This is a genomic window from Agromyces sp. NPDC058126, assembly GCF_042884595.1.
Taxonomy (GTDB): Bacteria; Actinomycetota; Actinomycetes; order Actinomycetales; family Microbacteriaceae; genus Agromyces.
The window spans coordinates 225,889-337,633 of record NZ_JBHVTS010000003.1 but is presented as its reverse complement, the minus strand read 5'-3'; the positions used below and the strand labels follow the sequence as shown (position 1 = coordinate 337,633).

Sequence of the window (111,745 nt, the reverse complement as noted above, 5' to 3'; positions counted from 1 at the left end):
GCGGCGAGAACCACGCGATGCTCCGCGAGGCGATCGCGAAGCTGCTCGACAGCGTCGCGCCCGGATTCCACCAGGTCGCACCGCTCGAGGCAGGCCAGGAGCTCGCGAGCTACGACACCCCGTGGGGCGACACCGCCCGCGCACGCACCGCCGACGGGGCATCCGTCGTGGTCTGGAGCGACACCCCCGTCGAGATCGAGGTGCACGCGGAACCGCTGACTCTCGCGAACAAGGGCGAGGAGGTCGGCACCGCGGTCGTCCGGGCGGGCGCTCAGGAGATCGTCGTGCCCCTGGTGCTCGACGCCGAGATCGACGATCCGGGCACCTGGTGGCGCCTCTCGAACCCCTCGGGGCTCGAGCCCGCGACCGCTCAGTCGGGCAGCGAGTAGGGCGCCGCGTCGGGCCGCTTCGGCGAGATCAGGTCGCCCGACGACTGGTGGCGGATGCGCCGCACCACCCACGGCACGAGATACTCGCGCGCCCAGGCGAGGTCTTCCACGCGCGCCTGACGCCAGGTCGTCGACGGCAGCGGCTCGGGCTTCAACGGCTCGAGCGCGTTGTCGACGTTGAGGGCCGAGAGCACCATGCGGGCGACGGTGTGATGGCCGAGCGAGTTCAGGTGCAGGCGGTCGGGCGACCACATGCGCTGGTCCTGGACCTCGGTGAGGGCCCACTGGTCGGCGACGATGCAGTCGTATTTCGCGGCGATCGTGCGGAGGTTCTCGTTGTAGATGGCGACCTTGCCGCGGATGCCGCGGAACACGGGGGAGAAGCCGACGTCGACGCCCGTGAACAGCACGATGGTGGCGTGGTCGCGCGAGAGGCGCTCGATCGTGTACTCGAAGCGTGCGGCGATCTCGTCGGGGTCGGTGCGCGGGCGGATGACGTCGTTGCCGCCCGCCGAGATCGTGATGAGGTCGGGCCGCAGTGCGAGCGCCGGTTCGAGCTGCTCGTCGATGATCTGCTGGATGAGCTTGCCGCGCACCGCGAGGTTCGCGTACGCGAAGTCCTCGGTGCCCTGCGCGAGCACCTCGGCGACGCGGTCGGCCCAGCCGCGGTGCCCGCCGGGGACGGAGGGCTCGGGATCGCCGATGCCCTCGGTGAACGAGTCGCCGATGGCGACGTAACGCGACCAGGGATGCTGCTGGGTGACCATCACTCCATTCTGCACAACGTGTCGGTTCGAGGATGTCGCAGGGCTCCGCTACCCTCGAATCCAGTGAGTACAGCGACACCATCCGGGGCCCATCCGGGCACCTCGGCGGCCGAACACCTCTCACCCTCGTTCCCCGAGCGGGCCGCATGGGGTACCGCGTCGAAGCTGCGGGCCTGGCAGGCCGAGGCGCTCGAGCAGTATCTCGACGAGCTCCCGCGCGACTTCCTCGCCGCGGCGACGCCCGGCGCCGGCAAGACGACCTTCGCGCTCCGCCTCGCCGCCGAGCTCCGCAGTCGGCGCGTCATCGACCGCATCACGGTCGTCGCGCCCACCGACCACCTGAAGCGGCAGTGGGCCGATGCGGCGGCCCGCGTCGGCATCCGGCTCGATCCCGGGTTCCGCAACGCGCACGGCCGTTCGGCGCGGCACTATCACGGCGTCGCCGTCACGTACGCGCAGGTCGCCATGCGGCCCGCGCTGCACCGCGAGCTGACCCTCTCGGGGCGCTCGCTCGTCATCCTCGACGAGGTGCACCACGGCGGCGACACGCTCTCGTGGGGCGACGCGATCCGCGAGGCGTTCGAACCGGCGACGAAGCGGCTGTCGCTCAGCGGCACCCCGTTCCGCTCCGACACCGCCCCCATCCCGTTCGTCGAGTACGAGCCCGACGCGCAGGGCGTGCGGCTCTCGAAGACCGACTACAACTACGGCTACGGCCGGGCACTCGCCGACGGCGTCGTGCGCCCCGTCATGTTCATGGTCTACGCCGGGCACATGCGCTGGCGCACGAAGGCCGGCGACGAGATGGAGGCGAAGCTCGGCGAGGACAACACCAAGGACATCACCTCCTCGGCGTGGCGCACGGCGCTCGAGCCGAGCGGCGAGTGGATCCCCGCGGTGCTGCGGGCCGCCGACCGGCGCCTCACCGAGGTGCGCCAGTCGATCCCCGATGCGGGCGGGCTCGTGCTCGCCACCGACCAGACGGTGGCGCGGGCGTACGCCGACATCCTGCAGCAGATCTCCGGCGAGCCGGTGACCGTCGTGCTCTCCGACGACAAGGAGGCCTCGGCGAACATCGAGGAGTTCGCGGGCAACACGCGCCGGTGGATGGTCGCGGTGCGCATGGTGTCCGAGGGCGTCGACGTGCCACGCCTCGCCGTCGGGGTCTACGCGACGAGCTCCTCGACGCCGCTGTTCTTCGCCCAGGCGATCGGGCGCTTCGTGCGGGCCCGTCGTCGTGGTGAGACCGCCTCGGTGTTCCTGCCGAACGTCCCCGTGCTGATGTCGCTCGCCGCCCAGCTCGAGCGCGAGCGCGACCACGCCCTCGACCGGCGCGGCGGCGCCGACGCCGACGACGACGGCCTCGACGACAGCCTGCTCGAGTCGGCGAACCGCGAGGAGCGCGCCTCCGAGGAGATGGAGTTCGGCACCTGGGAGGCGCTCGGCTCCGACGCCTCGTTCGACCGGGTCGTGTTCGACGGCACCGAGTTCGGCACGCTCGCCGAACCCGGCAGCGACGAGGAGTTCGACTTCATCGGCATCCCGGGGCTGCTCGAGCCCGAGCAGGTCTCCGAGCTCCTGCGCCACCGGCAGGCGCGACAGGCGCGCCGTGCGGGGGATCGGCGCAAGCACGCGGCGGCGTCGCAGGCCGACGGCGAGGGCGGCGACGGCGCATCGACCGAGCCGGTCGCGCTCTTCCGCACCCTGAAGGAGCAGCGTTCGCTGCTCAACAGCATCGTCGGGCTCTATGCGCGGCAGAGCGGCCAGTCGCACTCGAGCGTGCATGCCGAGCTGCGCCGGGCGTGCGGCGGCCCCGAGGTCGCGCAGGCGACGGTGACGCAACTGCAGTCGCGCATCGAACTCGTGCGACGGCGACTCTCGGGGCGATGATGGTCGCGTGAAGATCAACGGGTTCGCCGACGTGTGCCTGCGCACGCTGATGCTGCTGGGGGCCCAGCAGGGCGAGCAGCTCACGAGCCGTGAGATCTCCGAGCGCATCGGGGTGCCGTACCACCACGTCTCGAAGGCGGTGCTCGAACTGCGCCGGCGCGGCGCGCTCGACGTCGCCCGGGGCCGCATGGGCGGCGCCCGCATCACCGAGGCCGGGCTCGCGCTCAGCGTGGGCGGGCTGCTGCGGTCGCTCGACGGCCACCAGGATCCCGTGGACTGCATCACGAGCGACGGCGCGAGCTGCCCGCTCATCGCGGGGTGCCGGCTGCGATCGGCGCTCCACCGCGCCCGTGAGGCGTTCTACGCGACGCTCGACGGGCTGACGGTCGAGGGGCTCACGGCGAGCCCGTCGCTCGTCTCGCTGCCGCTGCCGCTGCCGCTGCCCGGCGTGCGCGAGGCATCCGGCGGCGCCTGATTTGCACCCGCTTTTCTACAGGGTGTAGAACTGTTCTCGGAATCTGGCATATCAAATGCCAGATACGACCGTTCCGAGGAGAACCATGCTTTCCGAGCAGTCCCGTCCCGTCATCGAAGCCACGCTGCCCGTCATCGGCGAGCGCATCGGCGAGATCACGCCGAAGTTCTACGCCCGCCTGTTCGCCGCGCACCCCGAGCTGCTCGACGGGATGTTCAGCCGGGCGAACCAGCAGAACGGCACGCAGCAGCGGGCCCTCGCCGGCAGCATCGCCGCCTTCGCCTCGCACCTCCTCGCGCACCCCGACACCCTCCCCGAGGCGGTGCTCTCGCGCATCGCGCACAAGCACGCCGCCCTCGGCATCCCCGAGTCGGGCTACCCGATCGTCTACGAGCACCTGTTCGCCGCCATCGCCGACGACCTGGGCGACGCCTGCACCCCCGAGGTGGCCGCCGCCTGGACCGAGGTGTACTGGCTCATGGCCGACGCGCTCATCGCGATCGAGCGGGGCCTGTACGCCCGCCAGGCGAACGACGTCATGTGGGCCGAGTGGCGGGTGACCGCGAAGGAGGCGGCGGGCGCCGGATCGATCACCTTCCGCCTCGCGCCCGCCGACGAGACGCCCGTCACCCGGGCCACGCCCGGCCAGTACGTCTCGGTGCGCGTGCAGCTCGCCGACGGCCTCCACCAGGCGCGGCAGTACTCGCTCTCCGACCGCGTCGACTCGCTCACCGAGCGCGTCTTCACGACGAAGCTCGACGAGGGCGGCGAGGTCTCGCCGTTCCTCCACGGGCACGTGAACGTCGGCGACGTCGTCGAGCTCTCGAACCCGTACGGCGACATCGAGCTCGACGACAGCGACTCGCCGATCGTGCTCGCGACGGCCGGCATCGGCTGCACGCCGAGCGCCTCCATCCTGCAGTCGCTCGCGGGGTCGGCGTCCGAGCGTCGCGTGCTCGTGCTCCACGCCGAGCAGCGGGCCGAGAACTGGGCCCTCGAAGCGCAGATGCGCGAGGCCGTCGCGGCGCTGCCGAACGCCGAGCTCCGCCTCTGGCTCGAGGAGCCCTCGACCGCCGCCGACGCGGAGACCGGCTTCATGAGCCTCGACGGCGTCGAGATGCCGGCCGGCGCGAAGCTCTACCTGTGCGGTCCGCTGCCGTTCATGCGCTCCATCCGCTCGCAGGCGATCGCCGCGGGCGTCGCCTCGACGGACATCCACTACGAGGTCTTCGGACCGGACGTCTGGCTCGCCGCCTAGGCGACCGGCGACCGAGGGGCGCCGGCGGCACGTTCGTGCCGTCGGCGCCTCTCTGCGATTCGACGGGATGCCTCGCCGCCGCGCGCGAGGGAGGCGCGGGGCATCCGCGGCCGGGGGATACCATGGCGCCCATGGCTCGCCGCACCCGAGTGCTCGTCATCGCGATCATCGTCTCGTTCATCGCGTTCCTCGACGGAGCCGTCATCAACGTGGCGCTGCCGTCGCTCGCCGAGGAGCTCGGCGGCGGGCTCGCACTGCAGCAATGGGCGGTCGACGCGTACCTGCTGACGCTCGGCGCGTTCATCCTGCTCGCCGGCTCGCTCTCGGACTCGTTCGGGCGGGCGCGCATGATCCGCATCGGGCTCTACGGCTTCGGCGTCACCTCGATCGCCTGCGCGATGGCCCCCGACGGCGTGTTCTTCGTGGTCGCGCGTGCGTTCCAGGGCGCCGCGGGCGCCCTGCTCGTGCCGAGCTCGCTCGCGCTCATCGTCGCGACGTTCCCGCTCGCCGATCAGGGCAAGGCGATCGGCCGTTGGACGGCGTGGACGACGGTCGCGTTCCTCATCGGGCCGCTCTTCGGCGGGCTGCTCGTCGACCTCGTGTCGTGGCGGCTCGTGTTCTGGATCAACCTGATCCCGATCGTCGTCGCGCTCGTGATGCTGCGGGGCATCGCGCGCGACGAGCCCGCCTCCGAGCACGCACCCATCGACTGGATCGGCGCCGCGCTCTGCGTTGCCGGCCTGGGCGGCACGGTGTTCGCGCTCATCGAGGGCGAGCGCCTCGGCTGGGACTCGCCGCTCGTGCTCGTGCCGCTCATCGGCGGGGTGATCGCGCTCGGGCTCTTCATCTGGTGGGAGCGCCGCACACCGCAGCCGATGCTGCCGCTGAGCCTCTTCAAGGCCCGCAACTTCGCCGCCGGCAACCTCGCCACGCTCTTCATCTACGCGGCCTTCTCGCTCGGACCCTTCGCGATCACGATCTTCCTGCAGGAGTTCGGCGGGTTCAGCGCCACTGCCGCGGGTCTCGCGACCCTGCCGCCGACGATCATGCTCGTCCTCCTGGGCTCGTGGTTCGGCGGGCTCTCGACGAGGTTCGGCCCGAGGATCTTCATGACCGCGGGACCGATCATCGTCGCCGTCGGGTATCTGCTCACGCTCGCCGTGACCGAGGAGGTCGGCTTCTGGACCGAGCTCCTGCCCGGCATCGTCGTCTCGGGGCTCGGCATGGCGATCACCGTCGCCCCGCTCACCGCGGCCATCCTCGGGGCCGTCGATCCCGCCAGGGCGGGCATCGGCTCTGCCGTCAACAACGCCGTCGCACGCATCGCCGGACTCGTGGCGATCGCCTCGATCGGCGTCATCGTCGGTTCGACGCTCGACGTCGACGGCTACCACCGGGCCGCGATCGCGACCGCGGCCCTCCTCGTCGTCGGGGGAGTCGTCTCCTGGCTCGGGATCCGCAACCCGCCTCAGGCGGCGCGGGTCGAGGAGCCCTCGTCGGCGTCGCCGGCGGATTGACCGGCGTCGGTGCGGTCTGCACGGTCGGCGCCCGAGGTCGTCCCCGCTGCGTCGAGCGCAGCGAGGAGATCGGCCGCGAGATCGTCGACGTGCTCGAGTCCGATCGAGAGGCGCACGACTGCGTCGCCCGGCTTCGCGGCGCCCGCGACGGGGCGATGCGTGAGCGAAGCCGGGTGCTGCACGAGCGAGTCGACGCCGCCGAGCGAGACCGCGTGGGTGACGAGCTCGCACGACTCGGTGAACCGCACCGCGGCATCGAAGCCGCCGGCGAGCTCGAGCGCGATGATCGACCCCGGCCCCTCGAGCTGCGTGCTGAGGAGACCCTGCGGGTCCTGGCCGGGCAGCCCCGGATAGTGCACGCGGGCGACCGCGGGATGCCCTGCGAGGCGCTCGGCGAGCTCGCGCGCGGTCTCCTGCTGGGCGCGCACCCGCAGCGGCAGGGTACGGAGCCCGCGGTGCAGGAGATACGCGGCCATCGGGTGGAGGAGACCGCCGGTGAGCGCCCGCACCCGGCGCAGTCGCTCGACCCAGTCGCGGTCGGCGGCGACCACGCCGCCCATGACGTCGCCGTGGCCGCCGAGGTACTTCGTCGCGCTGTGCAGCACGAGCGTCGCGCCGTGCTGGGCGGGCCGCTGCAGCACCGGGGTCGCAAAGGTGTTGTCGACGAGCAGCGGGACCTCGCCCGCGGCGTCGGCGAGCCGGCTCAGGTCGACGAGCTCGAGCGTCGGGTTGGCGGGGGTCTCGACGACGACGAGCCCGGTGTCGGGGCGGATCGCGTCGGCGACCTCGTCGACCGTCGCCCAGGTCACCTCGGTGCCGAGCAGGCCGCTCTCGAGCACGTGGTCGGTGCCGCCGTAGAGCGGGCGGACCGCGACGACGTGCGGCTTGCCTGCAGATGCGGTCGCGATGAGCACCGCGGCGAGCGCGGCCATGCCGCTGCCGAAGGCGACGGCGCCGTCGGTGCCCTCGAGCCCGGCGAGGGACTCCTCGAAGCGGGCGACCCCGGGCTGCCAGAGCCGCTGGTACACCGCCGAGCGTCCCTCGCCGAGGTCGTGGCCGGTGGCGAGCTCCTCGTAGGAGAGCCCCCCGGTCTCGACCGTGCCCAGCGGGTTCGTGGTCGAGAAGTCGATGACGGGGACGTGGGATCCGCTCTCTCGGACTCCGCTCATTCCGCCGTGGACGGCGCGGGTCTCGAGGTGCGACGACGATGTCTGCATGGCTCGCACTGAAGCAGATTCTGCTGAATCTCTCAACTCGGCCTGCACGATCATTGCGATACTCTGGATGCCTCGCAGAATCTGCAGAATCGATCCGCTTGGAGTCCACACATGGCGCAGAAACCAGAACTCGATCGCGTCGACCGCGCGCTGCTCCAGGCACTCTCCACGAACGCCAGGGCCTCGGGCGCCGCGCTGGCCGCCGAGGTCGGCGTCGCCGAGTCGACGGTGTCGCTCCGGCTGCGGCGCCTCCAGGCGCTCGGCACCGTGCGCGGCTACCGCGTCGAAGTCGATCTCGCCTCGCTCGGCGTCTCGCTGCAGGCGCTCATCGCGGTGCGGCTCGTGAAGCACGACCGCAGCGAGATCGACGCGTTCCGCTCGCAGGTGCCGCACCTGCCCGGTGTGCTCGGCGTGTTCCACATGGCGGGTGCCGAGGACTACCTGCTCCACGTCGCCGCGCGCGACGCGGAAGAGCTGCGCGAGTTCGTGCTCTCGCACCTCACCGGTCACCCCGCGGTCGCCCACACCGAGACGAACCTCATCTTCGAGCACGTCGACGGCGACGGCTGGAACAAGCTCGTCGGCTGACCGCGATCCCCGCGGGTCGATCATCGGTTCGCGGGTTCGCGGGTTCGGAGCGTGCTCGTTCGGCGCTCCGAAATGCTGTCAATCCGGGCGAATCGGCCTGCTCGGCCCCGTGGCGCCCGATAGCGTGAACGTCGGCCGTGAGCGCGGCCGCGCACTGGCGCGGGTACCCGGCGGCCTCCCCATCCACCGGTGCGCCCGCGAGACGGAGGAGAGCACATGACCGACGAGCAGCCGCAGGGCACCCCGGCCGAGCGCGACCGCTGGCGCCGCTACCTCGCCGCCGAGCGCGCCGAGGCCGCCGTCTACCGCGAGCTCGCCGCCCGCCGCGACGGCGAGGAGCGCGAGATCCTGCTCGCCCTCGCCGCGGCCGAGGGCCGGCACGAGGCGCACTGGCTCCGCCTCCTGGGCGGCGACGACCGCGGGGTGCCCCGCGCCGACCTGCGCACCCGCATGCTGGCCTCGCTCGCGCGCCGTTTCGGCTCGATCTTCGTGCTCGCGCTGGCTCAGCGCGCCGAGGCCCGCTCGCCGTACGCGAGCGACCCGCACGCGACCCCGGCGATGGCGGCCGACGAGCGCATCCACGGCGAGGTCGTGCGCGGGCTCGCCGCACGGGGCCGCCGCAGCCTCGCCGGAACCTTCCGCGCTGCGGTGTTCGGCGCGAACGACGGCCTCGTCTCGAACCTCGCGCTCGTGCTCGGCATCGGCGCGACGGGCGTCGCCCCGGGCGTGGTGCTCTTCACCGGCATCGCGGGCCTCCTCGCCGGCGCGCTCTCGATGGGGGCGGGCGAGTACGTCTCGGTGCGTTCGCAGCGGGAACTGCTCGAGGCATCCGCCCCCGACCCGACCGCTCGCGAGGCGCTGCCGCACCTCGATGTCGACGCGAACGAACTCGCGCTCGTCTACCGGGCGCGCGGCATGGGGGAGCAGGAGGCGGTCGAGCATGCCGCGCTCGTCGTCGCCCGCGTGCAGGCCGCCGAGCAGGTGCACGCGCCGACCGATGCGCTCGCGGTCGCGGAGCACGACGATGAGGCGGTCGGCACGGGCATGTCCGCCGCGATCTCGAGTTTCCTGTTCTTCGCCTCGGGCGCGCTCATCCCGGTGCTGCCCTACCTGTTCGGCCTGACCGGGATCGCCGCGATCGTCACCGCGACCGTGCTCGTGAGCATCGCCCTGCTCCTCACCGGTGCGACCGTGGGTCTGCTCTCGGGCGCCTCGCCGCTCAAGCGCGCGTTCCGTCAGCTCGCGATCGGCCTCGGTGCGGCGGCGGTCACCTACCTGCTCGGTCTGGCGTTCGGCACGAGCCTCGCCTGATCGCCCGTCGGCATCGATACCGGCACCCGACCGGGCCCGTCGGCAGGAGGGCCGTAGCCCAGCGGAGTGGCGACGATCGCCAGGCTCGCGAGCAGCGCCAGCAGGGTCCCGATCGCGCACAGTCGCACGGCGATGACCGACGCTCGCGCCCCTGAGCGCCGGCGGGCGAGCGCGAGGAGCGCGAACCCGGCGACGGCGCCCGTCGTATTGGTGATCACGTCGGTCGAGTCCGTGCTGCCGACGGCGAGCGCGAACTGCAGGGCCTCGAGAGCGAGGCTGACGGTTGCGGTGATCGCCGCGACCCGCCACCACCGCCACGTCGGCCGGAGGAGGCCGAGGTAGACGCCGAACGGCACGAAGAACGCGAGGTTCGCGAGCACCTCGCGGGGTGCGCTCGCGCCGAACTCGGCGGTGTCGGCGAACGGCACGAGCTTGATCACCCGCCGCGAGCCGTCGCCGATCCACGGCGCCTCGAACTTCCACAGCACGATCCACACGAGCAGCGCGAGGTAGCTCGCGAACAGCACGATCACGAGCGCGCGGGTCGAGGTGCGCAACGGGGATGCCTCAGCGGCAGGCGCGGCCGGGCGGCCCGTCGTCGTGGTCATCGCTGCATCCTCGGATCCTCGGTGGGGTCCGCGTAGGGCTCGGGGCATCCGTCGTCGACCGCCTCGGGCCGCAGCTCGAAGTGCCACGATTCGTTCGCGTAGATCTGGCAGAGGCCGTAGGCGGCGCCATGCTCCGAGAGCCACGTCGTCGCCTCCCACCAGCCGAGATCGATCGCGTCGCCCTGCACGTGCGGCGAGGTCGCGGCGGTGGCGACCCATCGTGCCGCCTCCTCGGCCGAGCCGTATTCGGCGATGGCGTCCTGCAGCAGCTCGTCCTGGTAGGCGGCCGAACGCCAGCCGCTGTTGACGACGAAGGCGATGCCTTCGGCCTCGGCGTCCGTCGCCGCCCGACGGACGGCGTCGAGGAGGGTGGGGTCGAGGTTCGCGACCGCGGCCTCGCCGTCGTCGAAGACGGTCACGCCGCCGCCGACCCGGCCGTCGCCCTCCATGAGCGAGGCGACGCCCTCGCCGTCGCGAGCCGGTCCGGCTCCGGGGAGCGACCCCTCGCCGGTCACCGGCGTCGCCGACGACGGCGGTTCGCCGAGCGAACCGACGATCGCCGTCACGAGCAGCGCGGTGGCGATCGCGAGCGCGAGCATGATGAGCAGGGCGAACGGGCCGGCGCGACGGGTGCGGCCGGCGCGGTTCGCGGAGGTCTCGGGATGGAGCTTCGAGGTCATGCGCACCAGCCAACGCGAGGGCGTGTTGCCGGAGCGTATGCCGATTCGCATACGCGGGCGATATGCGCCGCCTCGTACTATCGGAAGCGTGCGCGTGCTGATCGTCGAGGACGAACCACTCCTGGCCGGGGCCATCCGCGACGGGCTGCGGCTCGAGGCGATCGCCGCCGACATCGCGGGCGACGGCGCCACCGCCCTCGAACTGCTGAGCGTGAACGCCTACGACCTCGCCGTGCTCGACCGCGACATCCCCGGTCCGTCCGGCGACGAGGTGGCCCGACGCATCGTCGCCTCCGGCAGCGGCATCCCGATCCTCATGCTCACCGCGGCCGATCGGCTCGACGACAAGGCGTCTGGGTTCGAACTCGGGGCCGACGACTATCTCACGAAGCCCTTCGCGCTCCGCGAGCTGGTGCTGCGCCTGCGCGCGCTCGATCGCCGGCGTGCGCACAACCGGCCCCCGGTTCGCGAGATCGCGGGCCTGCGGCTCGACGCGTTCCGCCGCGAGGTGCACCGCGACGGGCGCTACGTCGCACTCACCCGCAAGCAGTTCGCGGTGCTCGAGGTGCTCGTCGCGGCCGAGGGCGGGGTGATCAGCGCCGAGGAGCTGCTGGAGCGGGCGTGGGACGAGAACGCGGACCCCTTCACCAACGCGGTTCGCATCACCGTCTCGGCGCTGCGGAAGCGACTCGGTGAGCCCTGGCTCATCGCCACGGTGCCCGGCGTGGGCTACCGCATCGACACCGGCCAGGCCCTGGGCGACCGGGTGGGCGACGGACCCGCCGAGGGCGGGGGCGGATCGCATGGATAGGGCGCCCGGAATCAGCGTGCGGCTCAAGCTCACCCTGAGCTACGCGGGATTCCTCATGGTCGCCGGAGCGCTGCTGCTTGCGGTGGTCTGGGCGTTCCTCCTGCGATACGTGCCGGCCGAGGCGATCGCGACCATCGGCGGCTTCGTGCCGGGGCGCGACGACCTCATCCGGGCCTTCGCGCCGGCGGTCGCCTGGGCGCTCCTCTTCCTCCTCGTGCTCGGGCTCGCCGGCGGATGGTTCCTCGCCGGCCGGATGCTCGCTCCGCTGCGGCGCATCACGAAGGCCACGCGGCGGGCCGCGAGCGGCTCGCTCTCGCACCGCATCGAGATGGAAGGACGTGACGACGAGTTCCGCGAGCTCGCCGACAGCTTCGACGCGATGCTCGCGCAGCTCGAGGCCCACGTCGACGAGCAGCGTCGCTTCGCCGCGAACGCCTCGCACGAGCTGCGCACCCCGCTGGCGATCACCCAGACGCTCCTCGACGTGGCCCGCGACGATCCGCAGCGCGACACCGCGGCGCTCATCGAGGGGCTCCAGACGGTCAACACCCGGGCCATCGATCTCATCGAGGCGCTGCTCATGCTCAGCCGTGCAGACCAGCAGTCGTTCGCCAGGGAGTCCGTCGACCTCTCGCTGCTCGCCGAGCACGCCGCCGAGACCCTGCTGCCGCTCGCCGAGCAGCGGGGCATCTCGCTCGAGGTCTCCGGCCAGGTCGCCGTCGCCCTCGGCTCGCCGGCGCTCCTGCTGCAGCTGACGACGAACCTCGTGCACAACGCGATCGTGCACAACCTCCGTACCGGCGGCACCGTGCAGGTCACCACCTCGTCGTACCCGGGGGCGGCGGTGCTCGTCGTCGAGAACACCGGCGAGCCGCTCGACCCCGCGCTCGTCTCGACGCTCACCGAACCGTTCCGCCGCGGCGGCGACCGCATCAGGACCGACCGGAGCGGCGTCGGTCTCGGCCTCGCTATCGTGAAGAGCATCGTTCGGGCGCACGGCGGCTCCCTCGCCCTCGCAGCTCGTGAGGGCGGAGGGCTTCGCGTTGTCGTGACGCTGCCCGCCGCAACGTGACCTGTTGACCCCTTCGCCTTCGAGGAGGCCCATGACCCGCCCCGTCGCCCTCATCACCGGCGCCGGCCGTCGCAACACGATCGCCTGGGCGATCGCGACGGTCCTCGCCGCCGACGGCTGGAACGTCGCGTTCAGCCACCTCGGCGACTACGACCGGCGGATGTCCCTCGGCGGCGACCCCGATCGCGACCCCGCCGCGCTCGAGGCCGAACTGCGGTCGCTCGGAGCCCGCGCGGTCGCGCTCGACGCCGACCTCGCCGACCCCGAGGTGCCGGCCCGTCTCGTCGCGCGGGCAGCCGAGCTCGGCCCCGTGCGCGCCCTCGTGCTCTCGCACGCGCAGAGCGTCGACTCGGGCATCCTCGACACCTCGACCGAGAGCTTCGACCGGCACTTCGCCGTCAACACGCGCGCCGCGTGGCTGCTCGTCAAGTCGTTCGCCGAGCAGGCGCCGTCCGGCGAGGGCGACGGCCGCGACGGCCGCCGCAGCATCGTCGCGCTCACGAGCGACCACGTCGTCGGCAACCTGCCCTACGGCGCGTCGAAGGGAGCGCTCGACCGCATCGTGATCGCGGCGGCCCGCGAGCTCGCGCCGCTCGGCATCACCGCGAACCTCGTGAACCCGGGACCGGTCGACACCGGCTGGATGGACGACGCGACGTGCGCGGCGCTCACCGCCCAGCAGCCGACCGGGCGGCTCGGCACCCCCGAGGACGCCGCCCGGCTCGTGCGATTCCTCGTCTCGGACGAGTCCCGCTGGGTGACCGGCCAGCTGATCCACAGCGACGGCGGCTTCTCGATCTGATCCGGCCTGCGCCGGCGTCGCTTTGAGCTCCTCGTCTGCGACGGTTCAGGCGGGCGTCGTCACGAAGTCGATGAGCTCTTCGACCCGGCCGAGCAGGGCGGGCTCGAGGTCGCCGTAGCCGCGCACCTGCCCGAGGATGCGCTGCCAGGCGCGGGCGATGTCGGCCTGATCCTCGTGCGGCCAGCCGAAGGCCTCGCAGATGCCGTGCTTCCACTCGGTGCCGCGCGGGATCGTCGGCCACTCGGTTCGGCCGATGCGGGCGGGCTTCACGGCCTGCCAGATGTCGATGTACGGATGCCCCACCACGAGCACGTGCGCACCGTGCGGGCCGCGGGCGACGGCATCGGCGATGCGCTGCTCCTTCGAGCCGGGCACGAGGTGGTCGACGAGCACGCCGACCTTCCGGCCCGAGCCGGGGCGGAACTCCGCGAGCGTCTCGGGCAGCACGTCGACACCCTCGAGGTACTCGACGACGACGCCCTCGACACGGAGGTCGGCGCCCCAGATCTTCTCGACGAGTTCGGCGTCGTGCCGACCCTCGACGAAGATGCGGCTCGGCAGTGCGACCTTCGCGGGGGAGGCCTCGGCGACGAACGAGCCCGAGGCGGTGCGCAGCCGGCCCGTCGGCGCCTTCGGCTTCGGTGCGACGAGCTGCACGGCCCGGCCGTCGACGAGGAAGCCGTGGCCGAGCGGGAACATCCGGTGCTTGCCGAATCGGTCCTCGAGGGTCACGGTGCCCTTCGCGACGCCGACCACGGCGCCGCAGAAGCCTGACTCGACGAGTTCGACGACGAGCTCGCGCTCGGCCTCGACCGTGGGGATCACGGTGCGGCCGCGGGCGCGCCAGTCGCCTGAGAGCACGTCACCGCCGTAGCGGTCGGTCGGGTCGTGGTCGAAGGGAGGCGTTGCGGGCACCGCACGAGGCTATCGGAGGCCGGGATGGGTTCCCGTGCGACACGAGCAGGAGCGGGCAGGCCGGGATCTCCACCCGTCGTCGTGGGATCGTGTCAGTCGTTCGGGTGTCGGACGGACGCCGTCTCGCGACGCCGGAGGGTCAGCGTCCAGAGGGCACCGGCGCCGGCGATCGCCGCCCCGACGAGGAACGCCCACGGAATGCCCGCGGCGTCGGCGACCACGCCGAGCACGATGGGTCCGATTCCCAGGCCGAGGTCGATCGCCGCGCTGGCGGTGCCGGATGCCACGCCGCGCTGCGCCGGTGATGCCGTCGCGAAGATCGCCGCGAAGAACGCCGGGGTGCTGAAGGCGACGCCGACGGCGGTGACGCCCGCACCGATCACTAATCCCACGGGGGCAGGCCAGATCGCAGCGATCACGAGGCCGATGCCGATCGCGGTGAGCGCCGCCGCGCCGAGGGCGAGGGACGGCAGCCGGTCGGGCACCTTGGCGAAGGCGATGCGGCAGACGACCACGACACCGCCGTAGACGAACAGGGCGAGGCTCGCGTTCTCGAGGCCCACCCGTGTGGAATGCAATGAGGCGAACGCGAGGAACCCGCCCATCGCCACCAGCGAGGCGAGGAAGCCGAGCGTGATCGGCAGCGCGGGCCGGTGGACGAGGTGGCGTTCCGCCCCGACGGCGAGGCCCCGTACCCGCGTCTCTCCGACGAAGAGCGTGAGTCCGGCCGAGACGGCGGCGAGCGCGGCGGCACCCGCCCAGACGAGGGGATAGCCTCCGCCGCCGACGAGGGCCTCTCCGAGCGGCGGTCCCAGTGCGATACCGAGGTAGAGCCCGAGCGAGTTGTACGACAGTGCCTCTCCGAGGCGTTCCTCGGGTGCGAGATCCGCGAGGGCGGCGAACCCCGCGACGAAGAAGGCCGCTTCCGCGACGCCTGCGAGCAACCGCAGCGCGATCACGGTGGCGAGGTCCGCGGCGAGGCCGAGCAATGCCAGGCTCATCGCGGCGAGAACGGCGCCGCCCAGCAGGAGCGGGAGGCGACCGATCGCGTCCGCGAGACGACCGGCGAGCGGACGCAGCACGAGCGCCGACAAGGCGAAGGCACCGAATGCCAGCCCTGCCACGGTCTCGTCGCCGCCGATCGGACCGGTCACGTACAAGGGCAGCGCGAAGATGGCGACGCCGGTCGCGGTGAAGTAGCAGAGCTCCGCAACTCCGAGTGCGATGAAGGCGCGCGTGAACAGGCGCGTGGAGGCCGATCGGCGGGCGATCGCCCGCCGCCCGGACTTCGACGGTCGTGGATCGTGGCTCCCCACGAGGTCAGGATATTCCTCGTGACCCCGAAGGAGCGGGCTTCACCGGAAGTCGCGCGACCGCGAGGGCGCGGCGACGGTGAGCGACTCGAAGCGATCGACGATGAGGTTCGTCACCCCCTCCTTCGAGCGCTCGAGGATGCCGCGCACCACCATCGCGGGCGCCTCCCTGGCGATGCGCCGGTACCGGTTCCAGACGCCGACCCCGGCGATCACGTTGAGGGTGCCCGATTCGTCTTCGAGGTTCAGGAAGGTGATGCCCGAGGCCGTCGCGGGGCGTTGCCGGTGCGTCACGACCCCGCCGACCTCGACCCGTCGACCCGACTCGACATCGAGGAGGCGGTCGATGCGGATCGCCCCGCGCTCGTCGAGCCGCTCGCGGATGTGGCGGATCGGATGGTCGTCGGGGGAGATGCCGGTCGACCAGAGGTCGTAGACGACCTGCTCGGCCGGCGAGAGCATCGGCAGGAGCGGCGGCTGCACCACCACGACCGAGCCCGGCAGGAACTCCGCGCGATCCTGCGCCGCCTCGCCGGCGAGCCACAGCGCCTCGCGACGGGCGAGCCCGAAGCCGTCGAAGGCGCCGGCCGCGGCGAGCGCCTCGAGCTGCTCGGTGTCGAGACCGGCCCGCCGCGAGACGTCCGCCATGTCGCGGTAGGGGCCGTGGGCCTCGCGCTCGTCGACGATGCGCTGCGCCACCTGCTCGCCGATCGCCTGCACGTCGGCGAGGCCGAGCCGGACGGCGAAGGCGGCATCGCGCCGGTGCTCGGCCGAACGGTCGGGCGCCGCGCGGTCGAAGTCGCCGATCGGCGGCTGCTCGGCCTCGGTGCAGGCGCGGAGGCCCGTCGGCGGGCGGCGGACATCGCGGGGCGACCACGTGGCATCCGCCCCACCGCCGGCGCCGCTCGAGCCGCCCGCCGGCACGAGCACCTCGAGCCCCGCGTGCGCGCCCGAGCGCAGCACATCGGGGCGCAGCACCCGCACGCCGTGACGCCGCGCATCGGCGGTGAGGGTCTGCGGCGAGTAGAACCCCATGGGCTGTGCGCGCAGCAGCGCCGCCAGGAACGCGGCGGGGTAGTGCAGCTTCAGCCACGAGCTCGTGTAGACGAGCAGGGCGAAGGCGAGGGCATGGCTCTCGGCGAAGCCGAAGTTCGCGAATGCCTCGATCTTCGCGTAGATCGCCTGGGCGTCGTCGTCGGAGATGCCGTTGGCCGCCATGCCCTCGAAGAGCTTCGCGCGCAGCTTCGAGATCTTCTCGACCCCGCGCTTGGAGCCCATCGCCCGGCGCAGCAGGTCGGCGTCGGCTGCCGTGCACCCGCCGACCGCGACCGCCATCTGCATGAGCTGCTCCTGGAAGAGCGGCACGCCGAGGGTGCGTTCGAGAACCGGCTTCAGATTCGGGTGCAGGTAGCTGACCTCCTCTTCGCCGGTTCGGCGGCGGATATACGGGTGCACCGCGCCGCCCTGCACCGGGCCGGGCCTGATGAGCGCGATCTCGACGACGAGGTCGTAGTACCGGCGCGGCTTCAGCCGGGGGAGGGTGCCCATCTGCGCACGGCTCTCGACCTGGAAGACGCCGATCGAATCGGCCCGGCAGAGCATGTCGTAGACGGCAGCCTCTTCTTTGGGAATCGACTGCAGTTCCCACACCTCGCCCGTGTGCTCGCGCACGAGGTCGAAGGTGTACTGCAGGGCGGCGAGCATGCCGAGCCCGAGCAGGTCGAACTTCACGAGCCCCATCCAGGCGCAGTCGTCCTTGTCCCATTGCAGGACCGTGCGGTTCGGCATGCGGGCGTGCTCGATGGGGCAGACCTCGCCCACCGGCCGGTCGGTGAGCACCATGCCGCCCGAGTGGATGCCGAGGTGCCGCGGGAAGCCGAGCACCTGCTCGGCGAGCGCGATCACCGGCGCGGGGATGTCGTGGTCGTCGGTCTCGACGACGGCGCCCCAGCGTTCGACCTGCCGCGACCAGGCGTCTTGTTGGCCGGTGCCGTAGCCGAGCGCCTTCGCCATGTCGCGCACCGCGACCTTCGGCCGGTAGCTGATCACGTTCGCCACCTGCGCGGCGTTCTGCCTGCCGTACTTCGCGTAGACGTACTGGATGATCTCCTCGCGCCGGTCGGAGTCGAAGTCGACGTCGATGTCGGGCTCCTCGTCGCGCAGCGCCGAGAGGAAGCGTTCGAACGGCAGGTCGAACTTGATCGAGTCGACGGCGGTGATGCGCAGGGCGTAGCAGACGGCCGAGTTCGCGGCCGAGCCCCGCCCCTGGCAGAGGATGCCTCGCCGCCGGGCTTCGCTCACGAGGTCGTGCACGATCAGGAAGTAGCCGGGGAAGTCCTTCTGCTCGATCACCGCGAGCTCGTGCTCGAGCCGCGTGCGCACGTGCTCGGGCACCCCCGGGTAGAGCTCGGCGGCACCCTGCCAGACGAGTTCGCGCAGCCAGCTCATCGAGGTGTGCCCCTCGGGCACCTCTTGTCGGGGCAGGCGCGGACGGGCGCTGCGCAGGGTGAAGCCGAGCTCGTCGGCGAGCACGACCGAGTGCCCGACCGCGCCCGGGTAGCGGGCGAAGCGGGCCTGCATCTCGGCGCCGCTGCGCAGGTGCATGCCGTCGGAGGCCGGCAGCCACCCGTCGAGTTCGTCGAGGCTGCGCCGGGCGCGCACCGCGGCGAGGGCGTTCGCGAGCCGGTGCTCGGGCGGGGTCGCGTAGTGCACCGCGTTCGTCGCCAGGAGCGGGAGCCTCGCCCGTTCGGCGAGCCCCGCGAGCACGTCGTTCGCGCGCTGGTCGGCCGGAGCGCCGTGGTCGAAGAGCTCGACCACGACCTGCTCGCGCCCGAAGAGCGCGATCAGGCGGTCGAGCTCGCGCCACGCGGCCTCGGCGCCGCCGTCGTGGAGGGCGCGTCGCACCGCGCCCTTCCGGCAGCCGGTGGGGATGACCCATTCGCCGCCCGCACGCTCGGCGAGCGCCTCGAGCTCGTAGACCGGACGGCCCTTCTCACCGCCCGCGAGCTGCCCGGCGGTGATCGCCGAGGCGAGCCGGTGGTAGCCCTCCTCCCGGCGGGCGAGTACGAGCAGGTGCTCGCCCTCGGGGTCGGCGGCGCCCATCTGCGGGGCGCTGAGCCCGAGCGAGAGCTCGGCGCCGAAGACGGTGGTGAGCTCGGGGAAGCTCTCGGCCGCCTCGGCGAAGCGCACGATGCCGTAGAAGCCGTCGTGATCGGTGATGGCCATGCCCGAGAGGCCGAGTCGATGCGCCTCCTCGACGAGCTGCTCGGGCGCCGAGGCGCCGTCGAGGAAGCTGTAGTTGGAGTGCGCGTGCAGCTCGGCGTAGGGCACCACCGGCCCGTCGGGCGCGGCGAGCCCCTCGCTCGGACGGTACGGCTGGCGCTTGCGACTGAACGCCGGGCCGTCGCCGCCGTCGGCGATGAGCTTCGACGCGCCCGGGTTCGGGCGACGCCGGTCGGAGAGCGTGCGCTCGAGCTCCGACCAGGGGATCTCGGGGTTGTTCCACCCCATCAGTCGTACCTCGCCTCGGCCCACCAGCCCTCGTCGTCGCGCACGAGCAGCCACGCGCAGCCGTCATGGTCGACGATCTGGAAGCGATGCACCCGGCGGGCCCGCTCGGCATCCCACCAGCGTTCGACGACGGGCCACGGCCCCGCCCACGCCCGCACCTGCTCGGAGGCGCCGCGGCCGACCGCGAAACGCTCGGGCGGGGCCGAGATCGCTCCACGCTCGTCGATCGCGACGGGGGCGCCGGCCGCGTCGAGCAGGGCGACCGGATGCCGCTCGCGGAACACGCTCGCCGGTGCGAGCGCGGGCAGGCTGCCGGGCCACGGCGCCTCCCGGTGCTCGGGTGCACGATCGCCCCACGGGACGAGCACCTGACGGTCGGCGAGCATGCGACCGCCGCCGACCGCCGCCGTCACCACCCCCTCGTGCCCGAGCATGCTCTGCACGCGGGTCAGTGCGTGGTGCACGCGCTCGTCGGGCCCCTGGCCCCAGAGCCCGGCCTCGTGGTTCGCGGTGCCGTCGACCCGCTCGGGGATCACCCGCAGCTTCGTGATCGGCGAGGCGAGCCCGGTGTCGGCGGTACCGGCGCCCTGCAGCTGCCAGCGCACCCGGTCGACCACGTCGGCCGGGGTGAACCAGCGCGGGTGCAGCCAGCTGCGGGCGGAGTGCCCGCCGCGTTCGTCGTCGAGCTCGACCCGGATGGCCGTGCACACGAGCCGCGCCGCCCGCATGCGGTCGATGAACTCTTCGGCGCGCACCCGGAACGCGAAGGCGAGCTGGTCGATGCGGTCGAGCGGCGGCTCGAACTCGGCGGCGATCTCGAACTCGGGCGGCGGGGTGCGGGCCGCCACCCCCGTCGACTCGCGCCCGGCAGCCCGATCGTGGCCGAAGGCGCCTGCGGCGCCGAAGCGCCGCCGCACGTCGGCCTGCGGCAGCGCCGCGAACTCGCCGAGCGTGCGCACGCCGAGCCGGTTGAGCAGCGTGCGGGTGCGATCGTCGACGACGAGGCCGACGGGCAGCGGCGCGAGGAACGCGGCCGAGCCCCCGGGCGCCACGATGCCCACCGGCGAGGAGCGCACGGCACGCGCCGCCTGCTCGGCCGCGAAGGGGCCGTCGGCGATGCCGACCCGGGCGCCGGCCACCCCGAGCCGCTCGACGGTCTCGAGGAGGGCACGCGCCGCGGCATCCTCACTGCCGTAGTACCTGGCCGGCCCGCGGGCGCGCATCGCGAGCGTGCCCGGCCGCACGATCTGCACCCCTGGGACGGTCTGCTCGACCTGCCGCACCACCGGTTCGAAGGCGCGCACGTCGAGCACCGGGTCGTACGGCAGCACGGTGATCGCGGGGGAGCGGTACTGCGCCTCGCGCAGCCGCAGCCCCCGCACGACCCCGTCGCGGCGGGCGGCCGCCGAGCACGAGTGCACCGCGCCGCCCTCGGTGAGCGCGAGCGGCGCCGCGGGGTCGAGTCCGGCCTCGCGGGCGGCCGCGAAGACGGGCCAGTCGGGGCACCAGAGCACGATCGCCCGGGCGGGGAAGACGGCGGTCATGCCGGCCTCGCGAAGTCGGCGTGGATCACGGGCGCGAGCCGCGATGCCGCGGCGACGGGATGGGCCGGGCCGACCTCGCCCGCCGCGTCGTCGGCCACCGCGAACCCGAGCGCACGATCGGGCAGGCGCAGCCGCGAGCGTCGCCGCTTCGCGAACCCGCCCCGGCCGGCCGCGCTCACGACGACCTCGCGCTCGTCGAGGAGGCCGTGCCCCAGTTCGAGGCCGTGCCATTCGCTCAGCTCGACGCCGAGGCTCGCGTCGGCGCCCGGCCAGGCTCCGGCGGCGATGAGCGTGGTGCCGCGCTCGCGCAGTCGGGCCGCGAGCCGCGACGCCTCGGCGGGAGCGACCCGCTGGGCCGATCGGACGGCGACGACGGGGATGACGTCGGCCAGGGCCGCCACCACCGCGAGCCACTGCCGACCGGGCTCGGGGACGAGCACGAGCCGTTCGAGCTCGATGCCGAACCGGGCGGCCGCCTCGACGCCGAACTCGGGCATGCCGACGACGGCGACCCAGCGCCCGCTCGCCGAGGGCGCCGCGAGCAGGGCCATCACGAGGGTGGTCGAACCCAGCGCCTCGACGACGGTGCCCTCGCGCAGGCTGCCGCCCGGCAGGAGCCCCGCGAAGGCCGGGTGGGTGGGCACCGCGCGGGTCTCGAGCCGGGTGGACTGCATGCCCTGGATGCGCGCCTGCAACTCGTCGACGCGCTCGAGGCGAGCGGTCGGGGAGTCGAGCGGAGCAGCCAGTGTCACCACTTCAGTTTCGAACAAATGTTCGAATACGGCAAGTCGGATGCACCGTCCGTCCACCCGGCTCGGATGTCGGCGGCGCGGGGTAGCCTGACGCCATGTGCGGACGCTTCGTCATCTCCGATACGGCCCCCGATCTGGTGGCGCTCTTCGACATCGACACGGTCGGCGAAGGGCTGCCCGAGCCGAGTTGGAACGTGCGGCCGACCGAGCAGATCCCCGTCGTCATCGAGTCGAACAAGGAGGGGCCGGTGGTGCGGCGGCTCGAGTCGGCGCGCTGGTCGCTCGTGCCCTCGTTCTCGAAAGAGCTGAAGCTCAAGTACCCGACCTTCAACGCCCGGTCCGAGGGCGTCGCGACCTCCTCGGCGTTCCGCGCCTCGCTGCAAGGCAAGCGTGCACTCATCCCGGCTGACGGCTACTACGAGTGGCACACCGTCGGCAAGCGCAAGACGCCGTACTTCATCCATGCCGACGACGGCCCAATCGCCTTCGCGGGGCTGTACTCGTGGTGGCGCGATCGCACGAAGGCCGACGACGACCCCGACCGGTGGGTGCTCACCGCGACCATCATCACCGCCGACGCGACGGGCGGGCTCGCCGACATCCACGACCGCATCCCGGTCATGCTGCCGCCCGAGTTCTGGGCGACCTGGCTCGACCCCGAGACGAAAGGCGATCAGTCGCTCGTCGACCAGGCGGTCGCCGCGTCACGGCCGATGGTGCTCGAGCTGCGATTCCACGAGGTCGCCCCGCTCGGCGACAACGGCCCCGAGCTCATCACGCCCGTCGAACCGAGCGAGACGCTGTGACCTGAACCAGGCTCCGAGTCGGAAGATGAGGAAGAGCCCCTGAAACGCGAGAAGGCCGGATCAGAATCTGATCCGGCCTTCTCGACACAAGCGTGCGCGAGGGGGGACTTGAACCCCCACGCCCGTTAGGGCACTAGCACCTCAAGCTAGCGCGTCTGCCATTTCCGCCACCCGCGCTTGTGTCTCTCCGCTGATCTCTCAGCGGCCGTAGAAGAGATTAGCACGGTTTCAGAGGCCGTTTTGACCAAACGGCGCCCTGCGCTTGCTCGCCCCGGTGAAACCCCGGATGGCACCCCGAAAAACCGGTTCCGAACGACCTTCTCAGGCGTCTGGGGCCACGGATCGAGGCCAACGACTAGCGTGGAGCGCATGGTCGAGGCATCCGAGAAATCAGCGACGAACCCCGTGACGAGCCCTGCGGGGACGGAGCTCGACGAGACGGCGGTGATCGCCCGCGACCTGATCCGCTTCGACACGTCGAACTACGGCTCGGGCCGGGCCAACGGCGAGCGCGAGGCCGCCGAGTACGTCGAGGCGAAGCTCGCCGCCCTCGGACTCGCCCCGCAGTTGTTCGAACCCGAGCCCCGGCGCACGAGCGTCGTCGCGCGCGTGCCCGGCCGCAACCCCGAGAAGCCGGCGCTCGTCGTGCACGGCCACCTCGACGTCGTCCCCGCCGACGCCCGCAACTGGAGCGTCGACCCCTTCGCGGGCGAAGTCCGGGACGGCATGCTGTGGGGCCGCGGGGCGGTCGACATGAAGGACATGGACGCGATGATGCTCGCCGCCCTCGGCGACATCCTCGGCTCGGGGCGCCTGCCCGAGCGCGAGCTCGTGTTCGCGTTCTTCGCCGACGAGGAGGCGGGCGGCGGTGCCGGTTCGAGCTGGCTCGTCGATCACCACCCCGAGCTCTTCGCGGGGGCGACCGAGGCCATCAGCGAGGTCGGCGGCTACTCGATCACCGTCGGAGGCCGGCGGGCGTACCTGCTGCAGACGGGGGAGAAGTCGCTGCTCTGGATCAAGCTCGTCGCCCGCGGCGTCGCAGCGCACGGATCCCGCCGCATCCGCGACAACGCGATCACGCGCCTCGCCGAGGCCGTCGCCGTGCTCGGTCGCACCGACTGGCCGATCCGGCTCACCGACACGACGCGCGAGCTCCTCGGCGAGATCGCGGGCGTGCTCGGCGTCGACCCCGAGCAGGTCTCGCCCGACGAGCTCGCCCTCGCGACCGGCTCGGCCTCGGGGTTCATCACGGCCACGCTCCGCACGACCTCCAACCCGACCCTGCTCGAGGCGGGCTACAAGCACAACGTCATCCCCGACCGCGCCGAGGCGCTGATCGATGTCCGCACCCTTCCCGGCGAGGAGGAGGCGGTGCTCGCCGAGGTGCAGGCGCTCGTCGGCGACGACATCGAGATCGAGATCGTGCATCGCGACGTGGGGCTCGAGAGCTCGACCTCCGGCAGCCTTGTCGACGCGGTGAAGCGCTCGCTCGCGGCGCACGATCCGGGCGCGCCGGTGTTCCCCTACCTGCTCTCGGGCGGCACCGACAACAAGGCCCTCAGCCGGCTCGACATCGCCGGCTACGGCTTCGCCCCGCTCCGGCTGCCCGAAGGCTTGGACTTCCCTGCGATGTTCCACGGCGTTGACGAGCGGGTGCCGCTCGACGCACTAGTCTTCGGGAGGCAGGTCCTCCGCGACCTGCTCCTCGAGTACTGACCGGCCCGTCGACGGCCGAAGCAGAGATCCGCCGCGCGCGGAGACGGAAGGCGACAGCAACCACGTGATCGAAGCGCTCATCCTCGGACTCGTCCAGGGCCTGACCGAATTCCTCCCGATCTCCTCGAGCGCCCACCTGCGCATCCTGGGGGAGTTCCTGCCCGGCGCGCAGGACCCGGGGGCGGCGTTCACCGCCATCACGCAGCTCGGCACCGAGACGGCGGTGGTCGTCTTCTTCTGGCGCGACATCGTGCGCATCGTCTCGCACTGGTTCGGCTCGTTCACGGGGCGCGTGCCCCGCAACGACCCCGATGCGCGCATGGGCTGGCTCATCATCATCGGCTCGATCCCGATCGTGGTGTTCGGGCTCCTCTTCCAGGACGCGATCGAGTCGACGCTCCGCTCGCTCTGGATCACGGCGACGATGCTCGTCGTCTTCGGCATCATCCTCGGCCTCGCCGACTGGGCCGGCGCGAAGCGCCGCAAGCTCGACCAGCTGACCTACCCGCACGGCGTGCTGTACGGCTTCGCGCAGTCGCTCTCGCTCATCCCGGGTGTCTCCCGGTCGGGCGGCACGATCACGATGGGGCTGCTGCTCGGCTACGAGCGCGCCGCGGCCGCCCGCTACGCGTTCCTGCTCGCGATCCCGGCCGTGTTCGGCAGCGGATTCTTCCAGCTCGTGAAGAGCCTCGACGAGCCCTCGGTCTACGGCCCGATCGAGACCGCGGCGGCGACCCTCGTCGCGTTCGTGGTCGGCATCCTCGTGATCGCGTTCTTCATGAGCTGGATCTCGAAGCACAGCTTCCTGCCGTTCGTGATCTACCGCATCGTGCTCGGCGGCGCGCTGTTCGCCATGCTCGCCACCGGCGCGATCCAGGCCTGAGCGACCGACCGCGGTCGTCGCGGGCCGAGATCGGTCGTCAGGGTGCGGCCGGGCCGCCGCGCCCGTCGGCGCGCCCTTCGGGGCCGTCGCCGCGGCGACGGAGGTAGCGCTCGAACTCCTGCGCGATCGCCTCGCCGCTCGCCTCGGGGGCGTCGACCGCGTCGCGGGCCTGCTCGAGCTGGGTGATGTAGCCGGCCATCTCCTCGTCTTCGGCGGCGAGCGCGTCGACGCCGGCCTCCCACGCCTGCGCGTCGACCTCGAGGCTGCCGCGCGGGATCGAGAGCCCGGTGAGCTCCTCGAGCTTGCCGAGGAGCGCGAGCACGGCCTTCGGCGACGGCGCGTTGTGCACGTAGTGGGGGACGGAGGCCCAGAGCGACACGGTCGGGATGCCCGCGCGCTCGGCCTGGTCGGCGATCACGCTGAGGATGCCGACGGGCCCCTCGTAGGTCGAGCGCTCGACGCCGAGCGCGCTGCGCACCTCGGGGTTCTCGCTCGACGCGAAGACGGTCAGGGGGCGCGTGTGCGGGGCATCGGCGAGCATCGCGCCGAGCAGCACGACGCCGTCGATGTCGGCGGCGAGCGCCGCGTCGACGAGTTCGGCGGCGAAGCCCTTCCAGCTGCGCGCGGGCTCGGCGCCCATGAGCACGTGCAGTCCGGATGCCCCGGGGCCGGTCACCGGATCGTCGAGATCGCCCCGGCCGCTGGGTCCGAGGATCGCCGCGCCCGGCCATTCGAGCTGACGGGAGCCGTCGTCGGCGGTGACGATCGTGGGGCGCGTGAACTGGTAGTCGAAGTAGATCTCGGGGTCGACCGCGGCGATCTCGACGAGGCCGAGCCGCTCGCTGAGGAGCTTCGCTGCTCCGGTCGCCGCCTCACCGGCGTCGTTCCAGCCTTCGAAGGCGACCACGAGCAGCCTTCGACCTTCGAATCCGGCCGGCTGATTCACTGCTGGTGCCCCGCTTCCCGCCCCGGACGCCCGGGGTCCTCTCCACAATAGGGCGTGCCCGTAGACTTGGGGGTTGTGACCACACGACTGCCTGCCGCCGCCCTCTGGGACATGGACGGAACCCTCGTCGACACCGAACGCTACTGGATGGCCGCCGAGGAGGAGCTCGTCGAGGCCTTCGGCGGCAGCTGGAGCCACGAGGAGGCGCTCGCCCTCGTCGGCAGCGGCCTCTGGGAGTCGGCCCGGGTCTTCCAGGCGAAGGGCGTCGACCTCGACGCCGACACGATCGTGAACCGCCTGACCGGCCGCGTCAGCGAGATGCTGGTCGAGCACGGTGTGCCATGGCGCCCGGGCGCCCGCGAACTGCTCGAGGCGCTGCGCGAGGCATCCGTGCCCACCGCGCTCGTGACCATGTCGCTGCGCTCGATGGCCGACGAGATCATCTCGGCGATCCCGTTCACCGCGTTCGACGTCATCGTCACCGGCGACTCGGTCGAGCACGCGAAGCCGCACCCGCAGCCCTACCTGCAGGCCGCTGCTGAACTCGGTGTCGACATCGCCGACTGCGTCGCCTTCGAGGACTCGCCCGCGGGGCTGACCTCGGCCTTCACCGCCGGCGCGGTCGCCGTCGGCATCCCCAACATCCTCGAGCTCGACGACGTGCCCTCGACGGTCATCTGGCCGACGCTCGAAGGGACGACCGTCGCCGACGTCGCCGCGCTCCTCACCGCAGAGGAGGTCGCACGATGAACGCGAGCCGTGGCGAGCAGAGCGGGCCGTTCCGCGTCGGCGACCGGGTGCAGCTCACCGGCCCCAAGGGCCGCATGCACACCATCACGCTCGAGCCGGGCCAGATGTTCCACTCGCACAAGGGCCTCATCGCGCACGACGACCTCATCGGCCTGCCCGACGGCTCGGTCGTCGCGAACCAGGTCGGCATCGAGTACCTCGCACTGCGCCCGCTGCTCAGCGACTTCGTGATGTCGATGCCGCGCGGCGCGGCGATCGTCTACCCGAAGGACGCCGCGCAGATCCTCGCGCAGGCCGACATCTTCCCGGGCGCGACGGTCGTCGAGGCCGGCGTCGGCTCGGGCGCGCTCTCGCTGTGGCTGCTCCGCGCGATCGGCGCGAACGGGCGACTCCACTCCTTCGAACGGCGCGACGACTTCGCCGAGGTCGCCCGCGGCAACGTCGCGACCTTCCACGGCGCCGTGCCCGAGAACTGGTCGATCGGTCTCGGCGACCTCGCCGAGGTGCTGCCCGAGACGATCGACGACGGCAGCGTCGACCGGGTCGTGCTCGACATGCTCGCCCCCTGGGAGTGCCTCGACGCCGTGTCGGCCGCCCTGAAGCCCGGCGGCGTGCTGCTCTGCTACATCGCGACCGCCACCCAGCTCTCGCGCGTCGCCGAGGCGATCCGGGCGACGGGGGAGTACACCGAGCCCCAGTCCTCCGAGACGATGGTGCGCGGCTGGCACGTGCAGGGCCTCGCCGTGCGTCCCGACCACCGGATGATCGCCCACACCGGGTTCCTCATCACGGCCCGCCGCCTCGCGCCCGACACCGTGCTGCCCGAGCTCAAGCGACGCCCGTCGAAGACCGAGTTCAGCGCGGAGGACGTCGAGGCGTGGACGCCCGGCGCACTCGGCGAGCGGCAGGTCAGCGACAAGAGCCTCCGCAAGCGCGTGCGCGCGGCCGGTGCCGCGGCCCGAAAGGCCGGTTCCACCGGCCCCGCCGACGAGAACGAACCGTCCGACTCGGACGGGTAGGCTTTCAACGCCCCTCCGCGACCCATCGAAGAATCGAGGATCAGTGCGCTCGTCATTCGCGCTCATCGCCACGGCCGGCCTCGTCGCCGTCGCCCTCACCGGCTGCACCGCCCCGGCGCCCGCGCCCGAGGCGTCCACGGGCGGCTCGTCCGAGCTGATCGAGGCGACCGGCGAGTTCGGCTCGGCGCCGAAGGTCGACTTCCCGACGCCGCTCATGCCGAGCGAGACGGAGTGCACCGAGATCATCGAGGGCGAGGGGCCGCTCCTCACCGAGGGGCAGATGGCCCTCGTCGGCCTCGCCGTCTACAACGGCGCGACCGGCGACGAGCTCCAGGTCACGGGCTTCGGCGATGAGGACGCGGTGCCGCTCACGGTCTCCGACACGACGCTGCCCGGCCTGAAGAAGGGCCTCACCTGCGCCCGCGAGGGTTCGCGTGTCGCCGTCGTCGTCCCCGAGAAGGACGGCTTCGGTCCGAACGGCAACCAGTCGATCGGCATCGCCCCCGGCGACAGCCTCGTCCTGGTGCTCGACGTGCAGCAGGCGTTCCCGTCGCGTGCCGACGGCGCCGTTCGCCTCAGCCGCGACGGCTTCCCCGCGGTGGTGCTCGCTCCCGACGGCCGTCCCGGCATCACGGTGCCGAAGAACGACCCGCCCGAGCAGACCGAGGTCGAGGTGCTGAAGGAGGGCTCCGGCGAGGTCGTCGAGTCCGGCGACACGGTGGTCGTGCAGTACACGGGCGTCCTCTGGGACGACAACAGCGTGTTCGACTCCAGCTGGGAGAACGGCAGCCCGGTGACCTTCACGGTCTCCGAGGGCGAGGATGCGCAGGTGATCCCGGGCTTCTCGAAGGCGATCATCGGCCAGACCGTCGGCTCCCAGGTGGGCGTCATCGTGTCCCCTGAAGACGGCTACGGCGACCAGGCGAACGCGAAGATCCCCGCGGGCTCGACCCTCTTCTTCGTCGTCGACATCCTGGGCGTGCTCTGATCGCGCCTGCGCGTCCGGCCGGCGCGAGCGTTTCAGTATGATCGCTCGTGTGGCCGGGGGAGAGCGCAGGGGCGAAGTGAAGGTACCGGTCGAAGACCGACTGTTCAGTCTGGTGCTGGCGCTGCTGGCCACCGAGACGGGGCTCCTGAAGTCCGAGATCCTCTCGACGGTGCGCGGCTACGCCGAGCGCTTCGACGCCTCTGGTGCGAACGCGAACCTCGAGCGGCAGTTCGAGCGCGACAAGGACGACATCCGAGAGCTCGGCATCCCGCTCGAGACCGTCGAGTCGCCCGACAGGCCGGGCGACAACCAGGCGCTGCGCTACCGCATTCCGAAGGGGCAGTACGAGCTCCCCGAAGAGGTGCGGTTCACCCCCGACGAGCTCGCGCTCCTCGGTCTCGCGGCCGAGGTCTGGCGCGAGGCTTCCCTGTCGGCCGATTCGCAGCGCGCGCTCACGAAGCTGCGCTCGCTCGGCATCGAGCCGCACGAGCCCGTCATCGGCTACGCACCGCGCCTGCGGGTGCGCGACGCGGCCTTCGAGCCGTTGCGCCAGGCGCTCGACCGTCGTCAGGCGGTGCGCTTCCGCTACTTCAAGCCGGGCGAGCAGGCGCCGCGCCAGCGCACGGCGAACCCCCTCGCGGTGGTGCTGCACGAGGGGCGCTGGCACCTGCACGCCTTCGACCTCGACGCCCAGGAGCCTCGCACCTTCCTGCTCTCGCGCATCGTGGGCGAGGTGACGACGGTGCCCAGCTCGAGCTTCGACGCCCCGCCGCCGGGCATCCAAGACCAGGTGATCGCCGACCTCAGCGCGCTGCGCCTCGCGAACGCCGCCGATCTCGCCGTCACCGCCGGCAGCGACGCGGAGGTGCGCCTCGGCAAGCGGGCCGCGCTGCGCGACGAGGACGCGGGCGTCATCCGCCTCCACTACACCGATGCCGCCATCTTCGCCGACGAGCTCGCGGCCTACGGGCCCGAGGTCCGGGTGCTCTCGCCGAGCTCGCTCCGCGACGCCGTCCGCGCACGGCTCCGTGCCGTCGCCGAGGCCCATCGCGAAGGAGACATCCGATGAGCGCGAAGCGCGCACGCCCGCTGAAGGCGCCCGACAAGCTCGTCTTCCTCCTGTCGTTCGTGCCGTACCTGCTCGAACAGCAGGTCGTCGACGTCGATGAGGCCGCCGCGCACTTCGGCATCGGCGCGGAGGAGATCCGCGACGCCGTGCGGCTGATCGCGACGTCGGGACTGCCCGGCGCGACCGGCACCTACCAGCCGAACGATCTCTTCGACATCGACTGGGACTCCTTCGAGGACGACGACGTGATCGTCATCGTGCACCACGTCGCGATCGACGACGCGCCGCGGCTCTCCGCGCGTGAGGCGTCCGCGCTGATCGCGGGCCTCCAGTACCTCTCCGCGCTGCCCGAGAACGCCGGCAGCGCCTCGCTCGCCGCGCTCATGCAGAAGCTCACCGCGGGCGCTTCCGCCGCGCCGAGCCGTCTCGCCGTCGCCGAGTCCGAGGCGGACGCCTCGCTCGCGCGTATCCGCGAGGCCGTCGCGGGCGGCCGACAGCTCGAGTTCGACTACCGCAACGCACTCGGCGTCGCCGGGCGCCGCCGGGTCGACCCGCTGCGCATCCTCTCGCAGGACGCCGACTGGTACCTGCAGGCGTACTGCCACACCCGCGAGGACGTGCGCAACTTCCGCGTCGACCGCATGAGCGACCTCGTCGTCTCCGAGGTGCCGATCGACGAGCACCCCGAGCGGGAGGTGCCCGACACGCTCTTCCAGACCTCCGAGTCCGACTTCGACGTCGTGGTGGATGTCGCGCCCGAGGCGCTGCCGCTCCTCGCCGACTACCTCGCCGACTCGACGACCGCCGAGGTCGACGGGCGCCTGCGGGTGACCCTGCGTCTCGCGCACGTGCACGGCCTCAAGCGGCTCGTGGCCGGCCTCCCCGGCCTCGTGACCGTCGTCGGGCCTCCCGAGGCGCGCGCGGCGGTCGCCGGATGGGCCGAGGCGGGTCTCGCGGGCTACGCCGATGCCGAGGCATCCACGGGCCCCGACGACCCATCGGACTGATCCGCCCGACGCGACGCGCGGGCATCCGTCCACAGGAGTGGACGGACGGAAACCTCCGACAGGTAGACTGTCGCCAACATCCCCCGAGAAACGGACGAATACCTATGTGGCAAGGCTTCACCGGTTGGCACGCGCTGATCATCCTCGTGGTCATTCTGCTGCTGTTCGGCGCCCCCAAGCTTCCGGCGCTCGCCCGCAGCCTCGGGCAGTCGATGAAGATCCTGAAGACCGAAGTGCGCTCCGACAAGGGCGACGGCGACGCAGCCGCGCCTGCTGACGAGCAGACGAAGTCCGAAGAGCCGGGTTCCGGCAAGAGCGCCTGACCTCGATGACCGCGGTGAAGGATCGCGGAGAGAAGAACCGCGAGAAGCGGATGTCGCTCGGCGCGCATCTCATCGAGTTGCGCAAGCGGCTGTTCATCTCCGCGATCGCGATCGTCGTCGGCATGGTCGCCGGCTGGGTGCTCACCGATCTCTACGTGTGGGACGCTCTCCAAGACCCGGTGCAGCGCGTCGCCGAGGCGCGGGGCGACGACACGGCGATCGTCTTCCAGACGATCTCCAGTTCGTTCGACCTGATGCTGCAGATCTCCTTGACGCTCGGCATTGTGATCTCGAGTCCGGTCTGGCTCTACCAGATCTTCGCGTTCCTGGTTCCCGGTCTGAGCAGCCGCGAGCGGAAGTTCACCTTCGCGTTCTTCGCCTCGGCGATCCCGTTGTTCTTCGCGGGATGCCTCGCCGGGTGGTTCGTGCTGCCGAACATCGTGAAGCTGATGACGAGCTTCGTGCCCGAAGGCGGCGAGACGCTGCTCACGGCGAAGGAGTACATCGACTTCGTGCTGAAGCTCGTCGTCGCGATCGGCATCGCGTTCGTCGTGCCCGTGTTCATCGTGCTGCTGAACTTCGCCGGCGTGATCAGCGCCGCGTCGATCATCAAGTCGTGGCGCGTCGCCATCCTCGTGATCGTGCTGTTCACGGCGATCGCGACGCCCTCGGCCGACGTGGTCTCGATGTTCATGCTCGCCATCCCGATGATCGGCCTGTACTTCGCGGCCTGGTTCATCGCGAGCCTGCATGATCGCCGTGTCGAGCGCCGCAACCGCTTGGAGTTCGGCGACGCTGTCTAGGCTGGAGGGGTGATGAGCCTCTCGCCGGCCGAGCGCTACGCGCTGTCCCGCCAACAACGCCGGCAGCCCCGGCTCGCCGAATTCGCCGCGTCGGTGCGGTTCGACCTCGACCCGTTCCAGCGCGCCGCCTGCGCCGCGCTCGACGAGGGCCGCAGCGTGCTCGTCGCGGCCCCGACCGGCGCGGGCAAGACCGTGGTCGCCGAGTTCGCGGTCTACCTCGCGATGCAGGAGCCCGGGGCGAAGGTCTTCTACACGACGCCGATCAAGGCGCTCTCGAATCAGAAGTACCAGGAGTTCGTCGACGCGTGGGGCGCCGAGAACGTCGGCCTCCTCACGGGCGACACGAACGTGAACTCGGGCGCCCGCATCGTGGTCATGACGACCGAGGTGCTGCGCAACATGCTGTACGCCGAGTCGGCGCTGCTCGATCGCCTCGCCTACGTGGTCATGGACGAGGTGCACTACCTCGCCGACCGGTTCCGCGGCGCGGTGTGGGAGGAGGTCATCATCCACCTCCCCGAGGCGGTGCGGCTCGTCTCGCTCAGTGCGACCGTGTCGAATGCCGAGGAGTTCGGCGACTGGCTTCAGGCGGTGCGCGGCGACACCGACGTCATCGTGTCGGAGGACCGGCCGGTACCGCTCGAGCAGCACGTGCTCGTGAAGCAGAAGCTCGTCGACCTCTTCGACTCCTCGGGGCAGGCTGCGACGCATCGGGTCAATCCCGAGCTGAAGCAGTTGGCGCGCATGGGCGGGCGCTCGATCTCGCAGCGTTCGCAGCGGGGGCGTCGGGGCGGCGACCGCGGCCGGTTCCACCAGGGCGGGCCGGGCTCGGGCCGCCTCGATCGCCCCGAGGTGGTCGCCCTGCTGCACGGCAAGAACCTGCTGCCGGCGATCGTGTTCATCTTCTCGCGCGCCGGCTGCGACCAGGCGGTGCGCCAGGTGCTCCGCTCGGGCATCCGGCTGACCGAGGCGCACGAGCGCAGCGAGATCCGCGCGATCGTCGAGGAACGGGCGAGGATGCTCCGCGACGAGGACCTCGCGGTGCTCGGCTACTGGGAGTGGCTCGAGGGGCTCGAGCGAGGCGTCGCCGCCCACCACGCGGGCATGCTGCCCGCATTCAAGGAGATCGTCGAGGACCTCTTCCAGCAGAAGCTCGTGAAGGTGGTCTTCGCGACCGAGACGCTCGCGCTCGGCGTGAACATGCCGGCCCGCTCGGTCGTGCTCGAGAAGCTCGAGAAGTTCAACGGCGAAGCGCGCGTGCCGATCACCCCGGGGGAGTACACGCAGCTGACCGGCCGCGCCGGCCGGCGCGGCATCGACATCGAGGGGCACTCCGTCATCCAGTGGGTCGACGGCCTCGATCCCGAATCGGTGGCGGCGCTCGCCTCGCGGCGCAGCTACCCGATGAACTCGAGCTTCCGGCCCACGTACAACATGGCGGTGAACCTCATCGACCAGTTCGGGCGCGACCGCACCCGCCAGATCCTCGAACTCTCCTTCGCGCAGTTCCAGGCCGACCGCGCCGTCGTCGACCTCGCCAGGACCCTCCGCAAGCAGGAGGAATCGATGGCGGGCTTCGAGGACGCCATGCGCTGCCACCTCGGCGACTTCGCCGAGTACGCGACGCTGCGCCGCGAGATCGGCCGGCTCGAGCGGCAGACGTCGAAGGGCAATCCCTCGCACGCACAGCGCGAGCGCCTGCAGCGAGAACTCGTCGACGCGCGCAAAGCGCTCCGCGCCCACCCGTGCCACGGCTGCGCCGAACGCGAGCAGCACGCGCGCTGGGCCGAGCGCTGGTGGCGCCTGAAGCAGGAGCACGACGACCTCCTGAGGCAGATCCGCACGCGAACCGGCCAGGTCGCGAAGCGCTTCGACAAGGTCGCCGAGGTGCTGACGAAGCTCGGCTATCTCCAGCGCGACGTGCAGGGCGCGGTCGTGTCGACGCCGGCGGGGCGCATCCTGAAGCGCATCTACGGCGAACGCGACCTGCTCGTCGCCGAGTGCCTCCGGCACGGGCTGTGGGACGGGCTGGATGTCCCGGGGGTGGCCGCGATGGCCGCGTCGCTCGTCTACGAGCCGCGACGCGACGATCGCAACGTCGACTTCCGGCTGCCGCGGGGCGGCTTCCGTGAGGCATTCGATTGCACGCTCGACGTCTGGAGCGAGCTCGACGACCTCGAACGCGACCATCGCCTGCCGGGCAGCGACCAGCCGTCGCCGGCCCTCGCCTCGGCGATGCACTCGTGGGCGCGCGGCGGCGACCTCGGCGGAGTGCTCGAGGACACCGAGCTCGCGGCTGGCGACTTCGTGCGGCTGACGAAACAGGTCGTCGACCTGCTCGACCAGATCTCGATCGTGGCCGACGCCGAGCTCGGCGCCACGGCGCGCGCGGCGATCGATGCGGTCCGTCGCGGGGTCGTCGCCTACGGGACGGTCGTCTGACGTCAGTGCCGCGGGCTCGTGACCCGATCGTGCGTCGCCTAGGCTGATCTGGTGCCCGAGAGCCCCACACGTCGCCTCCTGCCGCTGCCACTCTGGGCCGCAGTGCTCGCCGCCGCGGTGGGCGGCTCGGTCTACGACATGGGGTTCCCCGGGCTCGGCATCTGGCCGCTCGCCTTCGTCGGCATCGCGCTCGCGCTCCTCAGCCTGATCGGTCGACGAGCCTGGGGCGCTGCGCTCGTCGGGTTCGTCTTCGGGCTCGCGTTCTACCTGCAGCAGGTGTCGTGGACCTCGCTCTACCTCGGCCCGATCCCGTGGCTCGCCCTGTCGTTCCTCGAGTCGCTCTTCGTGGCGGGCGGGGCGGTGCTCATCACGCTCGCATACCGCTGGGTGCCGCGGGCGAACGATTCGCGCTGGGTCAGACTGATCGTGCTGCCGCTGCTCGTGGCCGGGCTCTGGATCGTCCGCGAGACCGCGAACGGCACGCTGCCGTACGGAGGATTCCCGTGGGGGCGCGCGGCGCTCAGCCAGGCGGAGAGCCCCTTCGCCGAGCTCGTCTCGTGGGTGGGGTCGACCGGCCTCGGGTTCGTGATGGTCGCGATCGTCGCCGGAGTCATCGAGTGGGTGCGGCTTCGCGGATGGCGCGACCTCCGCACCGCGATTCCGGTCGCCGCCCTCCTCGTGGTCGCCGTCGTGCTGCCGGCGTGGCCGACGACGATGGTCGGCGAGCTCCGCGTCGCGAGCGTGCAGGGAAACGGCCCCTCCGGCTACTTCGACGAGCGCACCCAGGGCGATGTGCTCGCGGCCCAGCTCGCGGCGACCGAGCCGATCCTCGACGAGGAGGGCGTCGACGTCCTCCTCTGGCCCGAGGGCGGCTCCGACATCGATCCGACCCGCAGCGCGGGGGCGGCCGAGGTGTTCGACTCGCTCAGCACCACCCTCGACGCGCCGGTCGTCCTGAACACGGTCACGGTGCGCGGGGAGGAGTACTTCAACACCTCGCTGCTCTGGCGCGCGGGGGAGGGCGCGGTCGACAGCTATGACAAGCGGCATCCGGTGCCCTTCGGTGAGTACATCCCCGACCGCTGGTTCTACGACGCCATCGTGCCGAACCTGACCGGACTGGTGCAGCGCGGGTACTCGCCCGGCGTGAACCCGCCGGTGTTCGACCTCGGCCCGGCCGTCGCCGGCCTGGCGATCTGCTTCGACGTCATCTACGACGAAGTCATCTGGGAGGGCGCCCGCGACGGCGCGGAGGTCTACCTCTTTCAGACGAACAACGCCGATTTCCGCGGCACCGACGAGAACCAGCAGCAGCTCGCCATCGCGCGACTGCGGGCGATCGAGACGGGCCGCTCGGTGGTCAACATCTCGACGGTCGGCACGAGTCAGGTCATCGATCCGACGGGTCGGACGATCGACGCCCTGCCCGCCGACGAACCGGGCGCGATGGTGACCGACGTCGAACTGCGCCAGGGCATCACCCCGTCGGTGGCGCTCGCAGGTTGGGTACCGATCACGATCGTGCTCGCGGCACTCGCGGGGCTCATCGCGGCAGGGGTGCTCGCGACGCGTTCAGGTTCGCGTCGGGATTCGCGCGACTGAGGATTCGGCGCTGTGCGCCCGGCTCAGGCGCCGATCTTCTGCTGGCCGCGACGGGCGCGCAGGTAGGTGAGACGCTCTTCGAGGAGTTCCTCGAGCTCGGCGCGCGTGCGGCGCTCGAGCAGCATGTCCCAGTGAGTGCGGGCGACCTTCTCGCCCGAGCGGTCGATTTCGACCGGCTTCGAGTCGACGAGGAGCGTGGCAGCGGCACCGCACTGACGGCACTCCCACGTCTCGGGGAGTTCGGCGTCGGCGGAGAAGGTCATGACCGTCTCGTGGCCGCAGGCCTCGCATCGATACGTGTGCTCCGCACGGTCGGCGAACACCACGCCGTCTTCGCTCTGCAGGCTCTGTGCGCCGATTCGCATGCCTCGAAGGCTCCGGTCCGCCATGGTGTTCTCCCTTTACTCGATCGTCTGACATTGTCAACGATCAAGCTGGGCGTTCCCTTTCCGCCGCCTGAGGTTTTGCGGGGAATTCTCAGCTTCGAGCCGCGATGACCTCCATCGCGAGGTCGGCGCGATCGGTGACGAGCCCGTCGACGCCGAGATCGAGGAGCCGGGTCATGTCGGCGGGCTCGTTCACCGTCCAGACGTGCACCTCGGCGCCGACGCGGTGCGCGAGGTCGACGAGAGGACGCGTCACGAGACGCACGGGCCCGCTGCGCTCGGGGATCTGGAGTGCGAGCCCACCGTGGAGCGCACGGATCGCCGAGGCGGGGGAGCGGAGGAACGCGGCACTCCGGAATCGGAGCACGCCCGTGCCGCCGACCGAGGTCACGGCACCGGGAACGAGCCGGGCCAGCCGCTGCCGGCGTCGCTCGGAGAAGCTCGTCAGCAGAACGCGATTCGCCGACTTCGTGCGCGCGATCGCGGCGATCGTGGGCGCGACCGCCGCCTCCTCCTTCACGTCGATGTTGAACCGGGCTTCGGGGAACGCGTCGAGCGTCGCTTCGAGCGAGGAGAAGCTCTGTCCGTGCCCGAGGTCGATCCGGCCGAGCTCATGCACGGTCAGTTGCCCGACGGCAACCTTGCGCCCGGCGACTCGCTCGAGCGACGGATCGTGCGACACGACCGCGACCCCGTCGTGGCTCGCGTGCACGTCGGTCTCGAGGTAGCCGGCACCGACCGCGATCGCCTTCGCGAACGAGAGCAGCGTGTTCTCGGGCGCGTCGACCGCGAGGCCCCGGTGCGCAAGCACTCGGGGCCCCGCGGGTTCGAAGTACGTCGAAGCCACTCCGCGACTCACGCCTGCGGCGGGAACGTGCCGGGCGGCGCCACCGGCGGAGCGGCGGCTGCGGCGGGCGCAGGCGCGCTCGCAGGCGCGGCACCCGCGGCCGGGGGAGTGAAGGCCCGGCCGATGCCCTTGAGCGCCTCGGTCAGCTCGCTCGGGATGACCCAGAGCTTGTTCGCGTCGCCCTGCGCGAGCTGCGGCAGCATCTGCAGGTACTGGTAGCCGAGGAGCTTCGGGTCGGGGTCGCCCTTGTGGATGGCGTCGAACACCGTGAGGATCGCCTCGGCCTCGCCCTGAGCGCGCAGCACGGCCGCCTTCGCGTCACCCTCGGCCTGGAGGATGGCGGCCTGCCGCTGCCCCTCCGCGGTGAGGATGGCGGACTGCTTGGTGCCCTCGGCGGTGAGGATGAGCGCACGGCGGTCTCGTTCGGCGCGCATCTGCTTCTCCATCGAGTCCTGGATGGAGATGGGCGGGTCGATCGCCTTCAGCTCGACGCGCGACACGCGGATGCCCCACTTGCCCGTCGCCTCATCGAGCACGACGCGCAGCTGTCCGTTGATGTTGTCGCGAGAGGTGAGCGCCTCCTCGAGGTTCAGCCCGCCGACGACGTTGCGGAGGGTGGTGGTCGTCAGCTGCTCGACCGCACCGAGGTAGTTGGCGATCTCGTAGGTCGCGGCGCGGGCATCGGTGACCTGGAAGTAGACGACCGTGTCGATCGAGACGACCAGGTTGTCCTCCGTGATGACGGGCTGCGGGGGGAACGAGACGACGGTCTCGCGCATGTCGACCAGGGGGCGCAGCCGGTCGATGAACGGCACGAGGATGTTGAGGCCCGGCGTGAGCGTCTTGTGATAGCGGCCGAGCCGTTCGACGACGCCCGCGTAGGCCTGGGGGATGATTCGGACGGATCGCGCGATGACGACGATCACGAAGATGACGATCGCGATGACGACGATCGTCACGATGATGCCGGAGATGTCCATTACTCGGCCGAACTCCTCTCTACCGGCACGACGACGGCCGTCGCACCATCGATGCCCGTGACGAGCACGCGCCCGCCGACCGCGACATCCGCCTGCTCGGTCGCCGGTGACAACCGCGCCGTCCAGGTCTCGCCGTTCTGCAACCTGACCTGCCCGCCGGCGGCGCCGACCGTGTGCACGACCGTGCCCTCGGCGCCGATCAGCGCGTCGATGTTGCTGCGCGCCGGGTCGGAGCCCCGCCTGAGCGCACGGAGCAACGGCGGTCTCAGCACGAGGATCAGGGCGACCGCGACGACCGCGGCGATGACGAACTGCGCCCACCAAGGGATGCCGAAGAGCCCGGACAGGAGTCCGGCCACGCTGCCGAGCGCGAGCATGAGGAAGGTCATCTCGAGCGTGAACACCTCGATCGTCGCGAACGCGAGAATCAGCACGAGCCAGGCGATCCACGCGTACTGGGTCAGCACATCCAAATCGGGTCTCCTTCGCACGCGGGTCGGCTGATTCGAAACTAGCAGTGCCGGGAGCGGCATGGGGGAGTTGATAGTCTCGGTTCGCTGCGGCGACGCTCGTGCGCCGGCCCGCTCTGAACTTCGAGGAGACCTCCAGTGACCAACCCTCTCGCCCCCGGCTCGCTCGCCGGCCGCGTCGCGCTCGTGACCGGATCGTCGCGCGGAATCGGTGCCGACACCGTTCGTTCCCTCGCCGCAGCCGGCGCCTCGGTGGTCGTGAACTACCGCAGCAAGGCGCCGCGCGCCGACAAGGTGGTCGCCGAGATCGTCGCGGCCGGCGGCACTGCGATCGCCGTCGGTGCCGACCTCACCGACCCCGAGTCGGTCGCCGCGATGTTCGAGCGCACCGTCGCCGAGCTCGGCCCGATCGACGTGCTCGTCCTGAACGCCTCGGGCGGCATGGAGACCGGCATGGGCGAGGACTACGCGATGCGCCTCAACCGCGACGCGCAGGTCAACGTGGTCGAAGGGGCGCTGCCGCACCTCGCCGACGGAGCGCGCATCGTCTTCGTGACGAGCCACCAGGCCCACTTCATCCGCACCACGCCCACGATGCCCGAGTACGAGCCCGTCGCCCTCTCGAAGCGCGCCGGCGAAGACGCGCTGCGCGCCAAGCTCCCCGAGTTCGACGCCGCCGGCGTCGAGTTCGTCGTCGTGTCGGGCGACATGATCGAGGGCACCATCACGGCGACCCTCCTCGAGCGCGCGAACCCCGGCGCCATCGACGCCCGCAAGCAGGACGCCGGCCGCCTCTACAACGTGGCCGAGTTCGCCGCCGAGGTCGCCGCGGCGGTCGTCGAGCCCGTGCCGGCCGATCACACGCGCTACGTCGGGGATGTCTCGGGCTTCGCCCCCGAAGCCTGACGAACCCGTCGCGAACGAGAAGAAGGCCGGCCCCGGAGCATCCGGGGCCGGCCTTCTTCATCGCCGTGAGGCGATCGCTCAGGCGGTCGCGGCCGCGGTCGCGCCGCGACCGAAGGTGAACGCGCGCACGATCTGCACGATGCCGAGCACGATGAGGCTGATGCCGATCAGCCACCAGAGCGCCACGACGTAGAGCGGCGAGAACACGAGCACGAGACCGGCGACGATGCTGAGGATCGCGAAGAAGATCGCCCAGCCCTTCGACGGCGCGTCACCGAGCTGCACGAGCGCGACGACGCCCTCGACGATCCACAGCACACCGATCAGGATGCCGATGAAGAGTCCGAGGAACGCGGTCGTGGCCGAGAGGTTCGCGAGGGCGAGGACGCCGCCGACGACGAACAGCAGGCCGAGGATGATGTCGAGCGCCCGTGCACCCCCCGAGATGCCCTTCGAGAAGATGCCGAGTCCGAGGTACGCGACGCCCGCGATGAGGAAGTACACCGCGAGGATCGCCGCGAGGACGACGGCCGAGTCCTTCGGCCAGAACGTGATCAGGATTCCCACGATGAGCGCCACCACGCCGCTGATCCCGAGGGTCGCGCGAACGGTGTTGATCGCCGACTTCGAGAGCTCCTCGGAGTCGAGCGAGAAGGTGGCGAAGAGCCCGGTGCTCTGCGGGTTCGACATGATGTGTCCTTTCATGGGCGAGTTGAGGCAAGGCTATGGCCGAATGCAAGCTGGGCAACGGATGTGAATGCGCGCGTCGCAATGCGACGGAGTGCGTCGGTGTGCCGTCGAATCGCCGGTATCGCAGTGCGATCGGTCACGAATCGAGAAGCCGCGGATGCCTCGCGCGAACTACCGTGGCGGCATGTGCCTCATCATCCGCGCCCGTGAACTGCCCGCCGATCACCCCGCGTTCTCCGGCGGCGTGCCTTCGACGTCGCCCGACGATGTCGGTGAGAACTGCTTAGATCGAGTGATCGACCTCGAACAGGGTGGGCACGCGGTGCCGGCTGCGCACGTGCCAGACCCCCGACTCGCGATGGAGAACCGATGAGCACCGCCTCACCGCACCAGGCCGACCGCCACGATCTCATCCGCGTGCAGGGCGCGCGCGAGAACAACCTGAAAGACGTCGACGTCGAGATCCCCAAGCGACGGCTGACGGTGTTCACCGGAGTCTCGGGCTCGGGCAAGAGCTCGCTCGTCTTCGACACCATCGCCGCAGAGTCGCGACGCATGATCGACGAGACCTACAGCGCGTTCGTGCAGGGCTTCATGCCGTCGGTGCCGCGGCCCGACGTCGACGTGCTCGACGGGCTCACCACCGCGATCCTCGTCGACCAGGAGCGACTCGGCGCCAACCCCCGTTCGACCGTCGGCACCGTGACCGATGCGAACGCGATGCTGCGCATCCTCTTCTCGAAGCTCGGCGAGCCGTACATCGGCGGGCCGACGGCCTTCTCGTTCAACATCCCGACGCAGAAGGCGAGCGGCGTGATGATCGGCCAGAAGGGCGAGAAGAAGATCGTGAAGGACGCGATCTACCTCGGGGGCATGTGCCCGCGCTGCGAAGGGCGCGGCTCGGTCTCCGACCTCGACCTCTCGCAGATCGTCGACGAGTCGAAGTCGCTCGACGAGGGCGCGATCATGGTGCCCGGCTACACGGCCGACGGGTGGATGGTGAAGGGCTTCTCGCAGTCGGGCTTCTACCCGGCCGACAAGCCGATCGAGCAGTTCACCGAGAAGCAGCGGCACCTCTTCCTCTACGGCGAGGTCACGAAGGTCAAGATCAGCGGCATCAACATGACCTATGAAGGGCTGATCCCGAAGATCACGAAGGCGATGCTCTCGAAAGACCTCGACGCGCTGCAGCCGCACATCCGCGCGTTCGTCGAGCGCGTCGCGACGTTCGCGCGCTGCCCCGAGTGCGACGGAACCCGTCTGACCGAGGGCGCTCGTTCGTCGAAGATCGATGGCGTCAGCATCGCGGACGCGTGTCGCATGCAGGTGACCGATCTCGCCGCATGGGTGCGCGGGCTCGACCTGCCCGAAGCCCGGCCGCTGCTCGCGGCGCTCAGTGCGAACCTCGACGCATTCGTCACGCTCGGCCTCGGCTACCTCAGCCTCGAACGGCCGAGCGGCACCCTGTCGGGCGGCGAGGCGCAGCGCATCAAGATGCTCAGGCACCTCGGCTCCTCGCTCACCGACGTCACCTACGTCTTCGACGAGCCGACCATCGGGCTGCATCCGCACGACATCCAGCGCATGAACTCGCTCCTCCTGCAGCTGCGCGACAAGGGCAACACGGTGCTCGTCGTCGAGCACAAGCCCGAGACCATCGCGATCGGCGATCACATCGTCGACCTCGGCCCCGGAGCCGGCCGCAACGGCGGCGAGATCTGCTTCGAGGGCACGGTCGAGGGGCTCAAATCGAGCGGCACCCTCACCGGGCGTCATCTCGACGACCGCGCGACGCTGAAGGCCTCGGTGCGCACCGCCGACGGTGCGATCAAGATCCGCGGCGCCGACGAGAACAACCTCGAGGACGTCGACGTCGACATCCCCCTCGGGGTCCTCACCGTCGTCACGGGGGTCGCGGGTTCGGGCAAGAGCTCGCTCATCCACGGATCGGTCGCCGGGCGCGACGGCGTCGTCTCGATCGACCAGGGCGCGATCAAGGGGTCGCGGCGCAGCAATCCCGCGACCTACACCGGGCTCCTCGAGCCGATCCGCAAGGCGTTCGCGAAGGCGAACGGCGTGAAGCCGGCCCTCTTCAGCGCGAACTCCGAGGGTGCCTGCCCCAGCTGCAAGGGCGCGGGCGTGATCATCACCGAGCTCGGCTTCATGGACACGATCGAGACCCCCTGCGAAGACTGCGGCGGCAAGCGGTTCCAGGCGGGGGTGCTCGAGTACAAGCTCGGCGGGCTCGACATCACCGAGGTGCTCGACCTGCCCGTCGCCCAGGCGCACCGCTTCTTCGACTCGCCCGAGGCGAAGCTGCCGGCCGCCGTGAAGATCCTCAAGCGACTCGAAGACGTCGGGCTCGGCTACCTGACGCTCGGACAGCCGCTCTCGACGCTGTCGGGCGGCGAGCGGCAGCGCGTCAAGCTCGCCATCGCCATGGGCGAGCCCGGCGAGGTCTACGTGCTCGACGAGCCCACGACGGGCCTGCACCTCGCCGATGTCGAGAACCTGCTCGGCCTGCTCGACCGGCTGGTCGACTCGGGCAAGTCGGTCATCGTCATCGAGCACCACCAGGCCGTGATGGCGCACGCCGACTGGATCATCGATCTCGGACCCGGCGCCGGTCACGACGGTGGGCGCATCGTCTTCGAGGGCGCGCCGGCCGATCTGGTCGCCGCACGGTCGACACTCACGGGCGAGCACCTCGCGGAGTACGTCGGCGCATGAAACCGGCACGCCTCGCCGCGCCACGCATCGACGAGCTCGTCCTGACCGGCCTCGCCGACGGCGACGACGCCGAGTTGATGTCGGGCGCCACGCTCGAGGGCATGCACTTCACGGCCGCGGATGTCAGCGAACGCGACCTGACCGGCGTCCGGCTCATCGAGTGCGAGTTGAGCGGCGTCGTCGCCCATGAGGCGAGGCTGCGTGGTGCGGTGATCAGCGAGACGCGGATCGAGCGACTCGAGGCACCGGTCCTGCACGCGCCGCGCGCCGAGCTGCGCGACGTCGTCATCACGGGTTCGCGCCTCGGCTCCGTCGAGTTCATCGACAACCGATGGCAGTCGGTGCGATTCATCGGCTGCAAGCTCGGCTTCGTGAACCTCCGCGGGTCCGAGCTCCGGGATCTCCGATTCACCGATTGCGACATCGAAGAGCTCGATCTCGGCAATGCCCGCGCGGAGCGGGTCGCGTTCGACGGCTGCGAGCTCCGAGCACTCGCGGTCACCGGGGCGACGCTTCGCGACGTCGACCTCCGAGGGCTCGACTTCACCGCGATGTCGACGCTCGACGGCATCGCCGGCCTGCGCGGCGCGACGCTCGACAGCACGCAGGTCGCCCTGCTCGCACCGAGTCTCGCGACGCACCTCGGAATCAGAATCATCGACTGACCGGGAATTTCAGCACGCGATCGAATCGATCAGTTTCAGAGAGAGGCTCGCTTCGTCGATCTCATCACGCGCGCCGTCTCGTAGTCGCTCAGAATTGCGGGTGAACGGTCGCGCTGACGAGGGCGAACGGCGGTTCGGCACGCGTCGGACGGCTCAGCGCGAGTGAAGCCGGCGTTCGCCCTCCGAGTCGATCCGCGCGGCGGCCGCAGTTCGGCCGGGCGAGGTGCCGAGATGGCGACCGAACTCCATGAGGATCCGGTCGCCTGCCTGTCGTGCCGACGGTGACACCGTGTCGAGATTGATGAAGCCGTGGACCATCCCCGGAAGGTCGTGGTGGGCGACCAGGCTGCCTCCGACTTCGAGGCGTTCCGCGAGTTCTGCGCCCTCGTCGTGCAGCGGGTCGTGCTCACTGGTCACGACGATCGTCGCGGGCATTCCAGCGGTCGGCAGCTCCAACGGGCTGTACACGTCCGCGTTCGCCCGCTCGTCGGGAATCCATTTCTCGATGAACCAGTGCAATGCTGTTGTGCTGAGGCCCCACCCGTGCGCCTTCGTGCGGATGCTCGCTCGGCTCAACCTCAGGTCCGCGTTCGGATTCAGAAGAAGGAGACCCTCGACTGTCGTGCCGTTCGCCACGAGCCGGTGCGCGGCGAGGTACGCGATGAGGCCGCCTGCGCTGTCTCCGGCCAGCCCGAGCGGGGTCGTCGGCAGCTCGCTGAGTACCGCCTGCACCACCGCGATGACGTCATCGACGCCAGCCGGGGCCGGATGCTCCGGAGCGAGGCGGTAGGCCACGGCGACGACATCCACATCGCCCAACGTCGCAAGCCGGCGGCAGGCACGGTCGTGCGAGTCGAGGTCGCCGAACACGAAGCCGCCGCCGTGCACGAAGACCACGGTCGGCCGAGCGCCGCCGGTATGCCGATACCAGCGGACCGGTATGCGCACCTCGCGTTCGACGAACGAGTCCTCGACGACATCGACCTCGGGACCTCGCGCGCGAAACCGCTCGGCACGAAGCTCCTCGAGCAGGGGCTCCGCCTCGGGCTCGCGTCGAACGGCTTCCAACCATTGGGCAAGTTCCTCGTCCGCGATCACGAGTTCAGGCTATCCAGCGGGGGAGCAGTAGCCGCGATGGGAGAGCAGGGCCAGGGGATCGTGAAGGCACTTCTGCATCCTCGGGCCCGCTTCACGATGAGGCGACCGCTCCTCCGCGATCGGTCGCATCGATCGCACCCGCGATCTGCAGACGCAGAACCGCCGCCAGCCGAGGAACATCGACCGGCGCGGTGGTCTCGATCGGGATCACCGGCAGTCCGGAGAGCGGGGCGGCGTTCGATGTCAACGTCTCCCATTCGGATCGTCGCGCCTCATCGGAGTGCGCCCGGTGGCGTTCGCGCGTCAGGAACCGTTGCCGTGCGACCTCCCGAGGGGTATGGCACCAGATCTCAACGCCGTGCGGCGCACCGAGCGAGTCGAAGCCTCGGCGAAAGTGCGACTCGTCTCGGCCGGTCGCCCAGAACGACTCGATCATCACCGCTCCACCGAGCATCCGCGCGATGGCCCAGACGTTCTCAGCAGCGACCACGCCGAGCTGCGACGTCGGGAGCGAGACGTCGACCGCGTCACTGAGCGCCTCCTTGATCGCATCTTTCGCGACGAGGGGAACGGCGAGCTCGCGTGCGAGCGGTCTCGCCAAGGTGGACTTGCCCGCACCCGGAATCCCGTTGACCACGATGAGGAAGTCGATCACCGTCCGAGCCTAGACCGGGGCGGAGCCTCCGCCGCGGGCGCCCCGCCGACCGCGGCATCGGCGCAGGCGGAGCGCTCGGGGGCGCGTGGATCGCGGGGGAGTAGCGGGCCTCGGACACCGCGGAGCGTCGATTCACGATGAACCGGCTTCCCGATCACCTCGGCATCGGCATCGCCCGCTACGAGGGCGAATGCGTGTCCGAGGCGGATCGGGCCGAGGCCCGGAACGCACCGGGCGTCACGCCCAGCGTGCGCCGGAAGTGACGGGTGAGGTGCGCCTGATCGTGGAAGCCGGCGAGGATCGCGGCCTCGACGGGGGAGTGCCCGTCGATGAGCAGCCGCCGCGCTCGATCGACACGGCGGCCCACGACGTAGCGATGAGGCGGAATGCCGTACGCACGGGTGAACGCGCGCACCAGGTGGCTCGGATGCGCACCGAGTTCGTGAGCCGCCTCGGCGATCGTGAACGGTTCGCTGAGGCGGTCGTCGAGCATGAGGCGGAGGCGCCTGGCGAGCGGCGAATCAGGAGTCTCGGAATGCACGCCACCGAATCCGGCGGCGACGATGCGCCCGAGCTCGAGCACCCAGTATTCGGCCGCATCGGTGTCACCGGGCATGCGGAGCGCCGCGTGGACGCGGTGCACGGCCGAGAGCGCCGCACGAGTCGTGATGGTGGGGCGTGCTGCCGCGGCGTCGGGCGCCCACCGTGGCAGCCAATCTGTCGCGAGGTAGAGCACGCGCTTGCGATACTCGACGCCGCCGATCGCGGTGCGTCCGTCGTGGGGCACTCCTGGTGGGAGCAGGGCGATCGCGCCGGGTCGAGCGTCGTGTGCGACCCGATCCAGCGCATAGTTGACGGCGCCGTCGTCGACGAGCATCACCGTCCAGTCGTCGTGCGTGTGCGCCGGGTACTCGTGCCGATCGAAGGTCGCATGCAGCCCCTCGCGGACCGCGGGTACCCCCGGCCGCCATGCACGCACCGCCTCGACCATGCGAGAAACGTACAAGACACGGCTGCGCGACGGATGAAGACTGGACAGGTCGACCCCGTCGCCGCACCATGAAGGAGCAACATGAACACCCCGACATCCCGACGCCTGCGCGATCTCGTGTACGAGACCTTCGCTTCCGAGGGCCGAGCCCCCTCGGTCGCCGAGCTCGCGCGTCGCACCTCGAGCGGCGTCGACGACGTGCGTCGTCAGCTCCACGACCTCGCGGATGCGCACGCCCTCGTGTTGAACCGCGACGGCGACGCGATCCGCATGGCGCATCCGTTCACGTCCGCGCCGATGGCCTTCGTCGTGACTCCGGTCGACGGCCATGACGATCGGCGCTGGTGGGGCGGATGCGCCTGGGATTCGTTCGGCATCAGTGCCGCACTCGGCCTCGAGGTGCGGATCGAGACCGCATGCCCGGAGTGCGGGGCGACGATTTCATTCGCCGCAGGCCCGACGACACCGCCGCCCGCCGAACTCGTGGTGCGCTTTCCGCGACCGGCCGCCGAGTGGTGGGACGATGTCGTCGCCACCTGCACGATGATCCGGCTGTTCTGCACCCGCGAACACGCCGAGTCGTGGGGCGCCGAGCGCGCTCCAGACACGGGATACCTCGAGCCGGCGACGACCGTGTGGAGCCTTGCGAAGCCCTGGTACGGCGATCGCCTTGCGGCCGACTTCACTCCGCACACGCGCGAGCACAACCAGGCACTGCTCGACGAGCGCGGACTGGTCGGCGAGTTCTGGCGTCTGCCGTAGCCAGTCGCAGAGATCGGATGTCTCGGCAGCGCGTTGTTCGGCCCGCACAACTCGGGCGAGGGGGAGTGGCGGTGCCTCCCGCGCACCGTCGTTCGCCTAGCCGGTGGGCTCATCCGCTGGATCGGGAAGGTAGTCGATGAAATCGATCGGTTGGGTGATCGGCAGCTCAGGCTCGGACGGCACGGATGAAGACAGCATCGAACTCCTTTTCGGCCGAGAGTGATGCTGGCTGCGCAACGGAATGGTGCAGCCGACTCCCGGCACATGGATATGTCCGGGAGGAGCCGTTCGGTTCCCAATCTCATCCCTTGATCCGGAGCCTCTTCTCCGCAATCATCGAGCGCATGACCCGACTTCTCGCTCGGCGGCCGCTGAGGGCCGCCGGCTGGTGCCTCGCCCTTCCCGTGGCATCCCTCTTCGTCCTGACGGCATGCGCAGCGCCGTCCACCGGCAACGCCGCTGCTGCACCGACGGAGCCGACCTCCGCCGTGGTGAGCATCGAGATGCCCGACTTGGCGCCGTACCCTGAACCCGCTCCGCCGCTGACGGAGGCGGAGTCGGAGGCGAAGCGGCTCGACGATGCCGACGTGCGCTGGCAAGGTGTGCTCGCGAGCTATCCTGACGCCGAACGACCCGATGTCGAGTTCGAGGGCTACGTGACCGACGAGAACCGCATCGAGGTGTTGCGCACCTGCTACGAAGCTGCGGGCCTGCAGGTCGACGAGGGGCGAACGTCGGAGAACATCGATGGGCCGCCCGACTCCATCGGGTGGACGGGCGGTGGCGAGGCAGAGATGATTGCGGCGTATGCCTGCGACACCGCGCACCCGACGAAGATCACCAGCGCAGGCCCGAACGATGCGGAGCTCGGGTGGGCCTACGACTATCTCACGGAGTTCTACGGCCCATGTCTCGCCGCGAACGGTATCGAGGTGCCGGAGCCTCCAGGCCGCGACGTGTGGATCGAGGCGTGGCCCGGATTCGTCTGGTTCCCGTCTGTCGCAGACGACGAACGATTCATGGAACGAGACATGGATGCTGCGCTCAGAAAAGCGTGCCCTGATCCGGATACCTACGTACTGACCGTGTTGCGGCCGGCTGAGTGACTCGCGCGCGGGCGGCGTCCTCCCGACGCTGATGGGCTTCGCCGGCGATTCGCTGCTGCTGGGGAGGACCGCAAACAGCTGAGGCGCTCCTGACGCGGAAGATTATGTCCGTACGGCAATGGCAGAGATTGCCGGGCAGACGACTCGTGACGAGCAGGCCGGTGCTGATCGCTCGCCTTGCGGAACGCGCTCGACGGATCGTCCCGTTCTTGGTTGTTGTGGCGATGTTCGTCACAAGCGGAGCAGTCTCTGCGCACAATCGGACCGCAGAGAATCTTCTGCGAATGGCGGGCAGCTGACGATCCTCCGATCACTCGTGAGATAACCGATAATGCACATTATGTCGGAATGTGCTGCGACTGGGCCTGCGGTGCGCTTGTCAAAGTCGGATGCAGCCCCTCCCCGACGTGCTGGCCAGGGTTCGCCACAGCCGAGCAATCCAATCGATGCCCTTCGGCCAGTGCACGACCGCGCCGGCCATATTCCCGCCACCGTGCGACATCTGGATGCACACCAGGTCCACCGCGCCCTGGCGTGTGCCCTAACCGTGTCGTCGACGAGCCGACCGACTAGCGATGAAGTGCTTCGCGAGCGTCACACAGCGGCCCACGAGAGCGCCACAATGACAGCCCGGGCTCGTCGGAAGCTCGGACGCAATCGCGGCCAAGATCGCGATCCATGTTAAGGACGGCGCCCTTCTGGACATGTTCTATATGAAGGCACTCGAGGAAGGGCAATCGATGGACTGGTTCGATGAGGCGGTGCGGCAGGCTGCACCGCGGGCGTTGGGCGCTGACCCAGCAGCGGCGGCGCAGGCGGATGCCCTTGCTAGGTCAGTCGCGTCGGAGCTGCGTCAGCGTCGGCTCGGGTCCAGGGTACGCCGGATTCTCGCGGGCTCCGCGCTCAGCCTCGGCATAGTCGGCTTGGGCGTCACCGCTGCGACCGCCGCGCCGGCCGTGATCGATTGGTTCGGCTGGACGCCGGATATCGTCGCCCAACGCAGCTTCCAGCTTGAAGACGGGACGAGCCTGGGTCTCTGCGAAGTATTCATCGGCGTGGAGCCCTACTACGAAAACGACGACGTGCCCGACGAGGAGATCGACCGGCGCACGGAGGAGGCGCGGAAGTTCCTCACCGAGCACGACTGGGACCCACTCATCGCATCCATCACCACCGCCGAGATCGAAGCCGCGTACCAACTCGAAGTCGAACAACGTGTCGCGTTCACCGACCCGGACAGCATCGCATCCGGCGCAACCCCGCCACCCGCGACGTATTCGATGGCGGCGACACGGGTGATTGCCGACCGCGTCAATGCCGAGTTCCGACAGGCGGGCCACCTGATCGACAGTGTCTCGTTGAAGTTCGGGGCTGGGCCGTGCGAGGGCGCGACCGAAGGCCCAGCGCGATAATGCGCCGCCAGAACCGACCCACCCGAGAAGCACAGCTCGAGGCCGCCTACCGGGCCAACGCGGCCGACCTGCTGACCTACTTCGGCCGGCGAGTGCCGGTCCCGGCCGATGCCGCAGATCTGCTCAGTGAGACGTTCGTGGTCGCGTGGCGGCGAGGCGATCGGATGCCCACGGAGCCCGAGCAAGCGCGGATGTGGCTGTACGGCGTCGCCAGGCGCGTCCTCGCCAACGCTGCCCGCCGCGTTGCCCGCCATTCCAACCTCACGGACAAGCTGCGCGCGCATCTCGATTCGCTGCCGACCGAGCATGTCGACACAGAAACCCTCGACATCCGCGCCGCGCTCGACGCCATCCCCGACGACCAATCCGAACTGGTACGTCTCGTCCTCTGGGACGGATTCACCGTGCCCGAAGCAGCCACAATCCTCGGAATCAGCGAGTCGACCGCGCGCGGTCGATACCAACGAGCCCGCGCCCAACTCCGCGAGCTCCTCCACGAGCACCAATACGAAGGGAACACGCCGTGAATGCACAACCGATCGACCCGGCCGCTATCTCGTTGCCGCCTACTCAGCCGATCGATATGACCGACTATCTCCCCGATCCGAGCAACGAACCGACCAGCCTGACCGGCCCCCATCACGGCCAGTTGGCCTGGATTCCCGAATGACCTGTCCGCGAAGCGGTCATGGTGACGGTGCCCACCCGGGACAGGCATGAGCTTTATGGAGAAACGATCAAGGCACTTCGCCATCAAGAAGATTCGAGGGAAATGGAACCTGCTCCCCCGGCACCTCGTGCGCCCTAGACTCACCCTCATGTCGCCCATTGCATTGCTGATCGCCGGGATCATTCAATTCGGCATCGCTCTGGTTCTGATCATTGGTCGGCGACCAATTGCCGACTGGCTGGCGACGAACATCGCACCGCTCGATGTTGCGTGGTTTCATGTACGGGGCGAACTGTTGATGGGATTCGTGGGCCTCAGCGGCTGCATCGGTGGCATCGCGTTCCTCGCGCTCGGATCACTCTCGCTCGCGTCCGCGTGAAGGAAACGCTCATCGCACGGCGGCCAGGGTGCCGGTCAGCCTCTTCGTCGGCTGTGAAGCGGCCTCAAGTCATCGGAGCGCTGCGTGGGAGAAACCGGGATGCAGGAGTTTCCTGCGTTCCCCGATCAGCTGCGGCTGATCGACGAACTGTCTGTAGGAGTCTCGCCGCCCCAGCCGTAGAACAGCGGCCGAATCTCTCACACGGCCGCGAGTCGCGTTTGCGACGCACGAATTACGCTGGCCGTGCCCGCCGTTCGACGATGAAGGCCGCCTTGCCGTCTATGTAGGCGATCCGGTCGTCAGGATGCTGGATGGACAGATTGAGCTTGAGCTCCCGGTACGCATCGCGTTCAGACGGGTGAGCTCGCAGGAAATCGCGGAAACCGATGTAGTACTGCCACTCTTGCGACCTGTACTCCAGTACGTGGAGATTTGCGAGCCGAATCATCGGCTGGAGTTCATAGCCGTACATGCGATCCGGACGAACGTCGTTCGCGTCACCACGGAACTCGAATCCGAGTCCGGTGAGCCAGTCATGTATCTCGTCCTGCACGTCGCCAACCTGGATCGGGTGACGAACGCCAATTCCGATGTCCAGGATCGGCTTCGCCGCCAGCCCAGGGACCGACGTCGATCCAATGTGCTCGATCGCAACCACCGCATTTGGTGCGTCGAATGCCATGGCTGCGCGAACATCATCAAACGTGCGCGCCCAAGCATCAGAGGCCGGTGTGATCTGCACGACGCCTCGAGGAAGCCCAAGGGCTGAATCGGCGAAGGCGACCGAAATAGCACCAGCGTGAGAGGACATCCCGCCAGAATAGTCCGGCGACATCTGTCGAGTCTCAGCAACAAACGCTGTCGAGACTCTCGAACTCCAACTCGAACCGCTCAACGTCTGTGCGGATTCCTCCACTCACTAAGACGGAAGCCCATGAGCGGAAAACTAGCACCGTCGTTTACTCGACAACGACGACGTAGGCGTCGTGGGATTTCGCCCAGTCGGTAGCCGCGGCGACCATCGCGTCTTGGTCGCTGGTACCTGCTAGCCCGGTCCCGCCGGATTCGTCGACGGAGGAGACCGTGCCCCACGCGCCGATGCCCCAATAGACGATGACGATGGTGCGGCCAAACTCGTTCGCGTATGAGGTTGCCACCTCGCGGATGCTCCTGATTCCCGCCATGGGCGCAAACTCATCGTCGGTCTGTGCCTGGGCTGCGCCGGGCGCCGCGTCGGCGACGATCTGGTCGATGACCGGCTGCGGGAGGGGCTCTCCGGGCGTCACGACTGCGACGGTGCCATCGTGAAGGGTGATATCGCGGGGTGCGTTCCTCGCGAGCACCTGCTTCTCAAACTCGGAGAGCTCGCCGTCCTCGTCCGTGTCCCCTTCGATCGCAGCGGAGGCGGCCGCGTTCGGGGTCGTGTCGGTATCGGGCAGGGACGAGGCGTCCACGGTGGTACAGCCGGTGAGCAGGAGGAGGGGCAGCAGCGCGGTGAGGGCGACGCGGCCAGCCGGGGTCTTCATCATTCGGCGAATCTATCGCCCGTGGCCAACTCTGCGAGCCGGGCGGCGCAATCAGAGGGTTCCAGGCGATCACGATAGCCCGCCACTCCCCCTGACCTCCGCATCCAACCATCGCCCCAGGAGTTCGTGCGATCCGAGCGCACCGAGGCCTGGGCACCCTCGGTGACCACGACGAAAACTGGCTCGAGTCGAGCTCGTGCGGAACGGTAGGCTCCTGCTCGTGCACATCGAGCGGGCGAATCGGACTCTGCGTGGGTCCGTGGTCGCGCTCACCGCGACGTTGCTGGCGTCGCTCGCACACACGATCGGCGGCGGAGCACCTCCCGGCACGATCTCGCTCGTCGTGGCACTCGCGTTCTCCGTGCCATTCGGCATCGCGATGGTCGGAACGGGAGCGCGGCCGCTGAGAACTGCCTTCGCGGCCGTCGCCGCTCAGCTCGCGCTGCACACGACCTTCTCCCTTTCGGCCGGCACGGCGCCGGGCGGTCAGCGAATCGAGGGCGCGCTCGCTCACAGCGGGCACTCCCCCACGGCCGTGCGCGGCGCATGGACCGAGCTGGCGGGCATCGGCGCATCGGCGCATGCGGAGCATTTTGGCGGCGCGATGCCGCTCGCGCACGTCGTCGCGGCAGTAGTCGCCATTGCGGGAATCCGACTCGTCGACGGAGCAATTCGTGCGATCGCGGAGGTCTGGCGAAGCATCCTCGTCGCCGTCGCCCTGCTGCTCGCGCCGTCGCTCGCGGTCGCGCCGCGACGCAACGTGTGCGACCGATCGACCGTGCGCGAGCGTCCGCTTCTCGCGCGTCTGGAATCGAGTGTGGTGCGGCGCGGACCGCCGCGTGGAATCGGCGTCGCGGTCGCGGCGCTAGTGCTCTGATCTTCCGATTCCACACGAAAGCAAACACCATGTCTGAACGACCCTCCTTCCGTCCTGCCCTCATGACCGCCGCCGCACTCAGTGCGGGCGCCCTGCTCGCCATCGGCGCTCCGCTCGCCGCGAGCGCGCATGTCGGCGTCGAGTCCACGTCGACCGCGGCGGGGGCGTACACCGTGCTCGGCTTCGGCATCCCGCATGGCTGCGGCGAGAGCCCCACCACGAAGCTCACCTTCACGATCCCCGAGGGCATCGACCGGGTCACCCCGACCGTCAACCACGGTTGGACGATCGAGAAGGTGATCGAGACCCTGCCCGAACCGAAGACCGACTCGCACGGCGCGAGCGTCGTCGACCGGGTGAGCCAGGTCGTCTACACGGCGGTCACCCCGCTGCCGAGCGATCTGCGCGACGTCATCGAGCTCTCCCTGCAGCTGCCCGCCGACGCCGAGGGCGAGACCCTCGCGTTCCCAGTGATGCAGGAGTGCGCCGAGGGCTCGACCGACTGGAGCGCCCCCGTCGTCGAGGGCGAAGAGGAGCCCGAGCACCCGGCCCCCTCCATCACCGTGACCGCGGCAGAGGCCGATGGGCACCACGGCGGAGTGGTGAGCGCCTCCGAGCACGGCGACGCGGATGCCTCGGCGGATGACGCGGTGGCGCGTGCCCTCGGCATCACCGGCATCGTGGTCGGTGTCGCGGGCCTCGGTCTCGGCCTCGCCGTCGCGGTCGGTGCGCGTCGCTCGCGCAAGCCGGAGTAGACACAGAATCCCTGCATGATCGCGGCTCCGGTCTCTCGACCGGGGCCGCGATCTCGCTGTCCGGTGCTCGGAGCACTGTGATAGAAAGCCGAGATGCACGAGATTCTCTCGTTCCCTGATCAGCTGCGGCTGATCGACGAACGGTCGGCCGCCTTCCGCGCTGCGGTCGCCGCGGCACCCGGCCTCGACGTCCGGATGCCGACCCAGCCCGAGCGGACGCTGTTCGATCACGTGCAACACGTGGGCATGGGTCGCCGCAAGGCGGCCGCCATCGTCACCGCCGGGCCAGCAGACGCCCCGCCGGAAGAATCCGCATGGAAAGGCGGTGGGGGCGCACCTCGGGAGCGCGAGGCGCTCCTCACCTGGTGGGACGAGTCCGTCAGGCACTTGGTGAGCGTGCTGCGCGAGGCGGGCCCGGATCGCGGTTGCTGGACCTGGTGGGCGGACTCGCCGTCACCGCAGACTTCCGGAGCCTGGGCACGGCGCCAGCTCCACGAGATCGCGGTACACACCTACGACGTCCAGCTCGCCGGGGTCACCCCGCAGCCGATTCCGGAGAAGATCGCGCTCGACGGTTTCGACGACTGCCAGTTCACTCTCTGTGCGACGACAGTCCCCTGGCCGCACGAGCCCGCCATCGTCGACTACCACGCCGCCGAGGGCCGCTCGTGGCGCCTCCGGCTGAACCACGACGGCGCGCAGGTCGAGCACCTCGCGCCCGATGCTGGGGAAGCCCCGGACACGGTCGACGCCTCGGCCCGAGGCACGGCCAGTGAGCTGGTCCTGTTCTTCTACGGCCGTCGACCGCTGGAATCGCTGGAGTCCGAAGGCGACCGCCGTATCTTCGATCGTCTGGCTACCTGGGACCCGTCCGCGTAGCGCGCTCGTACTCCCCCGGACTCTGGCACCGTGAAACATCATCAGGGCGTCCGGACATGAGTATCAGTACGGGGCGATGGGTCGCCAGAAGGGTGGAGGTCCGCATGGACATGCGAGCGTTCGGAGTCGTCGCTGCCCGAGGGGATCGACGCCTGAGGTATTCGGCCGCTGCGATCGGGATCGCATCGCTTCTCGTGCTCGTCGGATGTTCGCCTCAGCCGACGCCCGAGACGACCGATGGCTCCGACTCGGAGAACGCGTACGCGTGCGGCGAGCTCGCTGCGCTGTCTGCGACGGTACTCCGGCTCGGAGGGGATGCATCCGATTCGGATGCGCGGGCAGTGATCGACGCCGTCTCGGAAGGGCTGCAGTCGCTGACCGTGACCGGAACCGGCCGGATCGAAGAAGCGTTCAGGAACGCGCAGAAGCAGGCCGTTCCGGGGATGAGCGTCGACGACTTCGTGAACGTCGTGGAGGATGCGGTGCTCGCGTGCGGTGCTGCGGGGCTCACGATCGAGTACCGGATGCCAGGGGGCTAGCAGCCATCCGCAAGAGGGGTCGTCGGCATCGGGAGTTGCACCATCGGAAGGAGAAGGCACGCATGTCAACGGAGAGTCCGCGACCGCAGCTGAAGGCCGACTGGGGGTCAGCTCTCTTGATCTTCGTCATCGGGATACTGCTGCCGGCAGCCGTCGCTGTCGTGCGATGGATCGCCATCGGCCTCGCGAATGCCCCGTTCTTCGCCCAGCGGCCGACGAACCCGCTCGATCCATCTGACGATGTGACCCTCAAGATCACCGCCGTGCTGATGACGGCGGCGGTCGCAGGCCTCATCGTGATCACGGTCATTGCAGCAACTCGGCAGCGCAACATCGTCGCCGCGGTGATCCTGCTCATCCCGTCGATCGGACTGATGGTGCTCAACTGGTACGTCGTCCTCGCGTGAACGCGCGGAGCTGTGACGGCTGGGGAGACGGACGCGCCGAAGCCCATCGGGTCTGCAACACTTGGGCGTCGATCGGAAACAGGTGAGGAGAATGGCCCAGCGTCTGGGAAGGAGGACTGGTTGGTGGCCGAAGTGTTCACAGCGTTCTACAGGCGGTACTACCGCCTCATCCTGACCGTGGCGCAACAACGGCTGCCGAGCATGTCCGACGCTGAAGATGTCACGGGTGAAGTGTTCCGCATCGCGTGGAAGCACCACAGCGACGGTAACGACCTCGCACTGCCGTGGTTGTACCAGGTGCTGAGGAACGTCATCGGGAACGAGTACCGGCGGACCACCCGGGCGAACCAGTTCTCTCAGCGGTTCGGCCCGATGGCGATCGTCTCCATCGTCGAGGAGAACGACGACGCCATCGAACTTCGCCGAGCCATCCAGGTGCTGCCGGACGCTGACCGTGAGCTGATCTACATGACGTACTGGGAAGATCTCACCGGCCAGGAGATCGCGGCGATTCTCGGCTGTTCGCCGGTGACCGTGCGCGTGCGGCTCATGCGTGCCCGCAATCGACTCAAGGCGGTTCTGGCGCTGCCGAGAGTCGAGGCGATCGAATCGGAGGCGGTGAAGAATGGACGACCTTGAACAGCGCATCCGCGCGGCACGACCGATCAGCGGGCATCGAACCCTCCCGCTGTCCGACCGGGCGAAGCGCGAGCTCGCCGATCTGATGCTCGTCGACGCCGCTAGCGCTCGTCACCGACCACAGCGGCTGGGCCGGCTGCGATTCCTCCAAGTCGCAGGATTCGCTGCCGCCGCGGCCGTGGTCGTCGCCGCTGCGGCGATCGCCGCAACCTCCCTGCTCACCCCCCAGACCGCCTACGCGGCGACCCCACAGATGCTTCGCACGACGGCGACATCTGCGAGCGCCCAAGAACTGTTGACCCAGATGTCCGAGACCGCCGGCAGAAGCTCGGCTCCGGCCACTGGAAGCTCCTCCACCATCACCGTCCAAACGTGGTCGCTCTCGATCACCGACAACGGGGTGGCCACGTCCACCAGCATCGTGCCAGAGCAATTCGAGAACACACGAACAGCGGACGGCGGCTTCACCACCAGGGTCACCTTCGGGCAACCGTTTGATCACAACGGCTCCCCGCTCGACGGCGAGGATCTGCCGGCCGCCGGCGAACTCAGCTGGGAAGACAGTTGGGCACCAGGCGAGTACCTATTCGCCTTCCCGGATTCGTTCCCGAAAGACGCCGACGAGGTCGGACGGTACCTCTCGACGATCAGCGGCGCGATGCTCCCGCTGAGTGCAAGCGAGTCGATCCAGGCGATGAACTCACTCCTGATGGAGCAGAAGCTCGACGCCCAGCAACAGGCCGCCTTCCTGTCCTACCTCGCCGACTTGCCAGATCTCCACGTCGCAGGCGATACCGTCGATCGGCTCGGGCGCGACGGCGTCGTCTTCATCACCGAGGACCTGGGCTGGCGGGGATACGAAGACCACATCATCATCTCCCCGGAAACCGGCCAGGTCCTCGCCACCGAACGCATCTATCACGGGAACAATCGAACCGACATCGCATCACCATCCGTCGTCAGCTACTACCTCTGGAACTAGGGCGCCGAGGGCGGCGGTGCGCACGACCCGCCTCACCCCCGAGTCGGGCACCGCGGTCGATGACGCAGGACTCGGCGGAGCGACCACCTCAGCTCTCCGGGTCGTACATGAACGCACGCACCTCTTGCGCGCACCGGCACGCCGCGGCGATCCTCGCCGCCCATTCGAGCGCTGCCTCGCGACTCGGCACCTCGAGCACCGTGAATCCCCCATCGAGTCGAGTGCGCTCCGGGTAGGTGCCGTCGCGCACTCCACCGTCGCCCTCGACCATGACGGGCGCGATGCCCTCGTCGACTCCCCCGCCGAACACCCAGACACCGGCTGCCTTCGCCGCTCGCACGACCTCGCGCGAGTCGTGGTCGGCCGCCTGCAACTCATCGGCGGTGAGATGCTGCATCGCGGCACTCGGGAACGAGATCAGGTACTTCGTCATGGCTTCGCTGCTCCTTCGTTCATTCCGCTCGGGGGGTCGCCCCGAAGCGTCTTGCGCATCTGCTGCGTGGTCACCTCGTAGCCCGCCGACTCGTACAGCCCGATACCGGCGGTGTTCTTGCCGAACACGTTCAGTTCGAGTGCAGCGGCGCCGGCCTCGAGGGCCGCGCGTTCGACCACCTCGAGCAGCGCTCGCCCGAGCCCGCTCCCCCGCCGTGCCTCGATGATCTCGATGTCGTAGAGGAACGCGGCGTCGGGCGCACCGCGCGGGTGGTCGAGACCGACCCAGGCACGCCCGACCGGTTCGCCGACGTCGTCGATCCCCCGCAACACGAGCATCCGCGGCGTCTCGACGCCCTGCGGGAGCAGGAGCGCGTTCTCGTCTCGAGCGCGCTCGACCGCACCTTCAGCACGCCATCGGCCGGCCGCGACCTGCTCGGTCGCGTACTCCTCGGCGATGTCGGTCTGCCACTCGTCGAACTCGGCGTGCGTCATCGCACGCACAGTCACGTTCGTCATGCAAGCCATGGTTGCATGCGCGAGGTGTCGCCGGTCAAGGCGGTGCTGGAAATGACCCTGTGGAGCGGACGACGGGGTTCGAACCCGCGACCTTCACCTTGGCAAGGTGACGCGCTACCAACTGCGCTACGTCCGCATGGGGCGGATGCCCCGTGGCCGGCTCTCTCGAGCGGCCGTCAACGAGTATACCGGATTCGGAATGTACTGGTTCACCACTCCCCTCTCCGACGAGGCCTGTCACACGCCGCGCTCTCCCGCGTCGTTCTCAAGAGCGCGCACATCCGCGCGCCGATCTCCCGAAAGGAACCCCATGTCGACTCCCGTCACCTCGCTCGATCAGCTCAACCTCGCATTCGCCGAGCGCTTCAACGCGCGCGACCTCGACGGGCTTCTCGCCCTCAATACTCCGGAAGCGGTCTTCGTTCCCGCGCCGGGTCAGCCCGTGCAGGGCGTCGAGCCGGTACGCGCCGCGCTCGAGCAGTTCCTGGCCCTGAATCTGCCGATCACGATGTCGGTGCGCCACACCTTCGCGAGTGGCTCGACGGGCCTCACGATCGCCGACTGGACGATGCATGGCACCGGTCCGGACGGCAGCGAGATCGCGCTCGGCGGCAGCACTTCGGATGTCGCAGTCTTCGACGAGGCCGCCGGGTGGCGCTTCGTCATCGACAACCCCTTCGGCACCGCCTGAGCGCCGCCGGGTCGGTCCGCCGTCAGCCGGTGGGCCGATCCGGCAGGCCTGGTGCGCCCTCCATCAGGGGATGCCGCTTCAGCGCCCGGCGCGCACGGGCAACCCGCTGGCGCGCGGCAGCCGGGGTGATCCCGAACCGCTCGGCGATCTCCCCCGCCGACTTCCCGTCGACGGCGCTCATGAGCAGCGCATCGCGCAGCTCGGGCGGGAGTGCCCGGATCGACTGGAGCACCACCGCGAGGCGCTCATGCAGTTCGGCCTCGTGCTCCACGTCGTGCCGAGCCCGCAGCCGCTCGCACTCGACCTCACCGTCGGTCGGCGGAATCCGTCGCGCGAGGTCGATCGCGGTGCGACGCGCGATCACGTCGAGCCACGAGCACATCGTGCCGGCGTCGGTCCGCTCGAGTCCGTCGATCGAACGCCAGGCGCGCATGGCCGCGATCTGGGCGGCGTCGTCGGCGTCATCGGGCCGCACCCCCAACGAGATGCTTCGCCGACGCAGTCGATGCGGTTCAGCGCTGAGCATCGCCGTGAGCGTGCGCCGCCGCTCCTCCGCCGTGCTCACCTGGGGTCCGGTCACGGCGTCTCCACTCTTCGGCCCATTTCAAAGCGTCAAATTTCTATGCAGGCGCATATTACTGGAAACGGGTGGAGTCCGCTCCCCAGGGGCGTCGAGAACCCTCAGGCCTGCGGCGACTCCGCCGCCCGCTCGGCGCGCCGGCCGCTCAACGGCATGCCGAGTTCGTTCAGCGGCGCGTTCGTGGGCCGCTCGGGCAACCGTTCGTCGGTCGGGCACGTCATCACGATGTTGCCGGCCGTATCGTCGAAGCGATGTTCGGAGATCGCCTGGCCGCAGACCGGACACGGTCGCGTCATCAACTCTGCGGGATCGGCCTGCTCGATGCCTTCCGTGATGGGCGGGGCGCCGAAGATCGGCTCGAGTGCGTGATCGACTCGATCGAAGAACCGGGTGAATGCGTTGCCGTCATCAGGGCGGCTCGCTGCGTCGCGTGCCATACGCCAGATGGTACGCCCTGAGGCATCCTCATCGCCAGTGACGCGGCCGTAGGCTGGCAGCATGACGGATGCCTCGCTCCCCCGCCCGGTCACGATCATCACCGGCGCGAGCCGCGGCATCGGCGCTGCGATCGCCGAACGCCTCGCCGCCGAGGGCCACGACCTCGTGCTCACCTACCGCGAACGCGCCGACGAGGCCGATGCCGTCGCCCAGCGCTGCAGTGCCGCCGGCGCGAAGGTGCTCCTGCTCCAGGCCGACCTCGGCGATCTCGACGCCGCGGCGAACATCGTTCCCGCAGCCGTCGCCGCGTTCGGGCGCGTCACCGGCCTCGTCAACAACGCGGGCATCACGGGGCGCATCGGGTCGTTCCTCGACGCCGAGCTCGAGGAGACCGAGCTCCTCTTCCGCGTCAACGTGCTCGCGCCGATCGTGCTCACGCGCGCGGCCGTCGAGCACATGGCGACCGACCGCGGCGGCGTCGGCGGATCGATCGTCAACATCTCCTCGGGCGCGGCGAAGTCGGGCTCACCGAACACGTACATCCCCTACGCGATGAGCAAGGCGGCGCTCAACGCACTCACGACGGGCGCCTCGAAGGAGTTCGGCCCGGTCGGCGTTCGCGTCAACACGGTCTCGCCCGGCACGACGCGCACCGAGATCCACGCCGCGGCCGGTCGGCCCGACGCCCCCGACGAGCGCGCCCCGGGCATCCCGATGCGCCGCCCCGGTGAGGCCCACGAGATGGCGGGCGCCGTCGCCTACCTGCTCTCCTCCGACGCGAGCTACACCTCGGGGGCCGACATCCGCATCGCCGGCGGCAACTGAGGCCTCCGCGCGTCGGCACGCGACGGCGAGCCCTCAGTCAGTGCTCGCCGAACCCCGACGCTGCGAGGGCGGCGAGGGCGTCGACCTCGCGTGAACCGGCGACGTCGTCGGTGGCGATCTCGACCTCGGCGCCCTTCGTGAGCCCCAGCGACATGATGCCGAGCAGGCTCTTCGCGTCGGCGCCGTTCACCGTCACGCGGTGCTCGAAGGTGGCCGCGAGCTTCACGAGCTCGGCCGCGGGCCTGGCATGCAGCCCGTCGGCGTTCACGAGCGTCACCGTTCTCGAATAGCCGGATGCCTCGCCGCCGCTCGGAGGGGCAGCGCCCGTCACCGGTGCCGCGGAGTCTTCGCCACCCGCGCCGCCGTCGCCCCGCGCCGACTCCGCCGCAGCCACGACCGCATCCAACGCATCACCGGCTTCGGCCGCCACCGATGCCGCGACCCCGCCCTCGACGAGCGGCGCATCGACGAGGCGCACCCGGGCGCGCAGCTCGTCGTCGAGGAAGTCGAGCGCCGTCTCCGTCGTCAGGATCGCCGACCCGAGGTCGCAGAGCACGACGACCCCGTGCCCCGAGTCGGCCGCGGAGATCGCGGCCGACACGAGGTCGAAGCTCGTGCCGATGCGTCCGTCGTCGGTGCCGCCGGCGGGCTCGAGTGCGGCCGTGGGGGCCATCTGGCGGGCGAGTTCGACGAGACCCGCCGCGATCTGCGACGAGTGCGAGACGAAGACGAGACCGACCTTGCCCGGGGTTCCTCCGCTCATGCCCCTGCCCCGTCGGCCGCGGCGTCGGCGCCTGCGCGCAGCAGCAGCGCGCTCGACTCGGCGCCCGGGTCGCGGTGTCCGGCCGAGCGCTCGCCGAGATAGCTCGCCCGACCCTTGCGCGCGACGAGCGGTTCGGTGGCGACCGCGCCCGCCTCGGCGGCGGAGGCCGCTGCGGCGAACACCTCCGCCGCGTCGGCGCCGGCGCTCGCCGCAGCCTCGGCGGCGTCGACGGCCGGGGTCCACGCATCGACCATCGTCTTGTCGCCGAGCTCGGCCTTGCCCCGGCTCACGATGCCGTCGCGCGCGGCGGCGAGGAGGCTCGCGACGGCGGCGCCGTCGAGCGAGGTCGCCCCGCCGACCGCACCCGAGGCCTTCAGGTACGCCGTGCCGTAGAGCGGCCCGGCCGCCCCGCCGACCGTCGAGATGAGGGTCGTCGCGACGAGTTTCAGCACGTCACCGGGCGTCGAGCCCGCGGGCAGGTCGTCGAGCTTCGCCACGACCGCTTGGAATCCGCGGTCCATGTTCTCGCCGTGGTCGCCGTCGCCGATCTCGCGGTCGAGCGTGATCAGCTCCACCCGATGCTCCGCGATGCGATCCGCGCTCCGCCTGACCCAGTCGACCGCCCAGGTGATGTCCAATCCCACCGGTTCCCCCTCGCCTTCCCCGTCTACCGACCCCATCGCAGTGCAGCCGTCTGCACCGGGGCATCCCAGAGTTCGATCATCTCGTCATCGAGCTTCAGCAGTGTGATCGACATCCCCTGCATCTCGAGGGAGGTGATGTAGTTGCCGACGAGCGATCGTGCGATCGGGATGCCGCGCTCCGCGAGCACCTCGGCAGCCCGACGGTAGGCGAGATAGAGCTCGACCTGCGGCGTGCCGCCCATCCCGTTCACGAACAGCAGCGCGCGCTCGCCGGAGGCGTACGGCAGGTCGTCGAGGATCGGCTCGAGCAGGCGATCGACGAGGCGGTCGGCCGGTTCGAGCGCGACCCGCTCGCGGCCGGGCTCGCCGTGGATCCCGATGCCGATCTCGATCTCGTCCTCGGCGAGCGTGAAGCTCGGCTCACCGGCGTGCGGCACGATGCACGGCGTGAGGGCGAGCCCCATCGACCGGGCTCCCGCGTTCACGCGCTCGGCGATCGCGGCGACCTCGTCGAGCGAGTCGCCTCGTTCGGCGGCCGCGCCCGCGATCTTCTCGACGAGCACGGTGCCGGCCACGCCGCGGCGCCCGGCGGTGTAGAGCGAGTCCTTCACGGCGACGTCGTCGTTCGTGACGACCGCGCGCACGGTGATGCCCTCGGCTTCGGCGAGGTCGGCCGCGGTCTCGAAGTTCAGCACATCGCCCGTGTAGTTCTTCACGATGTGGAGCACGCCGGCGCCCCCGTCGACCGCCTTCGTCGCCGCCAGGATCGGATCGGGCGTCGGCGAGGTGAACACGGCACCCGGCACCGCGGCATCCAGCATGCCGAAGCCCACGTACCCGGCGTGCAACGGCTCATGCCCGCTGCCGCCGCCGCTGACGATGCCGACCTTGCCGGCGATGGGCGCATCGGCGCGGACGACGTGGATCGGGTCGGTCTCGACCCTGACCAGGTCGGCGTGCGCGAGCGCGAACCCTGCGACCGATTCGTCCACGACCCGCTTCGGGTCGTTGATGATCTTCTTCACGGACACCCCTTCCGCCAGGCTGCCTGCGGCCGCGCGACCGTGCATCGACCCCGACGCAGCACTCCCTCGCCAACCTACGCCCGCGGGTGCCCCGCATGTAAGGGGCATTCCGACGATTCCGGCCCGGCCATTCCCCCAGAAGGGGCCACGAGACTATCGTGACCCTTGAGCGGGGGCGACGACGCTTCCGCGTCGAAGGGGGTTGGAATGAATCTCGGAATCATCTTCCTCTCGGAGATGGTCGGCACAGCGATGCTGGTCCTCCTCGGTTGCGGCGTGGTCGCCAATGTCGCGCTCATCAGGACGAAGGGCCACAACGGCGGGTTCCTCATGGTGAACATCGGCTGGGGCCTCGCGGTCTTCTCCGGCGTCATCGTGTCGTACGCGTCCGGGGCCCACCTCAACCCGGCGGTCACGCTCGGACTCACCGTGAACTTCCTCGGCAAGGGCGAGACCGAGTTCGTTCCGGGGATCCCGATCGACGGGGCATCCATCGGCACGTACATCGGCGCGCAGATGGTCGGCGCACTGCTCGGTGCGATCTTCTGCTGGATCGCATACAAGCAGCACTTCGACGAGGAGCCGGAACCGGCGGCGAAGCTCGCCGTGTTCTCCACCGGTCCCGCGATCCGCTCCTACGGGTGGAACCTCGTCACCGAGATCATCGGCACCTTCGTGCTGGTGTTCGTCATCCTCGGATTCAGCTACGGCGGCACGCCGGCCGAGCTCGGGGCGATTCCCGTCGCGTTCCTCGTGATCGCGATCGGTGCGTCGCTCGGTGGCCCGACCGGCTACGCGATCAACCCGGCCCGTGACCTCGGTCCTCGTATCGCTCACGCCATCCTGCCCATCAAGGGCAAGGGGTCGTCCGACTGGTCCTACTCCTGGGTGCCGGTCGTCGGCCCCATCATCGGCGGTCTCATCGCCGGGTGGGCGGCGCTCGCGCTGCTCCCCGTGCTCGGGTGACCCGCGGCGGCGGAGCCGTTCCCGGCTCCGCCGCCGAACCGCCCAGCCATCGAACCGAGCGTGCGCGGCGACGGGCCCCGTGCGCATGAATGAGAGGAAGTCATGGCCGACTACATCCTGGCTATCGACCAGGGCACGACCAGTTCCCGCGCGATCATCTTCGACAAGGCCGGATCGATCGTCTCCACCGGGCAGCTGGAGCACGAGCAGATCTTCCCCAAGGCCGGCTGGGTCGAGCACGACCCCGCCGAGATCTGGCGCAACACCCGTGAGGTGATCGGCCAGGCCCTCGGCAAGGCCGACCTGACGCGGCACGACATCGCCGCGGTCGGCATCACCAACCAGCGCGAGACGGCCGTCGTGTGGGACAAGCACACCGGCGACCCCGTCTACAACGCGATCGTCTGGCAGGACACGCGGACGCAGCCCATCGTCGACCGCCTCGCCGCGGACGGCGGCGTCGAGCGCTTCAAGGAGCAGGTGGGCCTCCCGCTCGCGACGTACTTCTCGGGTACGAAGATCGCCTGGATCCTCGAGAACGTGCCCGGTGCGCGCGAGCGCGCCGAGGCCGGCGACCTGCTGTTCGGCACGACCGACACCTGGGTGCTCTGGAACCTCACGGGCGGCCACGAGGGCGGTGTGCACGCGACGGATGTCACGAACGCGAGCCGCACGATGTTCATGGACCTCGAGACCCTGCAATGGGACGACGAGATCCTCGCCGCGTTCGGCGTGCCGCGCTCGATGCTCCCCGAGATCAAGAGCTCGTCAGAGATCTACGGCACCGTCGAGCCCTCCAGCCTGCTCCGCGAGGTTCCCGTCGCCGGCATTCTCGGCGACCAGCAGGCGGCGACCTTCGGCCAGGCCGCCTTCGACCCGGGCGAGTCGAAGAACACCTACGGCACGGGCAACTTCCTCATCTTCAACACGGGCGAAGAGATCGTCCACTCGAAGAACGGCCTGCTCACCACGCTCGGCTACAAGCTCGGCGACCAGGCTCCGCACTACGCGCTCGAGGGCTCGATCGCCGTCACCGGTTCGCTGATCCAGTGGCTGCGCGACAACCTGGGTCTCTTCGCGAGCGCCCCCGAGGTCGAGGATCTGGCGAAGTCCGTCGAGGACAACGGCGGCGCGTACTTCGTGCCGGCGTTCTCGGGCCTGTTCGCACCGTACTGGCGCCCCGATGCGCGCGGCGCGCTCGTCGGCCTCACGCGCTTCGTGAACAAAGGCCACATCGCCCGCGCCGCCCTCGAGGCGACGGCGTTCCAGACGAAGGAGGTGCTCGATGCGGTGAACGCCGACTCGGGCGTCGAGCTCACGGAGCTCAAGGTCGACGGCGGCATGATCGCCAACAACACGCTCATGCAGTTCCAGGCCGACATCCTCGGGGTGCCGGTCGTCAGGCCGGTCGTCGCCGAGACGACCGCGCTCGGCGCGGCGTACGCCGCGGGCCTCGCGGTCGGCTTCTGGTCGAGCCTCGACGAGCTGCGCGCGAACTGGCAGGAGGACTCCCGCTGGGAGCCCGCGATGGATGCCGCCGAGCGCGACCGGCAGCTGCGCCTCTGGAAGAAGGCCGTCTCGAAGACCTTCGACTGGGTCGACGAGGACGTGAAGTAGCACACCCCGAAGACAGGGCGCGGGCCCCGTGGATGCCACGGGGCCCGCGCCGCTGTTCGGGTCGGGTCAGCGCTTGGTCGCCGCGATCCACTCGTCGAGCTTCGCGGCGGCGGCGCCCCGGTCGATGGTCTCCTCGGCGATCGCCATCTTGTCGCGGAAGCGGTCGAGGATCGGGCGCTGGAACTGCGACGGGTCCTTCGCGAGTTCGAAGGCGACGAGGCCGGCCGCGGCGTTCAGGACCACGATGTCGCGGACGGGTCCACGCGCGCCGCCGAGCACCTCGTGCACGATCGCGGCGTTGTGGGCGGCGTCGCCGCCGGTGAGCTGGTCGATGCTCGCACGCGGGATGCCGAGGTCGCGCGGGTCGAGGTCGTGCTCCTTCACCGTGCCGCCCGACACCTCCCACATGTGGCTGTGCCCGGTGGTCGTGAGCTCGTCGAGCCCGTCGTCACCGCGGAAGACCAGCGCGGTCGCGCCTCGCGTCTGGAACACGCCCACGATGAGCGGTACCCGGTCGAGGTGCGCGACGCCGACGGCCGACGCCTCGGGGCGCGCCGGGTTGCAGAGCGGACCGAGGAAGTTGAAGACGGTCGGCACGCCGAGCTGCGCCCGGACGGCGCCGGCGTGGCGGAATCCGGGGTGGAACGCGGCGGCGTAGGCGAAGGTGATGCCCGCCTCGTCGAGGACCTGGGTCACGCGCTCGGCCGGCAGGGCGAGGTCGAGACCGAGCGCGGCGAGCACGTCGGAGGAACCGGAGGCCGAGCTCGCGGCGCGGTTGCCGTGCTTGATCACGGGGACGCCCGCCGCGGCGGCCAAGATGGACGCCATGGTCGAGACGTTGACCGTGCCGAAGCGGTCGCCGCCCGTGCCCACAATGTCGAGCGCCATCGGGTCCGCGTCGAGCGGGACGGCGTGTTCGAGCACGGCGTCGCGGAAGCCCACGATCTCGTCGACGGTCTCACCCTTGATGCGGAGTGCGACGAGGAAAGCGGCGAGTTGCGCCTCGGTCGCAGTGCCCGTCATCACCTGCTCCATGCACCACGCGGCATCCGAAACACTCAGATCTACCCCCTGTAGAAGGGAGTTCAGGATGTCGGGCCAATTCTGGTGAGCGGGCATGTCCCGATCCTATCCGCCTGATTCGGGGCGTATTCACGGGCTTCCCACAGCCCGACTTAGGGTTCCCTTACCCCTCTCGAGCGACACGGTCCGCCCGGATGACGAAAACTCAGGCCTGATTTCGGCCATAATGGGGGGGTGACGAGCACCTCAATCACTTATCAGGCGAGCGCGCCCGTGATCAATCGACCGAACACCGTCGCGGTGGGAACGATCGTCTGGCTGGGCAGCGAGGTCATGTTCTTCGCCGGCCTCTTCGCGATCTACTTCACGCTGCGATCGACGTCGCCCGAACTCTGGGCGTTCGAGGCCGATCGACTCAACTTCCCGTTCTCGCTGACGAACACGATCATCCTCGTGCTCTCGTCGTTCACGTGCCAGTTCGGCGTCTTCGCGGCGGAGCGCATGCAGCCGTACGCGACCGGCGCGTGGTACAACGTGGCGAAGTGGGGCATGGTCGAGTGGTTCTTCCTCACCTTCGCCATGGGCTCGATCTTCGTCGCCGGCCAGGTCTGGGAGTACGCCACCCTCGTCTCCGAGGGCATCGCGATCGACTCCAACGCCTACGGCTCCGCCTTCTACCTGACGACCGGCTTCCACGGCCTCCACGTCACCGGCGGCCTGATCGCGTTCCTGCTCATCATCGGCCGCGTGTTCGCCGTCAAGAACTTCGGCCACCGCGAAGCCACGAGCGCGATCGTCGTCTCGTACTACTGGCACTTCGTCGACGTCGTCTGGATCGGCCTCTTCCTCGTCATCTACGTACTGAAGTAAGCCGCCCCGACAAGCGTCAGCCCTCATGCCCGTGAACAGGAAGAACCACATGACTCGCTCGAAGCGACGCGCCGGACGCCGGCACCCGCTCGCCACCGTCGCGCTCCTTGCGCTCGGTCTCGTCTTCACCGGCGGCGCCTACGCAGCGCTCAGCACCGGCACCGTCGCCCAGGCAGAAGTCGACCCGAACTCGCAGCAGACCATCGAGGAGGGCAAGAAGCTCTTCCAGGCGAACTGCGCGACGTGCCACGGCCTCGAGGCCCAGGGAACCGACAACGGACCGAGCCTGATCGGCGTCGGCGCCGCGTCCGTCGACTTCCAGGTCGGCACCGGCCGCATGCCGATGCAGATGCAGGGCCCGCAGGCCCAGCAGAAGCCCGTGCAGTTCACCGACGAGCAGGTCAAGCAGCTCGCGTACTACGTCGCCTCGCTGGGCCCCGGCCCCGAGATCCCGAGCGACCACCTCGTCAACGGCGGCGGCGATGCCGCCAACGGCGCCGAGCTCTTCCGCATCAACTGCGCGATGTGCCACAACGTCGCCGGCGCCGGCGGCGCACTGACCGAGGGCAAGTTCGCTCCCCCGCTCACCGACGTCTCGGGCGTCCACATCTACGAGGCCATGGTCACGGGCCCGCAGAACATGCCGGTGTTCAACGACCTGAACATCTCGCCCGAAGACAAGCGCGACGTCATCACGTACCTCAAGTACGTCCAGGACAACCGTTCCCCCGGCGGATTCGAGCTCGGCTCGCTCGGCCCGGTCGCGGAGGGCCTGTTCATCTGGATCTTCGGTCTCGGCGCGATCGTCGCGATCACCGTGTGGATCACGGCGAAGTCCAACTAGCGCACGCCCGGCACTGAAGAAGCTACGAAGGAGAACCATGGCACAGGACGACCACAGCAGCGCGGAGATCGCCGCTGCCGACTCGTCGCACGCCGCGCACGATTCAGCCGTCTCGCCGGGTACCGCGGTCATCGCCGCTGACGCGTTCGAGAACCCCGGATTCCCGCCGCACCGACCCCGCGTCACCGACGAAGACCCGAAGCGCGAGAAGCGTGCGCAGCGCACCGTCTACACGCTCTTCTACCTCTCGATCCTCGGCAGCGTCTGGGCGATCGCCGCCTACATGCTGTTCCCGATGGAGTCGAACAACGTCGGCGACGTGCGACTGAACAACATGTTCATCGGCCTCGGCGCGACGCTCGCCCTGTTCGGCATCGGCTTCGGCGCGGTGCACTGGGCGAAGGCGATCATGACCGACGTCGAGCTCGCCGACGAGCGTCACCCGATCGGCGGCTCCCCCGAGACGCAGGCCGCGGCCGCGAAGGTCTTCTCCGACGCCGACCGCGAGTCGGGCTTCACCCGTCGCGCGGCGATCCGCAACAGCCTCATCGGCGCGCTGCTGGTCTTCCCGCTCCCCGCGGTCGTGCTGTTCCGCGGGTTCGCCCCGCAGGACCAGATCCCCGTCGAGCTCCTCAGCCACACCATGTGGAAGAAGGGCACGCGTCTCGCGCTCGACCCCTCCGGTACGCCGATCAAGGCCTCCGACGTCACCATCGGCAGCGCCTTCCACGTGATCCCCGAGGGCCTCACCGAGCTCGAGCACGGCAGGCTCGAGGAGAAGGCGAAGGCGGCAGTGCTGCTCATGCGCCTGAACCCCGATGAGCTCAACGAGCTGCCCGAGCGTGAGAGCTGGTCGTACGAGGGCATCGTCGCCTACTCCAAGATCTGCACCCACGTCGGCTGCCCGGTCGCCCTGTACGAGCAGCACACGCACCACCTGCTCTGCCCCTGCCACCAGTCGCAGTTCGATGTGGCGAACCACTGCGAGGTCATCTTCGGCCCGGCCAAGCGGCCCCTGCCGCAGCTGCCGATCGCCGTCGACGACGAGGGCTACCTCATCGCGCAGAGCGACTTCACCGAACCCGTCGGCCCGAGCTTCTGGGAGCGCCATTGAGCACCGCACCGTCCGCCACAGCGCCGCAGAAGCGGTCGTTCACCGCGGCTGCCTCCGTCTACGTCAACGAACGGACGAGTGTCGCCGGCTTCGTCAAGGAGCTCGGTCGCAAGGCGTTCCCCGACCACTGGTCGTTCCTCCTCGGTGAGGTCGCGCTCTTCGCCTTCGTCGTGGTGCTCATCTCGGGTACCTTCCTGACGTTCTTCTTCCAGGCGTCGATGGCCGAGGTCCACTACGACGGCTCGTACGTGCCGCTCAAGGGCGTCGAGATGTCGGTCGCGATGGCGTCGACGCTCGACATCTCGTTCGACATCCGCGGTGGCCTCTTCGTTCGCCAGATGCACCACTGGGGCGCGCTGCTCTTCGTGGCCGCCATCGGCCTGCACATGCTGCGCATCTTCTTCACGGGTGCGTTCCGCAAGCCGCGCGAGCTGAACTGGGTGATCGGCTTCATCCTCTTCATCCTCGCGATGGCCGAGGGCTTCACCGGCTACTCGCTCCCCGACGACCTGCTCTCGGGCAACGGCCTCCGCATCATCGACGGCATGGTCAAGGGCATCCCGCTGATCGGCACCTGGACCTCGTTCCTCCTCTTCGGCGGCGAGTTCCCCGGCACCCAGATCGTGGGTCGTCTCTACACCCTGCACATCCTGCTGCTCCCGGCGCTCGTGGTCGCGCTCGTCGCGCTCCACCTCGTGTTCGTGGTCGTGCACAAGCACACCCAGTACGCGGGCCCCGGCAAGACCCAGCAGAACGCGGTGGGCCCGCCCATCCTCCCGATCTACGCGGCCAAGGCCGGCGGGTTCTTCTTCATCGTCTTCGGTGTGCTGGCGCTCATCGCCTCGATGTTCACGATCAACCCGATCTGGAACTACGGTCCCTACGACCCGTCCCCCGTCTCGGCCGGTACCCAGCCCGACTGGTACATCGGCTTCGCCGACGGCGCCCTGCGTCTCATCCCGCCGGGCTGGGAGTTCGTGTGGCTCGACCGCACCTGGTCGTTCAACATCATCGTCCCGCTCGTCGTGCTCGGCGGCTTCATCGTCACCGTGCTCATCTACCCGTTCATCGAGGCGTGGGTGAAGGGCGACAAGCGCGAGCACCACATCGCCGACCGTCCCCGCAACGCACCGACCCGCACGGCGATCGGCGCCGCCGGTGTCACGTTCTACGCCGGCCTCTGGGCGGCGGCGAGCTCCGACATCCTCGCGACGCACTTCTCGCTCACCATGGAGGGCGTGATCCACGCGCTCCAGGCGACCGTCATCCTCGGCCCGTTCGTCGCGTACTTCATTACGAAGCGCGTCTGCATCGCGCTGCAGAAGAAGGACCGCGAGATCGTGCTGCACGGCTACGAGTCGGGTCGCATCGTCAAGCTCCCCGGTGGTGAGTTCATCGAGGTGCACCAGCCGCTCGACGAGTACGAGCGCTGGCGCTTGGTGAGCTTCGAGAGCTACGAGCCGCTCATGATCCGCCCGAATGCTCGTGGCAAGATCACGGTCGGTCAGCGTATCCGCGCCTCGTTCTCGCGCTGGTTCTTCGAAGACCGCATCGCTCCGGTCTCGAAGGGCGAGCTCGAAGCCGGCCACGACGGCCACCACTGACGCACGCGTCTGACAGTTCCGGGCACCGAACCATGTCGATCGACTCGACTTGGCTTCGGTGCCCGAACTGTTTCCTCGACCTCTCGCCCGTCGACGACCGCACCTTCGGGTGCGCGACGGGGCATCGATTCGACCGGTCGAAGCACGGGTTCCTGACGCTGCTCCCTCCGAAGGCACCGCGCACCGTCGGCGACGATCCCGGGATGCTGCGCGCCCGCGCCGATCTGCTCGGCAGCGGCGCCTACACGCCGATCTCGGACGCGCTCATCGAGGCCGTGCGGTCGGTGTCGGACGCCCCGCAGACCCGGGCGGCCGGTGAACCCGGTTCCGCGCTGCGCGTCGCCGATCTCGGGTGCGGCACGGGCCATTACTCGGCCGAGCTCGCGCGTGCGCTGCCCGAGCTCGGGTTCCTCCTCGCGGACCGCTCCCCCGACGCGGTCCGCGCGAGCCTGCGGGCGCTCCCCGCAGCCACCGGCGTCGTGCTCGACATCTGGCGGCCCCTCCCGCTCCGAACCGGCTGCGTCGACGTCATCCTCAACGTGTTCGCCCCGCGCAACCTCGACGAGTTCGCACGAGTCCTTCGCCCAGGAGGCACCCTCCTCACCGTGGTGCCGACCGAACGGCATCTGCAGAAGCTGCGTCGCGAGGGCCTCATGCTCGACATCCCCGGGGGCAAGTCGTCACGGCTGATCGAACAGTTCGGGGCGCTCGGCTTCACGACGGACTCGACCACGGCGATCGAGTATCGGCTCGAGGCAGATACCGCGACGCGGCTGCTGCTCGCGGACATGGGTCCCTCGGCGCACCATGCCGAGACGCTTGCGCAGGATGCCGCGGACGGCAGCGCGAGCGCCGAGACTGCGGTACCCGTCACGGTCTCGGTCGAGCTGCTTCGCTTCACTCTCGCAACCCGCGGCTGAGACGTCTGGCACGCGTGACGTGCGCGGACCGGTGCCCAGACTCCATACTGGCGGCGTGGATGACTGCTGCAGCGCCGGCGACGGGTCGAATGGCCGCACCGGCGCCGGGAACGAACGCTACGACACCGTCTTCGACGAGCGGTTCGCCGAGCGCATCGCACGCCAGTACACCAAGCGGGGTCTCACGGCTCCGGAGCGCCGTATCGTCGACTACCTCGTCGACGAGGTCGGCGTCGACGGCGCGCGGATCCTGGAGATCGGCGGCGGGGTCGGTGAGCTGCAGCTGGCGTTGCTCGAGCGCGGCGCCTCGAGCACGGTCAACCTCGAGCTGTCCGCGGCCTACGAGACCACCGCGAGCCGACTCGCATCCGAAGCGGGCGTTGCCGATCGGATGACGAGGACAGTCGGCGTCGACCTGGCCGAGCGCCCCGACGCGGTCGGCGCCGCCGACATCGTCGTCCTGCATCGCGTGGTCTGCTGCTATCCCGATGCCGACCGCCTGCTCTCCGCCGCGGCGGATCGCGCGACCAGGGCGCTCGTCTTCAGCCACCCACCGAGGAATCTGATCAGCCGGACCGGTGCGTTCGCAGTCAATCTGATGATGCGACTCGTCGGGCGGAGCTACCGCGGATTCATCCACTCTCCCGAGGCCATGGTTGCGGTGCTCGCCGCGCATGGGCTGCAGCCGGACTACCGACACCGCGATCTCTCGTGGTGCATCGTGGGGGCGCGACGTTGAGCCGAACTCGGGAACAGACGACGAAGCCCCCGGCACCTCTGAGGTGCCGGGGGCTTCGAATGCTCGGAGATCAGCGAGCGAAGTTGCCGCGGTAGTACTCGTAGACCCAGCCGACGAGGCTGATAAGGCCGATGCCGACCGCGATGAACGAGATCCAGAACCCGACCGCGAGACCGAGGAACAGGAGCGCGGCAGCGCCGGCGAGCATGATCGGCCACCAGCTCCACGGGCTGAAGAAGCCGAGCTCGGCGTCGCCGTCGTCGATGTTGGCGTCGAGGCGGTCCTCGGGCAGCTCAGCGCCCTGGGCCTTGTGCACGCGGCTGAGGTAGAACGCGATGAACCCAGACAGGATCGCGCTCAGGCTGATCGCGACGGTGCCCGCCCACTCGGGGTGGTTGAGCCCGTGCGAGGCGTTGTCGGCCCAGCTCCAGGCCGTGTAGACCCCGGCCATGATCACGAAGAAGACCGTCAGGATCCAGAACAGGATGACGTTGGCGCGCATTACTTGATCTCCTCCGTGGCGGCGTCGTACGTCGGTGCCTGAGGGGCATCCTTCGCGGGACCGATGCCGACGGGGATACCGGCCTCGGGGTGATTCAGGTCGAACGCGGGACGCTCGGAGCGGATGCGCGGGATCGACGTGAAGTTGTGTCGCGGCGGCGGGCAGCTGGTGGCCCACTCGAGCGAACCGCCGTAGCCCCACGGGTCGTTGACCGTGACTTTGGGGGCACGACGCGCCGTGATGTAGACGTTCAGGAAGAACGGGATGAGGGAGATCGCGAGGATGCCCGCGCCGATCGTCGACAGCTGGTTCATCCAGGTGATGTTGTCTTCGGGCAGGTACGAGTAGTACCGGCGGGGCATCGCCACGACACCCAGCCAGTGCTGGACGAGGAAGGTCGTGTGGAAGCCGATGAAGAGCAGCCAGAAGTGCCACTTGCCGAGCGTCTCGTTGAGCATCTTGCCGGTCCACTTCGGCCACCAGAAGTAGAAGCCGGCGAACATCGCGAACACGACGGTGCCGAAGACGACGTAGTGGAAGTGGGCGACGACGAAGTAGGTGTCGGAGACGTGGAAGTCGAGCGGCGGCGAAGCCAGGATGACGCCGGTCAGACCACCGAAGACGAACGTGATGAGGAAGCCGAGCGACCAGATCAGCGGCGTCTCGAAGGTGATCGAGCCGCGCCACATCGTGCCGACCCAGTTGAAGATCTTCACACCGGTCGGAACCGCGATGAGCATCGTCATGAGGGCGAAGAACGGCAGCAGCACCGAACCGGTGACGTACATGTGGTGGGCCCACACGGTGACCGAGAGGGCCGCGATCGCGATCGTCGCGTAGATCAGGGTCTTGTAGCCGAAGATCGGCTTGCGGCTGAAGACCGGGAAGATCTCGGAGACGATGCCGAAGAACGGCAGCGCGATGATGTACACCTCGGGGTGGCCGAAGAACCAGAACAGGTGCTGCCACAGGATGACGCCGCCGTTGGCGGGGTCGTAGATGTGGGCACCGAACACGCGGTCGGCGGCGGCCGCGAGCATTGCGGCGGCGAGGACGGGGAACGCCATCAGCACGAGGATCGAGGTGACGAGCGTGTTCCACGTGAAGATCGGCATGCGGAACATGGTCATGCCGGGGGCGCGCATCGTGATGATCGTCGTGATGAAGTTCACCGCACCGAGGATGGTGCCGAAGCCCGAGAGGCCGAGACCGATCATCCAGAGGTTGCCGCCGACTCCCGGCGAGAAGGTGGTCGACGCGAGCGGCTGATAGGCGAACCATCCGAACGACGCGGCACCCTGCGGGGTGAAGAAGCCGGCGACCGCCATGAGCGAACCGAAGTTGAAGAGCCAGTACGCGAAGGCGTTCAGACGCGGGAACGCCACGTCGGGCGCACCGATCTGCAGCGGCATCAGCACGTTCGCGAAGCCCGCGAACAGCGGGGTGGCGAACATCAGCAGCATGATCGTGCCGTGCATGGTGAACAGCTGGTTGTACTGCTCACGCGTCTGGATGAGCTCGAGGCCGGGCTCGAACAGCTGGGCGCGGATGATCAGCGCCATCACGCCGCCGATGCAGAAGTAGATGAAGGCCGTGATCAGGTACATGTACCCGATGACCTTGTGGTCGGTGGACGTGATCCACTTCACGAGGATGTTGCCCTTGCGTTCGACCTTCGAGGCGCCGAACGGCAGGCTGCTCGACTGAGGTCGAGCCGGTGCGGTCGTGGTGCTCATTCGGCTTCGTGCTCCTCATTCAGTTCAGGCGCGCCCGTGCCGGGCAGGTTCTGATTGCGATCGAACTCGCTCGACAGCTGGCCTTCCTGGCCGGCGTCGCGGAGCGACTCGATGTAGTCCTCGTACTCGGCCTCGGAGACGACCTCGACGTTGAAGAGCATGAGCGAGTGGTACTCGCCGCAGAGCTCGGCGCACTTGCCGGCGTAGGTGCCCTCGCGCTCGGGGACGAACGACATGTAGTTCGTCTTGCCCGGGAACATGTCCTTCTTGTACAGGAAGTCGACGACCCAGAACGAGTGGATGACGTCGCGGGATTCGAGTTCGATCTCGACGTTCTTGCCGACGGGCAGGTACAGGGTCGGCAGCTCGGACTGGACGAGCGAGCCCTTGGGGCCCTCGTCGTCGAGCTGGCCCTGGATGCCGGGCGAGTAGACGTCTTCGTTCACATAGTTGAAGTCCCACGCCCACTGCTTGGCGATGACCTCGACCTTGACGTCGATCTCGTCCTCGGCGAAGCGCTGCTCGATCGCCTGCTGGTCGCGCGCGGTGAACGCGAAGAACCCGAGCACGAGGATGAGCGGGACGATGGTGTAGAACACCTCGATCGGCATGTTGTAGCGCAGCTGCACCGGGAGGCCGGTCTGGCCCTTGCGGCGGCGGTATGCGATGACCGCCCAGATCGTCAGACCCCAGGTGATGATGCCGACGATGAGCAGCACGATCCACGAGGTGACCCACAGGCCCGAGATTCGCTCGGTGTGGTTCGTGACCGGTGCCTCGCCTTCGACGAAGCCGGGGAGGAATCCGTTCAACTGAGCCTGCGTGCACCCGGCGAGTACGAGGCTGAGTGACGCTGCGATCGGGATTGCAGCCCATCGGAGACGGCGATTGTGGCGCACCGGTGACCTTTCGGGAGACTCGAAGGCGCTTCACAGCGAAGCGCGTTGATCGTTGTCTAGCCTACTCCGACTCCGCACCCGAGGTGTGCATCCGGGGCCGGTGTCGGGCGTGCCGCGCCGCGGAAATCCGGTTCGATCTGCAGAAAACACGAAAGGAGGCCGCTTTTCGCGGCCTCCTTTCGGCGGGATGGGGTATGGCTCAGTGGAACGAGTCACCGCACGCGCAGCTGCCCTGCGCGTTGGGGTTGTCGATCGTGAAGCCCTGCTTCTGGATCGAGTCCTCGAAGTCGATCGAGGCGCCGTCGAGGTAGGGCACGCTCATCTTGTCGACGACGACCTCGACGCCCTCGAAGTCGACGACGGCGTCTCCGTCGAGCAGGCGCTCGTCGAAGTACAGCTGGTAGATCAGCCCCGAGCAGCCGCCGGGCTGCACTGCGACGCGCAGACGCAGGTCGTCGCGGCCCTCCTGCGACAGCAGGCTGCGCACCTTGTCGGCGGCGGGGTCGCTCAGCTTCACGCCGTGCGTGGTGTCGGTGATCGTGTCGCTCATGTCTCTCCTCGATGCGTCTGGAAACGCGTGATCCTCATCCAATGGTAACCGCCGCAGCCTGGCCGACGGCAGGGAGCGCTCAGGAATCTCCGTCGCGCGCGTCGAGCCGCGCGAGGAAGAGCGCCTCGGCGAGCAGTGCGCGCTGGAAGACGCCCAGGTGCAGCGACTCGTTCGGGCTGTGCGCCCGCGAGTCGGGGTCCTCGACGCCGGTCACGAGGATCTGCGCCGAGGGGAACTCGTCGACGAGCTCGGCGATGAACGGGATCGAGCCGCCGACGCCGATCTCGACCGGGGCCTTGCCCCAGGCGTCCTCCATCGCGCCGCGGGTCTCCGCGACCGCCCATCCGCTCGTGTCGACGAGGAACGGCTGCCCGGTGTCGACGTCCTCGAAGGTGAGCCGCGCACCGAAGGGCGCGTTCCGCTCGAGGTGCGTGCGGATGGCCTCGTACGCCTCCCGGGCGTCCTGGCCGGGCGCGACGCGAGCGCTCACGCGCACGCGAACCCCGGGGACGAGCGTGTTCGAGGCGTTCGCGATGTCGGGGGCGTCGATGCCGGTGATCGTGATCGACGGCTGCGACCAGATGCGGGAGAGGATCGTGTCGTTGCCGACGGGGACGACGCCGTCGAGCAGTCCCGTCTCGGCGCGGAGCTGCGCCTCGTCGTACTCGGGCGTCTCGAGCCCGGCAGAGGTGAGCCCCTCGACCGCGACGGATCCGTCGGCGGCCCAGAGCGTGTCGAGCAGCCGGATGGCCGCGAACATCGCGTCGGGCACCGCGCCGCCAAACATGCCCGAGTGCGAGGCGTGGGCGAGCGTGTCGATGCGGAGGTTGAACGCGACCGCGCCGCGCAGCGCGACGGTGATCGCGGGCGTCTCGAGGTCCCAGTTGCCCGAGTCGGCGACGATGATCGCGTCGGCCTCGAGGAGGTCGCGGTGCGCGTGGAGGAAGTTCCCGAACGACTGCGAGAGGTACTCCTCCTCCCCCTCGATGAAGAGGGCGATGCCGAGGTCGAGGTCCTTGCCGAGCACTTCGGTAAGCGCGCGGATCGCGCCGACGTGCGCCATGATCCCGGCCTTGTCGTCGGCGGCTCCGCGGCCGTAGAGGCGGTCGCCGCGGAGCGTCGGCTCGAACGGCGCCGAGTCCCAGTCCTCGTCGCGCCCGGGAGGCTGCACGTCGTGGTGCGCGTAAAGCAGCACGGTCGGCCGGCCGTTGCGGGCGGCGCGGTGGGCGATGACGGCCGGGGAGCCGAGCTGCGGGTCCTCGTCGTTCTCGGCGCCGGCGACCGGCGCGCGACGGACGTCGACGAGGTCGAAGATGTCGAGGCCGCGCACGAGTTCGGCGACGGCCTCGGCGCTCGCCTGGAGGTTGGCGGGGTCGAAGGCGGGCCACGACACCGAGGGGATCTTGACGAGGTCGGTCAGGTCGGCGATCGTCGACGGGAATCCGGCGGCGACGGCCGCACGGATCGCCTCGACCTGCGGGTTCGCCGCATCGGCTCCGGCGACAGTGGGGAGAGAGTCGGTCATGCCGGTAATCTTAAGGGGAACCGATTCGAGGACCCCGTGGCAAAGCAACCCAACAGCACCGAGCAGCCGAGCGCCGAGACGCTCGAAGAGACCCAGGCACGACTGAAGAGCGGCGGCAAGGGCGCGCCGACTCCGACGCGCGCCGAGCGCGAGGCCGCGAACAAGCGCCCCCTCGTGCCCAACGACCGCAAGGAGGCGGCGAAGCAGGCGCGTGTGAAGGCCGCCGACGCCCGTGAGAAGGCTCGCGTCGGCATGGCGATGGGCGACGAGCGCTATCTGCCCGCCCGTGACCGCGGCCCGCAGAAGAAGTACGTGCGCGACTACGTCGACGCGCGCTTCAGCATCGGCGAGGTGCTCATCCCCGTCATGTTCGCGGTCATCGTGCTGACGTTCATCCCGAGCGCCGAGGTCCAGGCCATCGGCATCATGTCGCTCTGGGCGTTCTTCCTCGTCGCGGTGATCGACGTGATCATCCTCGGCCAGGTGCTGACCCGCAAGCTCGCGGCCAAGTTCGGCGCCGACAAGGTCGAGAAGGTGCGCTGGTACGCGGCGATGCGTGCGCTCCAGCTGCGCGCCCTGCGCCTGCCCAAGCCGCAGGTCAAGCGTCGTCAGTACCCCGCCTGACCGATTCGAACACCGAGGATGCCACGTGGCCGGCCGGCCACGTGGCATCCTCGCGTTTCGGCGACGTCAGGAGCGCTGGTAGGCGCCGCGACGGATGAGCGGTACCCGCACCTCTTCGTCGCTGAGCGACCCGTGCTGGCCGATCATGGACTCGGCCTGCCGGTCGGCGGCCCGTCGGTCGTAGTAGGCGATGCCCGACCGCGCGGCCACGAGGAGGTCGCCGATCCGGGGCTCGACCTCGGGAGCCACCTCGCCGAAGAGCCCAGCGGCGATCGCCTCCTCGCGCGTCGCCACCCACGAACGCCCCGACTCCGACGCGCGCCAGTGCTCGACGAGCCGCGCGCGCGACGCCGCATCGAGGGAGTCCTCGAAGTAGAGCTGGAGGAACCGGGGCTCGCCCCCGACGTGGCGGACGCCGTCGACGAGCTCGGGCTTCGCGTCGATGAAGACGTGCCGGTGCGCGGGGACGTCGACCACGCCGTGATCGGCGGTGACGAGGAGGCCGGTGCCCCGTGGCATCCGCCGTTCGAACGATGCGATCTCGGCGTCGAGCTGCTCGAGGAGCCCGAGCCAGCGGTCCGACTCCCAGCCGTCGGCGTGGGCCGCCTGATCGAGTTCGGGGATGTAGAGGTAGACGAGCGCCGGCGCTCCCCCGTCGAGCACGCCGAGCGCGGCCTCGAAGCGATCGGCCATGGTCAGGCCCGGGACGTAGCGCGCTCCGCGCAGCACCGCGCGCGTGAAGCCGGAGTCGGCGTAGCGCGGAGCCCCGATGACGACGGCGTCGACGCCGTCGGCCGTGGCCGCCTCGAAGAGCGTCGGCCGCAGCTGCCACGTCTCGGGGCGCATGCCGGCGTCCCAGCCGTTGAGCTGGTTGACGAGCCGGTCGTGGGCGCGGTCGAGGGTGCGGTAGCCGACGAGTCCGTGGGCGCCGGGCATCGCGCCGGTCGTGAGGCTCGCGAGCGCCGCCGCGGTCGTCGACGGGAGGACAGTGGAGACGACATCGCGCTTCGCCATGGCGCCCGCGAGATGGCGGGCGTGGCCGGCGCGCTGGCGCAGGTTCGCCGCGCCGAGTCCGTCGACGAGCACGACGACCGCGCTGCGGGCCGGTGCGAGGCCGAGCGCGTTCGACACCCCGGTGAGGCTCGCGAGCGAACTGTCGAGCACCGCGGTGAGGCGCGGGGCGGTGTCGGCGGGCACCGGTAGCATGGCAGACATCGCGCCCAGTCTGGCACAGGCCGGGCGCGCCCCCGTTCCCCCGCGTGCTCCGCACGCACGGCCCAGAAACGACGGATGACCCGAGCCACATCGCAGCCCGCCGACGAACCCATCGTCGAGCGCATCGAAGACGTCGACGTCGCCACCGAGATGCAGGGCTCGTTCCTCGAGTACGCCTATTCGGTGATCTACTCGCGAGCCCTGCCCGATGCCCGTGACGGCCTGAAGCCCGTGCAACGGCGCATCCTCTACCAGATGAGCGAGATGGGCCTCCGGCCCGAGAAGGGTCACGTGAAGTCGGCCCGCGTCGTCGGCGAGGTCATGGGCAAGCTCCACCCGCACGGCGACACCGCGATCTACGACGCGCTCGTGCGCATGGCGCAGGCCTTCACGCTGCGCGTGCCGCTCATCGACGGCCACGGCAACTTCGGCTCGCTCGACGACGGCCCCGCCGCCCCGCGCTACACCGAGGCGCGGCTCGCCTCGACGGCGCTCGCGATGACCGAGGGCCTCGACGAGGACGTCGTCGACTTCGTGCCGAACTACGACAACCAGCTCACCCAGCCCGAGGTGCTGCCCGCGGCGTACCCGAACCTGCTCGTGAACGGCGCCGCCGGCATCGCCGTCGGCATGGCGACCAACATGGCCCCGCACAACCTCATCGAGGTCGTCGGCGCCGCCCGCCACCTCATCGCCAACCCCGACGCCACGCTCGACGAGCTCATGGAGTTCGTGCCCGGCCCCGACCTGCCCACGGGCGGCACGATCGTCGGCCTCGCCGGCGTCAAGGACGCGTACGCGACCGGTCGCGGCAGCTTCAAGACGCGCGCGAAGGTCTCAGTCGAGCAGATCACGGCGCGCAAGACCGGGCTCGTCGTCACCGAGCTGCCGTATCTCGTCGGCCCCGAGAAGGTCATCGAGAAGATCAAGGACGGCGTCAACGCCAAGAAGATCAACGGCATCTCCGACGTCACCGACCTCACCGACCGCACCAACGGACTGCGGCTCGTCATCGGCATCAAGACCGGCTTCAGCCCCGACGCGGTGCTCGAGCAGCTCTACCGGCTGACCCCGCTCGAAGACTCGTTCAACATCAACAACGTCGCCCTCGTCGACGGCGGCCCCCAGACGCTCGGCCTGCGCGAACTCCTGCAGGTCTACGTCGGCCACCGCATCTCGGTCGTCACGCGCCGCTCCGAGTACCGCCTCGCACGTCGTCGCGAACGGCTGCACCTCATCGAGGGCCTGCTCATCGCGATCCTCGACATCGACGAGGTCATCCAGCTCATCCGCGGCTCCGACGACACCGCCGCCGCCCGCAGCCGCCTGATGGAGGTCTTCGACCTCAGCCAGGTGCAGGCCGAGTACATCCTCGAACTGCAGCTGCGCCGCCTGACGAAGTTCTCGCGCCTCGAGCTCGAGACCGAGCGCGACAAGCTGCGGGCCGAGATCGCCGAGCTCGAGGCGCTGCTCGCGAGCCGTCACCGCATCGAGGCCCTCGTCTCCGACGAGCTCGCCGAGACCGCCGAGCGCTACGGCACGCCTCGCCGCACGCTGCTCACCGATGCGCGCCCGTCGATCGCCGGCGCCGCGGCGAAGCGTGCGGCCGCGGCCGCACTCGAGGTGGCCGACGTGCCGTGCCGGGTCATCCTCTCGGTGACGGGCCGCATCGCGCGCGTCGACCTGCCCGAGGGCCCCGACGGCGCGCCGACGATCACGGTGCCCGCCCGCCGCAGCAAGCACGACGCGATCGCGTCGACGCTCGCGACGACCAGCCGGGCCGAGATCGGCGCGGTGACGAGTCGAGGCCGGCTCATCCGGTTCACCCCTGTCGACCTGCCGATGCTCCCGCCGACCTCCGTACAGCTCGGTGCCGGCGTGAAGGTCGCCGACTACCTCGCGCTCCCCAACCGTGACGAGCGGGTGCTCGCGATCGTATCGCTCGACGCCGATCGTTCGATCGCGCTCGGCACGAAGCAGGGCGTCGTGAAGCGCGTCGCGACGGGTGCCTACCCGAACAAGCCCGAGTTCGAGGTCATCGGCCTCAAGGCCGGCGACGAGGTCGTCGGCGCCGTGCAGGGCGATGAGAGCGATGAGCTCGTGTTCGTCGCCTCCGACGCGCAGCTGCTGCGATTCTCGGCCGCCTCGGTGCGCCCGCAGGGCTGCCCCGCCGGCGGCATGGCGGGCATCAACCTCGGTTCGGGCGCGCACGTGATCCACTTCACGAGCGTGTCGGCCGACGAGACCGCCGACTCCGTCGTCGTGACCGTGGCCGCTTCGACCGACACCCTGCTCGGCACCGACCCGGGCAGCGCGAAGGTCAGTGACTTCGCCGAGTTCCCGGCCAAGGGCCGCGCGACCGGTGGCGTTCGGGCACAGCGGTTCCTGAAGGGCGAGGACGCGCTGCACCTCGCCTGGGTCGGCCCCTCCCCCGCACTCGCCGTCGGGCCCGACGGCAGCACGCGCGAGCTGCCCGACTCAGGCGCGAAGCGCGACGGGTCGGGTCAGCCGCTCGAGTCGGTCGTCGCCGCGGTCGGTCGCCGGGTCGGCTGACGGTTCGAACCGAAGAAGGAGGCGGGCACCCGATGGGGTGCCCGCCTCCTTCGCTGTTCGGAGTGCGACCGATGTGGCTTGGGACGGTCGAGCTTCGCAACGGTCGAGCTGCGCGGCCGGTCACCGCGGCGCGCAGCTCGCAGCGCGCCTCAGGCGTCGATGCGGTCGCGCTCGAGCGCGTCGGAGCTCTCGATGATGAACTCCTTGCGGGGGGCGACCTCGTTGCCCATGAGCAGCTCGAAGACCCGCCCGGCGCTCTCGGCGTCGCCGATGCCGACCCGCCTCAGCGTGCGGTGCCGCCGGTCCATCGTGGTCGTCGCGAGCTGGTCGGCGTCCATCTCGCCGAGACCCTTGTATCGCTGGATGGGGTCCTGGTAGCGCTTCTTCTGCTTGTCGAGGCCCGCCAGCACGCCCTTCAGCTCGGCCTCGGAGTACGTGTAGATCGTCTCGTTCGGCTTCGTGCCGGGGTTCATCACGACGACGCGGTGCAGCGGCGGCACGGCCGCGAAGACGCGCCCCTCCTCGATCATCGGACGCATGTAGCGGAAGAAGAGGGTGAGCAGCAGCGTGCGGATGTGCGCACCGTCGACATCGGCGTCGGCCATCAGGATCACCTTGCCGTAGCGGGCCTGCGCGAGGTCGAAGCTGCGCCCCGACCCCGCACCGATGACCTGGATGATCGAGGCGCACTCGGCGTTGCCGAGCATGTCGGCGACGCTCGCCTTCTGCACGTTCAGGATCTTGCCGCGGATCGGCAGCAGCGCCTGGTGCTCGCTGTCGCGGGCGAGCTTCGCGGTGCCGAGCGCCGAGTCGCCCTCGACGATGAAGAGCTCGCTGTGCGCCACGTCGTTCGAGCGGCAGTCGACGAGCTTCGCCGGCAGCGAGGAGCTCTCGAGGGCGTTCTTGCGGCGCTGGGTCTCTTTGTGGGCGCGCGCGGAGATGCGCGACTTCATCTCGGCGACGACCTTGTCGAGCAGCAGTGCGGACTGCGCCTTGTCATCGCGCTTCGTCGATGCGAACCGGGCACCGAGCTCTTTGGTGAGCACGCTCGAGACGATGTTGCGCACGGCGGGCGTGCCGAGCACCTCCTTCGTCTGGCCCTCGAACTGCGGTTCGGGCAGGCGCACGGTGATGACGGCGGTGAGGCCGGCGAGCACGTCGTCCTTGTCGAGTTTGTCGTTGCCGGCCTTCAGGCGGCGCGCGTTCTGCTCGACCTGCTGGCGCAGGAACTTGAGCAGGCCCTGGTCGAACCCGGTCTGGTGCGTGCCGCCCTTCGGCGTGGAGATGATGTTGACGAACGAGCGCACGACGGTGTCGTACCCGGTGCCCCATCGCAGCGCGATGTCGACCTCGCAGGTGCGGGTGAGCTCGGTCGGCACCATCGCGCCGCCCTCGCTCAGCACGGGCACGGTCTCGGTGAAATTGCCGGAGCCGCTCAGACGCCAGATGTCGGTGATGCCCGAGTCGGGCGCGAGGTGGTCGACGAACTCGGAGATGCCGCCCTCGAACTGGAACGAAGTGGTGTGGGGGGTCTCGCCGCGCTCGTCGGTCACGTCGATCGCGAGGCCGGGGACGAGGAAGGCGGTCTGCCGGGCGCGCCCGAGGAGGTCGTCGGTCTGGAACTCGGCGCCCTTCGTGAAGATCTGGCGGTCGGCCCAGTAGCGGATGCGGGTGCCGGTGACGCCCTTCTTGACCTTGCCGATGACGCGGAGTTCGCTGCGCTCCTCGAAGGGGGTGAACGGCGCGTCGGGCGAGGGGGCGCCGGAATCGGCGAAGATGCCCGGCTCGCCGCGGTGGAACGACATCGCGTAGGTCTTGCCGTCGCGGTCGACTTCGACGTCGAGCCGCTCGGACAGTGCGTTGACGACCGAGGCGCCGACGCCGTGCAGGCCGCCGGAGGCCGCGTACGAGCCCGAGCCGAATTTGCCGCCGGCGTGCAGCTTCGTGAACACGACCTCGACGCCCGTGAGTCCGGTCTTCGGCTCGACGTCGACCGGGATGCCGCGGGCGCGGTCGCGCACCTCGACACTGCCGTCGGGATGGAGGAGGACACCGATCTCGGAACCGTGGCCCGCAAGGGCCTCGTCGACCGAGTTGTCGATGATCTCCCAGACGCAGTGCATGAGACCGCGCGAGTCGGTCGAGCCGATGTACATGCCGGGGCGCTTGCGCACCGCCTCGAGCCCTTCGAGGACGGAGAGGTGGCGGGCGGAATAGTCGGAGCTCACGTCGAACAAGCCTAGTGAGCGTCACCGACACCGTCGTGCAGGCGCTACGCGCTGAGCGAAATGCCCGGCGACATGGAAGGGAGCCGCTCCCCCACGTGTTTTCATTGATGAACGGACATTCATGAGCACGGAGGAGGAGCCATGACCCAGTACACCGAGACCACCGGTGCGGTCGATGAACTCGAGACCCCCTACGAGCTCACCGCGCTCGACCGCTGCGACGCCTGCGGCGCGCAGGCGTACATCCGCGTCGTCGTCGCGAGCGGCGAGCTCCTCTTCTGCGCCCACCACGGTCGCAAGCACCAGGAGAAGCTCTCGCAGATCGCGCACAGCTGGCACGACGAGTCGAGCCGCCTGCTGGCCGACGACAAGCGCTGAGCGCCACCGAACGCACGAAGAACGCCCCGGGTCATCCCCGGGGCGTTTCTCGTTGCAGGGTGGCTTTGCGCTGCGGCTGAGCGGTCAGACGGCGGATACCTCGACGCCCGCCGCACGCAGCTGCGCGGCTCGCGCCGCCGCGGCGTAGCCGTCGACCTCGCCGGCCCGGCCGCCCGGAGCGTACGAGAGCCCGGCGCGCTCGGCCATGATGCCGAGCAGGTGATCGGCGAATCCGGGGTTCTTCGCGAGCACCGGTCCGTGCAGGTGCGTTCCGAAGACGGCGCCCATGACGACGCCCTCCTGGCCGGAGTCGCGGCCGTTGCCGCCGCCCGAACGCACACGGCCGAGCGGCGAGCCCTCCGCGCCGAGGTAGTCGCGCGCGTGGTTCTCGAATCCGACGAGCGTGCCGAGGAGCGGCGACTTCACGACGAGGTCGCCGGTGACCCGCCCGTCGCGGGGCACGGCGCGCCCCGGCAGGATGCCGAGGCCCTCGATGCTGCGGCCGCCGCCGGTCTCGATCCCCCAGCTGAGCAGCTCCCAGCCGGTGCCGATCGCGAGGATCGGTACGCCCTCGGTGCCCCACTGGCGGAGTTCGTCGTGCAGCCCGAGCAGCGCTTCGCGACTCGTCTCGAGGGAGGCGTCGCTGCCCGAGCCGAGCACGACCGCGTCGACCCGCGCAGGCAGGGCCGAGTGGTCGTCGACCGCCACGACCTCGGCCTCGAGGCCGGCCCATCGCGCGCGCTGCGCGAGCACCGTGGAGTTCTGCGCGTCGCCGTTGGTGTTCTGCAGTGTCGGCAGGAGGGAGACGATGGTGAAGGTCATTCCGTTCCCGTCAGTCCGAGGTGGGCGCGCGTGCGGCGCATCGAGTCGGCCGAGAAGACGATCGTCTTCACGCCGCGCTCGGGTGCGGGCGCCGCGAGGAAGTCGTCGAGGGCGATCCCGAGCTCGGGCTCCACCCGGTCGATCTCGACCCCGTCGTACGCGAGCATGAGCGCCGCCTCGGCGGCCTTCGAGCCGCTGACGATCCGCACACGACCCAGTGACGAGGCGTCAGCCGGCCAGAAGTACGAGGGATCGCGCACGTCCGAGCCGATCGCGAACAGGATGTCGCTCGTGCCGTGCTCGATGCTGTCGACATTGAGCTGGTAGCTCGCCGGGTTCTGCACGAGCACGAACTCGACCTCCTGGCCCCGCACGGTGACGCGCTCGCCGCGACCGAAGACCGCCGGGATCGCGCTGAGCGCGTTCGCGGCCGTCTCGGGCGAGAAGCGTTCGCCGAGCACGGCGCGCGCGGTCTCGTAGGCGCAAGCGGCGTCGACGGCGTAGTGGATGCCGCGGGCCGGCAATCCGGCTCGCACCTCCGCACCGCGGTCGTCGAACACGACCTCGCGACCCTCGACCGCGTCGATGACGAGCCCGGCGCCCGCAGCGAGGCGCCGCGCGGCGGTCTCGGTGTACCCGAGCCCGCGCGGGGCCGAGTCGAGCACGGCCCGGGAGACGCCGAAGCGATGCACCGCGACCTCCGGTCGCAGCTTCGCGGCGAGCCGCTCGAGGTACGCGTCGTCGGCGTTCACGATGACTGCCTCGCCCGCACGTGCCGCGATGCGGCCGAGCATGCCGGCGACCATCTCGGAGTCGTGGAAGCGGTCGATCTGGTCGACCATGACGTTCGTGAGCGCGACCACGCGGGCGTCGACGCCCTGCATGACGAGCGCACCGTGACCCTCGTCCATCTCGAGCACCGCGACCTCGCCGGGCACGCGGCCCCGCCAGTCGGCCTGCTCGAGCAGCGCAGAGGTGAGCCCTTGGCTGATGTTCGCCGTCGACGGGTTCGTGAAGACGTCGACGCCGTGCTCGCGCAGGATCGCGACGAGCATCTTCGTGGTCGTCGACTTCCCGGCCGACCCCGACACGACCACGAGCCCCTGCGGGAAGCCCGAGAGGGTGCGCTTCAGGTACTTCGGGGCGACGCGGTTGACGACGAGCCCGGGAACGGCCGAACCGCCGCCCGGCTTGCGCAGCCGGGCGGCGAAACGGGTGAGTCGGCCGACGAGGATCGCCGGCGCGTAGCGCACCGGCGGCCTACTCGAGGTAGTCGCGCAGCGACTGCGACCGCGACGGGTGGCGGAGCTTCGCCATCGTCTTCGACTCGATCTGGCGGATGCGCTCGCGCGTCACGCCGAAGGTGTCGCCGATCTGGTCGAGGGTCTTCGGCATGCCGTCGCCCAGGCCGAAGCGCATGCGGATCACGCCCGCCTCGCGCTCGGAGAGCGAGTCGAGCAGCGACTCGAGCTGCTTCTGCAGCATCGTGAAGCCCACCGCGTCGGCCGGTACGACCGCCTCGGTGTCCTCGATGAGGTCGCCGAACTCGCTGTCGCCGTCCTCACCGAGCGGCGTGTGCAGCGAGATCGGTTCGCGGCCGTACTTCTGCACCTCGATGACCTTCTCGGGGGTCATGTCGAGTTCGCGGCTGAGCTCTTCGGGCGTGGGCTCGCGGCCCAGGTCCTGCAGCATCTGGCGCTGCACGCGCGCGAGCTTGTTGATGACCTCGACCATGTGCACGGGGATGCGGATGGTGCGGGCCTGGTCGGCCATCGCGCGGGTGATCGCCTGGCGGATCCACCACGTCGCGTACGTCGAGAACTTGAAGCCCTTGGTGTAGTCGAACTTCTCGACCGCACGGATGAGGCCCAGGTTGCCCTCCTGGATGAGGTCGAGGAACTGCATGCCGCGACCGGTGTAGCGCTTGGCGAGCGAGACGACGAGGCGCAGGTTGGCGCCGAGCAGGTGGCTCTTCGCGCGCTGGCCGTCCTTCGCGACCCACTGCAGCTCGCGACCGAGCTGCGAGCGCTTCTCGGCGTCGGTCATGGCCGACAGCTTCTCCTCGGCGAACAGGCCCGCCTCGATGCGCATCGCGAGCTCGACCTCTTCGGCTGCGTTCAGGAGCGCGACCTTGCCGATCTGCTTCAGGTAGTCCTTGACGGGGTCGGCCGTCGCGCCCGTGATCGCGGACGAGTAGACGGGCACCTCGTCCTCGTCGTCGGCAGCGCGGAGCACGAGCGCGCCCGTGGGGTGCGGCTCGACCGCGATGGGCTTCGCGTCGTCGTCGCCCTCGTCGGCGCCGTCGACCTCGACCTCGTCGAGTTCGACCGGCTCGACCTCGTCCTCATCGTCGTCGGACGCCTTGCCCTTCGCCTTCGCGCGCGGCTTCGCGGCGGTCTTCGCCGTCGCGGTGCGCGGCGTCTTGGACGCGGTCGTCGTCTTCGCCGCAGCCTTGGCTGCGGGCGCCTTGGCGGGGGCCGACTTCGCGGCGGTCTGGCGCTTCGCGGCAGGGGCCTCAGCCTCGCCGGCCGCCTTCGCCTTCGTCGTTGCCATACGTTTGAACCTCTCCTACCGTCGGCCGGCGTGTGCCCTCGTCGGAGGGCGCGGCTCGAGCTGTCGGTCCGGTCGTTTTCGGACACTATGAGGACCCATGTCAAGTCCGCGTGATGACACGACCTCGATCGTGCCCGCGGACCCGAACGGGTCCTGCCTTAATTATACAGCTCCGCAGCCGCGTGCACGCACATGCGACACCCCGGCGTTCACCAGTGGTCAACGCCGGGCGGCGCCCGGGAATTCCTTGCTCGTCAGCCCGCGCGCGGCGGTTCGTCGTCGCGCGATCGGCGGAACGCGAGGAACTTCTCGAGCTCGGCGGCGATCTCGTCGGCGCTCGGCAGCTCGCCGTCCTCGTCGGTGAGCGGCGACCGCAGCGTCGTGCCCTCCATGTAGGCGTCGTGGCGCTCCTCCAACGTGCCGACGAGCTTCGCGAGCTCGCCGTTCTCGCCCACCTGCTCGTCGATGCGCCCGAGGAACTCGCGGCCCTGCTCGCGCAGCGCGTCGGTCGGGAAGATGCGGCCCGTCGCCGCGCTGATCGCCTCGAGTGCGGCCACGGCCGCCGACGGGTACTCGGCGTCGGCGAGGTAGTGCGGGATCAGGAGGACGAATCCAGTCGTCGGATGGCCGAGCTCGACCAGGCGGTACTCGATGAGGTGCAAGGCGTTCGACGGCACCTGCGTCGTCGGCCGCCACACCGACATCGTCTCGATGAGCTCCTCGCGGTTGCCGCTCACGGTGACCCGGATGGGCCTGGTGTGCGGCACCGGCATGGGGATGGAGTTCACCCAGGTCGTCGAGGAGACCTGGAACTCGTCGACGAGCAACAGCACCGCGGCGCTGAACTGCTCCCACCGGAAGTCGGGCTCGAAGCCGGTGAGCAGGAGGAACGGGCGACCGAGCTCGTCGTGCGCGAGCTCGAGCGCCAGCCGCGGCGGGGTGTAGTCGCTCAGGTGATCGCCCTCGAAGAGGATGATCGGGCGGCGGGCACGGTAGTCGAGGAGCTCGTCGATGTCGAACGTCGCGACGACGGTCGTGTCGAGCGTCTCCCGCAGGTACTCGGTCGTCTGCGCGACCGCCCCGCCCGCATCGGCGGAACCGGTCAGGCCCGCGACGAGCGGCAGGCCCGGCGGCACCGACACATCGGCGTTCAACTCGAAGAGGGAGCGGGGATCGCGCATGATTCCAGCCTAGTGACGCTGCTCGGGGGGCCTCCCGAACCCGGCGTCGGGCGTTCATGCCCAGAGCGAACACGTACCATCGGGAGTCATGACCGTTCCCACGCTCTCCGTCACCTCCTCACCCGCAGCCGACGCCGACGTCGACGTCGCGCTGCTCGTCGCAACGAAGGGTGCGGACGGTCCCGAGCTGATCGCCGCCGACGGATTCGAGTGGGTCGTCCCCCAGCTCGTCGCGCTCGGCGCGACCGGCGCGAGCGAGGAGCTCACGCGGATCCCCGGTCACGAGGGCGGCGCCCGCGTGGTCGCGGTCGTCGGCGCCGGCGAGCAGGCGGATGCCGCGAGCGTCCGCCGTGCCGCGGGCTCCGCCGTCCGCCGCCTCAGCTCCACCGAGTCGGTCGCGATCGCCGCGGCCGTCGACGACGCGGGGGTGGCCGCGGCACTCCTCGAGGGCGCGGCCCTCGGTGCGTACGCGTACAACGAGTACCGCGGCGACGCGAAGCCCCCGGTCGCGCGGATCGCGCTGCACAGCGGGTTCGCCGCGGGTGAGATCGGCCTGGAGCGGGTCCGCTCGGTCGTCGCCGCGGTCGCGCGCACGAAGGACCTGGTCAACGCCTCGCCCTCGGAGCTCTACCCCGAGACCTTCGCCGCGCTCGCCGTCGAGGCCGCGACCGCGGTCGGCGTGACGAGCAAGGTCTGGGATGAGGCCGCGCTCGCGGGCGACGGGTTCGGCGGCATCGCCGGCGTCGGGCAGGGCTCCAGCCGGGGTCCCCGGCTCGTGCGCCTCGAATGGGCTCCCGACGGGGCATCCACCCATGTCGCCTTCATCGGCAAGGGCATCACCTTCGACTCGGGCGGCCTCTCGCTGAAGCCGATGGCATCGATGGTCGGCATGAAGACCGACATGGCGGGCGCCGCGGCCGTGCTCTCCTCGATCGTCGCGATCGCGGAGCTCGGTCTGCCGATCCGGGTCACCGGCTGGCTGTGCCTCGCCGAGAACATGCCCTCCGGCACGGCGATCCGGCCGAACGACGTCCTGCGGATCCGGGGCGGCAAGACCGTCGAGGTCGTGAACACCGACGCCGAAGGCCGGCTCGTGCTCGCCGACGCACTCGTCGCCGCGAGCGAGGAGCAGCCCGACGCCATCATCGACGTCGCGACGCTGACCGGCGCCCAGGTCGTCGCGCTGGGCCACCGCATCACGGGGCTCATGGGCGACGACGAGCTCGTCGCCCGGGTCCGCGCCGTCGCCGACGCCGTCGACGAGACCACCTGGCCGATGCCGCTGCCCGCGGACCTGCTGCCCCTCCTCAAGTCCGACGTGGCCGACCTCATGAACACGAAGCTCGGCATGACCGTGCCCGGCATGCTGCTCGCGGGCGTCTTCCTGCAGCAGTTCGTCGGGAAGCAGGACGGCTCTGAGAAGCGGATCCCGTGGGCGCACCTCGACATCGCCGGCCCCGGTCACAACGGCGGAGCCGGGTGGGGATTCACCGGGACGGGCGCCACCGGAGCGGCCGTCCGCACCCTCGTCGCACTGGGCGAGGAGCTCTCCGCCAAGTAGTAAGGTCATATGGGCGAGAACGTCGCCCATATGCCTGCCGCGGCGACACGCCGGCGGCGGTCCATGACGCAGATCAGATGCGCAAGGGAGATTGCGGTTGTCCGAGCAGAACTTTGACATGGTCGTCCTCGGCGGAGGAAGCGCGGGTTATGCCGCTGCGATCCGCGCCGTCGAACTCGGACTCACCGCGGTGGTGATCGAGAAGGACAAGCTCGGCGGCACCTGTCTCCACCGCGGCTGCATCCCGACGAAGGCGCTGCTGCACGCGGCCGAAGTCGCCGAGGTCTCGAAGGACGCGGCGAAGTACGGCGTGAAGACCGCCTACGAGGGCATCGACATCAACGGCGTCTCCGCGTACCGCGAGGGCATCGTCGCCAGCAAGTGGAAGGGCCTGCAGGGCCTCCTCAAGGCTCGCGGCATCCCCGTGGTCGAGGGCGAGGGCCGCCTCGTCGCCGCCAACACGGTGCAGGTCGGCGACGACCGCTACGTCGGCAAGAACGTCGTGCTGGCCACCGGCTCCTACTCGCGGTCGCTGCCCGGCCTCGAGATCGGCGGTCGCGTCATCACGAGCGAGCAGGCGCTCGAGCTCGACTTCGTGCCGAAGAAGGTCGCGGTGCTCGGCGGCGGCGTCATCGGCGTCGAGTTCGCGAGCGTCTGGCGCTCGTTCGGCGCCGAGGTGACCATCATCGAAGCGCTCCCCCACCTCGTCCCGAACGAGGAGGAGTCGATTTCCAAGCAGCTCGAGCGCGCGTTCCGCAAGCGCGGCATCGAGTTCTCGCTCGGCGTTCGCTTCCAGGGCGTCACGCAGGACGAGCAGGGCGTCGTCATCACCCTCGAGAACGGCCAGAGCTACGAGGCCGAGCTGCTGCTCGTCGCCGTCGGCCGCGGCCCCTCGACCCAGGGTCTCGGCTTCGAAGAGACCGGCATCACGATGGATCGCGGCTTCGTGTTGACGAACGAGCGCCTCGCCACGAACGTCCCCGGCGTCTACGCCGTCGGCGACATCGTCCCCGGCCTCCAGCTTGCACACCGCAGCTACCAGCAGGGCATCTTCGTCGCCGAGGAGATCGCGGGCCTGAACCCGATCGTCGTCGAGGACGTGAACGTCCCGAAGATCACTTACTGCGAGCCCGAGATCGCCTCGGTCGGCTACACCGAGGCCAAGGCCGCGGAGAAGTTCGGCGCCGAGCAGATCAGCTCGTACGACTACAACCTCGCGGGCAACGGCAAGTCGAGCATCCTCGGCACCGGCGGCTCGGTGAAGGTCGTGCGCGTGAACGACGGCCCCATCGTCGGCGTGCACATGATCGGCGGCCGAGTCGGCGAGCTCATCGCCGAGGCCCAGCTGGCCGTGAACTGGGAGGCGTACCCCGAGGACATCGCCCCGTTCATCCACGCGCACCCGACGCAGGCCGAGGCCTTCGGCGAGGCCGTGCTGAAGCTCGCCGGCAAGCCGCTGCACGCCATCTGAGCCCGCTGCCCGCCCAACGACTGCAATAAGCTAGAAAGCGTTCCCACGCTGTGAAGGAGACAAGCGCATGAGCGAATCCGTCAGCCTCCCGGCACTCGGTGAGAGTGTCACTGAAGGCACGGTCACCCGCTGGCTGAAGAATGTCGGCGACCGTGTCGAGGTCGACGAGCCGCTGCTCGAGGTCTCGACCGACAAGGTCGACACCGAGATCCCGTCGCCCGTCGCGGGTGTCATCGAGGCGATCCTCGTCCAGGAGGACGAGACCGTCGAGGTCGGTACCGCGCTCGTGACGATCGGCGACGGCTCCGGTGCTGCGGCACCCGAGGCCGCCGCCCCCGAGGCAGCTGCGCCCGCGCCCGCCGAGGCACCGGCCGCCGAGCCGGTCGCGGCACCGCCTGCACCCGAGCCCGTCGCACCGGCAGCTCCCGCCGCCGCACCCGAGCCCGTCGCTCCGGCAGCACCGGCCGCTGCACCCGAGCCCGCTCCGGCACCGGCAGCACCGGCCGCTGCACCCGAGCCCGTCGCACCGGCGGCTCCCGCCGCTGCGCCGGCACCGGTGGCCGCACCCGAGGCCGCTCCGGCTCCGGCAGCCCCGGCCGCACCCGCTGCGGCTGCGGCTCCCGCGCCCACCGGCGGCGCCCACGCCGGCCCCTCGGGCTACGTCACCCCGATCGTGCGCAAGCTCGCGAACGAGCAGGGCGTCGACCTCGCCAGCGTCACCGGCACCGGTGTCGGCGGTCGCATCCGCAAGCAGGACGTGATCTCGGCTCACGCGGCACCCGCCGCTGCCGCCGCCACCCCGGCGGTGCGCACGCCGCTCGAGACCTCCCCGCTGCGCGGCACCACCGTGCCGATGACGCGTCTGCGCAAGGTCGTCGCCGAGCGCGCGGTCGTCTCGATGACGTCCACGGCGCAGCTCACGACGGTCGTCGAGGTCGACGTGACCCGCGTCGCGCGGTTCCGCGACCGCGTCAAGGGCGACTTCCTCGCGAAGACCGGCAACAAGCTCTCGTTCCTGCCGTTCTTCGCCCTGGCTGCCGCCGAGGCGCTGCGCGCGTACCCGATCATCAACTCGACGGTCGACGGCGACAGCATCGTCTACCCGGCGCAGGAGAACATGAGCATCGCGGTCGACACCGAGCGCGGCCTGCTCACGCCGGTCATCCGCAACGCGGGTGAGCTCGACATCGCCGGCCTCGCCGCGCAGATCGCCGACCTCGCCGACCGCACGCGCAACAACCAGCTGAAGCCCGACGAGCTCGCCGGCGGCACGTTCACCCTCACGAACACCGGTTCGCGCGGCGCGCTGTTCGACACGCCCGTCGTGTTCCTGCCGCAGTCCGCGATCCTCGGCACCGGCATCGTCGTCAAGCGCCCGGTCGTCGTGAGCCAGGACGGCGCCGACGCGATCGCCGTGCGCTCGATGGTCTACCTCGCCCTGTCGTACGACCACCGCATCATCGACGGCGCCGACGCCGCCCGCTTCCTCACGGCAGTCAAGGACCGTCTCGAAGAGGGTGCGTTCGACGCCGACCTCGGCATCTAGTCGAAGAGCTCTCGAAGACGCCAACCGGCCTCGCTCCTCATCACGAGGAGCGAGGCCGGTTCGCGTTCGGGGTCGGCGTACGGCACCCGCACGAGCACGGCATCCCCCATCGCAGCGGTGATTTCGAGGGCGTCGAGGGCGTAGCCCGCCGGCTCGATGTCCGCTCCCTCGCGCGCGCCGGACAGCAGCGCGAGGTCGGCCCGCTCGATCGCCGAACCCGTCTGATCGACCTGCGCGAGGCACGCCGCGTCGAGCGCGTCGAAGCAGTCCTGCCGGAGCGCGAGCAGCGCCGCGGCCGCCTCGACCGAATCCTCGACCGCACCGCGGTCGGGTTCAGGCGCCGCATCGACCGTCTCGCCCTCCGGGGTCGCACCGCGGTCGTCACCCTCGACGGCCACCTCACTCCCGTCTGCCTCCTCGACGTCCCCGCCGGGGTCGGCGGGTGCGACGCCCGCTCCAGTGGCGCTCCCGCCGTCGCCCGCGGCCTGCTCGCCGGCGGGCGGCACGAGCGTCAGCAGCAGCACCAGCGCGGCACCGCCCGCCAGGCCCGCGACGAGCACGGTGCGGCGGCGCGCGAGCAGGGCCCGCCGCAGCCGCGAGGCGAGCGACGGAACGGGGTCGACGTCCGCGAGGCTCGCCCCGTGCTCGAACGCGTCGGCCGGCACCTGGGCGAGCGCCGCCAGGGTGCCGAGCAGCCCGCGACGGGGTGACCGCTGGGCGTCGTGTCCCGGCGTCGTGTCGCCCTGATCGAAGCGGCCCCGCTCCCCCACAGGCCCGGCTGTGCCCAGCGGATCGGCCACGCGCGCGGGAATCGCCCCGGGCTGGCCCGTCACGCGAACCCCGCGCAGCGGCGAGGCGGCGGCCGACTCGAACAGCGTACGCTCCAGCAGCGCCTCGCTGCGGACGAACGGCCTAGCGGCGGCCGCGTCGCCGATCGCCGCGACTGCCCGGTCGAGGCTGCCCACGGGGCGTGTCGCCTCCGCCACTGCCGCGACGAGCTCTGCCAGCACCGCATGGCCCGCACGGAGCAGCTCGGTGCGTTCGATCGCGCTCGAGACCTCGTCGAGCCGCCGGATCGCGCCGAGTCCGATCAGCCTCGGGCGACCGACCCCGTCGATGAGCACGTCGTTCGGCGCGAGTCTCGTGTGCACGTAGCCCGCTTCGGCCAGCCCGGCGACGGCGACCGCGATGGGAGCGAGCAGCGTGACGGCCTCACCCGGTTCGAGGGCCCGCTCCGTCAGCAGGCGTGCGAGCGTCGGCCCGGCGATCCGTTCGACGGCCAGCACGCAGCGCCCGTCGTCGAGTGCCGTGACATCGATGAGCGCAGGCAGCGTGCCCGTGGCATCCGCCGTCATCGCCGAGATCTCGCCGGCGACGCGCGCGTCGTCGCCACCCGCCTCGTAGATGCGCACGGCGACCACCGCGCGCGGCGACTCGGCCTCGGCCGGGTGGAGGCTGCTCGCGAGGTAGATCGCGGCACGATCGCCCGTCGCCAGGCGCCGCAGCAGGCGATAGCCCGAGACGACCGCGCGGTCGCCATCGGCGTGGGTCGGTGGCACCGAAACGGCGCCCGAGCCCGAACCCGTCTGCGGTGGCGTGGCCGGGGTCGGTCGGCGGCGCGAGTGTCGTCTCATCCCCGAACTCTCGTCGACGGCGCGCACCCGCATCGATCCAACGGGCGGATCGGGGCGACGGCGGAAGCCATGCCCTCTGGGGAGGACGAGTCGCCTAGACTGGCCGAATGCTCGACATCGTCGTCACGGGGCTAAGCGCCAACTCCGTGCCGTACATCGAGGGTCTCGACCTTCAGCGCGCCGTCCATCGCGCGGTCGTCGCGGGCGAACGCCCCGACACCGTCCTCCTCCTGGAGCACCCCTCCGTCTACACCGCCGGGAAGCGCACCGCTCCCGATGAGCGACCCGACGACGGCACCCCCGTCATCGACGTCGATCGCGGCGGCAAGATCACCTGGCACGGGCCGGGTCAGCTCGTGGGGTACCCGATCATCCATCTCACCGAACCGGTCGACGTGGTCGGCTACGTCCGACAGCTCGAGGGCGTCCTCATCGACGTGCTCCACGGCGTCGGTGTCGACGGTCGCCGTGTCGACGGCCGCTCGGGCGTCTGGGTCGGCCCCGAGGGCGGTGAGAACAAGATCGCCGCCATCGGCATCCGCGTCGCCGACGGCGTCACGATGCACGGGTTCGCCCTCAACTGCTCGAACTCGCTCGAGCCGTACGAGAAGATCGTCGCCTGCGGCATCCGCGACGCGGGGATCACCACGATCAGCCGCGAGCTCGGACGAACGGTGACGCCGGCCGACCTCGTCGACGCCGTCAGCGCACGCCTCCGCCTCGAGTTCGAGCGGGCGCTGGCCGCGTGAGCACCGTCCCCGAGGGGCGCAGACTGCTGCGCCTCGAAGTCCGCAACGCCCAGACGCCCATCGAACGCAAGCCCGAGTGGATCAAGACCCGGGCGAAGATGGGTCCCGAGTACCGTGCCCTGCAGTCGCTCGTGAAGAGCGAGGAACTGCACACGGTCTGCCAGGAGGCCGGCTGCCCGAACATCTACGAGTGCTGGGAGGACCGCGAAGCGACCTTCCTCATCGGCGGTTCGCAGTGCACGAGGCGCTGCGACTTCTGCCAGATCGACACCGGCAAGCCGGCCGACTTCGACGCCGACGAGCCGCGCCGGGTCGGAGAATCGGTCGTGCGGATGCAGCTGCGCTATTCGACGGTCACGGGCGTCGCCCGCGACGACCTTGCCGACGGCGGCGCGTGGCTCTACGCCGAGACGATCCGCGAGATCCATCGGCAGTCGCCCGGCACCGGCGTGGAGATCCTCGTGCCCGACTTCAACGGCGTGCCCGAACTCCTCGGCGAGGTGTTCTCCGCACGGCCCGAGGTCTTCGCACACAACGTCGAGACGGTGCCGCGCATCTTCAAGCGCATCCGCCCGGCATTCCGCTACGAGCGGTCGCTCGACGTGATCACCCAGGGTCGCGACGCCGGCCTCATCACCAAGTCGAACCTCATCCTCGGCATGGGCGAGGAGCGCGAGGAGGTCTCCCAGGCCCTGCGCGACCTCCATGACGCGGGCACCGACATCATCACGGTGACCCAGTACCTGCGTCCGAGCCCGCGCCACCTGCCGGTGGCGCGCTGGGTTCGTCCCGAGGAGTTCCTCGAGATCAAGGCGGAGGCCGAGGAGATCGGCTTCCTCGGCGTGCTCGCGGGCCCGCTGGTGCGCTCGTCCTACCGGGCGGGCCGCCTCTGGGCCCAGTCGATGCGGGCGAAGGGCCGCGAACTCCCGACCGAGCTCGCGCACCTCGCCGACGCGTCGCTCGGGTTCGCTCAGGCCGTCGGCTGATCCGATCGCGAACCGGTACCACCTGCTCGGACCGCGATGTCCCACGCGGTCCGAGCAGGCCCCCGCCGCCGGTATCCTAGGAACCATGGCACGCACCAAGGACGCATCGAAGGCTCAGAAGGAGCCCGGCCGCCTCAAGCAGATGTGGCAGGTCTTCCAGATGACCCGCCGCTACGACTCGACCGCGCAGTGGCTGATGCTCCTGGCGTTCCTCGGTCCGATCGTCGTCGGCCTGGCGCTCGCGCTGTGGCTCGGCGAGGGCAACGGCTTCACCATCGCGCTCTGGATCGTCGCCGGCGTCCTCGCCGGCCTCCTCCTCGCGCTCCTGGTGCTCGGGCGCCGTGCCGAGCGCGCCGCGTACTCGCAGATCGACGGCCAGCCGGGCGCCGTAGGCGCCGTGCTCCGCAGCGGTCTGCGCGGCAGCTGGGTCGGCAACGAGATGCCCGTCGCGGTCAACGGCAAGACCCAGGACGCGGTGTACCGCGCCGTCGGCAAGGGCGGTGTCGCACTCATCAGCGAGGGCCCGGTCTCCCGCACCCAGCGCATGCTCGACGACGAGCAGCGCAAGGTCGCGCGAGTGCTCCCGAACGTGCCCATCACGCTCATCTCGGTCGGGCACGACGAGGGTTCCATTGAGCTGTACCGTCTCGCCGCGACCCTGCGCAAGACGAAGAAGGCGCTCACGAAGCCCGAGGTGCTCGCGGTCTCGAACCGACTGAACTCCCTCCAGACGGCACTGCCGATCCCGAAGGGCATCGACCCCATGAAGGCGCGGCCGCAGCGCGGCAAGATGCGCTGAGCGCACACTTCGGCCACGCGGCATCCGTCTCGATTCGACGGGTGCCGCGTTCGTCGTTCAGGGCCCGTTCGTCGTTCAGGGCCCGGATGCCCCGCCGGCGACTACGAGCGGATGAGCACCGTGCGGGCGACCTTGTCGTGGAAGCCGCGCTGGTCGGAGTCCCACACGAGCGCGGGGATCACGAGGAGCAGGAGGCCGGTTCGCACGATCGGCCGGACGAAGCCGACCCAGCCGCCCTCGACGGCAACGACGTGCATGCCGAACAGGCGGTGCCCGATGCTGCCGCCGATGGTCGGGATGAAGACGATCTGCAGCACCGCGAAGACGAGCGGGGTGACCCACGTGTAGGCGACCGATTCGTAGGGCGTCACGAGCAGCGAGAGCAGCATCGCGCTGCCCCAGTCGACGAGCAGGGCGAGGATTCGCCGGCCCGCACGGGCGACCGAACCACGCCCCTCGTCGGGGAGTCCGAGTCGTTCGCCGGGCCACCGGCTCGGGTCGAGATCGCCGAATGTCTGAGGTTTCGCGTCGGGCACCTGATGATTCTACCGAAGCCGTGCTGGCGTAACATGGCCGAAACATTCCGGTCATGGTCGGGAAACGGCGCGCGGATAGCGTCGCTCGTGGCTGTGCAAGACCGTTCCGCTACCCGCCCCCTTGGAGACGCCGAAACATGTTCACCGATTCGTCCGAAGTGCTCAAGTTCATCAAGGAGACGGATGTCAAGTTCCTCGACATCCGCTTCACCGACCTCCCGGGCGTGCAGCAGCACTTCAACATCCCGGCCTCGACGGTCGACGAGGAGTTCTTCACGGTCGGTCAGCTCTTCGACGGCTCCTCGATCCGCGGCTTCGCGAACATCCACGAGTCGGACATGCAGCTCATCCCCGACGTGACGACCGCGTACGTCGACCAGTTCCGTGCCGAGCGCACGCTCGTCATGGTCTTCGACATCTACAACCCGCGCAACGGCGAGATCTACGCGAAGGACCCGCGCCAGGTCGCCAAGAAGGCCGAGAAGTACCTCGCCTCGACCGGCATCGCCGACACCGCGTACTTCGCCCCCGAGGCGGAGTTCTACATCTTCGACGACGTGCGCTACGAGATCAACCAGCACTCGAGCTTCTACTCGGTCGACTCCGAAGAGGGCGCCTGGAACAGCGGCCGCGCGGAAGAGGGCGGCAACCTCGGCAACAAGACGCCCTTCAAGGGTGGCTACTTCCCCGTCAGCCCGGTCGACAAGACGGCGGACCTGCGCGACGACATCTCGCTCAAGCTCATCGAGGCGGGTTTCCAGCTCGAGCGTTCGCACCACGAGGTGGGCACCGGCGGACAGCAGGAGATCAACTACCGCTTCGACACGATGGTGCACGCGGCCGACGACATCCTGAAGTTCAAGTACATCGTGAAGAACACCGCCGACCAGTGGGGCAAGACGGCGACCTTCATGCCGAAGCCCCTCTTCGGCGACAACGGGTCGGGCATGCACACCCACCAGTCGCTCTGGAACGACGGCAAGCCGCTGTTCTACGACGAGGCGGGCTACGGCGGGCTCTCCGATCTCGCTCGCTGGTACATCGGCGGCCTGCTCAAGCACGCCCCGGCCGTGCTCGCCTTCACCAACCCGAGCGTCAACTCCTTCCGCCGCCTCGTTCCCGGCTTCGAGGCTCCCGTCAACCTCGTGTACTCGGCCGGCAACCGCTCGGCGTGCATCCGCATTCCGATCACCGGCACCAACCCGAAGGCCAAGCGCATCGAGTTCCGCGTGCCCGACGGCGCGTCGAACCCGTACCTCGCCTTCGCCGCGCAGCTCATGGCCGGCCTCGACGGCATCAAGAACCGCATCGAGCCGCACGAGCCCGTCGACAAGGACCTCTACGAGCTCCCGCCCGAGGAGGCCAAGGCCATCCCGCAGCTCCCGGGTTCGCTCGACGCCGCGCTCGACGCGCTCGAGGCCGACCACGACTTCCTCCTCGAGGGCGGCGTGTTCACCAAGGAGCTCATCGAGACCTGGATCGACTACAAGCGCGAGAAGGAGCTGAAGCCCCTCGCTCAGCGCCCGCACCCGTTCGAGTTCGAGCTCTACTACGGCGTCTGATCCACCCGCAGCCCCCTGCTGCCCAGGAAGGGCCGTCCCGCGCGAGCGGGGCGGCCCTTCCGTCGTTGTGCGCGACGTGCGAGCGCGTGGGCGGCGGGCGCGGCTGCACCCGCACCCGCAGCCGCGGAGCCGCTAGGCGGTCGCGCGGTGCTTCGCGGCCCACGCGGCCGCTCTCGGGCCGAACGCCCTGAGATGCGGCCACGGACGGTGTCCGAAGCGCTCGCCTCGTGCTTCGATGAACGGCTCGGCCTTCGTCCAGGTGCGCGCCAGGACGTCGCCCCACTCCTCGAGTGCGAGCTCCTCGCTGATGTACCGCCGATTGACGTACATCGCGAAGATGTCGAACATCGCGAGCGAGCGGTTGATCTGCTGGTAGCCGTCGAGGTCGTCGTCCTGAATGGAGCCCAGTCGGCTCTCGTCGAGCGCGTTGAGGCGTCGGCGCCCTTCCTGCAGGTCGGGTTCGATGAGTGCCCGATGCATGCTGAGGAAGAGGTCTCGGCGGTCCTTCGCCCGTTGCAGGGCGAAGGAGAGCAGCGTGAATCCGAATGCGGCGATGGAGATGACGAGGGCGATGGCACCGGTGATGTCTGACATTTGCTGCGAGCCTATCGACGGGCCGTTCGGCGTGCACGACCCCTTCTCGGGGCGATCGGGCTCGGCGAGCCAATGGGGGTCGCGGAAGCCACGGGGTCGGCCCCGTGGCATCCGCACCGACGCTCGTGGCGAGGGTCAGACGGTGGGTTCGCGCTTCGGCTCGAGACCGTAGAAGCCTCGATCGAACACGGCACGGGCACGGCGCGTGAGCTGCAGGTAGTCGTGCTCGAGCTGGGTGGCCGAACCGGCGGGATATCCCATGATGCGGGCGACGCCCTCGAGCTGCGAGCGCTCGACGGGCAGCACGTCGGTCGTGCGGTCGAGCCAGAGCGTCAACGCCGATCGGGCGCGCGAGGCGAACACCCACGCGGCCCGCAGCGTCTCGGCGTCGTCGGACTCGACGAGCCCCGCCTCGGTCGCGGCCTCGAGGGCCCCGAGCGTCGACGTCGTGCGGAGCGCGGTGATCTCGGCGGCGTGCTGCAACTGCACGAGCTGCACGAACCACTCGACGTCGGAGATCGAACCCCGTCCGAGCTTCAGGTGACGGGTGGGGTCGGCGCCCTGCGGCAGGCGCTCGTTCTCGACGCGGGCCTTGATGCGCTTGACCTCGCGCACCGCCTGCTCGGCGATCTCGCGCGGGTAGCGCACGGTGTCGGCCAGCTCGGTGAAGTCGGCGACGAGCGCCGCGTCGCCGGCGACGCCGCGGGCGCGCAGGAGCGCCTGCGCCTCCCACGTCAGCGACCAGCGGGAGTAGTAGGCGCGATAGGCGTCGAGCGAGCGGGCGACCACGCCGTTGCGCCCCTCGGGCCGGAGGTCGGCATCGAGGTCGAAGGGCAGCCGCGCGTCCTCGGAGAGGCGCACGAGCTCGCTCACGATGCGGAGGGCGCGCGAGTGCGCGGCGTCGGCTTCGGCCCCCTGCGAGCGGTACACGTAGATGATGTCGGCGTCGGAGCCGATGCCGAGCTCGCGCCCGCCGAACCGCCCCATGCCGATCACGGCGAACTCGATGCCGTCGGGCTCGTCGCCGCGGATCGCGGACACGAGCGCGGCGATGTGGTTCTCGGTGAGGTCGCTGAGTCCGTGGCCCAGCTCTTCGACGGTGCAGACGTCGAGGATGCCCGCGAGGGCGAGACGCAGCATCTCGCGACGCCGGATGGCGCGGAAGATCTTTGCCGCATCGTCGGTCTCGCCATGGCGCCGGAGCACAGCGCTGGTCTCGTCCTGCAGGGCCGCGAGCGAGCGCGGCCGCAGCTCCTCGACGTCTTCGAGCCAGGCGACCGCTTCGGGGGCGCGCTCAAGGAGTTCGGCCGCATAGCGCGAGCCCGAGAGCACGCGGGTGAGGCGGAGCGCGGCGTCCGAGGAGTCGCGCAGGAGCCGGAGGTACCAGTGCGTCGTGCCGAGCGTGTCGCTCAGGCGCCGGAACGAGAGCAGTCCGAAGTCGGGATCGGTGCCCTCGGCGAACCAGGAGATCAGCACGGGCATGAGGTGCCGCTGGATCGTCGCGCGACGCGAGAGCCCCGAGGTCAGGGCGGCGATGTGCGCGAGCGCCCCGCGCGGATCGCGGAACCCGATCGCGGCGAGGCGGGCCTCGGCCTGCGCGCTCGTGAGCTCGAGGCCCGACGCGGGCAGCGCCGCGACCGCGGAGAGGAGCGGGCGGTAGAAGAGCCGCTGGTGGAGCCCGCGCACGCGCTGCCTGGTCGACTGCCAGACCCTCGTGAGCTCGGCGGCGTCGCGGCCGAGGCCCGAGGCCCTGGCGAGCACGCGCAGCCGATCGGCGTCGCGGGGCATGAGGTGGGTGCGGCGCAGGCGCTCGAGCTGCAGTCGGTGCTCGAGCACCCGGAGCACGCGATAGTCGCGCGAGAACTCCCCCGCCTCCTCACGACCGACGTAGCCGCCGTCGGCCAGCGCGGTGAGCGCGCGCAGGGTGCCGCCCTGGCGGATCGAGTCGTCGCTCGCGCCGTGCACGAGCTGCAGCAGCTGCACTGTGAACTCGATGTCGCGGAGCCCCCCGGGGCCGAGCTTCACCTGCACGTCGACCTCGTCGGCAGGGATGTGCTCGGTGACCCGCTCGCGCATGCGCTGCACCGACTCGACGAAGCCCTCGCGGCTCGAGCTCGACCAGACCATGGGCGCGACGCCCGCCGCATAGCGTGCGCCGAGCTCGAGATCGCCGGCGAGCGGGCGGGCCTTCAGCAGGGCCTGGAACTCCCAGCTCTTCGCCCAGCGCTCGTAGTACTGGAGGTGCGAGTCGAGGGTGCGCACGAGCGCCCCGTCCTTGCCCTCGGGGCGCAGGTTCGGGTCGACCTCCCAGAGCGGCGGCTCGATGCCGTGCTCGCCGATGAGGCGCATCGCCACCATGGCCAGACGGGTGGCGATCTCGACGGCGCGCGGGGTCGGCACGACCGCTTCGTCGCCCGACTCGGCGACGAAGATCACGTCGACGTCGCTGACGTAGTTCAGTTCACGGGCGCCGGCCTTGCCCATGCCGATGATCGCGAGCCGCGTCGCGGCCACCTCGGCTGCGGGATACCTTCCGGGCGAGGCGGGCGCGCCCTCCGCGCGCGACACGATGCGACGTGCGCCGGCGACCGCCGCGTCGAGGGCCGCACCCGCGAGGTCGGCGAGACCGGCGGCCACGACGTCGACGACGTCGACCGCGTCGTGGCGCGTGAGGTCGTAGACCGCGACGCCCGCGAGGAGCCGACGGTAGCGCGCGCGGATCGCGGCGGCGATCGTGTCGGGATCGTCGGCGACGGCGCCCGACAACTCGTCGACCGCGGCGAGGAGGAGGGTGCGGGCCTCGGCGGACGAGGGCGGCGGCATCGGCAGCGCGCGCAGCAGGTCGATGTCGGCGGGGTGGCGGCTCAGGAAGTCGGCGAGCCCGCGGGAGGCGCCCACGAGCCGTGCCAGCCGGTCGGCCGCCGCGGGCTCGGCGAGCACCGCGACGACTTCAGTGGGGGCGCGATCGTGGAGGCGTTCGAGCTCGGCGAGGGCCGAGTCGGGGTCGGCCGCGGCGCCGAGCGCCTCGAGCAGTGCTTCGCCGTCGAGACCCGTCGCCTCGGCGAGTCGGCTCAGGCCGGCCGCCGCCCGATCGAGATCATCGAAGCCCGCCCGCGCGAGCCGACCGAGCGTCGGAGCCTGTCGAGACACGTCGCGGTCAGAGGATCTCGAGGTTGCGCTGCAACTCGAACGGCGTGACCTGCGAACGGTAGTCGCGCCATTCGGCCCGCTTGTTCGCGAGCACGTAGTTGTAGACCTGCTCGCCGAGTGTCTCGGCGACGAGCTCCGAGCCCTCCATGTACTCGATCGCATGGTCGAGGCTCGCCGGCAGCGGGTTGTACCCGAGGGCACGTCGTTCGCTGTCGGTGAGGGCCCACACGTCGTCCTCGGCCTCGGGCGGCAGCTCGTAGCCCTCCTCGATGCCCTTCATGCCGGCCGCGAGCAGCAGCGAGAAGGCGAGGTAGGGGTTGGCCGCCGAGTCGATGGCGCGGTACTCGACGCGGGCGCTCTGGCCCTTGTTGGGCTTGTAGAGCGGCACCCGCACGAGCGCCGAGCGGTTGTTGTGGCCCCAGCAGATGAAGCTCGGGGCCTCGTCGCCGCCCCAGAGGCGCTTGTACGAGTTCACGAACTGGTTCGTCACGGCCGAGATCTCGTTCGCGTGCCGCAGCAGGCCGGCGATGAAGTGGCGGCCGATCTTCGAGAGCTGGTACTGCGCGCCGGGCTCGTAGAAGGCGTTGGTGTCGCCCTCGAAGAGCGACAGGTGGGTGTGCATGCCCGAACCCGGGTACTGCGAGAACGGCTTCGGCATGAACGTCGCGTAGACGCCCTGCTCGATCGCCACCTCCTTCACGACCGTGCGGAAGGTCATGATGTTGTCGGCCGTCGTCAGCGCGTCGGCGTAGCGGAGGTCGATCTCGTTCTGGCCGGGACCCGCCTCGTGGTGGCTGAACTCGACCGAGATGCCGAGGTCTTCGAGCATGCGCACCGAACGACGACGGAAGTCGTGCGCGGTACCGCCCGGCACGTTGTCGAAGTAGCCGGCCGAGTCGACGGGGATGGGTCCGTCTTCGCCGAACTTCGACGAGCGCAGCAGGTAGAACTCGATCTCGGGGTGCGTGTAGAACGTGAAGCCGCGATCGGCCGCCCGCTCGAGCGTGCGCTTGAGCACGTTGCGGGGATCGGCGACGGCCGGCTCGCCGTCGGGGGTCGTGATGTCGCAGAACATGCGCCCGGTCGGGTCGATGTCGCCGCGCCACGGGAGCGTCTGGAAGGTCGACGGGTCGGGATAGGCCAGGAGGTCGGACTCGAAGGTGCGGCTGAGCCCCTCGATGGCGGAGCCGTCGAAGCCGATGCCCTCGGTGAAGGCGCCCTCGACCTCGGCCGGTGCGATCGCGACCGACTTCAGGGTGCCGACGACGTCGGTGAACCAGAGCCTGACGAACTTGACGCCCCGCTCCTCGATCGTGCGAAGAACGAAGTCACGCTGCTTATCCATCCACACCCTCTCTCGCATCATCCAGAGTACTGGCTCGCACTCCCTTCACCGCGACGTTCCGTGGGCGGATGCCTCACCGGCGTGTGCGAGGATGGCGACATGTCAGGCGAGCCCCAGACCGCAGCATCCGACGACCAGCCGGTCGAGCAGAACCCGTACGGGGGCGCGCCGACGCCGGGTGCCCCGAAGCGGGTGCGCACGCGGCATTTCCAGAACGCGAAGCGCGACGGCATCAAGATCACGGGGCTCACGAGCTACGACCAGCTCACGGCCCGCATCTTCGACGAGGCCGGCATCGACTTCCTCCTCGTCGGCGACTCGGCCGGCAACAACGTGCTCGGCTACGAGACGACGCTCCCGGTCACCGTCGACGACCTGATCCCGCTGACCCGCGCCGTCGCCGGCGCCGTGCGGCGCGCGTTCGTCATCGCGGACATGCCGTTCGGCTCGTACGAGAACGGCCCCGAGGACGCACTGCACACCGCGGTGCGCTTCATGAAGGAGACCGGCGCCCACGCCGTCAAGCTCGAGGGCGGTGAGCGCAGCCACAAGCAGATCCGCCGCATCGTCGGCGCAGGCATCCCGGTGATGGCGCACATCGGCTACACCCCGCAGAGCGAGCACGGCCTCGGCGGCCACGTCATCCAGGGGCGCGGCGAGGGCGTCAAGCAGCTCCTCGCCGATGCGAAGGCCGTGCAGGACGCGGGCGCGTTCGCCGTCGTGCTCGAGATGGTGCCCGCCGACGCGGCGCGTCAGGTCACCGAGCTGCTCGACATCCCCACGATCAGCGTCGGCGCAGGCCCGCACACCGATGGTCAGCTGCTCGTCTGGACGGACTGGGCGGGCCTCACGATCGGGCGCGTGCCGAAGTTCGTCAAGCAGTACGCCGACCTCTCGGGCATCCTCGCGAACGCCGCCAAGGCGTGGCGCGACGACGTCGAGTCGGGCAGCTACCCCAACGCCGAGCACTCGTACGAGTAGCGCCCGGCGGCGCGGCCGCCGCTCAGCTCTCCTGGGCGTCCTCCTCGGCCCACTTGGCGCTGTTCGCACGCAGGATCTCGAGCGCCCGCTCGGCCTCCGCGTGCGTCTCGAACGGGCCGACCCGATCGACCGACGGCGAGACGAATCCGTGCTCGACCTCGCCGGTCTTGAGGTTGTACCAGTACCGGTGCTCGATGTCCTCGGCCATAGGCTGATCCTATGCCCAAGGATGCCTCCGGCCACCTGATCCCCGGCCGACTGTCACCGAATCGCCCCGTCCCGGCGTCGATCGCCCGACCCGAGTACGTCGGTCGCGCGGCCCCTGCCGCGAATCTCGACGGCGACCGCTACACGCCCGACGAGGTCGAGCGCATCCGCGCGGCCGGGCGCGTCGCCGCCGGCGCGATCGAGGCCGCGGCCGCGGCGATCCGGCCCGGCGTCACGACCGACGAGCTCGACCGCATCGCGCACGAGTACGTCGTCGCGCACGGCGCCTACCCGTCGACGCTCGGCTACCGGGGCTATCCGAAGTCGAGCTGCACCTCCGTCAACGAGGTCATCTGCCACGGCATCCCCGACGACACCGCGCTCGCCGACGGCGACCTCGTGAACATCGACGTCACCGCCTACCTCGACGGCATGCACGGCGACCTCAACCACACCTTCCTCGTCGGCGAGGCGGGCGGAGCCGACAGCGAGCCGGCGCTCCTCGTCGAGCGCACGCGCGAGGCGCTCGCGCGTGGCATCCGCGCCGTCGCCCCGGGTCGCCAGGTGAACGTCATCGGACGCGCGATCGAGGCGTACGCGAAGCGGTTCGGCTACGGCGTGGTGCGCGACTACACCGGCCACGGCGTGGGGCGCGCGTTCCACACCGGGCTCGTGATCCCCCACTTCGACGATCCGAGCGCGACGACCGTGATCGAGCCCGGCATGGTCTTCACGATCGAGCCGATGCTCACCCTCGGCACGATCGAGTGGGACGTCTGGGACGACGACTGGACGGTCGTCACCCGCGACCGCTCGCTCACCGCCCAGTTCGAGCACACGCTCGTCGTCACCGAGCGGGGCGCCGAGATCCTCACGCTCCCCTGAGCCTCGACGGCCGCCGCGCGTGCTCGGGCTAATGTGAAACGCATGAGCACGGAACTCGCGATCGGCATCGACATCGGCGGCACGGGCATCAAGGGCGCCGTCGTCGACCTCGGCTCGGGCGAGCTGGTCTCCGACCGCATCAAGGTGAAGACGCCCGAGGGCGGCCGCCCCGACGACATCCTCGCGGCGACCGAAGAGCTGCTCGGACGCCTCTCCGCCGACTTCGACGACTCGCTCCCCCTCGGCGTCTGCTTCCCCGCGATCGTGAAGCGCGGGCGCACGCTCTCGGCCGCGAACATCTCGCGCGAGTGGATCGGCCTGCCCGCCGAAGAGCTCTTCGAGCAGACGTTCGGCCGCGAGATCCACTTCATCAACGACGCGGATGCCGCCGGCTACGCCGAATCGCGCTACGGCGCGGCGGTCGACGCCGACGGGCTCGTGATCCTCACCACGCTCGGCACCGGCATCGGCTCGGCGTTCCTCTACGATGGCGTGCTCGTGCCGAACACCGAGCTCGGCCACATCGAGCTCGACGGGACCGAAGCCGAGAAGCGCGCCGCCTATTCGGCCATGGAGCGCGAGGGGCTCGACTGGGCGCAGTGGTCCGAGCGGCTGCAGCGCTTCTACGCCCACGTCGAGTTCATCTTCTCCCCCGACCTGTTCGTCATCGGAGGCGGCGTCTCGAAGCACCACGAGCAGTTCCTGCCGCTGCTCGAGCTGAAGACCCCGATCGTGCCGGCGGTGCACCGCAACAACGCGGGAATCCTCGGCGCCGCGTCGCTCGCGGCGAAATAGGGGCAAGCAAGCCGAGGCGAGCCGAGCCGAGCCGAGCCCCGCGGTTCTGCTCGCCGGAGTCGGCGACTCACGGCCGCTGCGCAGCGGACACGTCGACGCAGACGACTCCGGTGTTGCCGTCCTGATCGGCGATCACCGTCAGCGAGGGCGCATCGCGGTCGTCGACGACCGTCCCACCCGCGGCGACCGCGGCGGCGATCCGTTGCTCGGAGACCTCGGGCGCCACGTAGACCTCGAGATGGAACCGCTGACGCGGAGTCCGGTGCTCGTCGCCGTCACCGTCGCCGTCACCGAACCAGAGGTTCGGCACCCGTCCCGTGGCGTCTCGGATCTCGTCGCTGGGAGACCCCCGTCCCTGCGACTCGGCACTCCCGGTCAGCAGTGCGGCCCACACCGGAGCGATCGTCGCCGAGCGGGACGTGTCGAGACCGAGCTCGATCTCGCTGACCGAGGCCGGGTCGGCGGCGACCCCGTGGTCCGCGGCGATCTCGGTGATCCGTCGCGCGAGCTCGACGTCCTGCCGGGTCACCCATTCGACGAGGTGTTCGGTGCCCTCGTCGTCGCGGTAGACGGCGTCGTCGCTGACCAACTCGAGATCGACGTGTCCGTCGCCGATCGACACGCGCGGGTGGTGGCCGAGGGCGTCGCCCGCCTCGCCCACCGCGACGACGAACCGTGCGCCGGAGCTGAAGTCGTCGACCACGAACCGGGCATGCAGCCCCTGGGCCAGCTTGCGCCAGTCGGTCAAGTCGGCCGCGGCGATCTGATCGCCCTTCAGCATGTCCATGGACGCGGAGTCTAGCCATGGTCGGCCGCGGCGGCCATCGACGCAGCACGAATGCGGATATGCCCGCCGGACACGGGATGGTACCCCTCGGCGTGCGGAGGGGTGCGAGCGGGCCGGCTGATACGCCGGGTTCTGTTCACCGGGCGCTTGCGCGACACCGGCTGGACGGCCATCTCTCTCGGGGGCACGTTGCCGTGACCCTCCAGCGGCCTACCCGGAGACGGGGCGGGCAGCCCCATGGTCTCCTGTCTGGCCTTGCTCCGGACGAGGTTTACCGAGCCGATCGCGTCACCGCGACCGCTGGTGGGCTCTTACCCCACCGTTTCACCCTTACCCGGCGCTTGCGCACCGGGCGGTCTGCTTTCTGTGGCACTGTCTCGCGGGTTGCCCCGGGTGGGTGTTACCCACCGTCCTGCCCTGTGGAGCCCGGACGTTCCTCGGCGCACGATCGAGACCGTGCGACGCGACCGTCTTGCCGACCCACTCGCCCCTGAAGTCTAGCGTCAGAGACCCGACTCGTCGGTACGCACGAGGATGCGGTCGCACTCGGGGCACTGCAGCACCTCGTCGGGCGCGGCGCGGCGCACCGCCTCGAGATCGGACCCGGTGAGTGTCATCGTGCAGCCGCCGCAGGTGCGCTGGCTCAGCAGGGCCGCACCGACGCCGGCGCCCTTGGTGCGACGCTGCTCGTAGAAGGCGAGCAGCTCGGCCGGGACCCCCGCAGCGACGACCTCGCGGTCGCGTACGGTCTGCTCGCGCTCGACCGTGAGCGTGCCCGCTGCCTCGTCGCGCTCGGCTTCGAGTGCGGCCACTTCGGTGACGATCGCCGCGCGCTGGAGGTCGATGCTCGAGACGGCCACCTCGGCCTCCTCGACGCGCTCCATGACGACGAGCTCCTGGTCCTCGAGGTCGGAGCGGCGCTTCGCGAGCGACGCGAGCTCGGCCTCGAGGGCGGTGACGTCCTTCACCGAGGAGGTGTGCTGGAGCCGCTCGCTGTCGCGGGCCATCCGCGCCTCGACGAGCGCGACGTCGGACTCGAGGCGCGCGAGTTCGGCCTTCGCGTCTTCGAGGGTGCCGATCGCCTCGGCGCGGGTACCGCGCACGTCGGCGTCGCGCTGTGCGAGTTCGGCCAGCGGGGCGGTCTGCGGCAGTGCGCCGAGACGATGCGCGAGCTGCGCGATCCGGGTGTCGATCGACTGCAGGCGCAGGAGTTCCTGCTGCTCGGCGGGGCTGGCCTTCACGTGTTGCTCCTCGTGGGGGTCGGGGTGGAAGTCATCATTGCACGACCTGGAAATCCCAGGGGTCGGTGCGGATCTCGCTCACGGCGACCTCGACGCCGGGCAGCGCCGCGCGCAGCTCCGCGGCGGCGGTGTCGAGCCAGAGCCATTCGCTCGCCCAGTGCGAGACGTCGACGAGGGCCGGGCCGCCGCCGAGGAGGGCCTGCTCGCGCGCCTCGGAGGCGGGGTGGTGGCGGAGGTCGGCGGTGACGTAGACGTCGGCAGCGCGCACGAGCGGGTGGCCGAGCAGCGAGTCGCCGGCGCCGCCGCACACGGCGACGGTCTCGACGGGGTCGTCGAAGCCGCCCGCGACGCGGACGCCGGTCGCGGTCGGCGGCAGCACCTCGGCGAGGTGGCGGGCGAGCCGGCCGAGGGTGGTCGGCTCGGCGAACCGGCCCACTCGGCCGATGCCGGTGACGCCGTCGTCGGATGCCTCGATCGGCTGCGTCTCGACGAGCCCGAGCCGTTCGGCGAGCACCGCGGAGGTGCCGGTCGCGACGACGTCGGCGTTCGTGTGCGCCGCGAGCAGCGCGCTGCCGCCACGGATGAGCTTCGCGAGCAGCGCACCCTTGTAGCGGTCTTCGGCGATGCTCGTGACGCCGCGGAGGAGCAGCGGGTGGTGCGCGATCAGCAGATCGGCGCCCTGCTCGACGGCCTCGTCGACGGTGGCCGCGACGGCGTCGACCGCGAGGAGGATGCGATGAACCGGGGCGTCCATCGCCCCGGAGACGAGCCCCGAGGCATCCCACGGCTCGGTACCCGACGCCGGCCACAGTCGTTCGGTGACGGCGAGGACATCGGCGAGTTGCTGGGGCACCCGTCCAGCCTAGCGTCGGGCCCCCGTGGCGACGAGCGGCCCGACCGCCGGTCGGCGTCGTCTCGTCAGGCGGGTGCGCCGCCGACGCGCACGAGCATCTTGCCCGTGTTGGCGCCGCGCATCATCGCGAGGAACGCCTCGACCGTGTGCTCGATGCCGTCGACGACGGTCTCGTCGTACGCGATGAGGCCCTCGGCGAACCAGCCCGTCATCCGTTCGGTGAACTCGGGCGCCAGGTGGAGGTACGCCGCGAGCGTGAACCCGGTGACGCTGAGGCCGCGGGTGATGATGTTCGCGAGGTTGTCGGGTCCCGGCACCCGCTCGGTGGTGTTGTAGCCGGCGATGGCGCCGCAGAGCGCGAGCCGCCCGCCGTCGTTCATCACGTCGAGCGCCGCCTCGAGGTGGTCGCCGCCGACGTTGTCGAAGAAGACGTCGACCCCCTCGGGCGCCAGTGCGGCGAGCTGCTCGCGCACCGGAGCATCCCTGTAGACGAACGCCGCGTCGTAGCCGTACTTCTCGGTGAGCAGTGCCGCCTTCTCCGCGGTGCCGGCCGATCCGA

General features: G+C 70.1%; 110 protein-coding genes, 2 tRNA genes, 1 other RNA gene and 1 pseudogene (2 of these 114 running past the window's edge). 62 read left to right on the top strand and 52 right to left on the bottom strand.

Annotation, left to right across the window (positions count from 1 at the left end; genetic code table 11):
* A protein-coding gene (locus ACFVTR_RS10610) for a D-alanyl-D-alanine carboxypeptidase family protein (protein WP_387037119.1) crosses the window boundary here: on the top strand, positions 1–389 show its 3' end. The gene continues 916 nt to the left of window position 1, outside the view; only the last 389 of its 1,305 coding nucleotides appear in the window; the start codon falls outside the window, past its left edge; it ends in the stop codon at positions 387–389.
* Here ACFVTR_RS10610 and ACFVTR_RS10605 read toward each other — a convergent pair.
* Entirely contained in the window at positions 371–1,156 is a 786-nt protein-coding gene (locus ACFVTR_RS10605) for an SGNH/GDSL hydrolase family protein (protein ID WP_387037117.1), read from the bottom strand. The genes ACFVTR_RS10610 and ACFVTR_RS10605 overlap by 19 nt on opposite strands.
* 63 nt (positions 1,157–1,219) lie before the next feature.
* Between ACFVTR_RS10605 and ACFVTR_RS10600 the strand changes: the two genes are divergently transcribed.
* The 4 genes from ACFVTR_RS10600 (at position 1,220) to ACFVTR_RS10585 (ending at position 6,296) form a co-directional block, all read left to right on the top strand.
* Complete coding sequence (locus tag ACFVTR_RS10600) at positions 1,220–3,046, top strand: DEAD/DEAH box helicase (protein WP_387037115.1); 1,827 nt, start codon at positions 1,220–1,222, stop codon at positions 3,044–3,046.
* Between the two features lie 7 nt (positions 3,047–3,053).
* Entirely contained in the window at positions 3,054–3,521 is a 468-nt protein-coding gene (locus ACFVTR_RS10595; protein ID WP_387037113.1) for an RrF2 family transcriptional regulator, read from the top strand.
* A gap of 85 nt (positions 3,522–3,606) precedes the next feature.
* Positions 3,607–4,779, top strand: a complete 1,173-nt coding sequence (locus ACFVTR_RS10590) for a globin domain-containing protein (protein ID WP_387037111.1) — start codon at positions 3,607–3,609, stop codon at positions 4,777–4,779.
* A gap of 131 nt (positions 4,780–4,910) precedes the next feature.
* Positions 4,911–6,296, top strand: a complete 1,386-nt coding sequence (locus ACFVTR_RS10585) for an MFS transporter (RefSeq protein WP_387037109.1) — start codon at positions 4,911–4,913, stop codon at positions 6,294–6,296.
* Here the strand turns inward: ACFVTR_RS10585 and ACFVTR_RS10580 are convergent.
* A complete protein-coding gene (locus ACFVTR_RS10580) occupies positions 6,248–7,513 on the bottom strand; it encodes a trans-sulfuration enzyme family protein (protein WP_387037107.1) in 1,266 nt (421 codons plus the stop codon). The genes ACFVTR_RS10585 and ACFVTR_RS10580 overlap by 49 nt on opposite strands.
* A 111-nt stretch (positions 7,514–7,624) precedes the next feature.
* On the opposite strand from ACFVTR_RS10580, the gene ACFVTR_RS10575 reads away from it, so the two are divergent.
* Together ACFVTR_RS10575 and ACFVTR_RS10570 are read left to right on the top strand one after the other, a co-directional pair.
* The gene (locus tag ACFVTR_RS10575) at positions 7,625–8,101 is read left to right on the top strand and encodes an Lrp/AsnC family transcriptional regulator (protein WP_376945220.1); all 477 of its coding nucleotides are present in this window, start codon (positions 7,625–7,627) and stop codon (positions 8,099–8,101) included.
* Positions 8,102–8,317: 216 nt separating this feature from the next.
* Entirely contained in the window at positions 8,318–9,412 is a 1,095-nt protein-coding gene (locus ACFVTR_RS10570; protein ID WP_387037105.1) for a VIT1/CCC1 transporter family protein, read from the top strand.
* Here ACFVTR_RS10570 and ACFVTR_RS10565 read toward each other — a convergent pair.
* Both ACFVTR_RS10565 and ACFVTR_RS10560 read right to left on the bottom strand, forming a co-directional pair.
* Positions 9,373–10,020 carry a VanZ family protein gene (locus ACFVTR_RS10565; RefSeq protein WP_387037103.1) on the bottom strand — a complete coding sequence of 216 codons (648 nt, stop codon included), beginning with the start codon at positions 10,018–10,020 and terminating at the stop codon, positions 9,373–9,375. The genes ACFVTR_RS10570 and ACFVTR_RS10565 overlap by 40 nt on opposite strands.
* Entirely contained in the window at positions 10,017–10,700 is a 684-nt protein-coding gene (locus ACFVTR_RS10560) for a M15 family metallopeptidase (protein WP_387037101.1), read from the bottom strand. The genes ACFVTR_RS10565 and ACFVTR_RS10560 overlap by 4 nt, the downstream gene beginning before the upstream one ends.
* Positions 10,701–10,788: 88 nt before the next feature.
* Between ACFVTR_RS10560 and ACFVTR_RS10555 the strand changes: the two genes are divergently transcribed.
* Genes ACFVTR_RS10555 through ACFVTR_RS10545 form a run of 3 tightly spaced genes read left to right on the top strand, consistent with a single transcriptional unit; the run spans position 10,789 to position 13,385 of the window.
* Positions 10,789–11,511: a response regulator transcription factor gene (locus ACFVTR_RS10555; RefSeq protein WP_387037099.1), complete on the top strand. Its 723-nt coding sequence runs from the start codon at positions 10,789–10,791 to the stop codon at positions 11,509–11,511.
* A complete protein-coding gene (locus tag ACFVTR_RS10550; protein ID WP_387037097.1) occupies positions 11,504–12,583 on the top strand; it encodes a sensor histidine kinase in 1,080 nt (359 codons plus the stop codon). The genes ACFVTR_RS10555 and ACFVTR_RS10550 overlap by 8 nt, the downstream gene beginning before the upstream one ends.
* 31 nt (positions 12,584–12,614) lie before the next feature.
* Positions 12,615–13,385 carry an SDR family oxidoreductase gene (locus ACFVTR_RS10545; RefSeq protein ID WP_387037095.1) on the top strand — a complete coding sequence of 257 codons (771 nt, stop codon included), beginning with the start codon at positions 12,615–12,617 and terminating at the stop codon, positions 13,383–13,385.
* Positions 13,386–13,430: 45 nt separating this feature from the next.
* On the opposite strand, the gene ACFVTR_RS10540 is transcribed toward ACFVTR_RS10545, so the two are convergent.
* The 5 genes from ACFVTR_RS10540 to ACFVTR_RS10520 form a co-directional block, all read right to left on the bottom strand.
* The gene (locus tag ACFVTR_RS10540) at positions 13,431–14,300 is read right to left on the bottom strand and encodes a DUF3097 domain-containing protein (RefSeq protein WP_387037093.1); all 870 of its coding nucleotides are present in this window, start codon (positions 14,298–14,300) and stop codon (positions 13,431–13,433) included.
* A gap of 92 nt (positions 14,301–14,392) precedes the next feature.
* Positions 14,393–15,616 (bottom strand): MFS transporter, encoded by a 1,224-nt coding sequence (locus ACFVTR_RS10535; RefSeq protein ID WP_387037091.1) that lies wholly within the window; start codon positions 15,614–15,616, stop codon positions 14,393–14,395.
* Between the two features lie 39 nt (positions 15,617–15,655).
* Positions 15,656–19,123, bottom strand: coding sequence for an error-prone DNA polymerase (locus ACFVTR_RS10530; RefSeq protein WP_387037089.1), 3,468 nt, complete (start codon positions 19,121–19,123; stop codon positions 15,656–15,658).
* Positions 19,123–20,667 (bottom strand): DNA polymerase Y family protein, encoded by a 1,545-nt coding sequence (locus tag ACFVTR_RS10525; protein ID WP_387037087.1) that lies wholly within the window; start codon positions 20,665–20,667, stop codon positions 19,123–19,125. Before ACFVTR_RS10525 ends, ACFVTR_RS10530 begins: the two co-directional genes overlap by 1 nt.
* Entirely contained in the window at positions 20,664–21,419 is a 756-nt protein-coding gene (locus ACFVTR_RS10520) for a hypothetical protein (protein WP_387037082.1), read from the bottom strand. Before ACFVTR_RS10520 ends, ACFVTR_RS10525 begins: the two co-directional genes overlap by 4 nt.
* Before the next feature lie 95 nt (positions 21,420–21,514).
* Between ACFVTR_RS10520 and ACFVTR_RS10515 the strand changes: the two genes are divergently transcribed.
* Positions 21,515–22,225: an SOS response-associated peptidase gene (locus tag ACFVTR_RS10515; protein WP_387037079.1), complete on the top strand. Its 711-nt coding sequence runs from the start codon at positions 21,515–21,517 to the stop codon at positions 22,223–22,225.
* Positions 22,226–22,318: 93 nt separating this feature from the next.
* Here ACFVTR_RS10515 and ACFVTR_RS10510 read toward each other — a convergent pair.
* Positions 22,319–22,402, bottom strand: a tRNA-Leu gene (locus ACFVTR_RS10510).
* A gap of 192 nt (positions 22,403–22,594) precedes the next feature.
* Here ACFVTR_RS10510 and ACFVTR_RS10505 point away from each other — a divergent pair.
* Together ACFVTR_RS10505 and ACFVTR_RS10500 are read left to right on the top strand one after the other, a co-directional pair.
* On the top strand, positions 22,595–23,941 hold the full coding sequence (locus ACFVTR_RS10505) for a M20/M25/M40 family metallo-hydrolase (protein ID WP_387037077.1): 1,347 nt from the start codon (positions 22,595–22,597) through the stop codon (positions 23,939–23,941).
* A gap of 64 nt (positions 23,942–24,005) precedes the next feature.
* On the top strand, positions 24,006–24,824 hold the full coding sequence (locus tag ACFVTR_RS10500) for an undecaprenyl-diphosphate phosphatase (RefSeq protein ID WP_387037074.1): 819 nt from the start codon (positions 24,006–24,008) through the stop codon (positions 24,822–24,824).
* A 37-nt stretch (positions 24,825–24,861) separates the two neighbouring features.
* Here the strand turns inward: ACFVTR_RS10500 and ACFVTR_RS10495 are convergent, their stop codons facing one another.
* Positions 24,862–25,737 (bottom strand): proteasome assembly chaperone family protein, encoded by an 876-nt coding sequence (locus ACFVTR_RS10495; RefSeq protein ID WP_376945835.1) that lies wholly within the window; start codon positions 25,735–25,737, stop codon positions 24,862–24,864.
* 108 nt (positions 25,738–25,845) lie between these two features.
* Here ACFVTR_RS10495 and ACFVTR_RS10490 point away from each other — a divergent pair, with 108 nt between their 5' ends.
* From ACFVTR_RS10490 to lnt, 9 genes are all read left to right on the top strand, one after another.
* The gene (locus tag ACFVTR_RS10490) at positions 25,846–26,520 is read left to right on the top strand and encodes an HAD family hydrolase (RefSeq protein WP_387037072.1); all 675 of its coding nucleotides are present in this window, start codon (positions 25,846–25,848) and stop codon (positions 26,518–26,520) included.
* A complete protein-coding gene (locus ACFVTR_RS10485; protein ID WP_387037070.1) occupies positions 26,517–27,539 on the top strand; it encodes a tRNA (adenine-N1)-methyltransferase in 1,023 nt (340 codons plus the stop codon). Before ACFVTR_RS10490 ends, ACFVTR_RS10485 begins: the two co-directional genes overlap by 4 nt.
* A 43-nt stretch (positions 27,540–27,582) precedes the next feature.
* A complete protein-coding gene (locus tag ACFVTR_RS10480) occupies positions 27,583–28,527 on the top strand; it encodes an FKBP-type peptidyl-prolyl cis-trans isomerase (protein ID WP_387037068.1) in 945 nt (314 codons plus the stop codon).
* A gap of 76 nt (positions 28,528–28,603) precedes the next feature.
* Positions 28,604–29,596: a helix-turn-helix transcriptional regulator gene (locus ACFVTR_RS10475; RefSeq protein WP_387037065.1), complete on the top strand. Its 993-nt coding sequence runs from the start codon at positions 28,604–28,606 to the stop codon at positions 29,594–29,596.
* Positions 29,593–30,603: a helix-turn-helix transcriptional regulator gene (locus ACFVTR_RS10470; protein WP_387037063.1), complete on the top strand. Its 1,011-nt coding sequence runs from the start codon at positions 29,593–29,595 to the stop codon at positions 30,601–30,603. The genes ACFVTR_RS10475 and ACFVTR_RS10470 overlap by 4 nt, the downstream gene beginning before the upstream one ends.
* Positions 30,604–30,707: 104 nt before the next feature.
* A complete protein-coding gene (tatA, locus tag ACFVTR_RS10465) occupies positions 30,708–30,926 on the top strand; it encodes a twin-arginine translocase TatA/TatE family subunit (protein ID WP_376945183.1) in 219 nt (72 codons plus the stop codon).
* A gap of 5 nt (positions 30,927–30,931) precedes the next feature.
* Positions 30,932–31,729 (top strand): twin-arginine translocase subunit TatC, encoded by a 798-nt coding sequence (gene tatC / locus ACFVTR_RS10460; protein ID WP_387037060.1) that lies wholly within the window; start codon positions 30,932–30,934, stop codon positions 31,727–31,729.
* A 12-nt stretch (positions 31,730–31,741) separates the two neighbouring features.
* On the top strand, positions 31,742–34,171 hold the full coding sequence (locus ACFVTR_RS10455; protein WP_387037058.1) for a DEAD/DEAH box helicase: 2,430 nt from the start codon (positions 31,742–31,744) through the stop codon (positions 34,169–34,171).
* 51 nt (positions 34,172–34,222) lie between these two features.
* Positions 34,223–35,773 (top strand): apolipoprotein N-acyltransferase, encoded by a 1,551-nt coding sequence (lnt, locus tag ACFVTR_RS10450; protein WP_387037056.1) that lies wholly within the window; start codon positions 34,223–34,225, stop codon positions 35,771–35,773.
* Positions 35,774–35,796: 23 nt separating this feature from the next.
* On the opposite strand, the gene ACFVTR_RS10445 is transcribed toward lnt, so the two are convergent.
* From ACFVTR_RS10445 to ACFVTR_RS10430, 4 genes are all read right to left on the bottom strand, one after another.
* The gene (locus ACFVTR_RS10445; RefSeq protein WP_022888234.1) at positions 35,797–36,162 is read right to left on the bottom strand and encodes an RNA polymerase-binding protein RbpA; all 366 of its coding nucleotides are present in this window, start codon (positions 36,160–36,162) and stop codon (positions 35,797–35,799) included.
* 88 nt (positions 36,163–36,250) lie between these two features.
* Positions 36,251–36,970 carry a glycerophosphodiester phosphodiesterase family protein gene (locus ACFVTR_RS10440; RefSeq protein ID WP_387037055.1) on the bottom strand — a complete coding sequence of 240 codons (720 nt, stop codon included), beginning with the start codon at positions 36,968–36,970 and terminating at the stop codon, positions 36,251–36,253.
* Between the two features lie 44 nt (positions 36,971–37,014).
* Positions 37,015–37,986: an SPFH domain-containing protein gene (locus tag ACFVTR_RS10435; protein WP_387037053.1), complete on the bottom strand. Its 972-nt coding sequence runs from the start codon at positions 37,984–37,986 to the stop codon at positions 37,015–37,017.
* The gene (locus ACFVTR_RS10430) at positions 37,986–38,453 is read right to left on the bottom strand and encodes an NfeD family protein (protein WP_376945833.1); all 468 of its coding nucleotides are present in this window, start codon (positions 38,451–38,453) and stop codon (positions 37,986–37,988) included. Before ACFVTR_RS10430 ends, ACFVTR_RS10435 begins: the two co-directional genes overlap by 1 nt.
* 141 nt (positions 38,454–38,594) lie before the next feature.
* Between ACFVTR_RS10430 and ACFVTR_RS10425 the strand changes: the two genes are divergently transcribed.
* Positions 38,595–39,362 carry an SDR family oxidoreductase gene (locus tag ACFVTR_RS10425; protein WP_387037051.1) on the top strand — a complete coding sequence of 256 codons (768 nt, stop codon included), beginning with the start codon at positions 38,595–38,597 and terminating at the stop codon, positions 39,360–39,362.
* A gap of 78 nt (positions 39,363–39,440) precedes the next feature.
* Here ACFVTR_RS10425 and ACFVTR_RS10420 read toward each other — a convergent pair whose 3' ends face one another.
* Complete coding sequence (locus ACFVTR_RS10420) at positions 39,441–40,052, bottom strand: HdeD family acid-resistance protein (protein ID WP_387037050.1); 612 nt, start codon at positions 40,050–40,052, stop codon at positions 39,441–39,443.
* A gap of 369 nt (positions 40,053–40,421) precedes the next feature.
* Here ACFVTR_RS10420 and ACFVTR_RS10415 point away from each other — a divergent pair, with 369 nt between their 5' ends.
* Positions 40,422–42,782, top strand: coding sequence for an ATP-binding cassette domain-containing protein (locus ACFVTR_RS10415; protein ID WP_387037048.1), 2,361 nt, complete (start codon positions 40,422–40,424; stop codon positions 42,780–42,782).
* Positions 42,779–43,447 carry a pentapeptide repeat-containing protein gene (locus ACFVTR_RS10410; protein WP_387037046.1) on the top strand — a complete coding sequence of 223 codons (669 nt, stop codon included), beginning with the start codon at positions 42,779–42,781 and terminating at the stop codon, positions 43,445–43,447. The genes ACFVTR_RS10415 and ACFVTR_RS10410 overlap by 4 nt, the downstream gene beginning before the upstream one ends.
* A gap of 153 nt (positions 43,448–43,600) precedes the next feature.
* On the opposite strand, the gene ACFVTR_RS10405 is transcribed toward ACFVTR_RS10410, so the two are convergent.
* The 3 genes from ACFVTR_RS10405 to ACFVTR_RS10395 form a co-directional block, all read right to left on the bottom strand.
* Positions 43,601–44,545 carry an alpha/beta hydrolase gene (locus tag ACFVTR_RS10405; protein ID WP_387037044.1) on the bottom strand — a complete coding sequence of 315 codons (945 nt, stop codon included), beginning with the start codon at positions 44,543–44,545 and terminating at the stop codon, positions 43,601–43,603.
* Positions 44,546–44,636: 91 nt separating this feature from the next.
* Complete coding sequence (locus ACFVTR_RS10400) at positions 44,637–45,200, bottom strand: AAA family ATPase (RefSeq protein WP_387037043.1); 564 nt, start codon at positions 45,198–45,200, stop codon at positions 44,637–44,639.
* Positions 45,201–45,378: 178 nt separating this feature from the next.
* Positions 45,379–46,191 (bottom strand): AraC family transcriptional regulator, encoded by an 813-nt coding sequence (locus ACFVTR_RS10395; protein WP_387037041.1) that lies wholly within the window; start codon positions 46,189–46,191, stop codon positions 45,379–45,381.
* Between the two features lie 81 nt (positions 46,192–46,272).
* Here ACFVTR_RS10395 and ACFVTR_RS10390 point away from each other — a divergent pair, with 81 nt between their 5' ends.
* From ACFVTR_RS10390 to ACFVTR_RS10365, 6 genes are all read left to right on the top strand, one after another.
* Positions 46,273–46,953: an alkylmercury lyase family protein gene (locus ACFVTR_RS10390; protein WP_387037040.1), complete on the top strand. Its 681-nt coding sequence runs from the start codon at positions 46,273–46,275 to the stop codon at positions 46,951–46,953.
* 344 nt (positions 46,954–47,297) lie between these two features.
* Complete coding sequence (locus ACFVTR_RS10385; protein WP_387037038.1) at positions 47,298–48,059, top strand: hypothetical protein; 762 nt, start codon at positions 47,298–47,300, stop codon at positions 48,057–48,059.
* A gap of 713 nt (positions 48,060–48,772) precedes the next feature.
* Entirely contained in the window at positions 48,773–49,471 is a 699-nt protein-coding gene (locus ACFVTR_RS10380) for a hypothetical protein (protein ID WP_387037036.1), read from the top strand.
* Positions 49,471–49,998 carry an RNA polymerase sigma factor gene (locus ACFVTR_RS10375; RefSeq protein WP_387037033.1) on the top strand — a complete coding sequence of 176 codons (528 nt, stop codon included), beginning with the start codon at positions 49,471–49,473 and terminating at the stop codon, positions 49,996–49,998. Before ACFVTR_RS10380 ends, ACFVTR_RS10375 begins: the two co-directional genes overlap by 1 nt.
* The gene (locus ACFVTR_RS10370) at positions 49,995–50,141 is read left to right on the top strand and encodes a hypothetical protein (protein ID WP_387037032.1); all 147 of its coding nucleotides are present in this window, start codon (positions 49,995–49,997) and stop codon (positions 50,139–50,141) included. The genes ACFVTR_RS10375 and ACFVTR_RS10370 overlap by 4 nt, the downstream gene beginning before the upstream one ends.
* Before the next feature lie 148 nt (positions 50,142–50,289).
* Positions 50,290–50,520, top strand: coding sequence for a hypothetical protein (locus tag ACFVTR_RS10365; protein WP_376945149.1), 231 nt, complete (start codon positions 50,290–50,292; stop codon positions 50,518–50,520).
* Positions 50,521–50,752: 232 nt separating this feature from the next.
* Here ACFVTR_RS10365 and ACFVTR_RS10360 read toward each other — a convergent pair whose 3' ends face one another.
* Positions 50,753–51,355 (bottom strand): GrpB family protein, encoded by a 603-nt coding sequence (locus ACFVTR_RS10360; RefSeq protein WP_387037031.1) that lies wholly within the window; start codon positions 51,353–51,355, stop codon positions 50,753–50,755.
* A gap of 124 nt (positions 51,356–51,479) precedes the next feature.
* Positions 51,480–52,049, bottom strand: coding sequence for a hypothetical protein (locus tag ACFVTR_RS10355; protein ID WP_387037030.1), 570 nt, complete (start codon positions 52,047–52,049; stop codon positions 51,480–51,482).
* Between the two features lie 217 nt (positions 52,050–52,266).
* On the opposite strand from ACFVTR_RS10355, the gene ACFVTR_RS10350 reads away from it, so the two are divergent.
* The 7 genes from ACFVTR_RS10350 (at position 52,267) to ACFVTR_RS10320 (ending at position 57,124) form a co-directional block, all read left to right on the top strand.
* Positions 52,267–52,923 carry a hypothetical protein gene (locus ACFVTR_RS10350; protein WP_387037029.1) on the top strand — a complete coding sequence of 219 codons (657 nt, stop codon included), beginning with the start codon at positions 52,267–52,269 and terminating at the stop codon, positions 52,921–52,923.
* 29 nt (positions 52,924–52,952) lie between these two features.
* On the top strand, positions 52,953–53,678 hold the full coding sequence (locus ACFVTR_RS10345) for a YcnI family protein (protein WP_387037027.1): 726 nt from the start codon (positions 52,953–52,955) through the stop codon (positions 53,676–53,678).
* Positions 53,679–53,771: 93 nt separating this feature from the next.
* Positions 53,772–54,557, top strand: coding sequence for a maleylpyruvate isomerase N-terminal domain-containing protein (locus ACFVTR_RS10340; protein WP_387037025.1), 786 nt, complete (start codon positions 53,772–53,774; stop codon positions 54,555–54,557).
* A 104-nt stretch (positions 54,558–54,661) separates the two neighbouring features.
* The gene (locus tag ACFVTR_RS10335) at positions 54,662–55,096 is read left to right on the top strand and encodes a hypothetical protein (RefSeq protein WP_387037023.1); all 435 of its coding nucleotides are present in this window, start codon (positions 54,662–54,664) and stop codon (positions 55,094–55,096) included.
* A gap of 62 nt (positions 55,097–55,158) precedes the next feature.
* A complete protein-coding gene (locus tag ACFVTR_RS10330; RefSeq protein WP_387037022.1) occupies positions 55,159–55,503 on the top strand; it encodes a hypothetical protein in 345 nt (114 codons plus the stop codon).
* A gap of 123 nt (positions 55,504–55,626) precedes the next feature.
* Positions 55,627–56,142, top strand: coding sequence for an RNA polymerase sigma factor (locus tag ACFVTR_RS10325; protein ID WP_387037020.1), 516 nt, complete (start codon positions 55,627–55,629; stop codon positions 56,140–56,142).
* Positions 56,129–57,124, top strand: coding sequence for a CU044_5270 family protein (locus ACFVTR_RS10320; protein ID WP_387037019.1), 996 nt, complete (start codon positions 56,129–56,131; stop codon positions 57,122–57,124). The genes ACFVTR_RS10325 and ACFVTR_RS10320 overlap by 14 nt, the downstream gene beginning before the upstream one ends.
* Positions 57,125–57,212: 88 nt before the next feature.
* Here the strand turns inward: ACFVTR_RS10320 and ACFVTR_RS10315 are convergent, their stop codons facing one another.
* From ACFVTR_RS10315 to ACFVTR_RS10305, 3 genes are all read right to left on the bottom strand, one after another.
* Positions 57,213–57,557, bottom strand: coding sequence for a YciI family protein (locus tag ACFVTR_RS10315; protein WP_387037017.1), 345 nt, complete (start codon positions 57,555–57,557; stop codon positions 57,213–57,215).
* A complete protein-coding gene (locus ACFVTR_RS10310) occupies positions 57,554–58,075 on the bottom strand; it encodes a GNAT family N-acetyltransferase (protein WP_387037016.1) in 522 nt (173 codons plus the stop codon). Before ACFVTR_RS10310 ends, ACFVTR_RS10315 begins: the two co-directional genes overlap by 4 nt.
* 60 nt (positions 58,076–58,135) lie before the next feature.
* Positions 58,136–58,211, bottom strand: a tRNA-Gly gene (locus tag ACFVTR_RS10305).
* A gap of 174 nt (positions 58,212–58,385) precedes the next feature.
* Here ACFVTR_RS10305 and ACFVTR_RS10300 point away from each other — a divergent pair.
* The gene (locus ACFVTR_RS10300; protein ID WP_387037014.1) at positions 58,386–58,766 is read left to right on the top strand and encodes a YybH family protein; all 381 of its coding nucleotides are present in this window, start codon (positions 58,386–58,388) and stop codon (positions 58,764–58,766) included.
* A gap of 22 nt (positions 58,767–58,788) precedes the next feature.
* On the opposite strand, the gene ACFVTR_RS10295 is transcribed toward ACFVTR_RS10300, so the two are convergent.
* A complete protein-coding gene (locus ACFVTR_RS10295) occupies positions 58,789–59,346 on the bottom strand; it encodes a sigma-70 family RNA polymerase sigma factor (RefSeq protein ID WP_387037013.1) in 558 nt (185 codons plus the stop codon).
* Between the two features lie 101 nt (positions 59,347–59,447).
* On the bottom strand, positions 59,448–59,783 hold the full coding sequence (locus ACFVTR_RS10290) for a hypothetical protein (protein ID WP_387037011.1): 336 nt from the start codon (positions 59,781–59,783) through the stop codon (positions 59,448–59,450).
* A 61-nt stretch (positions 59,784–59,844) separates the two neighbouring features.
* Between ACFVTR_RS10290 and ACFVTR_RS10285 the strand changes: the two genes are divergently transcribed.
* The gene (locus tag ACFVTR_RS10285; protein ID WP_387037009.1) at positions 59,845–60,609 is read left to right on the top strand and encodes an SDR family NAD(P)-dependent oxidoreductase; all 765 of its coding nucleotides are present in this window, start codon (positions 59,845–59,847) and stop codon (positions 60,607–60,609) included.
* Between the two features lie 37 nt (positions 60,610–60,646).
* Here the strand turns inward: ACFVTR_RS10285 and dhaM are convergent, their stop codons facing one another.
* Genes dhaM through dhaK form a run of 3 tightly spaced genes read right to left on the bottom strand, consistent with a single transcriptional unit; the run spans position 60,647 to position 63,041 of the window.
* The gene (gene dhaM / locus ACFVTR_RS10280; RefSeq protein ID WP_387037007.1) at positions 60,647–61,372 is read right to left on the bottom strand and encodes a dihydroxyacetone kinase phosphoryl donor subunit DhaM; all 726 of its coding nucleotides are present in this window, start codon (positions 61,370–61,372) and stop codon (positions 60,647–60,649) included.
* On the bottom strand, positions 61,369–62,016 hold the full coding sequence (gene dhaL / locus ACFVTR_RS10275; protein ID WP_387037006.1) for a dihydroxyacetone kinase subunit DhaL: 648 nt from the start codon (positions 62,014–62,016) through the stop codon (positions 61,369–61,371). Before dhaL ends, dhaM begins: the two co-directional genes overlap by 4 nt.
* Positions 62,017–62,039: 23 nt before the next feature.
* Positions 62,040–63,041, bottom strand: a complete 1,002-nt coding sequence (gene dhaK / locus ACFVTR_RS10270) for a dihydroxyacetone kinase subunit DhaK (protein WP_376945119.1) — start codon at positions 63,039–63,041, stop codon at positions 62,040–62,042.
* A 207-nt stretch (positions 63,042–63,248) separates the two neighbouring features.
* On the opposite strand from dhaK, the gene ACFVTR_RS10265 reads away from it, so the two are divergent.
* Both ACFVTR_RS10265 and glpK read left to right on the top strand, forming a co-directional pair.
* On the top strand, positions 63,249–64,007 hold the full coding sequence (locus ACFVTR_RS10265; RefSeq protein ID WP_387037003.1) for an MIP/aquaporin family protein: 759 nt from the start codon (positions 63,249–63,251) through the stop codon (positions 64,005–64,007).
* A gap of 102 nt (positions 64,008–64,109) precedes the next feature.
* Complete coding sequence (glpK, locus tag ACFVTR_RS10260; protein ID WP_387037001.1) at positions 64,110–65,624, top strand: glycerol kinase GlpK; 1,515 nt, start codon at positions 64,110–64,112, stop codon at positions 65,622–65,624.
* Positions 65,625–65,690: 66 nt separating this feature from the next.
* Here glpK and trpD read toward each other — a convergent pair whose 3' ends face one another.
* Positions 65,691–66,743 carry an anthranilate phosphoribosyltransferase gene (gene trpD / locus ACFVTR_RS10255; protein ID WP_387036999.1) on the bottom strand — a complete coding sequence of 351 codons (1,053 nt, stop codon included), beginning with the start codon at positions 66,741–66,743 and terminating at the stop codon, positions 65,691–65,693.
* A 138-nt stretch (positions 66,744–66,881) separates the two neighbouring features.
* On the opposite strand from trpD, the gene ACFVTR_RS10250 reads away from it, so the two are divergent.
* From ACFVTR_RS10250 to ACFVTR_RS10220, 7 genes and pseudogenes are all read left to right on the top strand, one after another.
* Positions 66,882–67,517, top strand: a complete 636-nt coding sequence (locus tag ACFVTR_RS10250) for a heme-copper oxidase subunit III (protein WP_022887748.1) — start codon at positions 66,882–66,884, stop codon at positions 67,515–67,517.
* A gap of 49 nt (positions 67,518–67,566) precedes the next feature.
* Positions 67,567–68,361, top strand: a complete 795-nt coding sequence (locus tag ACFVTR_RS10245) for a c-type cytochrome (protein ID WP_387036997.1) — start codon at positions 67,567–67,569, stop codon at positions 68,359–68,361.
* Between the two features lie 37 nt (positions 68,362–68,398).
* Positions 68,399–69,475 (top strand): Rieske 2Fe-2S domain-containing protein, encoded by a 1,077-nt coding sequence (locus tag ACFVTR_RS10240; RefSeq protein WP_387036995.1) that lies wholly within the window; start codon positions 68,399–68,401, stop codon positions 69,473–69,475.
* Positions 69,472–71,079 carry a cytochrome bc complex cytochrome b subunit gene (locus ACFVTR_RS10235; protein ID WP_376945106.1) on the top strand — a complete coding sequence of 536 codons (1,608 nt, stop codon included), beginning with the start codon at positions 69,472–69,474 and terminating at the stop codon, positions 71,077–71,079. Before ACFVTR_RS10240 ends, ACFVTR_RS10235 begins: the two co-directional genes overlap by 4 nt.
* Positions 71,080–71,111: 32 nt before the next feature.
* A pseudogene (locus ACFVTR_RS10230) lies at positions 71,112–71,198 on the top strand (hypothetical protein); the annotation flags it as partial.
* A gap of 84 nt (positions 71,199–71,282) precedes the next feature.
* Positions 71,283–71,999 (top strand): methyltransferase domain-containing protein, encoded by a 717-nt coding sequence (locus ACFVTR_RS10225; protein ID WP_387037743.1) that lies wholly within the window; start codon positions 71,283–71,285, stop codon positions 71,997–71,999.
* 55 nt (positions 72,000–72,054) lie between these two features.
* Complete coding sequence (locus ACFVTR_RS10220) at positions 72,055–72,738, top strand: methyltransferase domain-containing protein (RefSeq protein ID WP_387036993.1); 684 nt, start codon at positions 72,055–72,057, stop codon at positions 72,736–72,738.
* Positions 72,739–72,808: 70 nt separating this feature from the next.
* Here the strand turns inward: ACFVTR_RS10220 and ACFVTR_RS10215 are convergent, their stop codons facing one another.
* The 5 genes from ACFVTR_RS10215 to ACFVTR_RS10195 form a co-directional block, all read right to left on the bottom strand.
* Positions 72,809–73,240, bottom strand: a complete 432-nt coding sequence (locus ACFVTR_RS10215) for a cytochrome c oxidase subunit 4 (RefSeq protein WP_376945100.1) — start codon at positions 73,238–73,240, stop codon at positions 72,809–72,811.
* The gene (gene ctaD, locus ACFVTR_RS10210) at positions 73,240–74,976 is read right to left on the bottom strand and encodes a cytochrome c oxidase subunit I (protein WP_387036991.1); all 1,737 of its coding nucleotides are present in this window, start codon (positions 74,974–74,976) and stop codon (positions 73,240–73,242) included. Before ctaD ends, ACFVTR_RS10215 begins: the two co-directional genes overlap by 1 nt.
* Entirely contained in the window at positions 74,973–75,875 is a 903-nt protein-coding gene (gene coxB, locus ACFVTR_RS10205) for a cytochrome c oxidase subunit II (RefSeq protein WP_376945096.1), read from the bottom strand. Before coxB ends, ctaD begins: the two co-directional genes overlap by 4 nt.
* A 199-nt stretch (positions 75,876–76,074) precedes the next feature.
* Positions 76,075–76,425 carry an iron-sulfur cluster insertion protein ErpA gene (gene erpA, locus ACFVTR_RS10200; RefSeq protein WP_157424487.1) on the bottom strand — a complete coding sequence of 117 codons (351 nt, stop codon included), beginning with the start codon at positions 76,423–76,425 and terminating at the stop codon, positions 76,075–76,077.
* Between the two features lie 79 nt (positions 76,426–76,504).
* On the bottom strand, positions 76,505–77,950 hold the full coding sequence (locus ACFVTR_RS10195) for a dipeptidase (RefSeq protein WP_387036989.1): 1,446 nt from the start codon (positions 77,948–77,950) through the stop codon (positions 76,505–76,507).
* Positions 77,951–77,986: 36 nt separating this feature from the next.
* On the opposite strand from ACFVTR_RS10195, the gene ACFVTR_RS10190 reads away from it, so the two are divergent.
* On the top strand, positions 77,987–78,574 hold the full coding sequence (locus tag ACFVTR_RS10190) for a DUF3043 domain-containing protein (RefSeq protein WP_157424485.1): 588 nt from the start codon (positions 77,987–77,989) through the stop codon (positions 78,572–78,574).
* Positions 78,575–78,640: 66 nt separating this feature from the next.
* On the opposite strand, the gene ACFVTR_RS10185 is transcribed toward ACFVTR_RS10190, so the two are convergent.
* Positions 78,641–79,789: an alkaline phosphatase family protein gene (locus ACFVTR_RS10185; RefSeq protein ID WP_387036987.1), complete on the bottom strand. Its 1,149-nt coding sequence runs from the start codon at positions 79,787–79,789 to the stop codon at positions 78,641–78,643.
* 75 nt (positions 79,790–79,864) lie between these two features.
* Between ACFVTR_RS10185 and ACFVTR_RS10180 the strand changes: the two genes are divergently transcribed.
* The gene (locus ACFVTR_RS10180; protein WP_387036985.1) at positions 79,865–82,342 is read left to right on the top strand and encodes a DNA topoisomerase (ATP-hydrolyzing) subunit A; all 2,478 of its coding nucleotides are present in this window, start codon (positions 79,865–79,867) and stop codon (positions 82,340–82,342) included.
* Positions 82,343–82,491: 149 nt separating this feature from the next.
* Here ACFVTR_RS10180 and ACFVTR_RS10175 read toward each other — a convergent pair whose 3' ends face one another.
* A complete protein-coding gene (locus ACFVTR_RS10175; protein ID WP_387036984.1) occupies positions 82,492–84,570 on the bottom strand; it encodes a type IIA DNA topoisomerase subunit B in 2,079 nt (692 codons plus the stop codon).
* A 141-nt stretch (positions 84,571–84,711) separates the two neighbouring features.
* Here ACFVTR_RS10175 and ACFVTR_RS10170 point away from each other — a divergent pair, with 141 nt between their 5' ends.
* Positions 84,712–84,948 (top strand): hypothetical protein, encoded by a 237-nt coding sequence (locus ACFVTR_RS10170; protein ID WP_022887733.1) that lies wholly within the window; start codon positions 84,712–84,714, stop codon positions 84,946–84,948.
* Positions 84,949–85,032: 84 nt separating this feature from the next.
* On the opposite strand, the gene ACFVTR_RS10165 is transcribed toward ACFVTR_RS10170, so the two are convergent.
* From ACFVTR_RS10165 to ACFVTR_RS10150, 4 genes are all read right to left on the bottom strand, one after another.
* Positions 85,033–85,770, bottom strand: coding sequence for a type 1 glutamine amidotransferase (locus ACFVTR_RS10165; protein WP_387036982.1), 738 nt, complete (start codon positions 85,768–85,770; stop codon positions 85,033–85,035).
* Positions 85,767–87,023: a Mur ligase family protein gene (locus ACFVTR_RS10160; protein WP_387036981.1), complete on the bottom strand. Its 1,257-nt coding sequence runs from the start codon at positions 87,021–87,023 to the stop codon at positions 85,767–85,769. Before ACFVTR_RS10160 ends, ACFVTR_RS10165 begins: the two co-directional genes overlap by 4 nt.
* A gap of 7 nt (positions 87,024–87,030) precedes the next feature.
* A complete protein-coding gene (locus ACFVTR_RS10155) occupies positions 87,031–88,323 on the bottom strand; it encodes an RNA polymerase sigma factor (RefSeq protein WP_376945082.1) in 1,293 nt (430 codons plus the stop codon).
* Between the two features lie 254 nt (positions 88,324–88,577).
* A complete protein-coding gene (locus ACFVTR_RS10150) occupies positions 88,578–89,504 on the bottom strand; it encodes a proteasome assembly chaperone family protein (RefSeq protein ID WP_387036979.1) in 927 nt (308 codons plus the stop codon).
* Positions 89,505–89,592: 88 nt separating this feature from the next.
* Between ACFVTR_RS10150 and ACFVTR_RS10145 the strand changes: the two genes are divergently transcribed.
* The 3 genes from ACFVTR_RS10145 (at position 89,593) to sucB (ending at position 94,082) form a co-directional block, all read left to right on the top strand.
* Positions 89,593–91,065, top strand: a complete 1,473-nt coding sequence (locus ACFVTR_RS10145) for a leucyl aminopeptidase (RefSeq protein WP_387036978.1) — start codon at positions 89,593–89,595, stop codon at positions 91,063–91,065.
* Between the two features lie 97 nt (positions 91,066–91,162).
* Positions 91,163–92,536, top strand: a complete 1,374-nt coding sequence (gene lpdA / locus ACFVTR_RS10140) for a dihydrolipoyl dehydrogenase (protein ID WP_387036976.1) — start codon at positions 91,163–91,165, stop codon at positions 92,534–92,536.
* Positions 92,537–92,603: 67 nt separating this feature from the next.
* Positions 92,604–94,082, top strand: coding sequence for a 2-oxoglutarate dehydrogenase, E2 component, dihydrolipoamide succinyltransferase (gene sucB, locus ACFVTR_RS10135; RefSeq protein ID WP_387036973.1), 1,479 nt, complete (start codon positions 92,604–92,606; stop codon positions 94,080–94,082).
* Here sucB and ACFVTR_RS10130 read toward each other — a convergent pair.
* Positions 94,079–95,716, bottom strand: coding sequence for a hypothetical protein (locus ACFVTR_RS10130; protein ID WP_387036972.1), 1,638 nt, complete (start codon positions 95,714–95,716; stop codon positions 94,079–94,081). The genes sucB and ACFVTR_RS10130 overlap by 4 nt on opposite strands.
* Before the next feature lie 107 nt (positions 95,717–95,823).
* On the opposite strand from ACFVTR_RS10130, the gene lipB reads away from it, so the two are divergent.
* The 3 genes from lipB (at position 95,824) to ACFVTR_RS10115 (ending at position 98,250) form a co-directional block, all read left to right on the top strand.
* Positions 95,824–96,465 carry a lipoyl(octanoyl) transferase LipB gene (lipB, locus tag ACFVTR_RS10125; protein ID WP_387036970.1) on the top strand — a complete coding sequence of 214 codons (642 nt, stop codon included), beginning with the start codon at positions 95,824–95,826 and terminating at the stop codon, positions 96,463–96,465.
* Positions 96,462–97,451 carry a lipoyl synthase gene (gene lipA / locus ACFVTR_RS10120; protein WP_387036969.1) on the top strand — a complete coding sequence of 330 codons (990 nt, stop codon included), beginning with the start codon at positions 96,462–96,464 and terminating at the stop codon, positions 97,449–97,451. The genes lipB and lipA overlap by 4 nt, the downstream gene beginning before the upstream one ends.
* Before the next feature lie 85 nt (positions 97,452–97,536).
* Positions 97,537–98,250 (top strand): DUF4191 domain-containing protein, encoded by a 714-nt coding sequence (locus tag ACFVTR_RS10115; protein ID WP_387036968.1) that lies wholly within the window; start codon positions 97,537–97,539, stop codon positions 98,248–98,250.
* Between the two features lie 101 nt (positions 98,251–98,351).
* On the opposite strand, the gene ACFVTR_RS10110 is transcribed toward ACFVTR_RS10115, so the two are convergent.
* Entirely contained in the window at positions 98,352–98,786 is a 435-nt protein-coding gene (locus ACFVTR_RS10110) for an RDD family protein (protein WP_387036967.1), read from the bottom strand.
* A 137-nt stretch (positions 98,787–98,923) separates the two neighbouring features.
* Here ACFVTR_RS10110 and glnA (ACFVTR_RS10105) point away from each other — a divergent pair, with 137 nt between their 5' ends.
* A complete protein-coding gene (gene glnA, locus ACFVTR_RS10105; RefSeq protein WP_376945062.1) occupies positions 98,924–100,348 on the top strand; it encodes a type I glutamate--ammonia ligase in 1,425 nt (474 codons plus the stop codon).
* A 132-nt stretch (positions 100,349–100,480) separates the two neighbouring features.
* Here glnA (ACFVTR_RS10105) and ACFVTR_RS10100 read toward each other — a convergent pair whose 3' ends face one another.
* From ACFVTR_RS10100 to glnA (ACFVTR_RS10090), 3 genes are all read right to left on the bottom strand, one after another.
* The gene (locus ACFVTR_RS10100; RefSeq protein ID WP_387036965.1) at positions 100,481–100,942 is read right to left on the bottom strand and encodes a hypothetical protein; all 462 of its coding nucleotides are present in this window, start codon (positions 100,940–100,942) and stop codon (positions 100,481–100,483) included.
* 135 nt (positions 100,943–101,077) lie between these two features.
* Complete coding sequence (locus tag ACFVTR_RS10095) at positions 101,078–104,092, bottom strand: bifunctional [glutamine synthetase] adenylyltransferase/[glutamine synthetase]-adenylyl-L-tyrosine phosphorylase (RefSeq protein ID WP_387036963.1); 3,015 nt, start codon at positions 104,090–104,092, stop codon at positions 101,078–101,080.
* Between the two features lie 7 nt (positions 104,093–104,099).
* A complete protein-coding gene (glnA, locus tag ACFVTR_RS10090; protein WP_157424467.1) occupies positions 104,100–105,437 on the bottom strand; it encodes a type I glutamate--ammonia ligase in 1,338 nt (445 codons plus the stop codon).
* A 99-nt stretch (positions 105,438–105,536) separates the two neighbouring features.
* On the opposite strand from glnA (ACFVTR_RS10090), the gene panB reads away from it, so the two are divergent.
* Entirely contained in the window at positions 105,537–106,418 is an 882-nt protein-coding gene (gene panB, locus ACFVTR_RS10085) for a 3-methyl-2-oxobutanoate hydroxymethyltransferase (RefSeq protein WP_387036961.1), read from the top strand.
* A gap of 22 nt (positions 106,419–106,440) precedes the next feature.
* Here panB and ACFVTR_RS10080 read toward each other — a convergent pair whose 3' ends face one another.
* On the bottom strand, positions 106,441–106,626 hold the full coding sequence (locus ACFVTR_RS10080; RefSeq protein ID WP_387036959.1) for an SPOR domain-containing protein: 186 nt from the start codon (positions 106,624–106,626) through the stop codon (positions 106,441–106,443).
* 11 nt (positions 106,627–106,637) lie between these two features.
* Here ACFVTR_RS10080 and map point away from each other — a divergent pair, with 11 nt between their 5' ends.
* Entirely contained in the window at positions 106,638–107,510 is an 873-nt protein-coding gene (map, locus tag ACFVTR_RS10075) for a type I methionyl aminopeptidase (protein WP_387036957.1), read from the top strand.
* 42 nt (positions 107,511–107,552) lie between these two features.
* On the top strand, positions 107,553–108,305 hold the full coding sequence (gene ppgK, locus ACFVTR_RS10070) for a polyphosphate--glucose phosphotransferase (RefSeq protein ID WP_387036955.1): 753 nt from the start codon (positions 107,553–107,555) through the stop codon (positions 108,303–108,305).
* 67 nt (positions 108,306–108,372) lie between these two features.
* Here the strand turns inward: ppgK and ACFVTR_RS10065 are convergent, their stop codons facing one another.
* The 5 genes from ACFVTR_RS10065 to ACFVTR_RS10045 all read right to left on the bottom strand — a co-directional run.
* Entirely contained in the window at positions 108,373–109,092 is a 720-nt protein-coding gene (locus ACFVTR_RS10065) for a 4a-hydroxytetrahydrobiopterin dehydratase (protein ID WP_387036954.1), read from the bottom strand.
* A 105-nt stretch (positions 109,093–109,197) separates the two neighbouring features.
* Positions 109,198–109,575, bottom strand: an RNA gene (gene rnpB / locus ACFVTR_RS10060) — RNase P RNA component class A.
* A 20-nt stretch (positions 109,576–109,595) separates the two neighbouring features.
* The gene (locus ACFVTR_RS10055; RefSeq protein ID WP_387036952.1) at positions 109,596–110,333 is read right to left on the bottom strand and encodes a zinc ribbon domain-containing protein; all 738 of its coding nucleotides are present in this window, start codon (positions 110,331–110,333) and stop codon (positions 109,596–109,598) included.
* Between the two features lie 34 nt (positions 110,334–110,367).
* Positions 110,368–111,186, bottom strand: a complete 819-nt coding sequence (locus tag ACFVTR_RS10050) for a Nif3-like dinuclear metal center hexameric protein (RefSeq protein WP_387036951.1) — start codon at positions 111,184–111,186, stop codon at positions 110,368–110,370.
* 65 nt (positions 111,187–111,251) lie between these two features.
* Positions 111,252–111,745 carry the 3' portion of an NADP-dependent oxidoreductase gene (locus ACFVTR_RS10045; protein ID WP_387036949.1) on the bottom strand. Its footprint extends 532 nt past the window's final position, so only the last 494 of its 1,026 coding nucleotides appear in the window; its start codon lies beyond the right edge, outside the window — the gene reads right to left on this strand; it ends in the stop codon at positions 111,252–111,254.

Bases quoted from the DNA above. Each gene is read 5' to 3' on its own strand.
- ACFVTR_RS10470 (WP_387037063.1), top strand. From the start codon at position 29,593: ATGAGCGCGAAGCGCGCACGCCCGCTGAAGGCGCCCGACAAGCTCGTC.
- ACFVTR_RS10550 (WP_387037097.1), top strand. From the start codon at position 11,504: ATGGATAGGGCGCCCGGAATCAGCGTGCGGCTCAAGCTCACCCTGAGC.
- ACFVTR_RS10585 (WP_387037109.1), top strand. From the start codon at position 4,911: ATGGCTCGCCGCACCCGAGTGCTCGTCATCGCGATCATCGTCTCGTTC.
- ACFVTR_RS10130 (WP_387036972.1), bottom strand. From the start codon at position 95,716: ATGAGACGACACTCGCGCCGCCGACCGACCCCGGCCACGCCACCGCAG.
- ACFVTR_RS10185 (WP_387036987.1), bottom strand. From the start codon at position 79,789: ATGTCTGCCATGCTACCGGTGCCCGCCGACACCGCCCCGCGCCTCACC.
- ACFVTR_RS10080 (WP_387036959.1), bottom strand. From the start codon at position 106,626: ATGGCCGAGGACATCGAGCACCGGTACTGGTACAACCTCAAGACCGGC.
- ACFVTR_RS10570 (WP_387037105.1), top strand. From the start codon at position 8,318: ATGACCGACGAGCAGCCGCAGGGCACCCCGGCCGAGCGCGACCGCTGG.
- ACFVTR_RS10395 (WP_387037041.1), bottom strand. From the start codon at position 46,191: ATGGTCGAGGCGGTGCGTGCATGGCGGCCGGGGGTACCCGCGGTCCGC.
- ctaD (WP_387036991.1), bottom strand. From the start codon at position 74,976: ATGAGCACCACGACCGCACCGGCTCGACCTCAGTCGAGCAGCCTGCCG.
- ACFVTR_RS10065 (WP_387036954.1), bottom strand. From the start codon at position 109,092: ATGGACATGCTGAAGGGCGATCAGATCGCCGCGGCCGACTTGACCGAC.
- ACFVTR_RS10560 (WP_387037101.1), bottom strand. From the start codon at position 10,700: ATGACCTCGAAGCTCCATCCCGAGACCTCCGCGAACCGCGCCGGCCGC.
- ACFVTR_RS10285 (WP_387037009.1), top strand. From the start codon at position 59,845: ATGACGGATGCCTCGCTCCCCCGCCCGGTCACGATCATCACCGGCGCG.
- panB (WP_387036961.1), top strand. From the start codon at position 105,537: ATGTCAGGCGAGCCCCAGACCGCAGCATCCGACGACCAGCCGGTCGAG.
- ACFVTR_RS10170 (WP_022887733.1), top strand. From the start codon at position 84,712: ATGACCCAGTACACCGAGACCACCGGTGCGGTCGATGAACTCGAGACC.
- ACFVTR_RS10515 (WP_387037079.1), top strand. From the start codon at position 21,515: ATGTGCGGACGCTTCGTCATCTCCGATACGGCCCCCGATCTGGTGGCG.
- ACFVTR_RS10315 (WP_387037017.1), bottom strand. From the start codon at position 57,557: ATGACGAAGTACCTGATCTCGTTCCCGAGTGCCGCGATGCAGCATCTC.
- ACFVTR_RS10240 (WP_387036995.1), top strand. From the start codon at position 68,399: ATGGCACAGGACGACCACAGCAGCGCGGAGATCGCCGCTGCCGACTCG.
- ACFVTR_RS10445 (WP_022888234.1), bottom strand. From the start codon at position 36,162: ATGGCGGACCGGAGCCTTCGAGGCATGCGAATCGGCGCACAGAGCCTG.
- ACFVTR_RS10410 (WP_387037046.1), top strand. From the start codon at position 42,779: ATGAAACCGGCACGCCTCGCCGCGCCACGCATCGACGAGCTCGTCCTG.
- ACFVTR_RS10345 (WP_387037027.1), top strand. From the start codon at position 52,953: ATGTCTGAACGACCCTCCTTCCGTCCTGCCCTCATGACCGCCGCCGCA.
- trpD (WP_387036999.1), bottom strand. From the start codon at position 66,743: ATGCCCGCTCACCAGAATTGGCCCGACATCCTGAACTCCCTTCTACAG.
- ACFVTR_RS10245 (WP_387036997.1), top strand. From the start codon at position 67,567: ATGACTCGCTCGAAGCGACGCGCCGGACGCCGGCACCCGCTCGCCACC.
- ACFVTR_RS10415 (WP_387037048.1), top strand. From the start codon at position 40,422: ATGAGCACCGCCTCACCGCACCAGGCCGACCGCCACGATCTCATCCGC.
- erpA (WP_157424487.1), bottom strand. From the start codon at position 76,425: ATGAGCGACACGATCACCGACACCACGCACGGCGTGAAGCTGAGCGAC.
- ACFVTR_RS10330 (WP_387037022.1), top strand. From the start codon at position 55,159: ATGTCAACGGAGAGTCCGCGACCGCAGCTGAAGGCCGACTGGGGGTCA.
- sucB (WP_387036973.1), top strand. From the start codon at position 92,604: ATGAGCGAATCCGTCAGCCTCCCGGCACTCGGTGAGAGTGTCACTGAA.
- ACFVTR_RS10150 (WP_387036979.1), bottom strand. From the start codon at position 89,504: ATGCGCGATCCCCGCTCCCTCTTCGAGTTGAACGCCGATGTGTCGGTG.
- ACFVTR_RS10580 (WP_387037107.1), bottom strand. From the start codon at position 7,513: ATGCAGACATCGTCGTCGCACCTCGAGACCCGCGCCGTCCACGGCGGA.
- ACFVTR_RS10155 (WP_376945082.1), bottom strand. From the start codon at position 88,323: ATGGCAACGACGAAGGCGAAGGCGGCCGGCGAGGCTGAGGCCCCTGCC.
- ACFVTR_RS10605 (WP_387037117.1), bottom strand. From the start codon at position 1,156: ATGGTCACCCAGCAGCATCCCTGGTCGCGTTACGTCGCCATCGGCGAC.
- ACFVTR_RS10225 (WP_387037743.1), top strand. From the start codon at position 71,283: ATGCTGCGCGCCCGCGCCGATCTGCTCGGCAGCGGCGCCTACACGCCG.
- ACFVTR_RS10310 (WP_387037016.1), bottom strand. From the start codon at position 58,075: ATGACGAACGTGACTGTGCGTGCGATGACGCACGCCGAGTTCGACGAG.
- ACFVTR_RS10215 (WP_376945100.1), bottom strand. From the start codon at position 73,240: ATGCGCGCCAACGTCATCCTGTTCTGGATCCTGACGGTCTTCTTCGTG.
- tatA (WP_376945183.1), top strand. From the start codon at position 30,708: ATGTGGCAAGGCTTCACCGGTTGGCACGCGCTGATCATCCTCGTGGTC.
- dhaM (WP_387037007.1), bottom strand. From the start codon at position 61,372: ATGAGCGGAGGAACCCCGGGCAAGGTCGGTCTCGTCTTCGTCTCGCAC.
- ACFVTR_RS10565 (WP_387037103.1), bottom strand. From the start codon at position 10,020: ATGACCACGACGACGGGCCGCCCGGCCGCGCCTGCCGCTGAGGCATCC.
- glnA (WP_376945062.1), top strand. From the start codon at position 98,924: ATGTTCACCGATTCGTCCGAAGTGCTCAAGTTCATCAAGGAGACGGAT.
- ACFVTR_RS10545 (WP_387037095.1), top strand. From the start codon at position 12,615: ATGACCCGCCCCGTCGCCCTCATCACCGGCGCCGGCCGTCGCAACACG.
- ACFVTR_RS10590 (WP_387037111.1), top strand. From the start codon at position 3,607: ATGCTTTCCGAGCAGTCCCGTCCCGTCATCGAAGCCACGCTGCCCGTC.
- ACFVTR_RS10375 (WP_387037033.1), top strand. From the start codon at position 49,471: ATGCGCCGCCAGAACCGACCCACCCGAGAAGCACAGCTCGAGGCCGCC.
- ACFVTR_RS10420 (WP_387037050.1), bottom strand. From the start codon at position 40,052: ATGTCGAACCCGCAGAGCACCGGGCTCTTCGCCACCTTCTCGCTCGAC.
- ACFVTR_RS10115 (WP_387036968.1), top strand. From the start codon at position 97,537: ATGGCACGCACCAAGGACGCATCGAAGGCTCAGAAGGAGCCCGGCCGC.
- map (WP_387036957.1), top strand. From the start codon at position 106,638: ATGCCCAAGGATGCCTCCGGCCACCTGATCCCCGGCCGACTGTCACCG.
- ACFVTR_RS10100 (WP_387036965.1), bottom strand. From the start codon at position 100,942: ATGTCAGACATCACCGGTGCCATCGCCCTCGTCATCTCCATCGCCGCA.
- ACFVTR_RS10435 (WP_387037053.1), bottom strand. From the start codon at position 37,986: ATGGACATCTCCGGCATCATCGTGACGATCGTCGTCATCGCGATCGTC.
- ACFVTR_RS10145 (WP_387036978.1), top strand. From the start codon at position 89,593: ATGACCGTTCCCACGCTCTCCGTCACCTCCTCACCCGCAGCCGACGCC.
- ACFVTR_RS10290 (WP_387037011.1), bottom strand. From the start codon at position 59,783: ATGGCACGCGACGCAGCGAGCCGCCCTGATGACGGCAACGCATTCACC.
- ACFVTR_RS10530 (WP_387037089.1), bottom strand. From the start codon at position 19,123: ATGGGGTGGAACAACCCCGAGATCCCCTGGTCGGAGCTCGAGCGCACG.
- ppgK (WP_387036955.1), top strand. From the start codon at position 107,553: ATGAGCACGGAACTCGCGATCGGCATCGACATCGGCGGCACGGGCATC.
- ACFVTR_RS10485 (WP_387037070.1), top strand. From the start codon at position 26,517: ATGAACGCGAGCCGTGGCGAGCAGAGCGGGCCGTTCCGCGTCGGCGAC.
- ACFVTR_RS10265 (WP_387037003.1), top strand. From the start codon at position 63,249: ATGAATCTCGGAATCATCTTCCTCTCGGAGATGGTCGGCACAGCGATG.
- ACFVTR_RS10380 (WP_387037036.1), top strand. From the start codon at position 48,773: ATGAAGGCACTCGAGGAAGGGCAATCGATGGACTGGTTCGATGAGGCG.
- ACFVTR_RS10575 (WP_376945220.1), top strand. From the start codon at position 7,625: ATGGCGCAGAAACCAGAACTCGATCGCGTCGACCGCGCGCTGCTCCAG.
- glnA (WP_157424467.1), bottom strand. From the start codon at position 105,437: ATGGATAAGCAGCGTGACTTCGTTCTTCGCACGATCGAGGAGCGGGGC.
- lipB (WP_387036970.1), top strand. From the start codon at position 95,824: ATGCTCGACATCGTCGTCACGGGGCTAAGCGCCAACTCCGTGCCGTAC.
- ACFVTR_RS10300 (WP_387037014.1), top strand. From the start codon at position 58,386: ATGTCGACTCCCGTCACCTCGCTCGATCAGCTCAACCTCGCATTCGCC.
- ACFVTR_RS10525 (WP_387037087.1), bottom strand. From the start codon at position 20,667: ATGACCGCCGTCTTCCCCGCCCGGGCGATCGTGCTCTGGTGCCCCGAC.
- ACFVTR_RS10320 (WP_387037019.1), top strand. From the start codon at position 56,129: ATGGACGACCTTGAACAGCGCATCCGCGCGGCACGACCGATCAGCGGG.
- ACFVTR_RS10355 (WP_387037030.1), bottom strand. From the start codon at position 52,049: ATGATGAAGACCCCGGCTGGCCGCGTCGCCCTCACCGCGCTGCTGCCC.
- ACFVTR_RS10165 (WP_387036982.1), bottom strand. From the start codon at position 85,770: ATGACCTTCACCATCGTCTCCCTCCTGCCGACACTGCAGAACACCAAC.
- ACFVTR_RS10180 (WP_387036985.1), top strand. From the start codon at position 79,865: ATGACCCGAGCCACATCGCAGCCCGCCGACGAACCCATCGTCGAGCGC.
- ACFVTR_RS10390 (WP_387037040.1), top strand. From the start codon at position 46,273: ATGAACACCCCGACATCCCGACGCCTGCGCGATCTCGTGTACGAGACC.
- ACFVTR_RS10195 (WP_387036989.1), bottom strand. From the start codon at position 77,950: ATGACCGACTCTCTCCCCACTGTCGCCGGAGCCGATGCGGCGAACCCG.
- glpK (WP_387037001.1), top strand. From the start codon at position 64,110: ATGGCCGACTACATCCTGGCTATCGACCAGGGCACGACCAGTTCCCGC.
- ACFVTR_RS10455 (WP_387037058.1), top strand. From the start codon at position 31,742: ATGAGCCTCTCGCCGGCCGAGCGCTACGCGCTGTCCCGCCAACAACGC.
- ACFVTR_RS10365 (WP_376945149.1), top strand. From the start codon at position 50,290: ATGTCGCCCATTGCATTGCTGATCGCCGGGATCATTCAATTCGGCATC.
- ACFVTR_RS10505 (WP_387037077.1), top strand. From the start codon at position 22,595: ATGGTCGAGGCATCCGAGAAATCAGCGACGAACCCCGTGACGAGCCCT.
- ACFVTR_RS10385 (WP_387037038.1), top strand. From the start codon at position 47,298: ATGACCCGACTTCTCGCTCGGCGGCCGCTGAGGGCCGCCGGCTGGTGC.
- ACFVTR_RS10340 (WP_387037025.1), top strand. From the start codon at position 53,772: ATGCACGAGATTCTCTCGTTCCCTGATCAGCTGCGGCTGATCGACGAA.
- ACFVTR_RS10335 (WP_387037023.1), top strand. From the start codon at position 54,662: ATGGACATGCGAGCGTTCGGAGTCGTCGCTGCCCGAGGGGATCGACGC.
- ACFVTR_RS10360 (WP_387037031.1), bottom strand. From the start codon at position 51,355: ATGTCGCCGGACTATTCTGGCGGGATGTCCTCTCACGCTGGTGCTATT.
- tatC (WP_387037060.1), top strand. From the start codon at position 30,932: ATGACCGCGGTGAAGGATCGCGGAGAGAAGAACCGCGAGAAGCGGATG.